Below are 115,343 nucleotides of genomic sequence, written 5' to 3'. Positions count from 1 at the left end.
TTCAGTCAATGAATGGCATACAGCAGCAGGTACCGCTGATATTATGTCCCACACCATGGAGAACTACTTCTCGGTGAACGATGATGCCTATGTCCAGGACTCCATGGCTGAAGGGATCCTTCGGACCTGCGTGAAATATGGCCCTATCGCCATCAAGGAGCCGGAAAACTATGAAGCCCGGTCCAACCTCATGTGGGCAGGGACCTGGGCCATTAACGGCCTCCTGGATACGGGGAAAACCCAGGCTTGGACCGTCCACCCCATCGAACATGAAATCTCCGCCCAGTATGACATCACCCACGGAGTTGGCTTAGCCATCGTCACACCCCGCTGGATGGCCCACCTCCTATCCGAGGAGACAGCCCCCAAGCTGGCCCGCTTCGGCCGTCAGGTCTTTGGCCTTCAGGGCGATGACGACATGAGCCTGGCCAAGGAAGCCATCCAGACCCTTTATGACTTCTTTAAGGATGAGTTGGGGATCCCCATGACCCTGAAAGAGCTGGACATCGGAGACGACAAGATCGACCGCATGGCCGATGATACCATCCGTCATAAGAACGGCCCCATCCAAGGCTTTATCGAGGTCGACCGGGAGGATGTTAAGGATATCCTCCTCCGTTGCCTGGATGAGGGAGTGGAGAGATAAGGGAAAAAACCAAATACGAACAGAAATTGGGGCTATGCCGGAATGCGACTTGCTTTTGGCATGGCCTCTTTCTATTGTTCCGAGGTACTTCGTATTGTTCTGTCAAAGTGATATAGTAAAGTATAGAAAGGGGGTGAAGGCCTATGGTGATGACCACAAGGGAAGCTGGTGAAAAGTGGGGGATTTCTGAAAGACGAGTCAGGACCTTATGTGCGGAAGGAAAGATTCCGGGGGCTTATCAGGAGGGACGCATTTGGAAGATTCCTTTTCAAGCGGAAAAACCGGCGGATGGGAGGTTCAAGTCGAGTAAGAACCTTCTTGAGCAAATTGACCGAAAGAAAAAGGAGTTGGATGGAAGACGGCCTTTGACGGATGGAGAAGTAGAACGGCTGAATGAGGAGTTTACCGTTGAATACACCTATAACTCCAATGCTATTGAAGGGAATACGCTGACCCTGCGTGAAACGGATCTCGTTCTCCGTGGCTTGACCATTGACCGGAAGCCATTGAAGGACCACATGGAGGCAGTAGGTCACAAGGAGGCTTTTGATTATATCTGTGAACTGGTTCAAGAGAAATCTCCTCTCAGCGAGAAGGTTATCAAGCAGGTTCATTTTCTTGTACTCGCCGATAAAAGACAAGACCGTGGAGTCTATCGGAGGGTTCCTGTTCGTATTTTGGGGGCTCAACATGAGCCTGTCCAGCCCTATTTGATTCAGCCAAAGATGGAGGAACTTCTTTTCGATTATGGAGCAGATCAATCTCATATTGTGACTAAGCTTGCCCGCTTTCATATCGAGTTCGAGCGAATTCATCCATTTATTGATGGGAACGGGCGGACCGGTCGCTTGCTGGTGAATTTAGAGCTAATGAAAGCCGGATATCCACCAATCGACATCAAATTTAAGGATAGGCTTGCCTATTATCAAGCCTTTGATGACTACCATGTCAAACAGAGTGTTTCAGCCATGGAAAAACTCTTTGCCGGCTATCTCAATGAAAGGCTTGAAATGTATTTGAGGATACAAAAAGATTAGGGGAAGACCATTTCTCTTTCATTTTGATCAAAAAATGCTGGAAAATGTTGGTTGATCCTAGCTTGTTGTTGATTCGCATTCCCTGGCCCGATTCGGTATAATATTTTGATAGATCAGTCAACAGTAATAAGCCATGAGGTAGAGAAGATGAAGGAAAGAGATGGACAAAAGAAGGGGAGCCGGGAGAGATTTGACTGGCTTTCTTTTCTTGATAAAAATAAAAAACGAATAAAGATTTTCTTCCTTGTTCTTATTATTCTCTTTTTGGCCCGGTCTTTTTACCGGTCCAACCTCAGCTTTCAGAAAAAGGAATATACCGTTACTTCGCCGGATATTCCCAATTCCTTTAACGGTTTTACCATCTGTCAGCTTTCCGACCTCCACGGCCACCTTTTTGGGGGCCAGGGTGAAGCACTCTTGGAAGCGGTTGAGGAAGGGAAGCCGGATATTATCGTTTTGACGGGGGATGTCATTTCCATCTCGGTCAATGAGCCGGCCAAGGAAGAGAAGGAAAGGCTGGGTCATTTTCTCAAGGCTTTAAGTAATATTGCCCAAACTTTTTTTATCCCCGGCAACCATGAGCTGGGGATGGAAGAGGTCTTTTCCCCCTTTTTCCTGAGTGACCTCTTGAAAGAAGCAGGGATTACCGACCTTTCCAACCGGACTCTTCCCCTCCTTCGGGGAGGAAAGAAAATCTATATTTCCGGTCTTAAGGAAGGTCGCTATTTCTATTCGAACTCGGCGGTCCAGACCCTACCTGTCCATGAATTTCTTGAACGGGGGAGGGATGAGGACTTTCATATCCTTTTGGCCCACAATCCCTTCTATTGGACGGAATATAAGACCTGGGGGGCCGACCTGACCCTTTCCGGCCATGTCCACGGAGGAGGGATCCGTCTTCCCTTGATTGGGGGAGTCTTTTCTCCAGAAGTGGCCTTCTTTCCCAAGTACGACCTGGGCTTATATGAGGATTCGCCCTATACGATGGTGGTATCGGCCGGCCTGGGCAATTCAGGCCTGCCTTTTCGGCTCTTCAATCCGGAAGAATTGGTCTTTGTCCACCTGGAATCCAAATCCATAAAATAATGATGACCTTCTATTCAGAAAAGAGGATCTTATGCGCAATAAAAAGACCGGTCAATTGCGGGGCCAGTTTTGGTCCCTGGCGGTTTCCGCCTTCATTCTGATCATGGCTATGGTGGCCATCCTTCCTATGCGGGGAAAAACCTATTCCAGCTATCGCCTGGACCAGGGTCTGGACCTGGAGGGGAAGCTCGACCTTCCTGAAAAGAATATGGAGGGGGCGGTCAAGAGAAAAGATGGCCCACTCTACGAAGGAAAGCTCATGGAGGGCCACCTCCATGGTCCCGGCAAGGTCACCCTGGAACCGGGAATGGTTTTCGAGGGGGATTTTGACCAGGGAAACATTCAATCCGGAAAAATAAATGTGAATGGGGAGGGGACCTACCTTCTCCAAGAGGACGGGTCTTGGGTCAAACAAGATGCCGAGAAGAAGTAAGAAAAGAGACGCTGATTTTATGACCAAACGCATACAGTGGCTGGACTCCCTCCGAGTCTATGCCTTTGCCCTCGTTGTTATCTACCATCTTGGCTCTTCCTTCCTTCCGGCCGGTTTTTTCGGGGTTAACCTCTTTTTTGCCCTCTCAGGCTTCCTCATTACCGGGAAATTTCTGGATGCTGTCCTCAAGGAAGAGAAAGAATCCTTTTGGATCTTTTTGAAAAAAAGAGGGGGACGCCTCCTGCCCGGCCTGGTCCTCATGTTCCTTGTCACCGGCCTTTTCCTCCTGGTGGCTTCACCGGACCTTCGGGTGGACTATTTCCGGCAATTTGCCGGCGCGTCCGGCTTTATGACCAACTGGTATGAAATCCGGTCCGGCGGCTCCTATGAGGCACAATTCATCCCCCATATCTATGTCCATACCTGGACCCTGGCCATTGAGATGCACTTCTACTTCCTTTGGGGCGGGGCCCTCTATTTGATTGCCCGAGGGGCCAAGAGTCGGGAGGGGAGAAGGAAGTCTCGCCCGGCTAGGGATCAGGTTCAGGTCCGTCTGTCGGTCCTTATTCTTTCTTTGGTCTTCTTTGTCTTACCCCACATCCTGATGATTATCGGATCTTTTCTGGGCTGGTCGACTTCCTTCCTCTATTTTTCAGATTTCACCCGGATGAGCCCCTTTTTTGCCGGCGCTCTGATGGCTTGCCTGACCGGGATGGAGTCGGTGGCCCCTCCTGTCCGAAAGCTGGCGGATGACTTGTCCAAAGGAATTTCATGGGCCCTTTTCCTGGTCCCCCTGGTCCTGATGGCCGTCCTTTCCTTCAACCTATCCTATGAGGACCCTTCCACCTACCGGTGGGGCTTCCTCATGGTTGACCTTCTTTGCTTCCTGGCACTCGGTGGTTGCCGGATCCTGGACCTTCAGTACGATGCCTGGAAGGAAATTCCTCCCATCCACTACCTGGCCCAGGCCTCTTATGGCTTTTACCTCTTTCATTGGCCCATCTATGTGGCCCTTTCGACCACTCCTCTTCCCGGGGGACTGACCATTTTCCTTACCCTGGTTTTGGCCTCCCTCCTTGCCTGGCTCAACCTCAATCTCTGGGAGCCTCTTGTCCTGGGTCGAAAACTGGCTCGGGTTTTCCAAAAGGAAAAAAGGAGAATTACAAACGGAGCCTTTATTTTGGCTATTCTAGGGGTTATTTTGGTCCTTATCCAGGGGATGACGGCCCCTCCGCTGCTTTCCCTGGATAACCAGCTCTGGTCCTCCTCCCTTAACCAGGAGCTGGACCAGGTGGTCGATGAGGGGGAGAAAGTAAAGGAAATGATCGCCCAGGAGAAGCTGGCTGAGCAGCAAAGAAAGGAAGAGGAAGCCATGCTGAAGAAGGCCCGGGCAGAGGGCTTTACCATGGTAGGGGATTCGGTAACCCTGGGAATGAGGAAGGAGATCCTCAAGGCCTTTCCTAAAGCCCAAGTTAACGGCAAGGTTTCCCGCTTCCTCCATCAGGGTCCGGATATCCTTCAGTCCATGGCTAAATCCGGCCACTTAAAAGAGATGGTCGTCATCGGTTTGGGAAACAATGTCTACCCCTCTTTCAAGAAATCCTGTGCGGAAATGATCGACCTCCTGCCATCCGGGTCCCGGATCATCTTTATTAGTCCCTACCAGAGGGATGCCAACAAGACGTCGGATGTCATAAAATATGCCAACTATCTCCCTGAATTGGAGAAGGAATATCCCTTTGTGACCATTGCTGACTGGAACCAGGCGGCCAGGACCCATCCCGACTTCTTCAAGGGGACGGATGGAGTCCACTTTTATGCCCATAAAGATGGGATTCCCCTCTATATCAACACCCTAAAAGAAGCAATCGCCAAGGCCTATAAGAAACCGGCTAAGCCCTAAGGAGGATGATATGTCTCTTGTCGACCTGATCCTAAAAAAAAGAGATGGAAATGAACTGACGGACGGAGAGATAGGAGACTTCGTCAGGGCCGTCAAAGACAAGACCATGGCCGACTACCAAATCTCGGCCATGCTCATGGCCATCTATTTCCGGGGGATGAGTCCCAGGGAGATTGCGACCTTCACCAGGGAGATGGCCCTGTCCGGCGAGACCCTGACCTTCCCCTCCATTAAAGACCCCATTGTGGATAAGCATTCCTCCGGCGGGGTGGGGGATAAGACCTCCCTGGTTATCTCTCCAATTGTGGCGGCATGCGGCCTCCCTATTGCCAAGCTGTCAGGCCGGGGTCTGGGTTTTACCGGGGGGACCATCGACAAGCTGGAATCCATACCCGGCTTCCGAACGGAATTGACCTCTGAGGAATTTACTCATTTTGTTGAAAAGGATGGGATTGCCATTATGGGCCAATCCGCATCCATTGCCCCGGTTGACAAGCTTCTTTACGCCCTACGGGATGTCACCGGAACGGTGGATTCCATCCCCCTCATTGCCGGGTCCATCATGTCCAAAAAGCTGGCCGATGGGTCGGATGCCATTGTCCTGGACGTCAAGTACGGGTCAGGAGCCTTTATGAAAACCACGGACCAGGCGGTGGAATTAGCCAAAGTTATGGTGGGGATCGGGGAGGATAACGGGAAAAACACCATGGCCCTGGTGACCAATATGGACCAGCCCCTGGGCTCTGCCGTGGGGAATAACCTGGAGGTCATGGAGGCGGTTGAAGCCCTCCATGGACAGGGACCGGAGGACTTCCTTCTGGAATGCCGGGCCATTGCCTCCGCCATGCTGGAGCTGGGAGGAAAATCCGAGGAGCCGGATGAAGCGGAGAAAATGGTCAGAGAGGTCATTGATAGCGGGGCAGCTTTTGAAAAATTTAAGACCATGGTAAAGAACCAGGGCGGGGATGTGTCCTTTGTGGAAGACCCCTCCCTCTTCCCCCAGGCTTCTTTTGTCTTGGAGGGGCATTCAGAAAAGGGAGGCTATATCGCCGCCATCAACACCGAAGAGATCGGGAAGGCCTCCCTCCTCTTGGGGGCCGGCCGTGTCCGATTGGAAGACCAGATCGATCCTTCAGTGGGAATCAGGGTCTTCAAAAAGATCGGTGACCGGGTCCGGGAAGGGGACCTTCTCTTTACTGTTCATGCCAATGACCGGACAAGGGGAGAGGCAGGGCTGAAGAAGGCCCTTCAGGCTTATGAAATTGCGGACCATCCTGTCAAAGGAGTGGACCACCCTGTTTTCTGCCGGGTGAAGAGACAAGGAGGAGAAGAAGTTGAAGAAAGAGTCTTATGAGACCTCCGCCTACCGCTATTTGGTGGACCAGGCCATGGAAGCGGTGAAAAGGACCTATTCTCCCTACTCCCACTTTGGGGTGGGGGCAGCCTTGGAGGACCAAGAGGGAAGGATATGGTTGGGCTGTAATATTGAAAATGCGGCCTATGGACCTTCCAACTGTGCAGAGAGGACAGCCATTTTCAAGGCGGTTTCAGAGGGGGTTAACTCTTTTCGCGCCCTGGCTATTGTGGCTCGAAAAGAAGGGGAAGAGGGGATCACCGAGGAAATGACCCCTCCCTGCGGGGTTTGCCGGCAGGTTCTCTCGGAATTCTGTTCACCGGATATGCCGGTTGTCCTGGCTAACCGGTCGGGGGAAATTGAAATTTACCTTCTGGAGGAACTCCTTCCCCTGGCTTTCAAAGGAAAGAATCTCAAATAAGATCAAATTGTCTCAAGCCCTTCCAAAGGATCTCATTGTCCGGAGGAAGGTTTTTTTCACGACGGCCTATGATAGAATATTCCCTGGATAGGTTTTATGCGATCTCTGTCAGAGCTTAACCGTTGCCATGGACAAGCATAGAATCTTGGAAGACTGTTCGATTCTCTTTGGAGAAGAAAAATAAGGAGGCAATGAATGAAAAAGTCTTGGCGAGGGCTTCTGTCCCTTGTATTGGCCTTGGCCCTGGTCCTACCTTTGGGTCTATCTGCCCATGCGGAGGAAGTCCCGGATAAGGAAAGGGTCATTACTGCACCGGGTCTAAAGGCGGGATCCGTTTCCGTTCCTTTCTATGGGAGTTTTGAAGACCTGAACAAGAATGACTATATGAACAAGGTCAATGGCTACCGGAAGGAAGCCATTGAAAAGGGGATTGTTGAGGGAAACTACCAAGCCCTGAAGTGGTCCAGTCAGCTGGAGGAGGCAGCTCGAATTCGAGCGGCAGAAATTACTCTTTCCTATGACCACAAGCGGCCCAATGGGGAGGAATTTTCTTCTGTACTTGAAGGAATCAATGCAGAGAATATTTCTAATGCCGATAGCTTGAAATTGGCCCTTGATGCCTTTTATGGGGAAAAAGAGGCCTATGAGAAAAAGGATGGAAGTAAATCTACCGCCCGCTATTCCAATATGGTGGATCCCGAGTTAAAATCCTTTGCCTTTGCCCGTTTCCAACGTAGTGATGGAAAGAGCGGGGTAGTGATGGTCTTTTCCACCAAGGAACCCACCAATGAAGGCCAGGCCTATAATTCCATGGGAAGCTACCGGGTCAACATTCCCGTTGCCGGCGCCAAGGCAACCAACCCTGAATTTGATAAATCCAAGATTGTCGTTACTGCAGGAACGGAACCCATTTTCCCCGAATTTGCCTGGGTAACCTATACGGGAGACCTCTTCCCCAACAAGACCTACAAGGTTTTAATGGCTATCGAATGGGAAAAATTTGACGCCTATAAGGATAATGCCGGCTACCAGGGCCGGATCATGGGAAAAGTGGCCGGGATAGATGTTTCCCTTCCTGTGGAAGTTCGTCCTGCAAAGTTAGAAAATTTTATTCTCCCTGACCTGATTGTGGTTACCAAGGGAACCAAGGTCGACGAACTCAACCTGCCCAAGGAAATCCGGGTCAAGTTTTCGAATAAAACAGAAAAGACCCTCCCCGTAGAGTGGAATTTGAAGGACTACCGGGAGCCCCGTCACTTGCCAGCCCAGAGGACCATTCAAGGACAGATTAAGTGGAATGATACAGCTTACTCTGTCCAAGCCAAGGCCCTGATTTTGCCGGAAGTGCCCGACTCGGTAAAAGTGGTCGTGAAAGAAGGAACAAATTATGTGGAGCCGACCGGGCGGATCCGTCTCTACAAAGGAGAAAAACTGAATACCCAGGACCGCTATCTCCTGACCTCCTTCCCATCAGAGGAAAATAAGGACCAGGCTTTGGCCATCAATAGCCAGTGGATCACCGGCTATGACCCCCAAAAATTAGGGGACCAGGACCTGGTTGTCGAACTCATGGGGAAGAAGGCGGTTCTAAAGATTCAGGTGGTTGAAGGCCCCAAGGTCGACCGGATCGGGGGATCTACCCGTTACACCACGGCGATTGAAGCTTCCAAGCGCTTCTTCCCATCCGGAGCAGATACCGTCTTGCTGGCCCGTGGAAGTGATTTTGCCGATGCCCTGACCGCAGCGCCTCTCGCAAAGGCCTTGAAGAGCCCCATTCTTTTGGCTGACGGTAAGGAAGTCTCCAAAGACCTTCAGGATGAGCTCAAGCGTCTGGAAGTCCAAAAGATTATTCTTATCGGTGGAAAGCTTGCTGTGTCCTCGGAAATTGAGGAAGCTCTGTCCAAGATGGATGGGGTAGAGGTGACCCGTTTATTCGGTGAAACCCGCTTTGAAACTTCCGCAAAGATTGCCAAGGCAGTCAAGGCCCTGAATGATAAGGACCAGGTAAAGACGGAAAAGGCCCTCCTGGCCTCGGGAATGATCGCTGCCGATGCCCTGTCCGCTTCCCCCTATGCCGCCTACAACCGCATGCCCATCCTGCTGACCCGGAAGGATAATCTGCCGAAAGAGGTCAGCCAGGTCATGAAGGATCTTAAACTCCAATCGATTGAACTATTGGGAGGAGATGTGGCCATCGATAACAAGGTCCAGGCAGAAGTAGGGAAGATAGTGACCAAGATGGAGAGGATCTACGGAGAAACCCGTTTTGAAACTTCCATCAAGATTGCAGAAAAATTCACTGGAAGAGATAGCCAAACGGTTTTCCTGGCTACCGGGATGAACTTTGCGGATGCCCTGGTCTTTGGCGCCATTGCCGGTGAAATCAAGGCGCCCATGATCCTGACCCGGCCGGAACGCCTGCCTGAGCAGACCAAGGATTACCTGACCCTGGTCCATCCTTCCCTGACCTATGTGGCCGGACTGGATTCTGCCGTCCATCAATCCGTTGAAAACGAACTTCGTCATTATGACAAGCTGGAAGTTTCTGATCCGTCCGGTGAAAATCAGTAGGGCTTGGACGAAGTAGATTAAACTTTCAAGTCGGTTTGGAAATAAAAAAGGGGCTGTATCAGAACGAGTAGATCGTTCGATACAGCCCCTTTTTTCGGCGAAAACTTCATTCCGGGGGGCCAAGCTGAGCCCCCCTTTCCGGCGAAAACCTCATTCCGGGGGGCCAAGTGGAGCCTTTTTCTTATTAATTTTGTCGGACCATTTGGTCTGCTTTCAAGGTTAAGGCGCATTCCATTCTTTTCCGGAAGAGTTGGCAGGAGAAGGGGACCGTGCCTTGTATAGTCCCGGAGGCGTGGTAGGCATTGGCTGCGCAACCGCCTGAACAGTAGAGTCTGGCCCAACAGTCCTGACATTCGGGCCGGGAATAGGTGTTGCAGGTTTTAAAATCCTTGATGATGGCATCCTTTTGGATCCCCTCAAAGACATTGCCGACGGTAAAGTTTTCATCGCCGACAAACTGATGGCAGGGGTAGAGATCTCCCCAGGGGGTGACCGCCATGTATTCTGTTCCGGAACCGCAGCCGGAGATCCGCTTATAGATGCAAGGGCCACCATCCAGGTTCATCATGAAATGGTAGAAGACGAAAGGACGGTCGCGGTCGTCCATGTCCTCTACTGATCCACCCTTTCGAATAACTTCATCGGCTAAGCGGTCCCGTCGGAGCATTTCGTCGGTCAGGAGGTCGTATTGAGACTCCAGGATGGGGAGGTCCTTTTCGGAGAGCATGTAGTCCTCCTCAGGGTCTCCAATAACAGGCTCCATGGAGAGGCGGTGGAAGCCAAGGTTGGCCATATGGAGGATATCCTGATAGAAGTCCGGGTTCTTTCCCGTATAGGTTCCTCGGATATAGTATTCCTTCTCTCCGCGGGACCGGACAAAGTCCTGGAATTTGGGGACGATGGTGTCGTAGGACCCTCTCCCGTCAATCCGGTGGCGGAGGCGGTCATGGACTTCCTTCCGGCCATCCAAAGAGAGGACGACATTATGCATGTGTTTGTTGAGAAAGTCGCTCACCTCCTTGTCTAAAAGGAGGCCATTGGTGGTGAAGGTGTAGCGGAAATTCTTGTCCTGCTTTTCCGCCTGAGAATCGGCATAGGCCACAGTCTCCTTGACCACATCCCAGTTGAGCATGGGCTCGCCACCGAAAAAGTCGATATCAAGGTTTCGGTGACTTCCAGAATTCTCAATCAAAAAATCGATGGCTTGCTTGGCTACCTCCAAAGACATGATGGCCCGTTCGCCATGGTACTTCCCCTGGGAGGCAAAGCAGTAGTCACAGTCCAGGTTGCAGGTATGGGCGACATTGAGGCAGAGGGCCTTGACCTGGGTTTTTCTTTGGGTCAGGTCAAGGGAGAGGTCCGCATAGGTATCCCGGCTGAAGAGGGAGCCTTCGTCAACCAGGGAGCGGATTTCCTCCCTGATCCCCTCAAGATCTCCGGCGGCTAGGTTGGGAAATTCTTGAGCCAAATCCCGGACAAGAGAGGCCCAATGATCATCGGTCAGGCCCTGTGTCGGATTGTCCGGAAATTTCCGGTTGATCCATTCGATCGCTTGGAAGCTGGGAGGATCGACAAGGTGGACACCACCGGAATAGGTGTCCACAACGATATGGTAACCATGACTGATAAAGGTATGAATCATGGGTGTCCTTTCTATCCATCTTTTTTCCATGAAAAAAGCCACTCCAAAGAGTGGCCAATTTCATTGTTAAAATGAAAATGGAAGTTACTTGACTTTTTCACAGTCCTGGTTGGCAACGCCACAGGAGGTCTTGCAGGCGGATTGGCAGGAGGTTTGGCATTCGCCGCAACCGCCGTCCTTTTGGCTCTGCTTCAGGTTTCTTGTATGTAGGCTTAAAATATGCTTCATGATGGATTCCTTTCCGAGTAAATTGAAGAAATAACTGTCTTTATTGTAGCTTTTTTGTCCTCATTCGTCAATCGATCGGAGGACCTGGATTTGGCGGGGGAAGAGTCCCCGGTCTGACCGGTAGTCCTGGCCATACCTGACCCATTCCTCCATGCAGGCCAGCCAGGCGTCCGTAATCCTTTCCCCGGGGAGGAGGATGGGGATTCCGGGGGGATAGGCCCAAACGGATTCGCCGGCAATCTTTCCCTCCGCCTCTCCTGCCCTGATGATCTCCATGGGCCGGTCAAGGGCCTGGTCGATCTCCATAGCCTTCGGAGGAAGGGGAAAGTTAGGGAGGGAGGGGGCGGTTTCCGCCGGATGGACCTGGCGGTCCAGGTCCAGGAGGGCCTGGGCAAGGCGGTCCAAGTCGCCGGGCTCATTTCCGATCGAGGGCATGGCCAGGATCAAGGGTCCCAGGGTCATCTCAAATTCAAAGCCCATTTTGCGGAGTGCCAGGGTGACCTCCTGTCCGCTTTCCCGGGTTTTCTGGCAGGAGAGGAGAATTTTTAAAGGATCTCCGGGGCCAGGAAGGTCAACGATCTGGAGGAATTTGAGATCACGAACCCGGTCTCGGAAGTCCCGGATTTCAATAAGTAGCCGGTCCAAGTCCTCCAACCCCTTATTTTCCATATAATTCAGGCAGGCATCCATGGAGGCCATCAAAGGATGGGAGGGGGAAGAGGTCTCAAAGATAGAGAGGTTTCGGGCCAGTTCCGCCGGATCTACCCGGTCGCCGCAGTGGACCAGGGCGGCCGGAGTCAGGGCAGGGAGAGTTTTGTGGAGGCTCTCCACCACCAGGTCAGCCCCCGCCGACAAGGCCTCGGAATAGTGGCCCTTGCCCAGGCGGTTGAGGTAGGTCAGGTGGGCCCCATGGGCCTGGTCCACCATGAGGAGGGCTCCGTAGTCATGGCAGACCTTGACCATGGCTTCCAGGTCGGATATGGCCCCCTCAAAGGTGGGTGAGGTTACCAGGACCAGCTTGACATCCTTTTCTTCTTCCAGCCGTCTTTTCAGGAGGTCAGGATCCGGGTCAAGATATAGAGGGAGGTCGGCTTGGAGCCTGGGGAGGAGGTAGGCTCCCCTTAGGCCTAAAATCTCCAGGCCATGATAGACCGACCGGTGGGATCCCCGGGAAAGGAGGACCTTATCCCCCCGGCGAGTCAGGGTCCTCATCCCGGAGAGGATGCCGGCGGTGGATCCGGCAATGGAGAAGAAGGAAGCCCGAGCTCCCCGGGACCGGGCTAATTCCTCCTGGGCTTCTTTGAGCCTGCCGGAGGGGTGGTGGAGGTCAGCCATCCCGGCGGTTTCCGTCATATCCAGGGCATAGGGAAGGACCGTCCCGAACTTCCGGGTGTTTTGCTTGTGGCCCGGCATATGGAAGGGGATGATCCCGCTAACTCCATAGGAGAGAATGGCATCCAGAAGATGGTCATAGCTTCTGTTGGGGTCCCACTTCTCCGGAGTAGGGAGGGGATTTTTATGGTTGGAGGGCTTAGCTACAGGTCCCCTAAAAGATCTTTGATCCGTCATCATTTTTCCTTTCCGACAAGTCCCGGCGTCTTGGGGCTTTTTATATTCACGACAAGTATAGCCCTTGCGGATAAAAAAACAAGAAAAAATCCACTATAGGTGGTATGATGGCTGTATCGTATTTTTTTGACTCCATTGATTCGTCTGAAGAAAATCAAGAGAAAGGACCCCTATGCACGCCTATCGAACGATCCTTCCCTTTCTAAAAAAGAATTACTGGCATTATATTATCGGCATTGTGGTATTGATGGTCGTAGACTTTGCCAACTTGCTCATTCCACAAATCTTCCGGTCATTCGCCGACCTGACCACCACCGGTCAGCTGACGGAGGAGAGCCTCATGGCCCTCATCCTCCGCCTCATCCTTATCGGCGCCGTCATGGTGGTTGGGCGATTCATCTGGCGGACCCAGATTTTCGGGACAGCTCGGAGGATGGACTATTGGCTCCGCGACAAGCTCTTCCAAAAGTACCTCAGCCTTGATACCGATTACTTCAATAAGAACCGGACCGGTGACCTCATGGCCCGGGCAACCAACGACATCTCTGCCGTCCGGGACTCCATGGGCGGGGGCGTCATGATGGTCATCGACTCCCTCTTTATGACGATTTTTACCGTAGTCATGATGGTCTCGACGGCGGGGCTGCTGACGACCGCTGTTGCCCTGGTTTCCCTGCCTTTTTTAGTGGTGGCTGTAGTGAAAATTATTCGTCCCCTTAACCGCCGGTCCCGGGTCGTTCAGGACACTTTCGGTGAACTGACCACCGAAGTCCAGGAGAACCTCTCCGGCATCCGGGTCATTAAAGCCTTTGCTATCGAAGACAACCGGTCCCGGTCCTTTGAGGCCATCAATGAAAAATATTCCGACAAGGTCATGGACCTCAACCGTATCGATGGCCTATTCGACCCCATGATCACCCTGATTTCCGGTTTTTCCTTTTTCGTCTTTATTATTTACGGGGCAAAGGGGGCCCTCTCCGGGACCATCACCGTGGGATCCTTTGTTGCCATCATCCAGTACCTGGACCTGATCATCTGGCCCCTGATTGCCATGGGCCTGGTCATCTCCCAGTTCCAAAGAGGAGTCACCTCATTGGAAAGGCTCAATGAGATCTTCCGGACCCGGCCCAAGGTCCGGGAAAATGAATTTGCTACAGAACTCATGGACCCCAAGGGGAGGGTGGAATTCAAAAAGGTCTCCTTCCGCTATGGTCCGGACAGCCCCTGGATCCTACAGGATGTCTCCTTCACTTTGGAGCCGGGTCATAGCCTGGCTATCCTGGGTAGGACCGGGTCCGGGAAGTCCACATTAATCAACCTCCTCCTCCGCCGTTTTGATGTGACGGAGGGAGAAATTTTAGTCGATGGGGTGGATATTCGAAACCTGACCTTCGAATCCCTCTACCGGGTCTTCGGGGTGGTGGCCCAGGAGTCCTTCCTCTTCTCCCGGCCCATCGACGCCAATATCGCCTTTTCCTCGGATGATTTGGATGAGGACCGGGTCCGTCGGGCGGCGGAATTTGCCCAGGTTGATAAGGATATTGAAGCCATGCCCATGGGTTATGAATCCATGGTCGGGGAGAGGGGGGTTACCCTGTCCGGTGGCCAGCAACAGAGGGTTTCCATCGCCCGGGCCTACTACAAGGATGCCCCCGTCCTGATTATGGATGACTCTCTTTCTGCGGTGGATACTGAAACGGAATCCCGAATTTTGGGCCAACTTGCCCAGCACAAAAAAGGGTTGATTATGGTCTCCCAGCGGATCTCCACGGTGGAGAGCCTGGAAGAAATCATCGTCATCGAAGACGGGAGAATCAGCCAGCGAGGCAGCCATGCCGACCTGGTCAGCCAGGAGGGCTTCTACAAGGAACTCTACCACCTCCAACTCCTGGAATCCCGCGCTCGCTCTTACGGAAAGGAGGAAGCCCATGCCTGAAATGGAAAAAGAACAGGGTTGGAAAAAGACGGATAATCATACTTTCAAGCGGCTCATGGCCTATGCCAAGCCCTATTGGGCCTGGTTCCTCCTGGTTTTCAGTTTGATCTTCGTCGCCATTGCCATGCGCCTGGTCCAGCCTCGGATTATCCAAACCCTCATCGACCAGGACCTCTCCGTCCTTGCCAACCCGGGGGCGGATGCCCCGGCCAAGGACCTGGCCATGGAAGGGGCCATCAGAAAAGCTCTGATCTACCTGGCTATGGTTCTGGGGATGTTCGTCATCAACTACCTGGGCTTCATCCTGACCCAGAAAACCGCCCAGCGGATCATCCGGGAAATTCGTTCGGATATTTATAACCATATCCTGGGCCTATCCATGAAGTTTTTCGACGACCATGCCATCGGGTCCCTGGTCACCCGGGCCACGAACGACCCTGAAGCCATCAATGAAATGTTCACCTATGTCCTGGTTTCCCTCTTCCAGTCTCTATTCACCTTTGCCGGGATTGTCATCATCATGTATTCCATGGATGCCCGCCTGGCCACTTTTGTGGTCCTCCTGACCCCCTTTATTGTGGCCATATCGGTCATCTTCCGGCGGAAGATCCGGGTTGTCTATAAAAAAGAAAGGGAAACCCTCTCCCTACTTAACACAAAGCTGTCCGAGAACCTATCTGGAATCTTTGAAATCCAGACCTTCAACGAAGAAGAGGGGATCTACCGGGAATTTGACGAGATTAACCAAAAGTACTACCGGCTGGGACGAACGGAGATTCTGGGTTTTGCCATTTACCGGCCGGCCATCGAAATCGTTCGGACAACGGGCCTGGCTCTCCTCCTTTGGTTCGGAGGTCTGGCTCAAATGAAGGGCCTGATCACTTTCGGTCTGGTCTATGCCTTCATTGACTACATCCAGCAATTCTTCCGGCCCATCCTGGAGATGGCCATGACCTTCAACGTCATCCAATATGCCATGACTTCGGCCAACCGGGTCTTCCACCTCCTAGACCAGGAGGCGGATATTGAGTCGGGAGACCGGCCCCTTCCCCGAGAATCCATTCGTGGGGCTATCGAATTCGACCATGTTTGGTTCCGCTACGATGAGGAGGGGGAGTGGATCCTCAAGGATGTCTCCTTTACGGTGGAGTCCGGTCAATTTGTCGCCTTTGTGGGCGCTACCGGCGCCGGGAAGTCCACCATCATGAGCCTGATTTCCCGATTCTATGACGTTCAAAAAGGAAGAATCCTCTTGGACGGGGTAGATGTCAAGGAATATCAATTAACCGACCTCCGACGGGCTGTGGGATTGGTCCAGCAGGATGTCTTCCTCTTTACCGGGGATATTATCGGCAATATCCGGGTGGGCAGGGAAAGCGTGGACCGGGAGGCGGCCTATGAAGCGGCCAAGCTGGTCCGGGCCGATGAATTTATCAAGAAGCTGCCTAAGAACTATGATGAGCCGGTTACCGAGAGGGGGTCCACCCTGTCCGCCGGCCAGCGTCAGCTCCTCTCCTTTGCCCGGACCGTTGCCGACCGTCCCCCCGTTTTGATTCTTGATGAAGCCACCTCCAACATCGATACGGAAACGGAAACCCTGATCCAGGAGGCCATCCAAAACATGTCCACTGATCGGACCATGCTGGCTGTGGCCCACCGAATTTCCACCATTGCCGGTGCGGATAAGATCATCGTCATGCACCATGGAAAAATTGCCGAAGAGGGGACCAGGGAGGAACTGATCGAGAAAAACGGTCTTTTCCGGGTCCTTTATGACCTCCAATATGCCGAAAGGGTATAAGCGAACTGGGAAATTCATGTATAATATAAATAATGAATGATGATGATTAGTGAGGAGGGACATCAGATGGCAAACGATGGACAAGGTCGAAATCACCCGTTTTCTCGAAAATTGAGGAACTTAGCCTACCAGGCAGCCTTCCAACATTGCCACCAGGAGATCCTGGCGGAGGAAGCTGCCCACCATACGCTTCAACAAGTCAGTCGGAAGGAGACCTGGTTCTCCGGCCAGACGCCCCTGGACCAAAAGGGCTTCATTGGCCTGGTTGCCACTTATTATGCTCTAAAGGATAAGGCGGAGGAGACGCCCGTCGAGGATGGAGAGAAAGAGGAATCGGAAGAGCTGGGAAAAGCGGATCCCGATAAGCTGGTTTCCACCTACCAGATGGCCCTCCAGGAGATGCCGGCTAGGGAAAAAGCTCTTTTCCTCCTGGCTGTTCACTTCCGTCTTTCCGATGAGGAAATCGCCAAGCTGGTCGCCCAATCCACCGGACAGATTTCTCGGGAAATCGAAAGAATTTCCGAGCAGCTGTCCAACCGGGTCCAAGACGACGAGGTGGAACCCACCCTTCGCCGGACCTCCATGCAGAAAGCCTGCGCCTTCCAGGTCAAGAGCCTGGTGGACCGTTTAGAGGCTTTTGCCTCCTTGAATGAACATACCTTTTCTTCGGATGTAGTCCCGGACCCCCAGGCACCGGTTTACCGTCCTGTAGACCGGCCGGTCTCCAGACAGGACCACCCTCAAAGGAGGGAGAAGGGTAGGGGTGATTCCCCGTCCAACTGGACCTTCTCGCCCACGGCCAAGTCCGCCTCCTCTCCCCGGTCCAAGGACCAGACCAAGGTGGCCACCAAGTCGGCCTACTATATTTCCGGGATCCTTGCTATCCTTGTCCTCCTGGTCTTAGCCCGTTTCACCATATTAAAGCCCAAGGACCAGGGAAGATTGGCTTCCTCAGACCAAAGCTCCACCAGTGAAGAAGTGGCCCAATCCTCCTCCGAGGAGGCACCGGTCACCCGGCAAACCCGTTCCGTCCCCAGCCGCTACTATGGAGCCTATGACAACACCATCCTCTTCGTCGATCCTGAAAACAATACGGTTTTTGAATTCCCCAAGGGAGGGGAAGTCAAGAAGATCCTGAACATTGATGAGGCGGCTTCCCAGCATGGCGGAATCCACCACATCGGAAAGGTGGATGACACCATCTACCTGGCCTTTATGGATGGAAAAGCCGGCCATATTTCCGGAGAACCGGCAGAATTAACCTTGGAACCCTATTGGCAGAAAGCCTGGTTTGAAGGACAGCTTGAGGGCCAGCCCCGGCTGGATGAGCCCTTGATTTACGATGGGGTGGCCTATCAGTTTGAAGATAAAGAGGACTAGTTCTCCTTAATCCAAGAGTTTTCATATAAACACCTGACCACCCCCGTCCTTCTTTGGGCGGGAGGTGGCTTTTTTGGAATAGTTTTTCACCTTAATGGAGTATTCATTATGAAAATAGATAGTGGGTTGCTAACCGATTTTATTATTTCCATACCATTTATTGTCTATTTCCTTCATCAGATACGCTCAAAATCGAAGTACTATATTTTCAAGTGTTTTGTTATATCTTTTTTGTGTTTTTACACCATTCTACTTGTGAAATACGCGGTTTTTCCCATTTATATCAGCGGATCCATTAAGGAAATGATGCGGGAAGAATTATCATTCTCTGAGAGTCTAGCTGAAAATATAAATTTAATCCCCTTTGTTAGGGGTTGGTATCCTAAAGATTTTATATTAAATATTATCATGACCCTACCATTAGGTGTTTTATTACCCTGCCTAATTAAAGGGATGACAAGGAAATCAATGACAATAGTTGGCTTAGGGGTTGGTATCGCTATTGAGCTGGTTCAGTTTTTGATATTCTTATTTCAGGGCTTCACATTCAGAGACATCAATATTAACGATAGTCTTGCCAATGCTATTGGTGTGATCATTGGATTTGCCATTTATACTTTCGCAGTCAGAATATTCATCGAGGAAACAAAAAGCACGCAAATAAAGACTTTGCGCATGGTTAGAAATTTTTTAATCGATCAAGGTCAATTTACAGACGGATAGGCCTTGTAAAAATGACTTGAAAGGGAAGTATAAATAGTGTAAACTAGAAAAGTATGATTCATTGATTGCGGTAGTAGCTCAGTTGGTAGAGCATCAGCTTCCCAAGCTGGGGGTCGCGAGTTCGAGCCTCGTCTACCGCTCTGTATCATGGCGAAGTAGCCAAGTGGTAAGGCAAAGGTCTGCAACACCTCTACCACCGGTTCGAATCCGGTCTTCGCCTTCATCAAGACCTGTGAAGAAGCTTCACAGGTCTTTTTTTGCTTATGGGGCATGGAAGCCGCCGGCATGCCCTTCTTCCCATGGGCCAACTTTTTTTTTGACGGCAGCTTTGGTATAATTTAGCCATCAATTGGGAGGAAAACTTTTTTTGAAAAAGGTGGCCTGCCACCTTTTCCTAGATGGGAGATGAGTATGGATATTATTCAACCGAGTATTCTTTCCGGCTTCATGGAGCTTCTTCCGGAGGACCAGGTCCGCTTCAACCGGATGAAGGCCATTGTCGAGAAGAACTTTCAGGCCTTCGGCTTTTGGCCCCTGGATACCCCGGCCATTGAAAAAACGGAAATTCTCTTTTCCAAGGGTGGGGGAGAGACGGCCAAGCAGGTCTTCCGCATTGAACGGGATGACCACTCCCAGGACCAGGCCCTTCGATTCGACCTTACCGTTCCCCTGGCTCGTTATGTGGCCCAGCACAATGCGGATCTGGCCTTCCCCTTCCGCCGCTATCAGATTTCCAAGGTTTGGCGGGGAGAGCGGTCCCAGAAGGGTCGCTATCGGGAGTTTTATCAGGCTGATATTGACATCATCGGCCGCCAGTCCCTTTCTCTTTGGAACGATGCTGAGGTTCCGGCGGTCATCTACAATATCTTCAAGGATATGGGCTTGACCCAGGCCTGCTTCCACATCAACAACCGGAGGCTTTTAAATGGCTTCTTCCTCTCCATTGGGGTGGAGGACCTGGAGGAGACCCTCCGGGCTGTGGATAAGCTGGGTAAGATCGGGAAAGAAGGGGTTCAGGAGATCCTGGAGGATCTGGGACAGACCTCGGACCAGATCGACCGGATCTTCCACTTCATCGAGGATGCCGGGTCCAACGAAAAGACCATCGACAAGCTTCGGGCCATGAATGAATCCGGAGAAATGAAGGAGGAGTTCAGCCGGGGCTTTGAGGACTTCGTCGAAGTCTACAACCACATGCAGGCCCTGGGCATTCCCACAGACAACATCAAAATCGACCTCTCCATTACCCGGGGGTTGGACTATTATACGGGCATGGTCTATGAGACCTTTATTAAGGGTCATGAATCCATCGGCTCGGTTTGTTCGGGAGGACGCTATGACAACCTCTCTTCCAACTTCTCCAATGAGAACTTCCCGGGGGTGGGCATATCGATCGGCTTGACCCGGCTCTTCTACCAGCTCAGCCAGGCCAATTTGGTGAACTGGGGAGAGGATCAATTCATCCGGGCCCTCATCCTTCCCATGTCGGAAGAAGACGGGGATTTTGCCGTCTCGGTCCTAAACCAACTCCGGGCGGAAGGCGTGACCTGCCAGCTCTATACGGAAAGCGGGAAGATGAAGAAGAAATTCTCCTATGCGGATAAGTTGGGCGCCGGCTATGCCATCATCATCGGTGAAGCGGAGAGGGAATCCGGAAAGATCTCCATGAAAAACCTGACGACCGGGGACCAATCCACCTACAGCATTGAAGAAGCTGTCCGGCTTTTGGCGGATTTGGATGAGGCCGATGAGCGATAAGGAAAGATTCATTTCAAGAAATCTTGTCAAGCCCTGGCCAAATGAGTATAATAGCAATATCTGAATATGGTGAGTTGACGAGAAGAGTAAGCACCAGGAGCGGAAAAACAGAGAGATGGGCCAAGGCTGAGAGTCCTATCCAAAGTTCGGTGTCTGAAGACCACCTCCGATCACCGCTGGAATGAAGAATAAAGTAGGGTGGAACCACGATGACGATCGTCCCTATACGACCGTCATCGTGTTTTTTTATGGACTGAATGGCTCCCCGACCCATCTAGTCCCCTTACCGATGAATCGGGAATTTTCGGAAAGGAAGCGCCATGAAAATTATTTGTAAGGATGGATCAGAATTAGAACTTCAGGAAGGGGCTTCGGCTCTGGATGGAGCCAAGGCCATTTCCGAGGGCCTGGCCCGGAATGCCCTGGCGGCAAAAATCAATGGGGAAGATGCCGATATTCGCGACGTCTTATCTGACGGAGACCGGCTGGAAATTGCTACTTTTGACGATGACCTGGGCAAGCACGCCTTCCGCCATTCCTCCTCCCACCTCCTGGCCCAAGCGGTTACCCGCCTCTATCCCAAGGCACAGTTTGCCATTGGACCGGCCATTAAAGACGGCTTTTATTATGACATCGACTTCGGCGAGGATGTCTTGACAGAAGAGGACCTGGCCAAGATTGAAGAAGAAATGCAGAAAATTGTCCGGGAAAAACTGGACATCGTCCGCTTTTCCAAACCCCGCCAGGAAGCGATCGATTATTGGAAAGAACACAATCAACCCTACAAGGTAGAGCTGATTGAAGACCTGCCGGAAGAGGAAGAAGTTTCCTTCTACCAGCAGGGGGACTTTATCGACCTCTGCGCCGGCCCCCATATCCAGAACACCGGAGAAATCAAGGCCTTCAAGTTGACTTCGCTGGCCGGTGCATATTGGAGGGGCGATGAGCACAACAAGATGCTGACCCGGATCTACGGCGTCTCCTTTCCCAAGAAGAAACTCCTGGATGAATACCTGGAACGACTGGAAGAAGCCAAAAAGCGTGACCACCGGAAGATCGGCAAGGAAATGGGCCTCTTCACCTTCATGGAAGAGGGTCCCGGCTTCCCCTTCTTCCTCCCCAACGGGATGGTCATTAAAAATGAGCTGATTGACTACTGGAGAGAGATCCATAGAAAAGCGGATTACCTGGAAATCTCCACCCCCCAGATCCTCAACCGCAAGCTCTGGGAGACTTCGGGTCACTGGGACCACTACCGGGAGAACATGTATACCACCAAGATCGATGGGGAAGACTACGCCATCAAACCCATGAACTGCCCGGGTTCCGTTTTGGTTTACAATTCCCAGCCCCACTCCTACCGTGACCTACCCCTTCGCTTGGCGGAGCTGGGCAATGTCTACCGCCATGAGCTTTCCGGCGCCCTCCACGGCCTCTTCCGGGTCCGGAACTTCACCCAGGACGATGCCCATATCTTCCTGGCTATGGATCAAATTGAAGATGAGGTCAAGCGGATTTGCGACCTGATCGATATGGTCTACAAAAAGATGGGCTTCAAGTACACCATCGAGCTTTCCACCCGTCCGGAGGATTCCATGGGAACCGATGAGGAGTGGGAAGGGGCCACCAATGCTCTGAAGGGGGCCTTGGAGCATATGGGCAAGGAATACACCATCAACGAGGGCGACGGCGCCTTCTATGGTCCTAAGATTGACTTCCAGTTGGAAGATACCATCGGAAGAACCTGGCAGTGCGGAACGGTCCAGCTGGACTTCCAGTTGCCCCAGCGCTTCGAGGCTGAATACATCGGTCAGGACGGCGAAAAACACCGCCCCGTCCTCATCCACCGGGTGGTCCTGGGCTCCATCGAGCGCTTTATCGGGATCCTGATTGAAGAGTATGCCGGGAACTTCCCCCTCTGGTTGGCCCCGGTTCAAGTGGAACTGATCCCGGTCAACAATAAGGCCCACGGAGACTATGCCAAGAAGATGAAGGAAGAACTTGAAGCGGTCGGTGGCCGGGTTAACCTGGACCTTCGTGAAGAGACCCTTGGCAAGAAGATCCGCGATGCCCAGCTGGCCAAGACCTCCTTCCAGATCGTGGTCGGGGATGATGAGGTGGAAAACAAGACCGTCTCCATCCGCCGTCATGGGGAGAAAGATAGCGAAACCATTCCCTTTGAAGAATTCAAGGCCTGGCTGAAGGAGCAGATTACCCAGCGAATCTAAGACCCTGAAGGGGCATGTACGATGAAGATTTTACTCTATGCCAGGGACTACGAAAAGGTCAAGCAATCCGGGGTGGGCAAGGCGATCGATCATCAGAAAAAAGCTTTAAGCCGGGTCGGCTGCAATTTTACCACCGATGAGACGGAGGATTTTGACCTGGTTCATATCAATACGGTTTTTCCTGCCTCTGTGCGCTTTGCCCGAAAAGCCCACCGGATGGGCAAAAAAAGTGGTCTACCATGCCCACTCCACCAAGGAGGATTTTAAAAACTCCTTTATTTTCAGCAATCAGCTGGCCCTGCTATTTAAACGGTGGCTGATCCATTGTTATAAGCGGGGTGATGTGGTTCTAACCCCTACGACCTAATCCAGAGGGATCCTATCAACCTACGGATTGGACCGCCCCATTAAAGTGGTCTCCAACGGGATTGATCTTTCCTTTTGGCGGGCAAGAGGGGGAGAGCGGAGCGCTTTTTACAAACGCTATCAGCTTGACCCCAGTAAAAAGTCGATCCTATCCGTGGGCCTGCCGATCAAGCGCAAGGGCATGGATGATTTCATCAGGCTGGCTCAAAGACTGCCCCAGTACGAATTTGTCTGGTTTGGCAAGCTGGATCGCGCCCTGATGAGCCCGGAGATCAAGCGGTTGCTGGAAGAGAAAACGCCAAACCTTCATTGTCCAGGGTATATTTCAAGTGACCTCCTTCGGGAAGCCTACTGTGGAGCCGACCTTTATACCTTCTTAACCCGAGAAGAGACGGAGGGGATCGTCCTTTTGGAGGCCCTGGCTTGCAGAAGTCCGATTTTAGTGCGGGATATTCCTATTTTTGAGGAGGACTATCAAGCAGGGGTCCAGCTTTACAAGGGGCGTAGTGTGGACGACTTTGAAGAAAAAATCAAAGCGATCCTGGAGGGGCGAGTGCCCAGCTTGATAGAAGCAGGTTACCAGGTAGCGGCGTCCAAGTCGATCGAAGAGACGGGTCGCAAGCTGGTTCAAATTTATGAGGCTCTATTGAAATAACACGAATAAGGAAAGTCTAAAAAAGGAGCTATGTCGAACGATTTGCTCGTTCTGACACAGCCCCTTTTTCTCTTATCCAATACAGTTTAATGTTCAGCAAGCTTTATGGTCAGTTGATCATATGCTTCGAGGTCAGAAAAAGTACTCTCTTTATCATTGATATTTGCAAGTTTACAGTGAAGAGGAAATAGGGAAGCCTGAACTTCAAAAACATCAACTTCTTTAGAAATACCATCCCGAAAATCCTTTTTATTCTCTATAGGAAAGGAAAGGGTGTTCGCATTGACTTCTATGGATGTGTCATTGATGTCAGTTGTCCTATGATTAAGATAAAAAAACTCTTACCCTGATCAGGGCAAGAGTTTTTGGTCACTGTTATTATTCAGTTTTTATTGTCATTCCATTATTTCACTTGGTCAACCAGGGCCTTGAAGTCCTCGGGTTGATGGATGGCCATCTCGGAGAGCATCTTCCGGTTGATCTCAATGTTGTTCTTCTTGAGACCGGCCATGAAGCGGGAGTAGTTGGTTCCGTTGGACCGGCAGGCGGCATTGATCCGGGCGATCCAGAGTTGGCGGAACTGGCGCTTGCGAAGCTTCCGTCCCACATAGGCATACTGCATGGACTTGATGACGGCCTGGTTGGCTGTTCTGTAAAGGGTATGCTTGGAACCGAAGTAACCCTTGGCCTGCTTTAATACATTTTTATGATTCTTTTTGGCGTTAACGCCACCTTTAACTCTTGCCATTTCCTACCTCCATCCTAACGGGGCAACATATCATCGATGCGCTTCATATCCGACTTATGGACCATCTTGGAATGACGAAGCTTGCGAACCGTCTTCTGGGGGTAATGGCCAGTAATATGGTTCATGCCTGAGGACCAGCGCTTGAGCTTGCCGGAACCGGTTCTCTTGAAACGCTTAGCGGAGGCTCTATGGGTTTTTCTTTTAATTTTCTTGGCTGCCATTGTTTTCTCCTATCTACTCTTTATCAGGGTTGGGTTCGAGGAACATCACCATATTGCGACCTTCCATGGTCGGCTTCTTGTCAATAACCCCGCTATCACCAACCAAGTCGACAAACTGGTCCAGGACCTCACGACCTAAGTCCTTATGACCCAGCTCACGTCCCCGGAAGCGGACGGAGATCTTGCAGGCGTCTCCACCCTCCAGGAAGCCCTTGACCTTAGCGGCCTTGGTTTCCAGGTCATGCTGCTCGATCCGTGGGGAGAGGCGCATTTCCTTGGTTTCCTTGGTCTTTTGGTTTTTCTTCTGTTCCTTGAGCTTCTTAATCGAGTCGTAACGGAACTTGCCGTAATCCATGAGCTTGGCCACCGGAGGTTTGGCTTGGGGGGACATGAGGACCAGGTCCAAATGTGCCTCTTCCGCCCTCTGTTGGGCCTCTTCAATGGGGATGATGCCGATCTGCTCGCCGTCATCACCGATCAAGCGGACTTCCTGGGCGCGAATCTGCTCATTGATGATTAATTCCTTAATGGTGCACCTCCTAAAAATAAAAAAATAGCGGACAAAGTGCCCACTATACTCATTACCACTGGAAAAGACCTTGAATAGGTCAAGGTGGAAGTTTTCACGAGTAACCGAACGAGCCCTGGCTGTCGGTGAGAGTGGGAACCCTGCTTCAACGCTCTTATTGTAAAGGCCTCTCGGCCATCTGTCAAGAGCTTCCCCTCCAATTTCATTGTCATGAAGGCGACTATCTATTAAAATAGACATGCTTAGCGGTTATAGAAAGGAAGGCCCCTATTCATGCAAAAAAGACCACTTATTGGGATAACCGGTCATTACACGCCTGATGACCGGTTGGGCCCTATGCTTCATATTGGAGTGTCCGGACAATCCTATGATGTGATAAACCATGATTTCATCTCTTCCGTTGAAAGAGCAGGAGGAATACCCTTTATTATTCCTTATACCGGCGATTCTGAGTTAAGAAAGACCTATCTTGGCCTGGTGGACGGCCTCATCTTCACAGGAGGGACGGACCCCATGCCCTCTCTCTATGGTGAGGACAGCCGAAAAGAGCTGGGTTCCACCGTTCCCGAGAGGGACATCCAGGAATTGGACCTGGCCCGCATGGCTTATGTCCAGGAAGGACTCCCGATTTTAGGTATCTGCCGGGGGATCCAGGTTTTCAATATCTCCCGGGGAGGATCCCTTTTCCAGGATATTCCCAGCCAGTATGAGAGTCAAATTGTCCATAGCAATGAGTCCATCCCAAAATTTTATGGGAGCCACCAGGTTCGTGTGGAAGAAGGCTCCATCCTTGAAGGGATTGTGGGAAGCGGGGAGCTTTGGGTCAATTCCTTCCACCACCAGGCGGTAAAGAAGGTGGGAGAGGGCCTGAAGGTGGTCGCCAAAAGCCGGGACGGCTTGGTGGAAGCCCTGGAAGGCGAGGAGCGTCAGGATCTCCTTTTCGTCCAGTGGCATCCGGAGATGATGGCCGAAAAAGATGAGGCCCAGCAGGCCATCCTGAATTGGTTGGTGACTCGTGCCGGAGAGAGGAAGAAAAAGTGAACTTTCAAAAACGCTTGTTCAAGAGAATTCAAAAGTCCCCTCCGCTTTTCTTCCTCCTCGCCTACCTGACCGTCATCCTGATCGGGACTCTCCTTCTCTGCTTGCCCTTTTCATCAGCAGAGGGGAACTTCACTTCACCCGTTGATGCCTTTTTTGTTTCGACTTCCGCCGTTTGTGTCACCGGCCTGACTCCGGTTACCACGGCCTCTTTCTGGTCCCCCTTGGGCCAAGCCATCATCCTCCTCTTAATCCAACTTGGAGGGCTGGGGGTCATGACGGCGGTCGGCGCCCTGGCCCTTTTGACGGGGAGGAAGTTGGGGATGAGCCAGCGGGTCATTTTCATGGAGGAAAAAAATGAGGATGAGCTAACGGGTCTGGTTCGTTTTTTGAAATTTATCCTCAAAGCCACCTTCCTGATCGAGGGGTTAGGGGCCCTTATCCTGGCTAGCCAGATGGTCCCTCAATTTGGCCTGGTCAAAGGCCTTATTTACGCCATCTTCTTGTCCATATCCGCCTTTTGTAACGCCGGATTTGACCCCCTGGGGCCGGTATCCCTATCGGACTATTCCTCCAACCCCGTGGTCCTCTTGACCATAGCTGCCCTCATTATCGTTGCCGGTCTGGGCTATGTCGTCTACATCGATTTTTTCTTCCGGAAGACCAAGAGGATCCGTCTCCAAACGAAAATGGTCACCGCTATGACCCTTCTCCTCTTGACCCTGGGCACCCTGGGCATCTTCCTCATGGAATATGGGAATCCTTCCACCATCGGTGGAATGGGTTTGGGGGAGAAGACCCTGAATGCCTTTTTCCAGTCGGCCAGCCTCCGGACTGCCGGATTCTTTTCCTTCGACCAGGCGGCCATGACCCGGCCTTCCTCCCTCTTTTCCTGCTTCCTCATGTTTATCGGAGGTTCACCCGGAGGAACCGCCGGCGGTCTTAAGACGACAACTATGGCGGTCCTGGTCCTTGGCCTGATTGCCCGCGTTCGCCATACCCGGGACCTCCCTGTTTTTCACCGGAACTGCACCCGGGAAAACTTCCAACAGGCCCTGATCCTTTTTACCGCTTCTATCTTTTGGATTACCATCGTCGGTTTTCTTATCCAGCTGGTGGAAGCCGACAAAGAATTTTTGGACCTCTTTTTTGAAGTGATTTCGGCCTATGGGACAGTGGGCTTGAGTCGGGGGATTACCGGAAACCTCCATGCCCTGTCCAAAATCTTAGTGGCCATTACCATGGTCTTTGGGAAGATCGGACCGGTAACCATGTTGGGTGCCCTCCTGCGGCCGGCCAAGTATCGGGGACACCGGGTGGCGGAAGAGTCCGTTATGATCGGATAAGGAGAGTATGATGAAAAATTTTGATAGCTTTGCGGTTTTAGGATTGGGACGGTTCGGGAGTAATGTCGCTAAGGAACTGGCCTCCCTGGGGAAGGAAGTCCTCGTGGTGGACTATGATGAGGACAAGGTCAATGAGATGGCCGAATTTGTCACCTATGGAGTGACAGCGGATGTGGGCCAGGAAGGGACCCTGGACGGCATTGGGATATCCAATGTCGACTGCGCCATCATCTCCCTGACCGAAGACTTCGAGGCCGCACTTATGGCGGTCACCATCTGCAAGGAGAAGGAAGTCCCCTACATCATTGCCAAGGCCATGTCCGAGCGCCATGCCCGGATTCTTCTACGAGTAGGGGCCAATAAGGTCATCCTCCCGGAAAAGGAAATGGGGTCCCGCCTGGCCCACAAGCTGGCCGGCGGATCCCTCTTTGATGCCCTCGGTGAATCCTCCGACTATTCGGTCTCCAACCTCCCCGTTCCTGACAGCTGGATCGGAAAGACCTTGGGTGATATCGGCGTCCGGATGGTTTACAACGTGACCATCATTGCTGTCCAGAGGGAAGAAGACCTCATGCTCAACCCCGCCACAGATTTGACTTTTGAAGTGGGGGACCGGGTCTATGTCCTGGGCAAGCAGGAAGACATCCTTAACTTGGACCACCGTGCCAAGGAAGAAGAGGAATAGGAGGAAGGGATGGACCGGATCGATTCAGCCGGTAATGGCCGCTACAAGGCCTGGAAAAAATTGAAAACGGTCCATGGCCGGAAGAAGCAGGAAGCTTTCCTGGTGGAGAGCCATAAATTGGTGGTGGAGGCCCTTCTTTCGGGCATGGATATGGAAGCCTTGGTCATTGACCGGGACAAGATGGACCGGACCCTGCCGCTTTTTATTGCCAATCTCAAGGAACGCCACCGGGAAAAAGCGGAGTTTGAAGAAGATATTTCCATAAAGGTGGAAAATGAGTTAAAAGCGATCCTGGGTTCCGGGGGAGGAGACTACATCAGCCAGGAAATCGCCGGTTGGGTGAAGGACCGGGCCGTCCTCCTGCCTCATGCCCTCTTTGAAGACCTCTCCTCCATGGAAAACTCGGATGGGATTTTAGCGGTCATCCGAGAACCGGGATCCGGCTCGGGCTTTTCCGGTTTCCGTCAACCGGGCCTTTACCTGGTCCTTGACGGCATTCAGGATCCGGGTAATCTGGGCACCCTCCTTCGGACAGGAGAAGCCTTGGGCTTTCACCGGGTCTTGTTGGTGGATTCCTGTGACCCCTCCAATGAAAAGGTCCTTCGGGCCTCCATGGGGGCCTCCTTCCGCCTGGAAATTTGCCGGTCCAGTGAAAAAGATGCCCTGGTATGGAAGGAAGAAAGCGGCATTCCCTGGCTGGGAGCGGATATGGAGGGGGAGGACTACCGACTTTTCCCCAAAAAGGATCCCCCTCTGGCCCTGGTGGTAGGGTCGGAAGGTCAGGGCATCCGACCGGGTTTTATGGCGGCCTTGGATGGGAAGGTCTCCATCCCTATGGCCCCCCAGGTGGAATCCCTAAATGCGGCTGTTTCGGGAGCCATCCTCATGGCCTACTTTTCAACCATCTGATGGGGCTGGGGAATGGGAAGGGTGAAGGATTCCCTCTTTTACGATATAATAATTTGTTAGTTACCAAGCATCATTGTCGATGGTCGGCGTCCGAGTCCGGGCCCTGCCTTCGCTTTACCGATGAGGAGGAAATATGATCGAAGAAGTCAGAGCATTAGTGGAGGAGGCCCAGGAAGCCATCCAATCGGCCGACCGTTTGGAGGACCTGGAAGACCTCCGGGTCAAGGTTCTGGGGAAAAAAGGAAGCCTGACCGAGGTCTTAAAAGGGATTAAAGACCTCAAGGGGGAGGAAAAGAAGGCCCTGGGGAAGGAAGCCAACTTGTCCAAGCAGGCCCTTTACCGGGCGATTGAAGACCGGAAAACGGAAATTATAGCCAACTCATCCGTCGTGGATGGGGCCTTGGACCTTTCCCGTCCGGGCAAGGCCCTGGAGACCGGCGCCCTCCATCCGATCACCCAGATGATGTACGACCTCAACGACGCCTTCCTTTCTTTGGGTTTCGAAATTTTCTCCGAGGATGATATCTCTTCGGAAAAGTATGCCTTCGACAATTTGAATTTTCCTCCCAACCATCCTGCCCGTGAGACCATGGATACCTATTGGCTGGAGGGGACAGAAGACAAGCAGGGCTACGAACGCTTGGCCCTCCGCCCCCATTTGACCGGGGCGTCCGTCCGTTATCTCAAGAAGCACGGGGCGCCGGCTCGTTTCGTCTACCCCGGCCAGGTTTTCCGGAACGAGACGACCGACGCTAACCATGAACGGGCCTTCTCCCAATATGAAGCCCTTATTGTCGACAAGAACTTCTCCTTTGCTTCAGGTCAGCTCCTTATTGACACGATTTTGGAAAAAGTCTTCGGCCACCCGGTCAAAACAAGGATGAGGGCCGGCTTCTTCCCCTTTGTGGAGCCGGGCTTTGAAATCGACATGGAATGCCAGGTCTGCATGGGTAAGGGCTGCCGGACCTGCCACCACAGCGGTTGGCTGGAAGTCATGCCGGGCGGGTCCCCCCATCCCAATGTCTTGAAGGCGGCGGGCCTGGATCCTGAGGTCTGGTCCGGCTTCTATATCAACATCGGCCTGGACCGCCTGGTCATGATGCGCTATGGGGTGGATGATGTCCGTCTCTTCCACTCAGGGGACCTGCGTTTCCTGAAACAGTTCCGTTAGGAGGAAGTATGCTCATATCCTACAAATGGTTGAATACTTATGTTGACCTGCCCCAAGACCTGACCATGGAAGACCTGGCCTATGACCTGACCATGCGGACGGTGGAGGTGGAATCCACCACGGACCTCCGTGAAAAATACCAAAATATTGTGGTTGGGATCATCCGGAAGGTCAGCCCCCACCCGGACGCTGACCGTCTCCGGGTCTGCCTGGTGGACATCGGCAGGGGAGAGGATGTCCAAATCGTCTGCGGAGGCAGCAACTTAATCGAAGGGCATGCGGTCATCTGCTCCCTGCCCGGAGCCCGGGTTGTCTGGCATGGGGAGGGGGAGCCCGTCAAGATCAGCGAAAGCAAGCTCCGTGGAGTCGACTCCTACGGGATGATCTGCGGAGCCAGTGAAGTGGGCTTGTCCGACCTTTTCCCTGCCCCGGAAGATCACCACATCGTCGACCTCACCGAATCCCTGCCCCAGATGACTTTCCGGGCCGGGGACAATATTGCTGACCTTCTCGGCCTGGATGACTTCATCATCGAAATTGAAAATAAGTCCCTGACCAACCGGCCCGACCTCTGGGGTCACTACGGGATTGCCCGGGAGCTGGCCGCCATCTACCACCGTCCATTGAAAGCCCTCCCGGATGCCGGGGACTTCTTTGACAAAGATGAGCTGGAGGATTTTCCCCTTTCCATTGAAGATCCGGAAATTTGCCATCGCTTCCTGGCCCTCCACCTGAGTGGGGTGGACGACCGGAAGTCCCCCCTCTGGCTCCAAACTTCTCTGATGAAGGTGGGCATCCGTCCCATCAATGCCCTGGTCGACTGGACCAACTACATGATGATGGTGACGGGAGTGCCCACCCACGCCTACGATGAGGACCACATTGTCGGAGGTCTAAAGGTCCGTCGGGCCGAGGAAGGGGAGGACCTGACCCTTTTGGATGGAAAAGAACTCCACCTGACCGATAAGGATATTGTCATCGCCGATGAGGATAAGGCCCTGGGCCTGGCCGGCTGTATGGGTGGGGCCCATGATTCCATCCAGGCTTCCACCAAGGAAACCGTCCTGGAGATCGCCAACTTCAAGCCCCAGATGATCCGGAAGACCGCCCAGCGCTATGGAATCCGGACGGAAGCCTCCCAGCGCCATGAAAAAGGCCTGGACACCCAGCGGATGGACCAGACCCTGGGAGTGGCCATGGCCCTTTTCCGTGAGCTTTTCCCGGAAGCCAAGGCCTTGGCCTATTCCGACCTGACCCTGGAGGAGACTCGCCAGGAGGAAGTGAAGATTTCCATGACCTGGCTCTCCGACCGCCTGGGACGTGAAGTGGATGGGGAAGAGGTTGAGGCTCTTCTCCAACCTCTGGGCTTCTCCCTGGAGAAAGAGGAGGACGACCATTACCGGGTTTTGGTCCCCAGCTGGCGGTCCACAGGGGATGTTTCCCTCCCTGACGATATCCTGGAAGAAGTGGCCCGGATGATTGGCTATGAGAACTTTGACCTGAAAGCCCCCCGGATTGCCCTGACCAAGGCTGTCAACCAAAGAAAAGAGGATTTGGACCGGGCTATCCGTGAATTCCTGGCCTTCCAGGCCGGAGCCTATGAGATCATGACCTATCCCTGGTCTCGGGAGGAGAGCCTTTCTGCCATGGGGATGGCTGAGGAAAAGTGCCTGACCCTGGCCCAGCCTCCGGCCCCCAACCAGGCCAAGCTCCGCCGGAGCCTGGCCGCCAACCTCATGGATGCCGTTGTATCCAATGTCCGTTTTTATGACCGATTCAAGATCTTTGAGTTGGCCCAGGTCTATGAGCCGGGGGAGAGCCATCCCTCGGAGGAGGCGGAGACCCTTCCCCTCATGCACCGGGAACTCTGCCTGGCCCTGGTCGGTCAGGATGCCAAGGACCTTTTCTATGAAGGCAAGGGGATCCTGGAAGCCATGCCCCGGGCCGTCCAAATCGATCCCTTGATCTTCCGCCAGGAGACCAAACCATCATGGGCGGACAATAACGCCTGGGTCAACATTTTCTACCGGGGCAAGTCCATCGGGTCCATGGGCCTGGTGTCCAACATGGTCAAGCGGGATATGGATCTGAAATACCATGATGCCTGCCTGGTTTGCTTGAATGTGGAGGTCCTGACCCCCTTTGATTCCCGAAGCAACCGCTACCAAAGCCTTCCCCTTTATCCCCATGTTTTCCAGGATATTTCCCTGGTCTTTGATGAGGGTATGGCTTGGTCCGCTATTATTAAACCCATCGTCGGAAAGGTCGAGTCGGTCTCTTTCGTGGATGAATACCGGGGAGACCAGATCCCCCAAGGAAAGAAGTCCATCACACTCCGGGTGGAGCTGGCTTCGGATGAGGGTACCTTGACCAATGCCCAGATCAATGAAAAGATGAAGGAAATTCGGGAGAGCCTGGAAGAAGTGGGCGGGTCCAACCGATTCTAAGAGCCAATTTTTTTCAGTGCGGAGAGGAGGAAGCCATGTCAGGCCAAGATCGGGAAGTCAACCGGATGCAGGTCACCATCAATGGGGACCGATATGTCTTAAAGAGCCGGAAAAATAAGGAAGAAATGGAGCGGGTGACGGACTATGTCAACTGGAAAATCGGAGAAATTAACCGGTCCGACCTCCGCTTTAACAAGACCATGCAGACCACCCTGGCCATGATGAACATGACCGATGACCTCTTCCTGGCCCAGGATGAATTAAGGGAAGTGGAGGAGGAGAAAGCGGGTCTTGAGGAAGAGGTCCGGGCCCTCCAGGCGGAAAATAAGGAGCTTAAGGACCGGATCCACCGCCAAGAGGAAGCCTCCATCGACCGGGAGGAAGACCTCAAGGCTCTCCGGGAAAATCTCAAGGCATCCGAGGACAAGATCCTCCTCCTGTCCAAGCAGTTTCAAGAGTACCAGCGGACCCACCGGTAAAGGAGCCCCTGATTGGTCAATATTTCCAAGGATAAAAAAAGGAAGGAGACCTTCCTTCCTGAAATCTTAGCGCCGGTTGGCAATGATGACATGGCCCGGGCTGCCTTTGTAGCCGGGGCCGATGCCATCTATCTGGCCGGCCTTTCTTTTGGAGCCAGGGCCTATGCTCAAAACTTTACGGAAGAAGGGCTCAAGGCGACCATCCGCACGGCCCACCTGTCCGGGATCAAGGTCTATGTGACGGTCAATACGGCCCTAAAAGAGGAGGAGGTGGACCGGGCCTTTGACCTCCTGGTCGACCTCTATGAGCTGGGGGCGGATGCCATTATTATCCAAGACCCCGGCTTGATCGCCCTGGCCCGGGCCCTCCTTCCCGACCTCCCCCTCCATGGGTCCACCCAGCTTTCCGTCAATGCTCTTTCCGGGGCCCGCCTGGCCCGGCAAAGAGGGCTGGACCGCCTGGTTATGGGGCGTGAAATGACCAAAGAAGAGGTAGCCTTGGTTCTGGAAGAGACCGACCTGGAAGTGGAGGTCTTTGTCCACGGTTCCCTCTGCATGGCCCAATCGGGTCAGTGCCTCCTCTCCTCCTTTGCCGGTGGCCGGTCGGGCAACCGGGGGCGCTGCGCCCAACCCTGCCGGAAGACCTACCTCCTAAAGAGGGGGGATGGCCGGGTCCTTGGGCCTGGAGACAGCTACCTCTCTCCCCGGGACCTCATGACCCTGGACCGGGTGGAGACCTACCGGAACATGGGGATCCATTCGCTTAAAATTGAAGGGCGGATGAAAAAGCCGGAATACGTCTATGCGGCGGTTAGGGCCTACCGAGAGGCTCTACGGGGCAAAAATCCTGATCCCACCCCCCTGGCCCTCATGACCAACCGGCCTTTCACCCAAGGCTATTTCTTCGGTGATTTCGGCCGAAGTGTCGCCTATCCCAAAGATGACCCGAATGGGATCTACCTGGGTCAAATGGACCGAAAAGGGGATACGCCTTTCTTCCGGCCCAACCGGGACCTCCACGAGGGGGACCAAATCCGGGTTGAAGGAAGCCGGTCAACCTTCCCCCTTAGCTTGACGGAGGACGTCCGCCGGGGTCAGGCCCTCTTTTTCCCTGACTATCCTGACCTGGTCAAAGGGGTTCCGGTCTATGCCATTTATACCGGCCTGGTCCGGTCTGCCCTGGAGGAGGATCTTAAGGAAGATGGCCCGGAAAGGATCCCTTTGAATATCGACCTCTCCTTTCAAGTTGGCCGGCCCCTGACTGCCTCATTTACCGGCGGGGGACGGACTATCCGGCTGGAAGGGGACCGGGTGGATCCGGCCAAAAACCGCCCCCTTTCCCGGGAGGACCTGACCAAGTCCCTGGCTAAGTTGGGCAATACCCCCTTCATCCTGGATGATCTTCATATTGATATGGAGGGGGAGGGCTTCCTCCCCATGGGGTCCATCAACGCCTTCCGCCGGAAGGGGGTGGACCTCCTCTTGGAAGAAATGACTTCTCTTTCCCGTCCTACCCTGGACCGGTCCACCCTTCGAAAGCGCTTGGCTTTACTGAAGGAGGACCGGGACCGGACCTCCTGGCCCCTGGATGAAGGGGGCGGGACCAGCCTATACTTTTGGACCAACCGGGGACCTTCTGCCTATTCCCCTTCCGAAAGGGAGGGGATGGATATCCTCATCACTGAAGATCCTGACCTGGTGTCCGACTGGATAGAGGCCGGCAAGGAAGTCTTCCTGGTCATCCCTGAACTCCTGGAAAGCCGGCATTTCCAAGACTTTCTGGACCGGGCCGGGGAGGCCCTGAAAATAGCCCGGGGAGTCTACCTTCCGACCATCAACGAATGGGGGAGGGTGGGGGATCTTCCGGGAGATAAGGACCTCGTCCTTGGTCCCGGCCTTCAGGTCTTCAATGCCTGGGCGGCCCATAGCCTCCGGAAAGAGTGGGAGACCCTCCTTGGCGAGGAAGCCTTCCTCCACCGGGTCCGGGCAGTCATTCCCTCGACGGAGCTCATGACTGAGGAATATGAGGGGCTGTTTACCTATCCCATGCCCTGGCTCCTCCCCGTCTATGGACGGTTGACAGGGATGGTCCTCCGTCATTGCCCTGCATCAACCATCAAGGGCTGCCAAAATGACCGGGATTGTGAAACCTGCCCATTTCGCAAGGACCTCTATTTGGAGGATGACTTCGGGGCCAGAGAGCTTATCCGTACAGGCCGGTTCAGCCGCCTTCTATTACCCGACCTCATGGACCTCCGGATCAAGCCGGACCTGGTCCGGGGGCTGACCTCTCGTTTCCTAGTCATCGACCGGGGGGAGGGGGAGGCCGGATCAGTAGCCGCCCAATGGAAGAAAGGGAATCTTCAATTGCCAAAAGGACCCGGGGAAAAAGATGGCCAGCATTTTCCCAGGGGATTGGGCCACTATACGATGAAGATGAAATAAGTTTGAAAACGACTATCGAGGAAAAAATTACCCTGAAAGTAGGAGAAGAATGGACCAGATCGTACTTGAAAGTTTAGAATTTGATAAGGTCTTGGACCGCCTGGCTCATTTCGCGGCTTCCCCCTTGGGAAAGGAAGCGGTGAAAAAGATCAGGCCCCTATCCGACCCTAACTACCTGAACCAAATCCAAGAGGAGACCCAAAATGCGGTTGACCTCCTTCTGGCCTATTCCAACCCTCCTCTCTTCGGGATCTATCCGGTCCGCCCTGCCGTGAAGCGGGCCAGCTTGGGCGGCATCCTTTCCATGGGGCAGCTTTTGGAAATTGCCGAAGGCCTCCGGGTAGCCAGGGCCCTCATCGACTACTGCAAGGAAGCGGAGGCCAGCTATTTTGTGGGCGAAATCCGGTCCCTCTTTGTCCAAAAGGCCCTGGAGGAAGCCATCACTTCCGCCATTGAAGCCGAAGGGGTCATGAACGATTCCGCCTCTCCTGCCCTCTTCCGGATCCGTCGGGCCATCAAGGCCAAGCAGGACTCGATCCGGGGGAAACTCAACGACATCATGATTTCCGCCGGTCAGGCGGGTCATCTGAGCGAAAATATCATCACCATGCGGGATGGCCGCTATGTCCTCCCGGTTAAGGCCAAGTCCCGGGGATCCTTCCGGGGCCTGGTCCATGACCAATCCGCATCCGGGGCTACGGTTTTCATGGAACCCCTGGCCATTGTGGAGCTCAACAACGAAATTCGGGAACTGGAAGGGGAGGAAAAGGAAGAAATCCAGCGGATCCTGGCGGATTTTTCCATGGAAGTGGCCGACTTTGCCGATGAAATTTCCGGAAACGAAGGCAAGCTTCAATACATCGACAAGACCTTTGCCAAGGCCAAGTATGCCCTGGAGATCCGGGGATCCCGGCCGGTCTTTACCGATGACCGGTCGATCGACCTTAAGGAAGCCCGCCACCCCCTCCTGGGTAAGGAAGTGGTCCCCATCGACTTCTCCTTGGGTAAGGACTTCAGCACTTTGATCATCACCGGGCCCAACACGGGAGGAAAGACGGTTACCCTAAAAACGGTAGGTCTCCTCCAGGTCATGGGCCAATCCGGCCTCCAAATTCCCTGTCGGTCCAACTCCAAACTGGGGGTATTCAAGTCCATTTATGCCGACATTGGGGACAAGCAGTCCATCGAACTTTCTCTCTCCACCTTCTCGGCCTCTATGGACAACATCATTAAAATCTTGGCCAATGCGGATTCCCGTTCCCTCCTCCTCTTTGATGAGATCGGTTCGGGAACGGACCCGGTGGAAGGGGCTGCCCTGGCTATGGCTATTTTAACCCGATTGACCCGGCGGGGAATCCGGACCGTGGCCACCACCCATTACAGTGAGCTCAAGCTCTTTGCCATCCGGTCTCCCGGAGTCCAGAATGCCTCGGTGGAATTCGATGTTCAAACCCTTTCACCCACCTACCGCCTCCAAATCGGCCTTCCCGGCCGGTCAAACGCTTTTGAGATTACCAAGCGTCTGGGTATGCCGGAAGACCTCTTGAATGAAGCCAAGAACCTGGTGGATTCCGACTCCGTCCAATTTGAAGATGTTCTTCAGGACATTGAAAAGAGCCGGGAGGAAACCCGACTGGCCCGGGAAAGCATGGAAAGGAAAAAGCAAGACTACCAGGCCAAGCTCTCCGCCATGAAAGCGGACCTTGACCGGTCCAAGGCGGACTATGAGAAAAAGTTGGAGTCGGCCAAAAAGGAGGCCAGGGACCTGGTCCAGGAGGCTCGTGACCAGGCCCAGCGGATGCTCCGGGAGGCCAAGAAGGCCATTGACCAGGTAGAGGATACCCGGGGACTGGACCGGGCCCTGACTTCAGTCAATGACCAGGCCAAGGCTATGGAAGGACGCTTGGGCGGACCGGACCTGTCAAAGAGGAAGAAGGCCCCCCACCAAGCCCCACAAGGGCTCAAGTCGGGGGAGGCTGTTGAAATCCTCACTATTGGAGATGAGGGCAGGATCGTGGAAGGCCCGGATAAAAACGGGGATGTCATGGTCCAGGTAGGGATCCTCAAGGTCAAGGCCAATGTCAAAGACCTGCGGAGGATTGAAGATGACCGGGATTCCTTGCCCAACCAGACCCAGACCCGGCTGATCATTCAGCGCAGGAAGGATGCCGGCATATCTTTGGAATTGGACCTCCGGGGAGAGCGATACGAGTCGGCCTTGGACCGGGTGGACCGGTACTTGGATGATGCCGTTTTAGCCGGGATGGAAAAGGTCCGGATCATCCATGGCAAGGGGACGGGAGCCCTGAGACAAGGGGTCCAGGACCTTCTTGCCAGAGACCGACGGGTCAAGTCCTATACATTTGCCAAGCCGGACCAGGGTGGGACCGGTGTGACCGAAGTGGAACTCAAGTAAAGGGAGGAAGAATGAAAGATTTTCAACTGGTTTATCGGAGACTATTTAAGGATATCAAGGACTCTATCAGAGGCCTGCCGGTCCTGATCTTAGCCTTTATTTTATATTTGACGGTGACCAGCCTGGTCAACACGATCTTTGCACAGATGGGCAATTCCATCCTGAGTGGATTTATCCGCTGGTTTATCCAACTGGCCATCCTGACCCACCTGGCCGGCCTCATGACCCGACTCCTCCGCAGGGGGAGTCTGAGCCAGGAGGATTTAATCGAATACGACCATGGCTACCTTGCCCCCTTAAGTCAGGTCTACTTCGTCTTTTACCTGGTGGAAATGGCGGCGACCAGCCTGGGTCGCCCCCTCATGGCCTCGACCGGCTATCTTGTTCTTTTCCTTGTCTGGTCGGTCTTTACCAGCCCGGCCTACGAAGCCGTCTACCAGTCCGGAGAAACGATGAATACCATCTTCCCCTCCCTCTTGAATTTTTGGAAAGAAAATATCCTCCTCATCCTTCCCTATGCTTTGGTAGCTATCCTCATCTACCGGGGTCTGGGAATGGGTTGGACCATCATGGCTTCAATCCCGGGGACAGGATCCTTCCCTTATATCCTGGGGTTGGCTGTCCTTAAAGCCATTTACTACTACACCAAGGGGCTCCTTTACCGGATCCTATCCGAGACCTCCAAGAGGTCCCGGGCCTACCATGAAAGGAGCCGGTCTTGAGACTTGAGGATTACTTCATCCAATTTACTAAGGAACTCGCCTACCTGGACTTGAAGGAAGAAGCCCAAAAGAAGTGGGGGATTGGTCCCCTTCCTATGCCCATCCGGGTTCAAGACTTTCTGGGAGGAATCCAAGAAGGACAACTGGACCGGGAGATTGACTATTCTTATTTTGTGAAGGGAATGATTTGGAACCTGGGGATCGATCCCGACTTTATTCATGCCAAGGATTATTTGGACCTTTTGAAAAGGACGGTCAAGGAAGCGGACCGATTTGCTCTGAATATGGGCCTGGAGGCAGCTGCAGAGGGGAAGAGCCGGGAGGCCCTGATCGCCTTCCGGGCGGCCGGGATCATCAACCCGGATAATCTCTCCGCCCAAGTCCACTTCGGAGACCTCCTTTGGCGGATTCCCTCTTTGAGCGAGGAGGACCAGGCGGATATGGTCCACCAAGCTTCCCATATTATGGAGGAAGCCTTGAACAAAGACGACCACTCGCCCTTGGCCAACACCGCCTTAGGACAAATTAACGAAGGGATGGGGCATTTTTCTAAGGCAACAGCCTACTATCAGCGGGCCCTGGAGTGGGCGGAGGACCCCGAGGTCAAGGAAGAAGTTCGCCGGGCCTTGGAGAGGATCGAACCGGAGACCGAGATCGAATCCGCCCTCTACTTCATGCGCCGGGCCGATTATGGCCAGGCGGTGGACATCCTCAGCAAGCTGGGCCAAAAGACCCGACGCTATGATGTATTCTATTATCTGGGTCTCTCCTATCAAAATATGTCCGCCTATGACCTGGCGGCCGGTGCCTTCCAGGAGGCCCTGGACCGGGGTGGAGACTTTGAAGACCTCTATAATGGTTGGGTCTATGCCCTGACTGCCTGGGGGAAGAGGGACCAGGCCCTGGCTGCGGCAAATAAGGGTTTGGACCACTATCCTTCCGCCCTCCGCCTTCGCTATAACCGGGCCATCCTCCTTTTCCTTGCCGGAAAAAAAGACAAGGCCATGGAGGATATCAATGAGCTCCTATCCTATGATGACCTTTCGGATGAGTTCTTCAATGAAATCATGTCCTTACGAGAGGAAATTTTTCAATAAAAAGGACCCCTACCAGCCTTTCGCTGGATAGGGGTCCTTTTTCTTATCCTTGAATTATTTTCCTTGGGCAACCAGGAGCTTGGCAATCTCATCGGCCTTTCCGCAGCCGGTGGTCAGGATCAGGTCGTCGGGAGTCACCTTATTCTTCAGGTAGTCCACCACATCCTGGTAGGTCTCCCGGTAGACCGCCCGGTCGCCGTGAGCCTGGACCTTCTCCACCAATTCCTCCGACCGGACAGACCCGTCGTCTTCTTCCCGGGCTCCGTATATTTTTGTGATGACCGCCTCATCGCAGTCCCCGAAGGTCTTGGCAAAGTCAGCCATCAGAGTCCGGGTTCGGGAGTAGGTATGGGGTTCAAAAACGCAGTAGAAGCGACCCTTGACATGGGGGTGGATGGTTTCCAGGGTGGCCTGGATTTCCGCCGGGTGGTGGCCATAGTCGGTCAAGACCCGGGCACCATGGAAGGTCCCCATATCTTCCATCCGGCGGTGGAGAGACCGGTAGGCTTCTAAGCCCTTCTTGATGGTTTCCATGGAGAGACCGGCTTCCCGGGCAGCCAGGCTGGCCGCCATGGCATGGCGAATGTTAAAATCACCGAGGACACCCAGTTTGATCTCCAAGCGAGTCCCGTCCTTGAAAACCAGGTTGAAGAAGGGCTGACCCAGGTCGCTATAGACGATGTTTTCCACATGGACATCCGCTTCCGGATTGGTCATGGAGAAAAAGGCCACCCGACCCTTGACGAAGTCCTTTAGGGTCCGGGAATAGGGATCATCCAGGTTGAGGATGGCCAGGCCGTCCTGGGGGATGTTTTCCATATAGCGCTCAAAGGTATGGATAATGTCCTCTAAATCCTTAAAGTAATCCAAGTGGTCGGCATCGATATTGAGGACGACGGCGATAGAAGGATAATAGAATAAAATATTTCCTTTATATTCGCAGCCTTCGGCCAGGAAGATATTTCCATCCCCGGTCCGGCAGTTTCCGCCCATCTCATCCAAGGCTCCGCCAATCAGGATGGTGGGGTCCCGGTCCTCCGCAGCCATGAGGATTTCCGCCATCATGGAGGTGGTGGTGGACTTCCCATGGGCACCGGAGATAGCGATGGAATGGGTGTAATTTCTCATGATGGCCCCCAGGACCCGACCTCGGGAGACGACAGGTCGGCCGGTTGCCCGGGCGGCCTTCAGCTCGGGGTTGGATTCCGGGATGGCATCGGTATAGACAAAGAGGTCCTGGTCTTGGATGTTTTCGGCCTTCTGCCCAAAGACGATGGGAATCCCCTTATTTTGTAGGTGTTGGGTGTAGGATCCTTCCTCTCGGTCGGACCCGGTAACGGTGAACCCTTTATCGAATAAAAGTTCGGCAATTCCGGACATGGAGGTGCCTCCGATGCCGATAAAGTGTATACTCTTTATTTGGGACCTTTTAGGGTCCAGATCAATCGTAAACATGCTTCCTCCTTCACATGAAATCAACTCATGATAACACAAAAAGGGACCTCATGGGACGGCCGGCCCTCTTGCGGGGGAGGAATGTGTATAATGAAAAGGAAATATTCAACCCTAGATATTTACAGCTGGGGGAGTGGCCATGGAATGGTGTGGAATCCATTTGGGAGGACTTGTATGAAAGCTGTTATTTTGGACAATAAATTTACCAAAGAACTGAAGGAGGAAGGAGGAGAGGATCTTCTTTCCCTAATGAATCATTCGCTGAGAGAATTAGTGGAAACCGCCTGTCGGGAAGGGGGCCTGGATCCCGTTCCCTTATCGGACTTATCGGGGGATGAAAAGGAAGTCTTTTTTATCTCTGTCGGCTTTCCCCTTCCACTGGGGGAGGCGGTCCGCGAGTTTCTCGACTCCGGGAATACGGCCTTTCTCTCCGAGGAAGAGGAAATTCTTGCCTATCGATGGGTGAAAGAGGAAGATAATGGTGACCTCCTTATCCAACTGAAGGGCCAAAGCCCTGTCTTTGAAGACCTGGTTCCCCTGTTTGACCACCGGGATGGAGAATTCTCCGGTTACGACTTGGGCCTTCCCCATATTACCGATTTTGCCAGCCTGCCCATTGCTGCCCATGCCATCCATGGAGCCGTTAACTACCGATTCATGAAGGCCGGTGTTCGGATTGACCGCCCCTTCGACACGGTGATTGATCCGGAGGCAAAAATCGGGAAAGGGACCTGGATTCAAGGGGCCGTTCGGATCACCGGGAAGACGGTCATTGGGGAAGGCTGCCGGATTACCGACGGCAGTGAAATTGACAATTCTACGATTGGGAATGGGGTCGTGATTAAATCCTCGGTTATCGAATCCTCCGTTATGGAAGAGGGGTCCAATATCGGCCCCTTCTCCCACCTCCGCCCCCAAGCCTATATCGGGGAAAATGTCCATATTGGAAACTTTGTCGAGGTAAAAAAGGCCAGCTTGGGCCGGGGAACCAAGGCCGGTCACCTGGCCTACATTGGGGATGCCCAGGTAGGGGAGGAGGTCAACATCTCCTGCGGGGTCATCTTCTGCAATTATGATGGGAAAAATAAACACCGGGCCCTGGTGGGCGACGGCGCCTTCATTGGGTCCAATGCCAACCTGGTCGCCCCGGTCGAGGTGGAAAAAGAAGGCTTTATTGCGGCCGGATCCACCATCAGCTCAAAGGTTGAGGAGGGGGCCCTGGTTGTTGAAAGGGCAGAGGTAAAAAAGATTCCCGGTTATGTAGCCAGGAGGAAGGCAAAGGGGAGTCTTTAAAGGGGACAATTTTCTATGAAATCCCGGGGGAGAAAAGCGCCCGCCCAAGATTCCTTGGTATATAATGGATAAGGATTTGTCGCTGATAACGTTAGGAGGAAGCATGGATGCACGTGGAATGAAGATCTTTTCCGGATCTTCGAACCGAAAGTTGGCGGAGGAAATTTGCTCCATTCTAAAGAAGCGTTTAGGAGATATGGAACTCAACCACTTTGCGGATGGCGAAATTCAGGTCAAAATCAATGAAACGGTTCGTGGGTATGATGTCTTTTTGATCCAGCCCACTTCCTATCCGGTGAATGAGCACTTGATGGAAGTCCTCATCATCTGCGATGCCCTGAAGAGGGCTTCAGCCAACCGGATCAATGTCGTGATGCCCTACTATGGATATGCCCGCCAGGACCGGAAGACAGCCGGCCGGGAACCCATTACGGCAAAATTGGTGGCCGACCTTCTGGAAGCTGCCGGTGTGGACCGGGTAATCACGGTTGACCTCCATGCCGGCCAGATTCAGGGCTACTTCGATATTCCCCTGGATCACTTGGCCGCAGGCCACCTCCTGGCCCGCTACTTTAAGCCCCTTGTTGATGAAGCTCCCGAAGATTGGGTGGTCGTTTCTCCTGACCTGGGCGGGGTTACCCGGGCCCGAAAGTTCTCCCATGACCTGGATCTCCCCATCGCCATCATTGAAAAAACTCGGCCTCGGCCCAATGAGTCCGTCGTGGAAAACATCATTGGCGATGTCCAGGGAAAGAACTGCATCATCATTGATGACATTATTGACACGGCCGGAACCATTACCAATGCGGCCAACTTCCTAGCTGAAAAAGCAGGAGCAAAAGACGTTTATATTACCGCTTCCCATGCCCTCCTCTCCGGCCCCGCTGTTGACCGGATTGAAGATTCTGCAGTGAAGAAGTGCGTGGTGACCAACTCCGTCCACCTGCCGGAGAGCAAGGAATGCTCCAAAATTGAAGTGGTTTCCATCGGTCCCCAACTGGCCGAAGCCATCCGCCGGATCTACAATTATGAATCGGTAAGCGAGCTTTTCTAATGAGCGAACTTTATGTCATTGTCGGCCTGGGAAATCCCGGGAACCACTATGAAAAGACCCGCCATAATATGGGCTTCCGGGTGGTTGACCGCCTGGCCAAGGACTGGTCGATCTCCGTCAACCAGGTCAAGTGGAAGGCCCTGGTTGGACAGGGCCAACGGGAGGGCCGAAAGGTCCTCCTGGTCAAGCCCCAGACCTATATGAACCTGTCGGGTCAAGCAGTCCAGGCCATTCAAAACTTTTATAAGCTGGATCCCGGTCACCTGATTGTTGTCTATGACGATATCGATATTGAATTGGGCACCATCCGGGTCAAGGGCCATGGGTCTGCCGGGTCCCACAATGGGATGAAGTCCATTGTCTCCTCCCTTTCTACTACGGACTTCCCCCGAATCCGCTTGGCTGTAGGCCGTCGGATGGCCAGCCAGGACCTGGCTGACTTTGTCCTTTCCACTTTCACGCCGGAGGAGGAGAAGGTGGTGGAGGATGAAGTTGATATGGCCTGCCGGGCTGTTGAAACCATCCTGGACCAGGGGGTGGAAGCCGCGATGAACCAGGTCAACGGTTGGGTCTCCGACCGCCTTCCCAAGCCAACGAATGAGGAAGAAAAAGAGAGAATCAACCGGGAAAAAGCCCGTAGGAACCAGGAGGCCTTTATCAAAGAGGCCAAGCGGTGTGGAGAGAAATAAACGATAGAATGAATGTTATTACGAATTTACTGAAATCGGATCGCTATGTAAACCGCTTTCTCCAGGCCCTGGAAGGAGGAGCGAAGAGGGTCTACCTCCATGGCCTCCTTCCGGAGTCAACAGGTCATTTTTTAGTCTTCCTTGCGGAAACTATCAAGCGACCTGTTTTTCTTGTGTCTTCAAGCGAGAAAAGGGCCATGGAATTGACGGAAGGGCTGGAATCCATTTCGGAAGGGAAGGCTTTATACTTTCCCAATGAGGAAATCAATTTTTTCCGGGCAGATTCCGTCATTTCCTCCAACCGGCAAAGACGGATGGAGGTCATGGAGAGGCTGGCTGCCGGAGGTCCCCTGATTGTCACCACCACCCTCCAGGCCCTTTCTCGGCCGGTTAGCCCTCCGGAGGTCCGACTGGCCAACCGTCTCAGTCTGGAACTGGGTCAGGAATACCCGATCGAGGATATCCTGGAAAAACTGGTGACCATGGGCTATGAGCGGGTCATGACGGTGGAACACCGGGGGCAATTTGCCCTCCGGGGTGGAATCATCGATATTTTTCCCCCCTCGGAAAAAAAGGCCTTCCGGATCGAATTCTTTGATGTGGAAGTGGATTCCATCCGGGTTTTTTCCGTAGAGGACCAGAGGTCGACGGATCGCCTTGATCGGATTGAAGTGGGGCCGGCGGAGGAAGTCCTCCTCCGTCCCCAGGATATTCGGGAGGCTCTGAAAAGCCTGAAGAAAGAAGCGGATTCCCTATCCAAGAAGAAGGGGGATAGGGAGGGGGGCCACCTGGAAGATGTCCTCAACCAACTGATCGAAGACTACGAAGAGGGGGGGAAGACGGGGCCCAGCGACTTCCTTCTTCCTTTCCTCCCCCCCGAGACCCTATCCTCCCTGGCTGACTATCTTCCGGAAGAGGGGGTGGTGGTCTTCGAGGACCTGGACCGAATCCTGGAGAAGGAGGAGGACCGGATCCGCATGGAGGCGGAGGACCTGGTCCACCAGATGGAACGAGGAGATATCCTTCCCTCCCATATGAATTTTATTAAAGAAAAGGAGGAAGTCCTGGACGATTTCCGGGACCGGGCCCAGGTCAACCTTTCCCAGATCCTCAAGCAATCTCCCCACTTCCGGGCGGACCAGCTCATCCAGATCCGTTCCATGGGGGTGGAATCCTTCAAAAATCGCTGGGATGACCTGGTTGCCACCCTTAGGAGGAGGCTGGGCCAGGGTTACCGGATCCTCTTTTTGGCCGGATCCTCGGCTCCGGGGATCGCCGACCAGTTCCGCGAGTCCGGTCTGGACAACCAACTCATCCTCCTTCCGGAATCGACCGGTTTGAATGAGAAAGGGGAATTGGATCCGGGTCGGCTCTATGTGGTCAACCGGTCTTATCCCCAGGGATTTCGCTATCCGGATTCCAAGTTAGCCGTCTTAACTATGACGGAGCTTTCCGGGGCAAAAAAGCGGAAAAAGATCCGCCCTAAGAAGAAGGCAGGGAATTTCCTTAATTACCAGGACCTGGATGTGGGGGACTTTGTCGTCCATGAGCTTTACGGAGTGGGTCAATTTAAGGGGACGGAAACCATGTCCATCGGGGGAATCACCAAGGATTTCCTCAAGATTTCCTACCGGGCCTCGGACATTCTTTATGTGCCCACGGATGAGATGGGGATGGTGTCCAAGTACATCTCCAAGGAATCCAAGGCACCCAAATTAAACAGTTTGGGCACAGCGGATTGGAAGAAATCCAAGGCCAGGGTAAAAAAGGCCCTGGATGCCATCGCTGAAGACCTGGTGGCCCTCTATGCGGAAAGGGCCAAGGTCCAGGGCCATGCCTTTGGATCGGATACCCCCTGGCAAGCCAAATTCGAGGAGGACTTCCCCTATGAGGAGACCCCCTCCCAGCTTAGGGCCACCGCTGAAATCAAAGAAGATATGGAATCCATCAAGCCCATGGACCGTCTCCTTTGTGGGGATGTGGGCTATGGAAAAACGGAAGTCGCCCTCCGTGCCGCATTTAAGGCCATTATGGACGGAAAACAGGTGGCCTTCCTCTGCCCGACCACCATCCTGACCCAACAGCATTACCAGACCATCAAGGACCGTTTCCGGAACTTCCCGGCCCGGGTGGAATTCCTCTCCCGCTTTAAGACGACCAGTCAGCAGAAGGAGGTTGTTAAGCAGATCGAGAAGGGGAGTGTAGATATCGTGGTGGGCACCCACCGCCTTCTCTCCAAGGATATCCATTTTCATGACCTGGGCCTCCTCATTGTGGATGAGGAGCAGCGATTCGGGGTCAAGGACAAGGAAAAAATCAAGAAGCGGTGGAAGAATGTGGATGTCCTTACGCTTTCTGCTACGCCCATCCCCAGAACCCTCCAGCTCTCTTTGACCGGGATCCGGGATATGTCCCTCCTGGAGGAGCCTCCGGAGGAGCGCTACCCCACGACTTCCTACGTCATGGAATACGATCCGGGGGTGGTCCAGGATGCGATTGAGCGTGAACTGGACCGGGATGGCCAGGTCTATATCATCCATAACCGGGTCTATGATATCAATAAAATGGCCGGTCATATTCAAAGCCTTGTCCCCGAAGCCAGCCTGGCCGTAGCTCATGGCCAAATGACCACCAACCAGCTGGAAGGAGTTATGGAATCCTTTGTTTCAGGGCAGGTGGACATCCTCCTGGCGACAGCCATTGTGGAGACAGGAATGGATATTCCCAATGTCAACACCCTGGTCGTTCTCAGAGCCGACCGGATGGGCCTCTCCCAGCTCTACCAACTCAAGGGGAGGATCGGACGGGCTGATCGGAGGTCCTATGCCTACTTCACCTACCAAAGGGACAAGGTCCTGACAGAGGATAGCGAGAAACGGCTGAAGGCTATCCGGGATTTCACGGAATTCGGGTCAGGCTATAAGATTGCCATGCGGGACCTGGAACTCCGGGGGGCCGGAAATATTCTCGGCGAATCTCAGTCCGGCCATATTGAATCCATCGGCTATGACCTCTATGTCAAAATGCTGGAGGAGGCTGTTTCTCGGGTTAAGGGGGAGGAAGCCGAAGAGAAGATCCGGGAGATCAATGTGGATATTAAGGCCTCCGCCTATATCCCGGACTCCTATATTGGTCAGTCGACGGAAAAAATAATGATGTATCGACAAATTGCCTCCATAGGTGATGAGGAGGATTATAGTACAATCATTGAGGAACTCATTGACCGTTTTGGCGACCCGCCCAAGTCCGTCATCAACCTGATGGATATTGTTCTGATCAAACGATGGGCTTCCCAGGTGGGCTTCAGCCAGGTCAAAGAAATCGACGATTTCGTCGAATTGAGGTATGATAGTTTTGATTTGTTTAGTGTTGAGGAATTGAAAGAGATTGCAGAGACCTTCCAAGGTCCACTTTCTTTTGATTTTCAAGCTCAACCCAAGTTCAAGGTCAAGTCCTCTCCCCATAAAATTCGGGAGTTGACCAACCTGGTGAACTTTGTACGAAAGCTAAAAGCGAAAACGATCTAATGGAGGAATGAATGAAAAAGCAAGTGAAGAAAATTTTAGCGGGAGGGATGGCTCTTTCCCTACTCTTAACCGGATGTGGTGCCGGAGGAAGCACCTTCGCCACCGTTAACGGGGAAAAGATCGCCCAGGAACGCTATGATGTCCAGTTGGATGTCATCAAGTCCATGATTGCTGCCCAATACCAGCTTCCCGAATCGATTAAAAAACAGCTGGTCCAGGAAGTCGTCATGCGCCAGGACCTGGAGAAGAACGAGGTCAAACTGACGGATGAAGACTATAAGGAAGACTTTGACAAGGCAGTCAAGGCTTATGGTGGAGCAGAGGGTTACCGGAGAACCTTGGAAGTCTTGAAGATCTCCGATGACCAGATGAAGGAGATGCTCAAGTTTGAGACCATCTCCCGTAAGCATAAAGAGATGTATGCCCAAAAGAATGCTCCCTCTGAAGAAGAAATCAAGAAGTATTTTGAAGATAACAAGGAAAGTCTGGTGAAGGTAGATGCCTCTCACATCCTGGTTCCTACAGAAGAAGAAGCCAAGGCAGCCAAGAAGAGAATTGACGGAGGCGAATCTTTTGAAGACGTGGCCAAGGCAGTTTCCAAAGATGGATCATCTGCACAGAATGGGGGTAGCTTGGGCCTCCAGAACCCCGGCAAGTTTGACTCGGTCTTTGCCAAGGCCCTCTTAGCCCTGAAAGAGGGCGAGCTTTCCGAACCGGTGAAAACCCAGTTCGGTTACCACATCATCCGCCTCAACAAAAACTACAACACCGCCGATTCTGTTAAGGATGATATTTTGACTGCCCTGACGGCCAATGCCTACCAGGAATATCTCCAGAAGTTGGTTGACGAAGCCAAGGTGGAATTCCCCGGTGAGAAGAAGGAAGAGGAATCCAGTCAGGCTTCTGACCAATCCGAGGCAGAGTCCGGAGAATCCAAGGAAGGATCCGGCCAGGAGAGCCAATCTTCTGCCGCTGAAGAATCCAAGTAAAGAAGGAAGAAAGATCATCGACAGGTCACTTTCCATTCCAAGTTCAATGGAAGAAATTGATAAAAAACGACCAAGCTTTTATTGGCTTGGTCGTTTTTATTTCTCTCTTTGGGTATAATAAACAGTGAATGTAAAAAATGAATGGTATGAAAAACAAGAAAATTTAGGAGGTTTACTTATGGCAACAAAAGTAGCAATTAACGGTTTTGGACGTATCGGACGTCTGGCTCTTCGTCGTATTCAGACCCTCAACGATATTGATGTCGTCGCCATCAACGACCTGGTAGACAAGAAGTTTTTAACCTACCTCTTCAAGTATGACACCATGCAGGGAACCTTTGATGGGGAGATTAAAGAGACGGAAGAAGGCTTTGAGGTCAATGGCGACCACATCAAAGTCTTTGCTGAGCCGGATGCCTCCAAGCTTCCTTGGAAGGATTTGGACGTGGATGTGGTTTTGGAGTGTACCGGTTTCTATACGTCCAAAGAAAAGGCCCAGGCCCACATCGATGCCGGGGCTAAGAAGGTCCTGATCTCTGCCCCTGTTAAGGGTGACGGTGTCAAGATGATCGTTTACGGCGTAAATGAAGACGTCATTAACGCTGATGATATCATCGTTTCAGGTGCATCCTGCACCACCAACTGCCTCTCTCCCATGGTCAAGGTTTTGAAGGAAAACTTCGGTATCAAGGTTGCCCAGATGTCCACCATCCACGGCTACACAGGAAACCAGGCCATCCAAGACTCCCCCAACAAGGCCAACAACTTCCGCAGAGGCCGTGCCGGCGCCCAGAACATTGTCCCCACCACCACCGGTGCTGCTAAGGCAGTCGGAAAAGTCATTCCTGAAGTCGAGGGGATCATCGACGGTACCGCCCTCCGTGTTCCTGTCGCCACCGGATCCATCACCGAGCTCTACACCGTGCTTGAAAAGAAGGTGACAACGGAAGAGGTCAACGCCGCCATGAAGAAGGCCGCTAACCCCTCCTTTGCCTACAATGAAGACGAAATTGTTTCTTCCGATGTGATTGGAACAACAGCCGGATCCATTTTTGATGCCACCTTAACCAAGGTCGTTGAAACGGGAGACAACCAGCTTGTCAAGACCGTAGCTTGGTATGATAATGAGTACGGATATACCTGCCAGCTGGTTCGGACCCTCGAATACATCACCAAACTTTCTAAGTAATTTGCCCCAAAGGCGGAAGAGGTTAGGCCTTTTCCGCCTTTTTCTCTGTAACCGCCGGACAAGCGATGTCTAGAAAGCTTCCGTTGAAGCTTGTGAAAGGAGATTCTATGGCAAAAAAAACCTTAGATGATATGAATTTTAAGAATCAAAGAGTCTTGGTCCGGGTGGACTTTAACGTCCCCATGGCCAAGGATGGTTCCGGAAAGATCATGGATGATGCCCGGATTCGGGCAGCATTACCGACAATCAACTACCTCATGGACCAGGGAGCCAAGGTCATCTTGCTCTCCCACCTTGGCCGTCCAAAAGGGGAGCCCTCGGAGGCCTTCTCCCTGGCTCCTGTTGCGTCCCATCTCTCCAGCCTCCTGGGACAGGAAGTCCTTTTTGCCGCTTCCGACCGGGTAGTGGATGATGAAGTGGCCAAAAAACTGGCGGGCTTAGAGGCCGGTCATGTGGCCCTCCTCCAAAACACCCGCTTCCGAGCGGAGGAGAAGAAAAACGACCCCGATTTCGCTAAGGATTTAGCCGCCTTGGGTGACCTCTTTGTCAATGATGCCTTCGGAACCTGCCACCGGGCCCACGCCTCCAACGTTGGCCTGGCCAGCCTTTTGCCCTCCTGCTTGGGCCGTCTGGTTCAAAAGGAGGTGGAGGTTATGGGCAAGGCCCTGGACAACCCCGCCCGCCCCTTTGTCGCTATCCTGGGAGGGGCTAAGGTATCCGACAAGATCGGTGTTATCGAAAATCTTTTGGATAAGGTGGACACCATCCTGATTGGCGGGGGCATGGCCTACACTTTCTTAAAGAGTCAGGGACTGGAGATCGGGACTTCCCTTCTTGAGGAAGATAAAATTGACCTGGCCCGGGACCTTCTGAAACAGGCTCGGGAGAAGGGCGTCCAATTCCTTCTTCCCCTGGATGGTGTCATTGCCGACCAAGTAGCTGAAGGTCAGGAAACCAAAGTGGTCAAGATTGACCAGATTCCTTCCGACAAGATGTCCCTGGATATTGGTCCGGAAACCGCCAAGCTGTTTGCAGAAGCCGTTAAAGATGCCGGAACTGTCGTTTGGAATGGCCCCATGGGGGTCTTCGAGATGGAGGATTTTGCCCAAGGTACCTTTGCCGTAGCTAAGGCCCTGGCCGAATGCCCGGGCGTCACCATTGTCGGTGGGGGTGACTCCGCCTCTGCCGTCGAGAAGGCAGGTTATAAGGACAAGATCACCCACGTTTCCACCGGCGGTGGAGCTTCCCTGGAATTCCTTGAAGGAAAGGTCTTGCCCGGCATTGCCGCCATTAGCGATCGATAAGGAGGACGTATGAGAAAACCACTGATTGCCGGAAACTGGAAAATGAATAAAACGCCCTACCAGGCGGGTTTGTTAATCCAGGAGATTAAAAAAATGGACCTGGATGGGGAAGTGGAGGCCCTGGTCTGTGTGCCCTCTATCGACATTCCTTCCGTCCGGGAGGCCATGGAAGGCTCATCCCTCCGCCTGGGCGCAGAGAATTTCTTCTATGAGGAAGAGGGGGCCTATACCGGAGAGGTCTCCGGTCCCATGCTCAAGGACTATGAGGTGGAATACATCATCATCGGCCACTCCGAACGTCGGACCATTTTCAAAGAAGATGACGCCATGATCCAAAAGAAGGTCAAGGCGGCCCTGGACCAAGGCTTCAAGCCCATCCTATGTGTAGGAGAGAGCCTGGAGGAAAGGGAGGCCGGTTTGGCTGAAAAGAAGGTAGCCGGACAACTTGCTGCCGACTTCCAGGGACTGGATGAGGGCGATTTCGACAAGATCGTTATCGCCTATGAGCCTATCTGGGCCATCGGGACCGGGAAGACCGCTTCTTCGGACGATGCCGAGGAAATGTGTGCCTTTATCCGGAAGGAAATCACCAAGTCCTTTGGAGAAAAGGCGGGACAAGCGGTCCGGATCCAATACGGCGGGTCGGTAAAGCCGGGCAATGTGAAAGAAATTATGAGCCGGGAAAATATTGATGGGGCTTTGGTTGGCGGAGCCAGCCTGGAAGCCGAGTCTTTTGCCCAGCTCGTGAACTATAAGAAAAACTGAGGAGGACCTATGTCTGCGATTATTGATATTTATGCACGTCAAGTTCTTGATTCTCGGGGCAACCCCACTGTTGAAGTCGAAGTAACGACTGAAGAAGGCGGCTTTGGCCGGGCCATCGTCCCTTCCGGCGCATCGACGGGCCAGTTCGAAGCGGTTGAACTCCGTGATGGAGACGACAGCTACTATGACGGGATGTCCGTGGAAGATGCTGTGGAAAATGTTAACGGCGAAATCTTTGAAATGCTCCTGGGTTGGGAAGTCACCGACCAGATCGGAATCGATAACATGATGATTGAAGCCGATGGGACGGACAACAAGGCCCGCTTAGGAGCCAACGCCATCTTAGGTGTCTCCCTGGCCTGTGCCCGGGCAGCGGCTGATGAGTGCGGTCTCCTCCTCTACAACTACCTGGGTGGAGTCAATGCCAAGACCTTCCCGGTTCCCATGATGAACGTCATCAACGGCGGAAAGCATGCTGATAACTCCGTTTCCTTCCAGGAATTCATGATTATGCCGGTTGGAGCGGAATCCTGGTCCCAGGCCCTGGAAATGTGCGTCAATGTTTTCCATACCCTCAAGGGAGTGTTAAAGGAAGATGGATTCTCCACAACTGTCGGGGATGAGGGCGGCTTTGCCCCCAACTTCAAGACCGATGAAGAACCCTTTGAGTACCTGGTCAGGGCCATCGAAAAGGCCGGATACAAGCCGGGCGAGGACTTCATGTTGGCAACTGACCCGGCCACGACGGAACTCTATGAAGAAGCCAAGAAAATCGGCAAGGATGGCTATTACTTCTGGAAGACCGACCAGTTTAAGACTGCCGATGAGATGATCGACTTCTGGGAAGAGATGGTCGACAAGTATCCCATCATCTCCATTGAAGATGGTTTAGCGGAAGAGGACTGGGATGGCTGGAAGAAACTGACTGACCGCCTGGGCGATAGGGTCCAGCTGGTCGGGGATGATCTCTTTGTCACCAATCCTGCCCGGCTGAAGAAGGGGATCGACATGGGGGTGGCCAATGCCATCTTGATCAAGGTCAACCAGATCGGTACTTTAACCGAGACCCTGGACGCCATCGAAATGGCCAAGAGGGCCGGCTACACTGCCATTATCTCCCATCGTTCCGGGGAGAGTGAGGATACCACCATTGCTGACTTGGTTGTGGCTACCAACGCCGGTCAGATCAAGACAGGGGCTCCCTCCAGAACCGACCGTGTTGCTAAATACAACCAACTCCTCCGGATCGAGGACTATGTCGGTGAGGACGGAAAGTACGAAGGAATGGATTCCTTCTACAACATCAAACGGAATAAGTAAGCAGAATGAGCATGAAAGAGGGGAAAGGGCATGGGTCTTTTCCCCTCTTTTTTCTTTCTCTAAAAAAGGCTTTCCCTCTTCCAAAACCAGCTTTTCTTTTCCAATAACCTATTGCTAAAACAGGCATTTCAACTTAAAAAAAGAGGAGTTGAAGAAAGTGGGCAAAGGAAAACCTTTCATATGGTCGAATCTTCCTGGCAATAATGGTAAAATAAGAAAAGATGATTGACCTGGATTGGAGGATCTTATGAGAAATCAGAACCAAATCTGTGCCATGCTCCTGGCCGGCGGTCAGGGGTCCCGGTTGAAAGACCTGACCAAAGATACGCCTAAACCCGCGGTTCCCTTCGGAGGGAAATATCGGATTATTGACTTTGCCTTGTCCAATGCCACCCACTCGGAAATCAGGGACATTGGTGTCCTGACCCAATACAAACCCTATAAGCTCAATGAGCATATCGGGATCGGGGATGCCTGGGACTATGACCGGACCAAGGGAGGTCTCCGCATGCTCTCTCCCTACTACAATGAAGAGGGAGGACGCTGGTATGAAGGGACGGCCAATGCTATCTATGAGAATATTGATTTCCTGGACCGGATCGATCCCCAGTACGTTCTGATCCTTTCGGCTGACCATATCTACAAAATGGACTATAATGACCTCCTCCTTCTCCATAAGAAGAAAGGGGCGGAGTGTACAATCGCCGTTATGGAAGTGCCTTGGGACGAGGCCTCTCGCTTCGGGATTATGAATGCGGATGAGTCCGGCCGGATCATTGAGTTTGAAGAAAAGCCGGAAAAGCCTAAGTCTAACCTGGCCTCCATGGGAATCTATATGTTCAATTGGCCCACCCTCCGTCGTCAACTGATCCGGGATTATAACGATAAAAATTCTTCCTACGATTTCGGAAAGGATATCATTCCCCACATGTTGGCGGAAGACCTTCCCCTCTATGCCTACCGTTTTGATGGCTATTGGAAGGATGTGGGGACGGTGAAATCCTATTGGGAAGCCAACCTGGAGATGATCGACCCGAATAACGGGCTGGATATTTATGATAAGTCCTGGCAGATCTACACCTCGGCCAAAAACCTCCCTCCCCATTATTTGGGTAAGGATTCTAAGGTGACCAATTCCCTGGTTAATGAGGCTTGCAACATCTTAGGCCAAGTGGAGCATTCTGTTCTCTTTGCCAATGTCACGGTGGAAGAAGGAGCCCTGGTCAAGGACTCCGTCATCCTTTCCGACTGCGTCATTAAGAAAAATGCCAAGGTCAACCGTGTTGTCATGAACGAGGGAGAAACCATTGAAGAAGGCGTTGAGATCGGTAGTGAAGACCTGTCTTCGGTCTACCTTGTTTCGGATGGCAAGGTCAATAAAGAATAGGAGGCCAAGATGAAAAATTGCAGTGGAATTATTTTAAGCCCGGGGAACAATGAGGATTTCGGTCCCCTTGTAAAGACCCGTCCTGACTATATGATCCCCTTCGGTGCCCGCTACCGGATTATCGACTTTTGCCTATCCAACATGGCCAATTTTAACGTTTCCCACGTTATGCTTTATGCAGGATCCAACATCCGCTCCACCATCGACCACATTTCCGACGGCTCCGACTGGGAGCTTAACCGGAGGTCAAACGGCCTCCTGATCAACCCTCGGGTGGAAAACTCTCAGACCGGAAAGCACTCCGATGTTGAAACTTTCTTTGGTTCTCTGCCTTTTTATGAGAATATGGCCCATGAAAACCTCTATATTGAGAACCCCATGGCCATTTCCAAGGTCAACCTCCAGGAAGCCTACAACACCTTCATCGAGGGGGACTACGATATTCTTATTCTCTATTCTGAGGAAAATGATAAAGACGGCCGTTACAATGGGATGAATAAGCTGATTTTGGATGAGAATGGTCGGCTGATTAATATCGGCTACAACCTGGGGACCAACCCCAAGATTGAGCTCCAAATCGGCCGCTACTTCATCAAAAACAAGGTCTTCATTGACCTGGTTAAGGATGCCATGGAAAAGGGGAATGCCAACAACCTGATCCAAGCGGTCCTCAACAACAAGACCCGGCTGAAGATCGGAACCTACAAAGTGGAATCCAAACTTTTCTATAACCACGATATTGATAGCTACTACCATGCCAATATGGCCCTTTTGGATGCGGAATCCTACCGGGAAGTCTTCCATAAAAACGGGATGGTCTATACTAAGTCAAAGGATGAGCCCTCCACCCTCTATACGGAGACGGCCAAAATGTCCAATTCTCTGGTGGCTAACGGCTGCATCATTGAAGGAGAAGTGGAGAATTCCGTCCTTTTCCGTGGAGTCCACATCCATAAAAATGCCATTATTCGGAACTGTATCATCAACCAGGGGACAGAAATCGAGGAGAATGCTGTTTGCGTCAATACCATCACTGACAAGAATGCCCTGGTGGGGTCCGGAGTCACCGTAGCCGGGTCGGCCAACAACCCCTATATGATTGGGAAGGACCAGGCCATCACCAACCCTGGCCTAATTTAAGGGGGTAAGCGTAATAATGAATATTTCTTTCCGGTAGAATGACCGGGAAGATTTGAAGTGAAGGAGGAAGCTTGAATATTTTATATGTCGCAGCGGAAGCAACACCTTTTATTAAAACCGGGGGTCTGGCGGATGTGGCCGGATCCTTGCCCCAAGCCCTGGCTAAGCTGGGCCAGGATGTCCGGGTCTGCCTTCCCCTCCATGGAAAGATCCCGGGAAAATATACGAGAGACCTGATAAAGATTACCGACTTTTATGTCGATATCGGTTGGAAGCATGAGTATTGCGGGGTTTATGAGCTGGTTACCGAGGGAGTAACCTTTTATTTCCTGGACAACAAGTATTACTTCAATCGGCCCAGCCTCTATGGCCAGTTTGACGATGGTGAAAGGTATATCTTCTTCGCCAAGGCGGCTGCTCGCTTGCCCAGGGTTTTGGATTGGCCGGTGGATGTCATCCATGCCAACGACTGGCATTCCGGGCTTGTTCCTGTCTTTGTCAACGACTACCGGACAGGGGATGCCTTTTATAAGGACGTCAAGACAGTCCTGACCATCCACAACCTCAAGTACCAGGGTCAGTTCGCCATGGACCTCTTCTATTGGACCAACCTCAATGGTTTCTATGCTTCCGACTATGACTTGAAGTTTTATGACACCATCAACTTCCTCAAGGGTGGGATTGTCCACTCGACAAAGGTAAATACGGTTTCGCCCACCTATGCGGAGGAAATCCACTACCCCTTCTTTTCAGAGGGAATGGAGAATGTCATCAACGCCTATGCTTTCAAGATTTCCGGCATATTGAACGGGATTGATACGGACAAGTGGAATCCGGAAAGGGATCCCCACATCGCAGCCAATTATTCCATCAGCAATTTGGAGGGAAAGAAGACCTGTAAGAAGGCCCTCCAGGAGCTTTGTGGCCTCCCGGTCCGCTCGGATGTTCCTCTCTTTGCCATGGTTTCCCGCTTGACGGCCATGAAGGGCCTGGACCTGGTCCGCTATATCATGGATGAATTCCTCCAGGAGGACGTCCAGTTTGTTGTCCTGGGGACAGGGGATGAAACCTATGAAGAGATGTTCCGCTATTTTGCCCATAAGTACCCGGAGAAGTGTGCTGCCCACATCTATTATTCGGATAAGGAAGCCAACCAGATCTATGCCGGAGCCGACCTCTTCCTCATGCCTTCGGTCTCCGAGCCCTGCGGCCTCTCCCAGATGATTGCCATGCGGTATGGGACAGTACCCCTGGTCCGTGAAGCCGGCGGCCTCATGGATTCGGTGGACGCCTACAACAAATACGAAAAAACCGGGGAAGGCTTCCGCTTTGCCCACGTCAATGCTCATGAACTCCTTTATGCCATGCGAAGCGCTGTGGAAGTTTATGTGAATCAGCCTGATGACTTCCGCCTGCTCATGAAGAATGGAATGAAGAAGGATCTGTCATGGAAGGCATCCAGTAAGGAATATTTAAAGCTTTATGAATCGCTCTGGTAAAATTTCTTGGACCAATCAGACCCTCCCCAGGGAGGACATAATCAATGAAAGAGGACGGCTAGACAGGCTGGAGGAAGAGGCCCGGACTCAAAGCCTGGGCTTGGACTACCGAAAGGATCGGTCCATCTTCCGGGTATGGGCTCCTCAACGGGAGGAAGTCCTCCTCCATCTCTACCGGAATAGGGAGGATCGGGAGGGCTTTTGCCTACCTATGGATAAGGCAGGAGGAATCTTCCAAGCCCGGGTTGACCGGGACCTGGACGGCTTCTACTACACCTACCGGGTTGGGGACCAGGAAGTGACCGACCCCTATTCTCTGTCGGCCTCCCTCAATTCCCGTTGCACAGCCATTGTCAATATGGAAGAGACCAACCCGCCGGGCTTTTCCTCTTCTTCTTTTGTTGACACCCCTCCAGACCAAGCCATTATCTACGAAGTCCATGTGGGGGATTTTACCTTTGACCGGACCTCCGGGGTCAAGTGTGCCGGAAAATTTTTGGGGATGGTGGAGGAGGGAAGGAAGTACCACTTTACTTCCACCGGCCTGGACCACCTGAAGAAGTTGGGGATCACCCATGTCCACCTTATGCCCATCAATGACTTCATCTCAGCAGATGAGGATCCGGAAGCCTTTGGCCGGGAGGATAACTATAATTGGGGCTATGATCCGGAGCTCTACAATGTGCCGGAGGGGTCCTATGCCAGCTGCCCGGACGATCCCAAGTCCCGGATCCGGGACTGCAAGGCCATGATCCAGGCTCTTCATGAGGCGGGTATCGGGGTGATTATGGATGTGGTCTATAACCACACCTGGAAGTCCTACGATTCCAACCTTAACATTCTGGCACCGGGCTACTATTACCGGTCCAGCCATGGCCTTTTCACCAACGGGTCTGGCGTGGGCAATGAGCTGGCTTCTGAAAGAACCATGGTTCGAAAACTGATCATCGACTCCCTTCTTTTCTGGCAGAAGGAATACAAGGTGGATGGATTCCGCTTTGACCTCATGGCCCTAACAGACCGGGAAACCATTGATCTTGCCCTTGCCCGTCTCCGGGAGGTTAATCCCAATATACTGGTTTATGGAGAACCCTGGACAGGTGGGCCTTCCGGCCTGGATTTCAAAGACCAGGTTCGTTGGTCCGGTCAGGTAGGGAAGGGCTTTGCCCTCTTCAATGAGGTTTTCCGCCAGATGGTCAAGGGAGACAATGATGGCTCGGGCAAGGGTTTTATTCAGGGTGCTGTCGGAAACAGGGAAGTCCTGACCAACGGACTCCTAGGCTCCATCCGGACCGACTCCATAGATGGGGGAGTCCGGGACCCCATTGAATCCATTAACTACTTCAATGCCCATGACAACCTGATTCTGGAGGATAAACTTTCTTTGACCAACCCGGATGGAGACTTAAATGACCCCATGACCCGGCTGGCTTTCGGCCTTCTTCTCACTGCCCAAGGAATTCCTTTTTTCCATGCCGGCAATGAATTTCGCCGGTCCAAGGCAATGAGTCCCAATTCCTATAATGCCCCTTATTCGATTAACGCAGTGAATTGGACCCTCAAGCTCAAGCGCCGGTCTCTTTATCACTATGTCCGTGATTTAATTCAAATCCGCAAGGACTTTCCGGTCTTTCGTTTGGCCAGCGGTCGGTCAGTTCGGGATAGGGTTCGGGTCATTGACCCCCAAAACGATAATATGATCAGCCTGGTTTACCAGGTTGATGAAGGAAATCACCGGGACTACCTCCTGGTCGTCCACCACAATGGATGGAAAGGTGGGGTTATGCCCACTTCCGGCCTCTTCCGGGCCCTAAAGGCCTACCAGCTCTCCATCCAAAAAATTTTCGACCCCAAGGGTAGGGTGGCGTGCAACCGGATAGAAGGAGGGGAGTCAGACCTGCCCTTTATCCATCTTCAACCCCTATCCACCACTATTTTTTCCATTACAAAAGGAGGATCTTATGGACTATAAAAATATCTACCGGGCCTGGTTAGAGGATCCGTCGATTGATGAGGCTTCTAAGGAGGAACTCAGGGCTTTGGAAGGAAATGAGGAGGAAATCAAGGACCGCTTCTATACGCCCCTTGCCTTCGGAACTGCAGGCCTCCGGGGAAAGCTGGGTGCAGGGACCAACCGGATGAACATGTATACTGTTGGGGCTGCCTGCGAGGGTCTAGCCCGCTTTATCGAGAGCCAGGGACAGGATGCCAAGGACAGGGGCGTTTCCATTGCTTATGATGTCCGTCACTTTTCCAAGGAGTTTTCCATTCTGTCCGCAGAGATTTTAGCGGCCCATGGCATTCATGTTTATATTCATACCGAATGCCAGCCGACCCCCCTCCTTTCTTATACGGTCCGAAAGACAGATTCCTTTGCCGGCATTATGGTGACGGCCTCCCATAATCCCAAGGAATACAATGGCTATAAAGTCTATAACGATGAGGGATCCCAGATCCTTGATGACTGGGCTAAGGCCATTGAATCGGAAATCGGACTGGTGATTTCCTATGGAGATATCAAGCGCCTAGCCTACGAAGAGGGCAAGGAGCAGGGGCTGATCGAGGAGATTGCCCAGGACCTGATCGAAGACTATATCCAGGACATCCTGGAATTACCCATCCACGACCAATCCATTGATAAAAATATTAAAATTGTCTACTCCCCCCTTAATGGAGCCGGAAATAAACTGGTCCGTCGGATCTTTAGGGAAAGAGGATTTGACAATATCCACATCGTCAAGGAACAGGAAAATCCCGATCCCGACTTTACCACCATCGGCTATCCAAACCCTGAGGATCCCAAGGCCTTTGCCCTTTCAGAGAAGCTGGGCAAGGAAGTGGGGGCCGACCTCCTCTTTGCCACCGATCCGGACTCCGACCGGTGCGCCTTGGAAGTCCGAAATTCGGAAGGGGACTTTGTCTTCTTTGATGGGAATAAGGTAGGGGCCCTGATTGGCTACTACATTATTTCTGAACGCCAGGCCAAGGGGACCCTGCCGGAAAACGGGGCGGTGCTCAAGTCCATTGTTACCGGAGACCTCCTGGCGGCCATTGCTGAGGATTATGGGGTGGAGTGCTTTGAAGTCCTCACCGGCTTTAAAAATATAGCCGCTCCTGTCAATGAATGGGATGAGACCGGAGAATTTGAATACTTGTATGGATTTGAAGAATCCATTGGCTACAATCCCAGCAAATTTGTCCGGGATAAGGATGCCGTCTCTTCAGCCATGATGATTGCGGAGATGGCCGCCTTCTACCGGGCCCAGGGCAAGAGTCTGCTCGATGTCTTGGATGAGCTCTATGAGGAATATGGCTACTACAATAACCGGCTCAAATCCACCGTCCTGGAAGGCATTGATGGGAAAGAAAAAATCAACCGGATCATGGAAGAATTCCGGGCCAATCCCTTGGAGAAGATCGCCGATATGACCCTGGATGAAGTCATTGACTACGAAAGGGATGACACAGGCTTGCCCAAGTCCAACGTCCTCCGCTATTTCTATGATGACGGGTCCTGGTATGCCATCCGTCCTTCCGGAACAGAGCCCAAAATCAAGGTCTATATGTACTCAGTAGGGGAGGACCTGGAGGATTCGGAAAGAAAGCTGACGGCTTTTGAGAATGCCACGGATGATGTCTTCGCCTCTGTCCAATAAAGACTTTCTTGATGGGCCCTGCCTTTCGGCAGGGCCTTTTTTAGTCAAAATTTCTCCACACAGCCTATGCTATAATTGGCCTAAAAGAGAGGAGGATTTATGGATAAAGTTTTCGACTTGCTGGAGCAAGTCTTTTTTAAGAACCTCTTTGGAGAAATCAACCTTTATATCATTTTATCCACGGTCATCAAGTTCGTCTTTGTCATCATCGTTTTGGCCTTCATCGCCCGGATTGTGAAGATGATTTCCATGGATATTCGATCATCCTATACCAAACCGGAGTCAGACAACCCCTACCTCCGCTTCCTTGGGGACCCGGCTATGGTGAATTTTCCGGTCCGAGATGAGTATTATTTGACGGATAATACCCGGATCGGACGGGCGGATGATAACAACGTCATCCTCAAGGACCGAACCATCTCCAAACACCAGGCTGTTTTTATCCAAGAAGGTCATAACTTTTTGATTGATGACCTTGGGGCCACCAACCCCACCCTGGTCAACGGTCAGGTGGTTGACCAACCCATGCCTTTACAAGACCGGGACATTATCCGCCTGGGCCAGTTGGACTTTATGTTCATGGAGGGTAGTGACCATGAATAAATTACATCTTTGGGAGGAAAAGCATGAAGACAACCGGCCGGTACAGAGTCACCACAAGGGGATACTGGGTCTTTTAATCACATTCCAGGTCCTGGCCCTGGCTCTGGCCTTTCTCTTTCATATCCAAGACCTGTCCGTGGACTCCCTCTTTTTCGCCGGAGGTTTAATCCTGACTTCCTCGATTTCCATTATCATCATCCAGAAGGTTTCCACCGGGGATCCCTACCCGCTGATGATTGTCAATATGATTTTTTCCATCGGCATTATTATGATTTATCGAATCCGGCCGGACCTAGGGGTCAAGCAGATGGTCACCTACCTCATGGCCCTCATCGCCTATTTTTCGGTCTATTTTATTTTGAAAGTAGGCCAGCGCTTTTGGGAGGGAAAGATCATTTTTTACTATGGAGTGACCCTCTTGCTCTTTGTCCTCACCTTGGTCTTGGGGGAGTTTTTACATGGAGCCAAGAACTGGATTACCATCGGAGGGATCCAGGTCCAACCTTCGGAATTTGCCAAAATCCCCTTTGCCTTTTTTGTCGCCTCCTGGTTTAAACGCTATGATGAGTTCCAAACTTCCCTTCTAAGAAAACTTTCCTTGACCCTGGCCACTTTCCTTTTAATCGGCCTTTTCTTCCTCCAAAAAGAACTAGGCACGGCCGTGGTCTTTTTTGCCGTCCTTTTAGTCGCCCAGCTGGCTTATGAGAAGAATTCCTGGATCCCTTTCATGAACCTGGTTCTGGCTGTGGCCGGCCTCTATGTGGCCTATCGGATCTTCCCCTATATCCAGGACCGATTCGCCATTTGGCGGGATCCTTGGGCGGATTATAACAATAAGGGCTACCAGGTCATCCAAGCAGCTTTTGCCCTGGCTGCCGGATCCTTCTTTGGGACCGGGGTAGGACTGGGTCAACCCGGGCGGGTCCCCCTGGGACATTCCGACTTTATTTTTGCTTCTGTTGTCGAGGAGTTCGGGTCCATGATGGGAATCTGCCTCATCCTTCTTTTTGTCATCCTCCTTTACCGGGGCTTTAAAACCGCTATGAACCAGGAGAGGGATTTTTACTCGGCCCTGGCCCTTTGCGTGGTGGTCATCTTTGCCGCCCAAGCCTTTATCATGTTTGCCGGCACCATGAAGCTGATCCCCTTGACAGGAATTACCATCCCCTTCCTCACCTATGGGGGATCGTCCCTGGTGTCCTCCTTTGCCCTCTTAGCTGCCCTCCAGGTCGCTTCAGAGGATTTGATGGGAATGGAGGCCTCATATGAAGCGGTCTAGAAACCGGATGCTGGTCCTTTTTTCCATCTTGATGGTGGCCTTTTTGGGCTTGGCCCTCTACCTGACCTATTTTGAAGTCATAAAGGCGCCGGCCCTCCGGGCCCACAACCTCAACCCCAGAAACTGGGTTGATGAATCCCAGTTCGGACGGGGAAAGTTCCTGGATCGAAATAGCCAGGTTCTGGTGGACCGGGTCAAGGAGGAAGATGGGACCTATACCCGATATTCCAAGTATCCCGCTCTTTATGCCCACCTGATCGGCTACAATTCCGACACCTATGGAAAGTCGGGACTGGAAAAGGCCTTAAACGGGAATTTGCTCAATTTAGGACAGGATAACCCTATCGCTGAACTCCGGGGGAAGGTTCTGAATGAGGGGGTGGGGAATGATGTTCAGCTGACCATTGACCATGACCTCCAGGCCTATACCTACAAGCTTCTCAAGGGGAAGAAGGGAGCAGCCGTAGCCATCAATCCCCAGACGGGTGAAGTTTTGTCTATGGTTTCTGTCCCCTCTTTTGACCCCAACAAGGTGGATTCCTCATGGAATGACCTCCTGGAGACCGAGGGAGATGTCCTGGTTAACCGGGCCATCAACGGTCGCTACACCCCGGGTTCAGTTTTGAAGGCAGTTTCTGCCATGGCCCTTCTGGATGCCGGAAAGGCGGAAAGCTATGAGGACAAGGGGAAGACCGTTGTCTCCGGGTATGCCATTGAAAATTACCAGGGAAAGGCGTATGGAGAAATTGGCCTACGGGAGGCTCTGATTCACTCTTCCAACACCTACTTTGCCGATCTTTCCCAGAAGGCGGGGCCGGAGGCATTTGGTCGAGTTTTTGACAACTTTAATTTCAACAAGGAAATTCCTTTTGACTTGAAGGTCACTTCTTCAAGGGCGCCTTTTAAAAGCGGAATGGACCCCACTCTTCTTGCCGCCAACTCCTTTGGCCAGGGGGAAATCACCCTATCACCCCTCCACCTGGCCATGGCTTATGGGGCCATTGCCAATGAGGGAGTTATGATGACACCGACACTCGTCAAGTCCATCATCTCGCCCAATGGGGGGATTCTTCGGGATTCAACAAGCAAGGTTCTCCAGAACATCGATAAGGACCATGCCCGGATGGTGGCGGACTATCTCCACGATACGGCTCAAGCTAATGGGGCCCAGGACCAGGTTTCCGTTCCCATGGCCGGGAAGTCCGGTACGGCACAGATTGCCGGTGGATCCACCAATGCCCTTTACTGCGCCTTTGCCCCCATGGACAAGCCCTCCATTGCCATTTGTCTGGTCCTTGAAGATGATGGGCGTATGGGCTACCAGGCCGCTCAACCTTTAGTTCTATCCATGCTTAATTATTGGTTTTCCCGCCAATAAGTCCATTTATTACATTAAAAAAAAACGGGTCCGGGGGAGTTTCCCGGACCCATTCTTTTCTTTCAGGACTATATCAATTTGTCTTTTAGGTTGTACCAATACCAATTGGAATTAAAGAGAATCCGGTGGATCTTTTTACCGGTTTGCCGGAAGGTGATTTTTTTTAATCCAAGGAAGTGTTCTTCCACCCCGTCCGTAACCAGGAGGGCCTTGTCCTTTTCATCCGGGGGAAAGGAAACCTCTGTTTCTGCCGATGAAGGGAGGACGATAGAGGAGGGGAGGGCCTCGTAGGTCTTAGACCGAAGCTGGTTTAAGGGGGTGATCTGGTATCCTTTGAGCGTTTGGTAGAGAATGGCCCCTCCCGCGGATAAGTTGTAAGCTGTGGATCCGGAGGGGGTGGAGACGATCAGGCCATCCCCGGCCAGGTGGAGGAGGGGAACCTGGTCAACGGATAGGCTAAAATGGACCGTCTTCCTCTTGGGCGACTGGACGGAGAATTCGTTGACACACCAACGTCGGTAGGTCCAGGAAGAGGTCTCCACCTCAGCTTCTACAAGGAGGAGTTCATCCATATGATAGTCGCCCTCGACCAGCTTCTTCAGGTTTTTATCTAAGCTATCCAGGTCGGATTCCTGGAAAAATCCCAAAGTTCCTGTATTGATCCCACAGAAGGGAATGGTGGAAAACTGGGACTTATGGACGGCATGAAGGAAGGTTCCATCTCCACCAATGACGAGGTTATAGTCGGCATGGTCCAGGTAGACAGGACTGATGCGAAATCCTTGGGGAACTAAGTAATTGACAATGTGGTCCCGGATGGCGAGAGCGGGCGGGCTGGGTTTTATGAAAAGATTGATAATTTTCGTCATCATGGAAACTCCTTTAGAAAAATGGCTTGAGACAATCAATGGATCAAGCTTCTTTACCTATTCTATACTACTTCTTCATGAAGAACTTGTGAAAGTCTTTTCCGATTGCTATAATATTTCTGTAAACGTCTTGTAACCTTTTGAAGAGCCTTTATATTTAATCGTTCTTTAAACGGTATATTAAAGATCCCTACTGCTGTTTGAGCAGGCGATCATGCATAGATAAAAGGAAGGTGCCATGAATAAAAATTTGACACGTTTTGCGACAGGGGGTCTTGCCTTGCTTGTCCTCCTCAGTTCACCTTTTTCTACCGTCCGAGCTTCGGATGGAGATGGGGAAGGCTCATCACAGGGAATTTATCAGACCTTGCTCCTAGACGATTCACAAGAAAGTGACCTGGAATCCGGAGAGGATATGGACATTACCGATTCAGTCAATCCGGAGGCCCAGTCAAGTCCACAAAAGAAAGATAGTGGGAAATCTGGAGAAAAAACGGAGGAGACAAAAAACAAGCCCAACCCCCTCCATCCCACCAATCCCCAAGCCATCCGGTCTTTCTCAACGAAGAAGTCCGGCCAGCTTTCCTCGGCATGGTCCCTGGAAAGGTCTCGAGAGCCGGGAAGAGTCAACACCAAGCGTGAGGAATACAAAAATCCTAAGGGTCAGGTAGTCAAAAAGGACAATGCTTATACATACCAGGAAGGGTCCAGGACACGTCTGGCTAAAAATGCTTGGGTTATGTTGGGAGGAAAGTCCTACTTTGCCGATCCCAATGGAAATCTTTATACCAATACACTTCTGGAAGTCGAGGGCAAAACCTATTACTTTGGCCCCCAGGCCTACAGCCTGTCCGGAATCGTCAATGTTAACGGAAAGTCCTATTATTTTGACGGAGAGAACGGTAATGCCATGATTCGAGAAGCCCGGACCCTAACTCGGGGGGGGACGACCTATATTATCGACAGCGATTTCACGGTTTCCAAGGATGAGCATATCTCCTCAGGACAAGACACCAATAATCAAGGGGAATTGGAGCTTATCCCTAAATATAATGATGATGGGGGTATGCTTGTTATCGATATTTCCAAATACCAGAGGCCTGCAGATATCGACTATGATCTTTTGTGCCAAAATATTACAGGGGTCATCCTCCGGGTAGCCCACTCCTGGCAGAACCGGGAGGTCCTTGCCCCCAATGAAGATCCCACTTTTGCCACTCATTATAAGGAGTTTCGAAAGAGGGGGATTCCGGTCGGTTGCTATTATTTTTCCACAGCCGTAACCTATGATGAAGGGGTCCAGGAAGCGATTAAAACGATGGAAATTCTGGGCAATCGCAAGCTCCAGCTTCCGGTTTACTGGGATACGGAAGATGAGTACAAGCAGAGAAAAATCCCTAGAGACCAATTGACCCAGGCAGGAAAGGGCTTTTTAGAAACCCTGGCCAACCGAGGCTATGTGGTTGGGGTCTACGCTTCTTCTTCTTGGCTCAACCACCATCTCAATATGGAGGAACTTCAGGACTATGAAACCTGGGTGGCCCACTATGGTCGGACTAGGGACGGGAAGAGCGTGAAAATTCAACGCCCCAACTACAACCGGTCCTACCAGATCTGGCAGTTTGAAAGTCGGGGACGGGTGCCGGGTTACAAATATAACCTGGATGTCAACTGGATGTACAAGGATTATCCCAAAATGATCGGTAACCATCCCAAATAAACAAAATAGGGCGTGGAAATGTTTGCAAGATCTTAAATGTTTTGCTATACTATAGATGTCCTTGATGTTGCCCGAACATTAAACCTACGCCGCTTATAAGGGATTGCGGAGTTTATCCTTCAATGACACGCCTCCTTCGAGTGGACTTCTGCGATGGATGACAGCGAACCCACCTTCACAAACAGAAGGTATTAAATTATTAGGGATCAAGGATCAACATACTCAATGTTGTGCACCCGGTCGAAAGGCCGGGTGTTTTTTTTTACCAAATCATTATTGTTGATATAATCCTTGAAAAATTTGGGTATAGATAGATAATAGTTACAAAGAAAATTGTATCTCACTTTTATAAGGAGGAAGCTATGGGAATTATTGATTACATTGAAGCAAAAAATAGGGAAAGAGTCATGAAAGCACGCGTAGAGGATGCCTCAAAAATCGGTATCGGAGTCCTCATGGGTCTGGCTATCGGCAGTGCTGCCGGCGTTCTTCTCGCCCCTAAGTCCGGTCAAGAAACCCGCGAAGACCTGGCAAAGATGGCCCAGGAAACGACGGAAAAGGTCAAGGCAAGCGCCCAGGATGCCATGGATAAAGCGGCTGAATACCGTAACGAGCTTCAATCCAAGGTGACAGCCATTGGCCCCGCTATTGAATCCGGCCTCTCCGCTGCTCAGAAGTCTTTAGATGAGAATGAGAAAGAAATCAAGGAGAAGGTGGAAAAGACGGTTGATGATGCCAAAGAAGCCGCCGAGGAAGTGAAAAACTCAGCCAAGGACACCGCCAAGAAGACCGGCGAGGCTGCAAAGAAAGAATATAAAAAAGAGGAAGAGAAGAACAATAACAAATAAGGAGGAGGACCATGCCAGGAAACGAAATGATGTTTTCCGTTTCTCTAAACGGACTCTTACTCGCCGTCCTCATCATCGTTGCTATTGTCGCTCTTGTCTACCTCATCAAAGTCTTATCAAAAGCTTCCAAGGCGGTTGATGCTGTAAGTGAGCTTTTAGAGAAAAATAAGGAAGAACTTGATGCGACGCTAAAAACTATTCCCACCATTACCGGGAAGACGGACCAGGCCCTGGGTCAGGTATCAAAGATTCTCGACCAGTCTTCACCGGACATCGTTGATACCATCAGTGGGGCAAAGGACACGGTCATCAGTGTCTCCCGCTTAACCACTGATGCAGCGGATACGGTGGAATACCTGGCAGCGACAGCAATTGACACCGCAGATTCTTTATCATCCGGGGTAACCAAGACCAATTCCACCTTGAGCTATGTTCGTGAAATCGCCAAGATTGCCAAAGATGTGATAGGGCGTTAGTAGAGAAGACCGAAAAAGCCATCCGTGCGATGGCTTTTTCTTTGCCAACATGAGTTCATGAATAGAGTGGGCCAGCTATCTAGGCTTGTTAACGTTTTTATGGTAAAATATAAGTGATTCCTGAAACTATTTTTTTTGAACGGAGTGCTCGCATGGGACAACCTACCATTAAAGATGTGGCAAAAATTGCCGGGGTATCAATTTCGACGGTTTCACGGGTGATGAACAAGTCAAAGCCCGTCAGTCCGGAAGCCCAAAAAAAAGTAGAAGATGCTATTGATAAACTTGGCTTCAAGCCGAATGAGCTTGCCCGGAGTTTGGTCATGAAAAAGTCCAACTCCATTGGCATTTTGATCAAGGACATTGGCATTGACTATATGGCCCAAATGGTCCGCGGTGCGGAAGAAATTGGCCGTATGTACAAGTACGATATCCTTCTTACCTCCAGCTATGGCGATTTAGACTTGGAGAAGAAGGCTGTGGATTTCCTCTACCGTAAACAGGTCGAGGGGATCATCCTGGTGACCGAAAAAATTGATCCGGAGATCATTATTAAGATTCGTGACTACCAGATTCCCTACATGCTTCTGGACCGCTACTATCAATCCAAGGAGACCCACACGGTTGCTATCGATTATAAGAATGCAATGAAAGAGATAGCAGACCACGTTTGTCGGCTTGGCAACAAAAAGGTTGCCTATCTCTATGGGAATAACACCTATGAGTTTGCCCAAGAAAAATTGGCAGGCTATGAAGAGGCCATGGCAGACCACGGACTGGAGACTTATCCCATTATGGCCGGGGATACGACCAGCGAGGCCGGCTACCAGGCTATGAAAAAGTTCTATGAAGAAAAGAAAGACTTTGTTGATGACCTGGACTGCCTGATGTGTCAAAGCGACCAATTGGCCTTTGGCGTCCTCTCCTACTGCTATGATCATGAAATCAACGTGCCGAATGATCTCCAGGTTACAGGCATTGGAGGGTCCAATTTTACACAAATTATCCGTCCCAAGCTAACGACGATCCAGGAGCCCTATTATGACATGGGTGCGGTGGCTATGCGGATGTTGACCAAAATCCTTCAAAATAAGGAAAGCATCAAAGAGCCGATTCGTTTACCGGTTCAAATTCTTGATGGTCAATCGACAAAGAAACGTTGAACTATTGAAAAGAATTACTGATTGAAGGTGAAGTAAGGAGCATTTGTTTATAAGGAGGTTTTTATGGCAGAGAAAAAAGTTACCGTCACCAATGAAACCGGGCTTCACGCCCGTCCGGCTGCAGCCCTTGTCCAGTTTGTCAAGAACATCCCTGGCGATGTGGAACTGGTAAAAGATGGAAAGGTAGCCAATGCCAAATCCATCTTCAACGTCATGAGCCTTGGAATTTCAAAGGGGACAGAAATTCTCGTTCGTGTAACGGGCGAGAATGAAGAAGAATACGTGGACCGGGTGGTGGATTTCATCCAAAGCCTGACGGAATAAGAAGGATAAAAGGGGGCGCCATCCGGTCCCCCTTTTTTATTTTTCTTTCACGAGGAAAGGAAAAGTGGAATATGCTCAAAGAACTGAAAGGCCTGACTGCCTCGCCCGGCATGGCTATGGGCCCGGCAAAAATTTATTCGAAAGTGGACCTGACTATTACAAAAGAAATGGTGGAGGGGGGGACGGAAAAAGAACTGGAGAGGCTAAAATCCGCCTTTGATTCCTACCTTGAAAAGCTCAAGAGTACGGAATCAGACAACGAAGTTCAGGCGTCCGTCACCCAGGCCCATATGGAACTCCTTTCAGATCCCTATTTTATTGAAACGGCATCCGGTCTGATCAAAGACGAAAAGGTTGGTGCTTCCTGGGCTCTTCGGGAGACCGCCAACCAGATGGCGGCCATGATGGAATCCCTGGATGATCCCTACTTAAGGGAAAGGGGGGCGGACTATAGAGACATCGGTCAAAACCTCCTCTATATCCTGGAAGGAGTGGACGGGGGAGACCTTTCCCATCTTGATGAAGACTGCATTGTTATTTCTTCAGAACTCACCCCTTCGGATACTTCCACCATGGACCGGGCCCATGTTTTGGGCTTTGCCAATGATCTGGGTGGGAAGACCTCCCATGTGGCCATCATCGCCCAAACCCTGGATATTCCTGCCCTTGTCGGTATGAAGACGGTAAGCCAGGAAGTGGAGGAGGGGGATGACCTGATCCTGGATGCCGACCAGGGTCTCCTCCTGGTCAATCCGGATAAAGAAACCAAAAAAGTTTACCGAGAGAAAATCCACGACCGGGAGGAAGAGAGAGCTCGCCTGGAAAAGGTTAAGGATAAGGAGGCCGTTACCAAGGATGGGAAGAAAATTGAGGTTGTCTGCAATGTGGGTAATTTAGAGGACTTGAAGGAAGGGCTAAAACGAGGGGCCGACGGGGTTGGTCTCTTCCGGACAGAATTTCTCTATATGGAAAATGACCATTTCCCCAGCGAAGAAGAACAATTTCAGGTCTATCAGGCAGCGGCTTCAAGATTGGGTCAGTCCCCCCTCCTTATTCGGACCCTGGATATCGGGGGAGACAAGTCCCTTTCCTACTTTGACTTTCCTAAGGAGGACAATCCTTTTTTAGGTTGGCGTGCCCTGCGGATTTCCTTCGACCTCCCGGAGGTTTTTGAAACCCAGGTACGGGCCATCCTCCGGGCATCCGCCTTTGGCAATGTGAAACTCTTTTTGCCCATGGTGGTTTCCGTAGATGAAATCTTGGAGGCCCAGGACCGGATCGCCTCGATAAAAGAGGACCTCCGCCAGGAAGGAATTCCTTTTAATGAGGAGATGGAAGTAGGAATCATGATCGAGACTCCGGCTTCGGTCCTCATTGCGGATGACCTGGCCCGGTATTGCGACTTCTTCTCTATAGGGACCAACGATCTAACCCAGTATATTCTTGCTGCTGATCGGGGGAATGATAAGGTCGCCGGCATCTACAATTCCTACCAGCCCTCGGTCCTCCGGGCGATAAAAAAAGTCATCGATGCGGCTCATGGGGCCGGCAAATGGTGCGGCATGTGCGGCGGTTTTGCTTCCGACCACAGGGCCACCTATATGCTTCTGGGCATGGGACTGGATGAGTTTTCTGTTGTGGGGTCCCAGGTGGCCAAGGTCAAGGACCTGGTCCTTGGTGCCCGGCTTGACTCCGCCCAGGCCTTTGCCGAAAAGATATTGGCCGCTGGCCGCTTGGATAAGGTGGAAAAACTGGTCGCTGAAAACCCGATCCAGTAAAAACATTTGAAAGTTTCTTTGAAAGATTGAAGAAATCTCCTTCTTCGTTACAATAGAAGAAAAGAATGAATCGGAATGAGGAAGCTTTGGCTTCCTCATTCTTTGTCTTTAAGACATTTGATCAAATTATCGAATGAATAAAGAAGGAGACTGAAAATGCGAAGAAAAACAATTTTATCCCTATTTCTTGTTTTTTCCCTTGCTCTTGTACTTGCAGGATGTGGGAAGAAGACGACTCATGAATCGGAAGAATCTGGTAAAAAGGAATCCCAACGGAAGGTCTATGTGACCACACCAGCCCTCTATGATTTTGCCCGGATGATTGGCGGGGAAAAAGTTGAGGTGAAAAACCTGGTCCAGGGAGGGGGAGACCTCCACCACTGGGAACCTAGTCCGGACTTGATCCGGAAGATCAACCAGGCCGATCTTTTCTTGATTAACGGTGCGGGTCTGGAGGGATGGTTGGATAATCTTAGCGCTTCTCTGGATCCCTCCATCAAGTTGGTGGATACTAGCCAAGGCATTGATCTTATCATGGCTGAACACGACCATGACGAAGATCACGACCACGACGAAGATGACGACCATGACCACGATGACGACCATGACCATGATGAAGATCACGACCATGATGAGGACCATGACCATGGTGGAATGGATCCCCATTTCTGGACCTCTCTCAAAGCGGCAAGAATCCAGGCGAAAAATGTCTACCAGGCCTTGGTTGACATGGATCCTGCGAATAAAGATTATTTTAAGGATCAATGGGGCAAGCTGGAGAAGGTATTTCAGGACCTGGGCGACAAGTATTCCAAGGCTTTGGCCGGAAAAGAAGGGAAGACCCTGATTGTTCCCCACCTGGCCTTTTCTTACCTTTGCCGGGACTACGGCTTCCAACAGGTGGGCCTCCAGGGTCACCATGCGGATGGCCAGCTTTCCGCCGGAAAGATCCGGCAAATCGTTGACTTGGCTACTTCACAAGGAATTACCACAATATTCTATGAGGGCTTTGGGGATGACTCAGCCGCCCAGAACCTGGCCATGGAGATTGCCGGGAAGGCTCTCCCCTTATATACCATTGAAAGCATTGATGATAAGGAAAGAGAAAAAGGCGAAAACTATTTTACCCTCATGGAAAAGAATTTGGAGTCCATTGTTCAATCTTTTGAAGGAGAAAGTGGAGACGGGGAATAATGAAGAATCAGCCGGTCTACCAAATCAAGGATCTTTCTTTTTCCTATGAATCGGGTCCGGTCCTTCGTGGGATTAATTTGGATATTCATCAAGGGGATTATGTGGGCATTCTTGGAGAAAATGGGGGAGGGAAATCCACCCTCCTCCGAATTTTGGCCGGGGAACTCCATCCGGACGGGGGTGAGATCCTCGTGTTCGGAAAAAGATCTTTTACCAGGGAGGTTAGGAAAGCTATTGGTTACGTTCCCCAAGTGGATCCTGCTAACCAGTCGGCCTTTCCCATTTCCTGCGAGGAGATGGTGGGTCTGGGACTCACGGGGGAAATTTTTCCCCGCTTCTACCGGACCCGGGGAGAAAAGGAGCAAATTGCCCACTCCCTCCACCACCTGGGTATGGAGGACTTCGCGAAGACCAACTTCCACGACTTATCCGGGGGCCAAAAACAAAGGATCCTAATTGCCAAGGCCCTGGTCAAGGAGCCCAAGGTCCTCCTCCTGGATGAACCCACGGTAGGTGTGGATGAGGCCCATAAGAAAGTTCTTTTTGACATCCTGGACCATATGAACCGGGTTCATGACATGACCGTGATCATGGTGACCCATGAAACCGCCCTGGGCAAGTCTCATTGGGGGAAAACTTATGAGATTTCTGACCATAGACTGGAGTTGTCATGCTAAGTTATGCCTTTATGCAAAGAGCTTTGCTCGTTGGACTCCTTCTCGGCTTGACCATCCCCATGATGGGGGTGGTGGTCGTCAACCGGCGGACATCGACTATCGGAGATGCCCTGGCCCACAGCTCCCTGGCAGGAATCGGCCTGGGCCTGGTCTTAGGTATTGCTCCTATTTATGGGGCCATCCTTATGACCCTGGTCGGGGCCTTTGCCATTGAAGGCCTTCGGCGAAAATTTCCGAAGAACGGAGACCTGGCCACGGCTATGGTACTTTCCCTTGGGGTAGGTCTAGCCTCTCTTTTCACCGATTGGGTTCCCATGGGGGCGAATATGGAATCCTATCTCTTCGGGTCCATTGTATCCAGCTCTACTCAGGATGTTCTGATCGTTGCGGCTCTCTCCCTGGTCATCAGCCTTTCTTTTGTTCTTTTTTACGGCCCCTTAGCTTTCCTAAGCCTGGATCCGGTAGGGGCGAGAATTTCCGGCCTTCCGGCGGAGGGGATTGATTCTTTCTTTACCTTTCTCCTCGCCCTGACCATTGCCGTCGCCTCCAAGACGATTGGTGTCCTCATGGTCTCCTCCCTCCTCATCCTCCCGGTGGCTACGGCCATGGTCACCTGCCATTCCTATGGATCCGCCGTCCGTCGGTCGATCCTCTGGGGACTGGTCATGGTCCTCTCCGGTCTTACCCTTTCCTACTACTTTTCTTTAAAGCCCGGTGGAGCCATTGTCTTGATCGGTGTCTTCATCTTTCTCCTCAATCTAGCCATCCGGTCTTTTTATCGAAAGCATATTCAGTTTAAGGATGGGTAATTTTACAAATCCTTGAAAGAATTCAAAGGGCCTTTTTTTTGAAAACGGTTCTATGGTAAAATAGAAATCGGGCTGATTTCCCCCGGGAAGTCAGGCCCGGTTTCTTACTGATTACGACCGATTTTTACGAAGGATGAGAAGGAGGGAAATCTTGTGCAGGCGACCTTAAAAAAATTATCATTAATTTTTCTCGGTTCATTTATCATGTCCTTGGGGGCAACCTATTTTTATGTCCCCTATAACTTGGCTGCCGGCGGGGTGTCCGGCCTATCCATTATCATCAACCAGATTTTTCCCTTCTTGCCGGTTGGTTTATTAATGAACCTGGGCAATGTTCTTTTCTTTGTCATCGGTTTAATTTGCCTGGACCGGTCATTCGGCGTCTACACCCTCTTCGGCGCTTTTTCCTATTCTCTTCCCGTTTTTTTTATGGAAAGATATTTCATGCCTTCCGAACCCCTTACGGATTCTCCCATCATCGCCCTCATCATTGGGGCAACCCTTTATGGGATAGGCTTGGCCTTTGTCTTTCTCCAGAATGCTTCTACCGGGGGGACGGATATCGTCACAAAAATCCTCAATGTTCACTTCGGGATTTCCTATTCGACCGGCTTCCTGATTTCGGATGGAGTGGTCGTCCTTTTATCCGGCATTTTCATTTCGGTCAACAAGGCTCTTTATGCGGTCGTGGCTATTATGGTTCAATCGGCGATCCTGGACTATGCCATCACCGGTTTGGACCGGCGGATGGTCCTGAATATCATCACGAAAAAACAGGATGAGGTTTGCGCCTTTATCATGAAAGACCTTAGGAGGGGGGTTACCCTTCTTTCCAGCCGGGGCGGTTTTACCAAGAAAGAAAAAGAGACGATTGTTACCATCGTCCGGAAGCAAGAGTACGCGAAGATAAAGACCCTGGTGGAAAGAATCGACCCCACTGCCTTTTTCTACGTTTATAGCGCCAGTGAAGTCATGGGAGAGGGATTTACCTTTCCCAAGACCAAACAGGTGGACAAGCTCGTAGAAAACATAATGGAAGACTAGGGAGTTAAACATGGAACTTGGAAAACGCCAATACTTAAAAATTGAACGGATTCGGCCCATGGGGGCAATCTTAGAAGGAAATATCCTTTTGCCCAAAAAGGAATGTCCGGAAGATGCTCAAGTTGGCCAGATCCTGGATGTTTACTTATATACGGATAGTGAGGACCGACCCATCGCAACAACCAGAGAGGTCATGATTGAATTGGGTGGTCTGGCGATACTGGAGGTGGTGGACACAGCCCGAATCGGAGCCTTCCTCCACTGGGGTCTGCCCAAAGATCTTTTTCTTCCAAGAAGTGAGATCATCGGAAAGCTGAAAAAGGAGGACCTGGTCCTGGTCGCCTGCTATTTGGATAAAGAAGGTCGTTTGGCAGCGACCATGAAGGTGAACCCCTATTTCCAACCGGCCAGAGGTCTGAAAGAAAACGACCAGGTCCAGGCCCGGGTCTATGCGAAAAATAGAGACTACGGGTCTTTCTGCCTGGTCGAGGGAAAGTACAATGGTCTGATTCCCACCGATAAGACGGAAGGAATTTTACAAATTGGTGAAGAAGTAACCTGCCGGGTAACCCATGTGAAAGAAGACGGGAAGGTGGACCTATCCATGAAAACTCGGGCCTATCAGAGGTTGGATGAAGATGCCCGAACCATCTACCAAACCCTTTCGGCCAACCATGGCTTCCTCCGCGTCAATGACAAGTCCTCTCCCGCGGATATCAAGCTCCTCTTCGGCATGTCCAAGGCCCAATTCAAGCGGTCCGTTGGAAGGCTCCTGAAAACAGGGGCTGTTCGTTTCGAAGGGGATGGCTTGTCTATTAATCCATCAAAGGACCGAAATGATAAGCGGTAATCATAAAGAGTTTGACCAGATGGGAAGCGATTTTGAAGGAGAGGAAGTGCTCTCCCATCCCATCTTCCAGTATTTTGCAAAAATCGCTGCCATAGCCCGTCCTTCCCGCCATGAGGAGGTCTTGGGCAAGGCCCTGACTTCCATGGGCAGGGAATTGGGTTGCCGGGCCTTTTCAGATGATTATGGAAATATCATTATTGAAGCACCTGCCGGGCCGGGGAAGGAAGAGGACCCCTTTTTGATCCTCCAGGCTCATATGGACATGGTCTGTCGACAAGGGCCCGGTGCCGACCGGGATCCTGCGAGCCAAGGAGTGGATTGGTTTTTCGAGGACGGTTGGATCCGGGCCAAGGAGACCAGCTTGGGCGCCGATGACGGAATTGGTCTTGCCACGGCCCTGGCTTTTATCGCCCAGGAAAAGGACCGACCCAGGATCCGGCTCATTTTCACCAAGGAAGAGGAGGTGGGGATGGACGGGGCCAAGGCTTTGGACCCCGACCTTCTATCCGGAGATTTTCTGATTAACCTGGATAGTGAGCAGGAAGGGATCGCCGTTGATGCCAGCCCGGGTTCGGTCGTCGGCCATTTTCAAATGGACCTGGACCGGGAAGACCTTCCTGAGGACTGGTCTTTAGCTCGGATTGAGTTGGGCGGCCTCCGTGGAGGCCACTCCGGCATTTCCATCTTAGATATCCATACCAATGCGATTAAGTCCATGGCCGAGCTCCTCCGTAAGCTTCCGGGAAATCTGGACTATCGCCTGGTATCTTTGAAGGCTGGCCTTGCTTCCAACGCTATTCCTGACCATGCCTTAGCCCTGGTCGCTTTTCCAAGAGTAGGAGAAAATTTCTTCCGGGAAAGATTGGACGAGGTGGGAGGGAAAATGAAAGAATCCCTTCTGAAAAGTGATCCGGATGTATTTATCACCATGACCCCTTCTTCCGAGCGAATTCGCCCCCTCAGTAAAATGGTCAGTCAAAGAGTCCTCTCCCTATTAGAATCCCTTCCACACGGAATTCAGGACCTCTCGGAGGATAAAAATCAGGTGGTGACGTCCACTAACCTTGCCTTGGTAGAAACCGGTCATGAGGTCCTTTCCTTCACCATCCTCTCCCGGTCTCTGTCTTACACCCTTTTGGAAGAACTCAATGGAAGAGTTCAGGAAATCAACAGGGTCTTCCAGGCTTATTGTGACTTTCACCTGCTTTATCCTGTATGGGAATCCAAGGAAGACTCTTTACTCCGAAAGGCCTACCGGAAAACCTATTTGAAACTGTTCGGACAAGAGGCCCGGGTGCAAACTATCCATACGGGCCTGGAAACAAGCATCTTTGCCAAGAAAAATCCGGACCTGGATATTCTTTCCATGGGGCCGACCATTGAACAGGCCCATACCCCCTTTGAAAGGCTGGATGCCCAATCCTGCCTCCGAAACTTTACTCTTCTTCGGGAATTGGTCAAAGAAATTTCAACAGGGGCTAGGGAAGAGGAGAGGGAAAGTGTATAATGGTGGAAAGCGATGACTTTAATTTTTATGGAGGAGACTATGACCGATAACAGCCAAAATGACCGGATCCAAGCGGACGAACATGGCCATGATTGCCAGTGTGGGCATGACCATCATGACCACCAGAAGGAAAGCCTTTTATTGACCCTTGAGGACGATAGCCAGGTTGAATGTGAAGTCCTAGCCATTTATCCCCTGGAAGGCAAGGAGTATATTGCCCTTCTGGCAGTGGATGATGAAGACGGAAAAGTCTTGCTCTATGAATATCAAGAATCGCCGAACTCGGATGAAGTTGAATTAACCATGATTGAATCCGAGGAGGAGTTTACCCGGGCCGCTGATGAATTCACTCGTCTCATGGACGAGGAAGAATTAAAGGCGGATAATTGGGAAGACGAGGATCTTGACTAAGTTCTAGCCCGGACAATATTGTAACCAATGAAAAGAAGGAATAAATAGAAAGAGGGTAGCCATGCTGACATTTGTTTTAGGACCATCCGGATCCGGAAAAACCAACTATCTCATTCAAGAAGCGAATGCTGAAAAAAGATCCGGCAATGGAAATATTGTCTTCATTGACTCCGATAATGCACAGATTTTCTCCCTGGACCATGACGTTCGCTTAATTGATGCTCATGAATTTGGAATTGACAACCTGGATCTTTTGGAAGGATTTTTAGCCGGTATCGTTGCTTCTGACTATGATATTGAGAAGCTTTATCTGGATGGTCTCTATGACTTAATCGATTTTTCGGATAAGATCCATGACTTGATTCCCCGCTTCCGCCAACTTGCGGATAAGAACAATGTTCAGATCTATATGGGTTTAGCCCTGAAAAAGGAAGATTTCCCGGTGGATGCCGATCTTCAATTTGTAGAGCTGGACGACTAAGTTTCAAGTAAGCGAAGCGGCGCTTCCTCCGGAAGCGCTGTTTTTTTACTCTTTTCTGTCTACTGGTTAAGGATGGAAGAAAAGAAAAAGGAAGGAGACGGGGAAATGAGGGAAATTGAAATTGGACCGAATGATGGGGGACAGCGCCTGGACCGCTTCCTTTCCAAATATTTGCCCAAAGCATCCCCGTCTTTCCTCCAAAAACAGGTTCGGAAAAAGAAGATTAAGGTGAACAAACAGAGGGCAAGAGCGGAACAAATCATAGCGGTGGGCGATCGGATCCAATTTTACCTCTACGAGGAGGTCCTTCAACCTTTAGAAGAGGAAGCCAGACCTCGTCGGTCAAGAATTTCACTATCCATCCTCTATGAGGATGACCATATCTGTATTATCGACAAGCCGGCCGGACTCCTATCCCATGCGGCATCAAAAAAAGATTACGGGAATAACCTGGTCGATGCCCTGGAGGCCTACCTGATCGACAAGGGGGACTATATCCCTCGATTGGAGCATTCTTTCCGGCCTGCCTTGGCTAATCGTCTGGATTTTAATACAGCCGGCCTGGTTATTGGCCTGAAGAGTCATAGGGGGGCCTTGGCGATAAACCGGGCACTTTCTGAAGGAAAAATTGACAAATACTATCGGGCCTACTGCCACGGTTTTATGGAAGGTCATTTTACCATCGATCGGTCCCTGGAAAAGCAGGGACAGACCATGGAGCTTTCTCAAGAGGGTCAGGAGGCCATCACGGAGGTGGAAGTTCTGGAAGGTCATCCGGATTGGTCTTACATTCAAGTCCGCCTCCGGACCGGCCGATACCACCAGATCCGGGCCCACCTGGCTTCCATCGGTCACCCCCTTGTTGGGGATCGGCGATACGGGAAGAAAGGAGATGGTTCCTTTCCCCACCAGCTCCTTCTTTCTTTTGGTCTGGTTTTCCATGAAATCGAGGGGATGGATGAATTAGAAGGGTTGAAAGTTTTTTCCAACCAGAGGGCTGAATTTGATAGACTGAAGCTAGCGGTTGACCGAGCATTCCAAAATGAAAGGGGGATCCATGGCCGTTAAAATTCTTTTGGTAGAAGATGAAGAAGCCATCCGGAAGTTCACAAGGATCAATTTAGAACAGGAAGGATGGAAGATCTATGAGGCGGAAAGTGGGGAGGAAGGATTAGAAATTGCCCGCCGGGTAGAGCCGGATCTAGCTATTCTTGACCTCATGCTTCCCGGGATTTCCGGATATGATGTTTGTGAAACCCTCCGCCGTGAAAGACCAAAAATCGGGATTATCATGCTTACGGCAAAAAGCCAGGATGTGGACCGGATCTTGGGCTTGGAGAAGGGGACGGACGATTACATGATCAAACCCTTTAACCCCCATGAGCTGGTCCTCCGAATCCAGTCCTTGATCCGTCGGTTGGACATTGATACGGATGAGGAAGAGTTGAGGATTGAGCAAGGCCCCTTTGTTCTGGACCTGGAAGCCAGAACGCTTTATAAAGAGGGTCGGGAAATTGACTTAACCCCAACGGAGCTGTCCATCATCAAACTGTTCTTCGAGGAGTCGGGCAAGGCATTAAGCCGGGATTTCATCCTGTCCGCCATCTGGGGAGAAGACTATAATGGGGAGACCAAAATTGTCGATGTCAATGTCCGAAGAATCCGGGCTAAGGTGGAAGAAAATCCGGCCAAGCCTGTCTATTTAGAAACTGTATGGGGAGTGGGATACCGGTGGAAGAAGATCAAGTAAAAATCGAATCCAGGGCAAAAGATTTTCGACGAAATACCCATACAGTGACGGATACCATTTCCTTCCGAGTGATGGGTCTTTTTGCTGTGGTTATTTTTTTAGTCATCTTGGTTTTTGAGCTCTTTTACCTCCACTCGACCAAGTCCTATTATTATGAGAATGTCGCAGCCACCCTTTCCACCCAAGCCAACTACAATTCCGACCTTTTCCTGACCTACCTTTCCAACCAGGATCTGAATGCAGTCGTCACTGAAAACAAAAACCAGTTTTATCGGTCCAATGCTTCTCAGGTACAGATTCTTTCGAATTCCGGCAAGGTGCTTTTTGACTCCATTGCTTCCAAGCAATTGGGGACGGTTTTGGAGACACCGGATGTGAAAGAGGCCCAGGAAAACCGGACCGGACACCTGGTTTACACGCCATCCTATACCGATGAGCCTGTCATGTCCCTTTCCCAACCCCTTTGGAACCAAACCAACCAGGTGGGAATCCTTCGTTTGACCACCTCCTTGGATCCGGTGAATTCCATGATTAATCAGAGGGTCCTCCTCTCCTTGGTTTTTGCCGTCTTTGCCCTTATCCTGGGTGTCACCATTTCTTTCTTTGTTTCCGCTTCGATTTTAAAGCCGATAAAAAATTTAACCCGAGTAGCCAACAAGTTGGCCGATGGTCAGTTGGATGTTCGAGCGGATGAAGACAACATGGGGGAAATTGGGGACTTGGCTCGTACCATGAATATTATGTCGGACAACCTCCAGGAGAAAGACAAGCTCAAGAACGACTTCATCTCCTCCATTTCCCATGAGCTAAGGACCCCCATGACCTCCATTAAGGGTTGGTCCATCACCCTCCAAACCCCGGGGATCAGCCAGGAAATCCAGGAAGAAGGATTAAAGATTATTGAGAAGGAATCCGAGCGTCTTTCCGCCATGGTGGAGGACCTTTTGGATTTTTCCCGATTTTCTTCCGGACGGATCAAGCTATCCAAGACAGAAATTGACCTGGTTGACGTGGCTAACCACCTTATTTCTCAGGTTCGCCCAAGGACCCAGGAAAAAAAGATTGATGTCGTCTATCGCTATTCTTCCAATGTCATTCCCATTATGGCTGACGAAAACCGAATTAAGCAGATGTTCCTCAACGTCCTGGACAATGCTATCAAGTTCACCAATGAGGGGGGGACCATTTTCTTTGAGATTCAGGAAGAAGATAACATGGTTACCGCTTCGATTACCGATACCGGGATCGGGATTTCTGAAGAAGAAATCCACCTGGTGACCGAGAAATTTTGGAAGGGGTCTTCCTCCCAGTCCCATTCCGGTCTGGGCCTTTCCATTTGCGAAGAGATTGCTAAGGCACACGGAGGCTCATTAACTATTAAATCAAAGCTGGGAGCGGGAACAACGGTCACCATGGTCCTGCCGGTTTCCTTAGTCTAGGAGGATCCTTATGCGCCATTCTTTTTCTCGTTCGATAATTAAAGGGACAATCTTGGTCCTCCTTTTTTGTCTCTTCCTAACCGCCTGTAGTTCAGGGTCCGGTGACTCAAACACGGTCACCTTGGATACTATCGAAGCCCCTAAAAACAAAGATCTTCCCTTGATTGGCCTTTGGCGAATATCGGAAATTGTCCCAACCGGCGCCCAGAATGGGGGGAAGCTTGCTTTCAAGGAAGGCGATGCTTTTTGCTTGACTCCTCAACTGGTGGCCATCAAAGATTACATCACCAACAAACCGACCTTTTCAGCCAAGTTTGTCCGTTTGGATGATTATTTAACGAGCCGTCTAATTAATCAATCCGCCAAGGACCTAAAGGCAGAAGAAGCCACTATATTAATGATCCGAGACAGCGATGTTTTTTCCCTGGACTTGGTTGAACTCAGTGATGGTCGGGTTTTCTTTATCTATGATTCCACCCTCTACTTCCTGACCAAAGAAAGCAACCAGGTTCCCCAGAAAATGGTGGAGAACTATTTGAAGTTTTCTGCGGTAAAAGAGGTTAAACAACCGGGACTGGCGACGAAGAACCTCCGAATGAGCCTGGTCGGTCTTCGTGAAACGGTGGAAACTGATGATGGAGAGCCGGTCGATTCTTATTCAACCTACATGATCTTTGATGATCCGAAAAGCGAAAAACCCATCATCTCGAAAACAACGGGGCTTTTTACCGTGGATAGTGAAAACCAAGCCTACATCTTGGCTTATGAGCCTTCTCGGATCAACCCCCAAACCAACATTCGTCAGGGTAAGTTTATTTACTATTCTGCTTCAGATCCGGACAGGAAAAAAGCGGAGGTTCTCATGGATCAGAACGCCCGCCAGGTGACTTATATAGGAAATAATATGGTCTCTTTTTCCCGGAAGAATCCTGCAGCAAAAAAGGAAGCGCCACGGAGGTATGAACTCCGCCGACTGGATGACCTGGTAGTCCCCTTGTCTCTTTCGGTGAAAGACATAGCTCCTTTGAGCGAGGTCCAGGCCTTCAAGGAGCAGATTCAAACCCAGAAGTCCTTCACGGATCCCCAGGGGCTGATCAAAGATAATGATGAAGAAACGGACCTTTACAATATTGGAGTCATCCGGGAAACGGTCAACTGGTCCTTTGTCACCTCCAAGTTTTGGAAGGTGGGGGAGCGCTATGTGAGTGCCCTGATTCCCATCAACTTGACCACAGACCTTCCCATCTTCGAAACCAGCAAGAACCCGGTATCCTGGTCCAAGGTCACCACCCGTTTTACCGGGGTCCAAACCGCCTCGTCTCCTCCGGACCAAGACCTGATTTTGGTGAAAACAGAGGATGAGCTCCACTATTTTCACATTTCCCAGGGATCCCTGGATCCAAAATCCGCCGTGTCCATCCAGCTTAAGTCGGATTCTTCGGTGGTCTCCATTGCCCACTATAGTGGGGACACAGCCTCCCTCATCCGAGACCAATTCCTCCACCAGCGCCTGTCTCAACCCCAAATCATTTACAACAATTAACTACAGCTTTTGTTGTTTTTCAGAAAGTCCTCCTCCATTTGCTTGGGGGAGGGCTTTTTTTGGACCAGGACCTCCTTTTCTTTATGACTGCATTTTTTAATGGCAGCCTCCAGCTTCATGGCCGTAGAACGTGAGGAAAAGGGCCATGAGGCTGCCAGTCGGACCGGCCTCCGAGACCTGGTGTACTTAGCCCCCCGCCCCTCCTGGTGGAGGCGGATCCGGTCTTCCAGGGACCGGGCATAGCCGGTGTAGTAGGTCCCGTCAGAACATTTTAAAATATAGGTGGTATAGGTCTTTTTTTCATTCAACATCCCCGTCCTCCTTTTTGGTCTTGACCTTCATCGCCTCGAGGACCAAACTTGAAGGGAATCCCCTTCGGACCAAGGCCTGGTAGGTGCGGTTGAAGTCCTTTTGGTCGGAAAGGTCTCGCTGCCTATATTTCCGATCCAAAAGCCTTTCGATATTCTCCCGCTCAAGGTCATTGTCCAGCCCGTCTAAAGCGGGCCTAATGAAATCAGGGGAGACCCCTTTTTGCCGGAGCATGGCAAAGATTTTTCTTTTTGACCAGGACTTGGTCCGGGCCTTCTCTTGGGCGTAGCGGGCGGCATAGCGAGCATCATCCACCAGCCCCCGTTTTTCCAGCCAGGCCAGAACATCCCGACGGACGTCTTCACGGATGCCTTCTCGGATCAATTTCTGATCGATCTCGAAAGCGGTCCTCGGTTGGTAGAGGGCGTAGGCCTCCCCACGAAAGCGGGCCAGGTTTCTCTGGTCTTCCGCCTCCATGAAATCATGGGTTTCCGGAGAAATAGGGTGGCCCTTATGGAGGGCCAGCTTGATGTAGCTTTCATAAGTGAGATGGAAGATCTCCCCACTGGAGATTTGGTAGACAAACCAATTTTTCTTCTCATCGTATTCAATTTTTTCGATTTTCATGGTCATTGTCTATCCTTTCTTCTCATCTCACCGCTTGTGCTTGTTCATGGTTTACTTTATGATACACTAAAAAGACGGTTAATACGGCAGGTCCAGCGGGACAACAGATCGTTGAAACACTTTGGTCCCTAATCGGATCTTTTAAAAGGAGGAAAAGAAATGGCAGAGATTAAATATGACTTGGTGGAAAGACTGGGTGTTCTAAGCACCGATGCCAAAGGATGGACCAAGGAGCTCAATCTGGTTTCCTGGAATGAACGTCCGGCAAAATATGATATGCGGTCCTGGAACCCCGACCATACACGGATGTCCAAAGGCATTACCTTCAGTGAGGAAGAAGCCCAGGTCCTCCTCAATATCCTCCAGGATGAGTTCAAGAACTAAAATAAGTAAGAAAGTAGGGAGAGGATGAAGGAGAGAGAAATTAAGATTATCGGTCATGACAAGGAAGCCCTGATTCAAGCCCTTCTGGACAAGGGGGCAAGTGACCAAGGGGAAGAAGTCCAGACCAATATTCGGATTTCTTCTTCCAGCCACCCAGTGCCCGACCATGCCTATCTCAGGTTAAGAAAGGTGGTCAAGGGGGGAGAGACCCTCCCCCTGGAATTCACCTACAAAGAGCGATTGGAAGGGGCCGGAGCCAGGATTAATGAAGAGACTACGGTTCATATCCAGCCGGAAGAAGGAGACCTCCTGCTCAGTCTCCTCGACCAATTGGGCTATGATATCCGGGAGGAAGGCTATAAAACCCGACACACCTTCTTTTATAAAGACTTCCGGGTTGAGTTTGACCAATGGGATGCCCAAACCCTTTCTTATCCATATATTGAAGTAGAGGGGCCCTCCGTAGAAGCCTTGAACCGGTTTTTGGAGGAATTTTCCATTCCTTCCGGTCAAGTGACCACCAAATCCATCGGTGAACTCAGGGCGGAGGAGAGAAAGAAAGACCCCCGTCTATAACCCCATTTCATTGACAAGAAAGCCGGCAAATCCTATAATCAAGCTAGCAGGAGTGGACTCCTGCTCTATTTTTTAAGGAGTATATTATGGATCAACAAAAGAATATTATTACCCGCCAGGGTTATGAGGAATTGAAAAACAAGCTCAACTATCTGAAAACGGTAGAAAGACCCAAGGTTACCGAAAAAATCAAGGTGGCCAGAGGCTTTGGCGACTTGTCTGAAAATGCGGAATATGATGCTGCCAAGGAAGAGCAGGCCAAGTTGGAAGGGGAGATCCAGGAAATTGAAAGCATCCTGGAGCGGTCTGAAATCTTTGATAAGGACCCGGCGACCAACACCGGGGAGATCACCTTGGGCTCGGAAGTGGTTGTTTTGGACATGGAGTTCGATGAGGAGCTTACCATGACGATTAAAGGCGTTACTGAGGCCAACCCACGGTCCAATATCATTTCTCTGGAATCCCCCTTGGGCAAGGCCCTTCTAGGTCACCGGGAAGGAGAAACGGTCCTCGTTGAGGCGCCTGTCGGAAAGATCGAATATAAGATTTTGAAGGTGTTGAGTTAACCGCCCCGTTTCAGCTAGGGGCTAGGGTGTTTTTATGAAAGGAGCGGCCATGGCCAGGAAAGACCTTACCGATAACGAACTGATCAGGATCCGGATTGATAAGCTCAATCAATTAAAAAAAGAAAACAAAAATCCCCATGAAATCACCAAGTTTACGGTGACTGCCCATAATGATGACCTGGTGGACCGTTTTGAAGACTATGAGGGGAAAGAAGTCACCATTGCCGGTCGGATCCTGGCCAAAAGGGGACATGGTAAGATTTCCTTCATGGATGTCCAGGATGGCTTTGGTAAGATCCAAATCATCGCCCGTTTTAATGAAATGGACGATTTTTCCGTGATTGACCTTTTGGATATCGGAGACATCATCGGCGTCTCCGGCCTGGTCGTGGAGTCGGACCGGGGGGAGAAATCCATCGCAGCCAAGACCATTACCCTCCTGACCAAATCCATCCGTCCGCTCCCGGAAAAATTCCATGGTCTGAAGGATCCGGACCTCCGTTACCGCCAGCGCTATGTTGACCTAATTATGAATCCGGAAGTCAAAGACGTCTTCCTCAAGCGGTCGGTCATCATCTCCTCCATCCGTGAATTCCTGGATGGCCGAGGATTCTTGGAGGTGGAAACCCCTATCCTGAACACCATCGTCGGAGGAGCTAACGCCCGCCCCTTTATCACCCACCACAACAGCTTGGACATTGACATGTACCTCCGGATTGCCAATGAGCTCTATCTCAAGCGCCTGATTGTCGGCGGCTTTGACCGGGTCTACGAGATGGGGCGGATGTTCCGGAATGAGGGCATGGATGCCACCCATAACCCGGAATACACCGCCATGGAACTTTACCAAGCCTATACCGACTACGAGGGGATGATGGAGATCACGGAGAACATGATCGCCTATGTTTGTGAAAAGATTTATGGGACGACCAAAATCGACTACCAGGGCCGGGAAGTGGACTTCAAGCCGCCCTGGAAGCGGATTACCATGACCCAGGCTGTCAAGGAATATGCCGGAATTGACTTTTCCCAGGTCCGTGATGACCAGGAAGCCAGGGCTTTGGCGGATAAGCATGAGATCCCCTATGAAAAAACGGATGGTTGGGGCAAGATCCTCTCCCGTTTCTTTGATGAATACGCCGAGGATCAGATGGTCCAACCCACCTTTGTCTACGAGTATCCGGTGGAGATTTCTCCCTTAGCCAAGCGGTCTCCCCAGGATCCGGAGATGACGGAGCGCTTTGAAGCCTTTGTCTGCGGTTGGGAAATCGCCAATGCCTTCTCCGAACTCAATGATGCCCAAGACCAGCACCAGCGCTTCCTCCACCAGGTGGAGCTCCGGGAGAGCGGGGATGATGAGGCGGGCATGATGGATGAAGACTTTATCAACGCCTTGGAGATTGGACTTCCCCCCACAGGGGGGTTGGGAATCGGGATCGACCGGATGATCATGGTCCTGACCAACCAGTCCTCCATTCGTGACGTTCTTCTTTTCCCGACTATGAAACCCATAGGCAAAAAAGATGAGGAAAATCAAGGTTTTTAGGAGTTCGTGAATCAAAAGGACAACAAAAAGACAACATTTTTGACACGAATAATACTTGACAGTATGGAATAATAAGTTGTTAGTCTGAAAGAACCACTTGAATTTTCGTTATTGAAGTGCTTTTTATATAAAGTACTGACGCCTAAGAAAAGCGAATTCATGGTCGAAAACGCGATGTCAAAGCGGTATGAATGAATTCATACCGCTTTTTCAAATAGATAATTTAAGAGGTAAATAAAAATGAGATGGATAATAAAAATAATCTTTTTCCCAATCAGCTTCCTGCTTAGTATTCTCACTACCTTCCTGACATTCTTACTCGGAATAGGGACGGCACTGCTATATTTGCTTATGATGTTTTGCATATTTGGAGCCATTGCAGCTTTTCTACAAAAAGAAGCTACCATCGGAATAGAGGCATTGGTATTAGGATTTTTGTTAAGTCCTTATGGAATACCGATGGTCGGAGCAGCTGTTATAGCATGCCTTCAGGGAATCAATGAAGAGATAAAATCAATTTAAAAAATTTAATACAAATGGTAACCAAAGGCGATAGAAGAAAAACTATCGTCTTTTTCTTTGCAAATTTTAAGAGAGGAGGTGAAGCGATGGACTTTGACTATTTCTATAACAGAGAAGCAGAGAGATTTAATTTTCTTAAAGTACCGGAGATATTAGTTGATGGAGAAGAATTTAAGGGGTTGTCAGCAGAGGCAATTATCCTTTATTCCATGCTTCTAAAACGAACGGGAATATCTTTTAAGAATAACTGGATAGACAAAGAAAATAGAGTATTTATCTATTTTACCGTTGAAGAAATTATGAGAAGAAGAAATATCTCAAAGCCGACAGCCATAAAAACATTGGATGAGTTAGACAGTAAAAAAGGAATCGGACTGATTGAAAGAGTAAGGCTTGGACTTGGAAAACCTAATATCATTTATGTAAAAGACTTTATGAGTGTATTTCAAGCAAAAGGAAATGACTTTCAGAAGTCAAAAAACTTTACTTCAGAAGTAAAAGATGTTGACCTCAGAAGTAAAGAAAATGAACTTCAGGAAGTTAAAAATGTTAACTCTAACTATATAGAGAATAATAAGAGTAAGTATAGTAAGAGAGAATATAGTTTTTGCGAAAACGGACTTGGAACATTTCAAAATGTATTTTTAACTGATGAAGATATTTCTGATTTACAAATCAAACTAAATGCACAGCTTGATAATTACATTGAACGCTTATCTGCATATATCAAGAGTACCGGAAAGATCTATAAAGACCATAAAGCGACGATCCTTTCTTGGTTTTATAAAGATCAGGGTAAAAGCAAGCAGGCGAAAACATCAAATGTCCCGACATGGGAAGAATATAACAAAGGAGAACATTTATGAAAAGAGAATTAGAAAAAATAATGATAGAGGATGTAGAATTTGCCTATGATTCTGAAAAAGAATATATCAAAGATGGACACGCATATTGCAAAGTCTGCCACGAAAGAAAAGACGGTGATGTAATGGAATTTTTCGGAAACAAAATGATATTAAGGGTAGCTTGTAAATGCGATAGAGAAATAGAGAAACAAAGGAAACGAAGAGAAAAACAGATGGAAATTGAAAGGTTAAAAAGAACCTGCTTCAATTCCATGAGGGAGTGGTCATATACCTTTGAAAATTATCAGGGAGAAGAAAATCAAAGCCTCATGATTGCAAAGAATTTTGTAGAAGATTATGAGAAAATGAAAAAAGAAAATATCGGACTTCTCTTTTATGGCTCTGTAGGAAGCGGAAAAACCTATCTTGCCTGCTCCATTGCAAATAGCCTTATTGAACAGTATCAAATAAGTGTTAAGATTAGAAATTTTGCACAGATTATCAATGAACTTCAAAAAAGCAGCTTTGATTTTGATAAAAACGCATATATTGAATCCCTTGTAAATATTTCCGTTCTTATCTTAGATGACTTGGGAATTGAAAGGGATACAAGCTATGCTAAAGAGCAGGTATATAACATTGTCAATAGCAGGTACCTAAAACAGAAACCAACAATTTTTACAACAAATCTTTCCTACGACACAATTCAAAACTGCAAGGACAGTGTTGAATATCAAAGAATCTATTCAAGAATTATTGAAATGTGTATTCCCGTTATGGTTGTAGGTGAGGATTTCAGAAAGTTTATTCAAAGAGATAAGCTAACTCGCAATAAAGATAGATTACTGAACGGAGGTGAAAGGACTTGATCAATGAAGAAATTGCAAGAAAAACGCTCAACATGGAAGTGAGAGCTGGCAAAGTAACAGGCAAGATACTTTTGGATTTGATAAGGAAGTTACTGAAAGAATCAGAAAAAAACGGTGGACTCGAAAAGCTCGCTGGGAGTAAAGGGAATGAAGTAAAACTAAAAGATATGGTTAAAAAGGGACAGCTTGAAGAGATACCAGTAGAAGAAACAGAATTGAAGGAACTGAAAAAAGAACTGAACAGATATGGAGTTAAGTTTTCGGTAATGAAAGATAAAGAATCAGGTAAATACTCAGTGTTCTTTCAAGCAAAAGATATGAAAGTGATGGACAAAGCATTTAAGCACGCCCTTTCAGAATCAGAAAAGAAAACGGAAAGGAAAGAATCTATTCATAAAAACATTGAGAAGTTTAAGGAGATGGCTAAAAATTCTGTTTCTAAAAATAAAATCAAGAACAAGCAAAAGGAGCAGAGCCTATGATAGAGAAAATACTAAAGGACATCAAAGGCTTGTTTAAGGTGCAGGATAAGGCAAAGTTTCTAAAGCAGAACATTCCCTATCTTGCATTTTTCTATGTTGGCAATATCTTCTCTCACCATATACGAGCCTATACTGGTGGCGATGTAATAGACAAAATCTTTCAAGGGATATTAGAGCTTAACACCATGAGCTTTATTCCAAGCATTCATCTAACTGACATTCTAATAGGCATAGGAGTAGCAGCTTTAATTAAATTCATTGTCTACAGCAAAGGCAAAAATGCAAAAAAGTTCAGACAGGGAAAAGAGTATGGTTCAGCAAGATGGGTTGCATAATATTAACTGAACAGGAGTGATATATAGACACAAAAAAGGAGGATAATGCCATGATAGAATATCACAATAAAATTACAGCACTATACTCCCGCCTTTCAGTTGGTGATGAAGATAGAGACGGTGGCGAGAGTAATAGTATTGTAAATCAAAAAGCCTTTTTAGAAAGGTATGCAAGAGATAAAAAGCTGATAAACATTCGTCACTATATCGATGATGACGAAAGCGGTAGGTTCTTTGACCGTTCAGCCTATACACAGATGATAAACGATGTAGAACAAGGCAAAATCGGTATTGTCATCATGAAAGATATGACAAGATGGGGAAGAGATTATCTTCAAGTCGGAAACGCTATGGAGATATTTAGAAGAAACAATGTACGCTTTATCGCCATCAACAACGGTATAGATAGCATAGACCAAAATACATTGGAATTTGCTCCCTTTATCAACATCATGTCAGAGTGGTATGCAAGAGACATCAGCAAGAAAGTAAAGACAGGAATTAAGACCAAAGGAGCAGACGGAAAGCCTGTCGCAACAGAAGCCCCATACGGCTATATAAAAGACCCTGAGAACAAAGATTATTGGATCGTCGATAAAGAAGCTGCCGAAGTTGTAAAACTCATTTTTAGGCTATTTATGGAGGGGAAAAACAGAAATCAGATAGCTGTTTACCTGAAAGAAAAAGAAATACTAACTCCAACCTTTTATATGAAACAGCAAAACAGAGGAACAGCAAAAAACAAACCACTAAATGAAGAAAACAGATATAACTGGAACAAAGCAACTCTAACACGCATACTGAAAAGACAAGAGTATTGTGGTGATGTAGTCAATTTTAAGACCGAAAAGCATTACAGAGATAAGAGAAACCATTATGTAGATAAAAGCAAATGGCAAATAACAGAAAATGTGCATGAGCCAATAATAGATAGAACTACCTTTGAAAATGTAGAGCGTATGTTAAAAAATGCACCTGTAAAAAGACCAAACGGAGATGGAGAAATTCACGCACTTTCAGGCTTGATGTACTGTAAAGATTGCGGAACAAAAATGCACATTCGCACCATACACAAAAATGGAAGAGTACAGCATGTAACCTATTGCAGTGAATATGCCAAAGGGAAAGCAAAGCACCCCAAATGCAACTCCCCACACCGCATTGATGTAGATGAAGTTATGGAAAATATCGCAGAAGTCTTGCGAAAGATAGCACAGTATTCTTTGGAAAACAAAGCAGAATTTGAGAAACTTGTAAAAGGGAGTCTGTATAAAGAACAGACCGAAGAATTCAAGAAAAATCAAAAGCGTATGCCACAAATCACAGATCGAATGGAACAGATAGAAAGAGTGATGAATAAACTCTATGAAGATAATGCACTTGGAAATATGGATACAGAACGCTATGAACAGTTATCAAGAAAGTATGCAGAAGAATACTACACCTTAAAAGCAGAAAAAGAAGAAATCAAAGAACGCTTATCCGAATGTGAAAATGCAAACCAAAGAGCAAAGAAATTTATCAGACTTGCAGAAAGCTATTCCAACTTTGAAGAACTTACCCCTACCATTATCAATGAGTTTATCAGTAAAATCGTAGTGCATGAAAGAGATGTAAAAAGAGCAAAATATGTAGTTCAACGAATAGAGGTTTATTTTAACTATATCGGAAAATTTGAAAATGAACTTACAAAACAGATAGAGCCGACAGAACAAGAAATGCTACAGATGAGGGAAGAAATAGAAGAAGCAAAGAAAGAAAAATCACGAGCTTATCATAGGGCATATTCTAAAGCATACAGAGCCAAAAATCTTGAAAAGTGCCGAGAGTATGAGAAATTAAAAGCAAGAGAATACAGAGCAAAAAAGAAGTTACAGGCAACAACTTAAAACTAAATATCAACCAATCGCAAAATAGATTTCCTAATTACAGGAAATCTTTTTTTGTGCAAGTCGAAAGGAGGAACTAAATGGCAGAAAATACGAACACTCAAGTAAACGAAACACACGAAGAAGAACAAGAAGAATCCCAAAAGCCTGACGGCATTCTTACAAAAAAGATAAATGGAAAGACTTTTGTAACAGAGATATATTTTGACAAAAAGAGCAAGGAAACATTTCAAGATAAACTGCTCAAGGTAATACATTCTAAGGGGGAATAGTGGGGATGAGTAGGAAGTTTGGCAGTAGAAAAAATAACTAAAAAATGCTATAATATTAGTCTATATTAACAAAAAAATTGAATTTGTGAGGACGCAAAAATGTTTTTTGAAAAAATTGATAAAAATAGTTGGAAACGAAATGAGTATTTTGAACATTACTTTACGAATATACCTTGCACATACAGTATGACTGTTAAATTGGATATTACACAAATAAAAAAGAAACGAATGAAATTATACCCTGCGATGCTTTATTATCTTGCAACGATTGTAAACCGTCATTCAGAGTTTAGAACGGCAATTAATCAGGAGGGTGAACTGGGAATATATGACGAGATGATACCCAGCTATACAATATTCCATGAGGACACAGAGACATTTTCCAACCTTTGGACACCATACATACCAGATTTTGAAGCATTTTCTATGGCGTATGCGAATGATATGCAACGGTATGGAGGCAATTATGGAATGATAGGAAAACCAGATGTACCCGAAAATGTTTTTAACGTATCGATGATACCATGGTCAACCTTCGATGGCTTTAATCTGAATTTACAGAAAGGATATGATTATTTGATTCCTATTTTTACGATGGGGAAATATTACAGAGATGATGAAAAAATCATACTTCCTCTCGCTATCCAAGTGCATCATGCAGTGTGTGATGGATTTCATATCTGCCGATTTGTAAATGAACTGCAAGAATTGATAAATAATTAAATCCCAGTTTGTCTAACTAACAATTTAATAAAAACTAACACAGAAACAGTAAATCAAAAAAGGTTTACTGTTTTTCTTTACTCAAAATTAGAAAGGGAGGAAATGAGAAAATGAAGAACATAGAAGAAAAAATCTTAATGGCAGATGAAGAAATCAAGCAGTTACAAAACAAAAGAAAAAAGCTCATCAGTCAGCAGAAACAGGAAGAAAGAAAAAAGAGAGATAAAAGGATATATGAAAAAGGAGCAGTCTTTGAAAGTATCTTTACCGAAAGTAAAAATTTAACCAAAGATGAATTTTATCAGTTAATCACATCTCTAATTCGTAAAGAAGAAGCCAATATCAAAATACTAAAAATTATAGAAAGCAGAGAAGAAACAGAAAATCAAAATATAGAAAACCAAGAGGACGAAACGGACATCGAAGAATAGTCCCTTGTTTACAAGGGCGCACATATACACCTTAACAGGTGCGTGCGTTCTCCGAAGGCTCTTAGCAGAGGGCATATCAGCTAACGCTGATACAGGGGAACTACATTCCCCTACGGAAATAAATTTCCTACCCCTTGTGTACTTCCCAAAAGAAATCGGATATAAAGCTATCCGATTTTTTTAGGAAGTCTTATCTATCGCCACATCAACGTATCAGAAAAACGAAAGGAGGTTTTTGACTATGGCGATATATCATCTTTGCATAAAGATTATTTCAAGAGGCAAAGGCAAAAGTGCAGTAGCAGCTTCCGCCTATCGAAGTGGCGAAAAGATAAAAAACGAATATGACGGCATAGTCCATGACTTTACAAGAAAAGGTGGAATAGCCCATACAGAAATTCTTTTACCACAAAATGCACCACAGGAATTTTCAGATAGAGGAACATTATGGAACAGTGTTGAAAAAATAGAAAAGAGTAAAAATTCTCAACTTGCAAGAGAAATTGAAATTGCATTGCCTAAAGAATTAGACAGGGAAAAACAGATTGAACTTGTAAGGAACTATGTGAAAGAAAATTTTGTAGATGTCGGTATGTGTGCAGATATTGCCTTACATGATAAAAATGACGGAAACCCACATTGTCATATCCTATTAACCATGCGACCACTAAATGAAGATAAAACATGGGGAGCAAAATCAAAAAAGGAATATGTCCTTGATAAAAATGGCGAAAAAGTAAAACTAAAAAATGGTAATTACAAAACAAGAAAAATAAATACAACCGATTGGAACGAGCAAGACAAAGCGGAAGAGTGGAGAAAAGCATGGGCAGACATTACAAACAAATATCTTGAAGAAAATAGTATACAGGACAAAGTAGATCACCGTTCTTATCAAAGACAGGGTATAGAGCAAATCCCAACCATTCATTTAGGAGTATCAGCAACACAAATGGAGAAGAAAGGCATAGCCACAGACAGAGGAAATATCAACAGAGAAATCAAACATCAAAATTCGATTTTAAGAGAAATCTCAAGAAGAATAAAGGCATTACTAAATTGGATAAGAGGAATTGGAAAAGAAGAAAAAACAGAAAAAGAAAATACAAAATCCACCCTCCCACCCAAAGAGAACCTGTTATTCATCTTTGAAAATCTTATTCGTAAAAATGCAGATAACAACAATGCAGACTTGGAAAAATATATTGAGAGTTGTCAATTACTAAAAGAGAAAAACATCAATTCATTATCTGAACTAAAAGAAAGCATTACTAATTTACGAGATAAGAATTACAAGACCACAAGAGCCTTAAAAGATACTGAGAAAAAGATTGATGAAAAAACACAACTCATCGACCAATCAGAAAAATATTTGAAGTATAAGGACACCTACAAAGCCTATACCAAGACAAAGAAAAGCAAACAGGAAGATTTTTATAACGAGCATACAGCAGAACTTATTTTATTTGAAAGTGCAAAGAAACATCTGAAAGAGCATTTAGGAGAAAGTAAGACCTTAGCCATCAGCAAATGGAAATCAGAACTTGCTACTTTGAAGAAAGAGAAAAAGAGCCTATATAATCAAATATTAGAGATACGAGAAGAAGTAGAACAGGCAGAAAAATTTAAGGTTTGTATAGAGCAATTACAGGTACAAGAAAAGCAACTATCACAGGCAAAGCAGAACGAGTTAGACCTATAAAACTAAGTGGGAAAGTGGTATAATGAAAATAATTAGTTTCACATAACTTGCAAAATAAAATGAGAAAGGAGGGACATGGAGATGAACAAAAATGAGTTGCTTAGTGGTGTTGCAGATACTCTATATATTCCTCTTATAGCAAGAGTTTATGCGTCTGAAAAATTTCCTGATTTTTTTTATGATGAAAAAGCATTATCCTTAAAACAACATATACCCACAAACAGTATAGAAAGTAATACTACTGAATATTTTTATATGGCAAGTGTTTGCAGACAACAAACGATGGACAAAAAAATTATTAGTTTCATCGAAAAAAACAATGAATGTAATATTGTCTTTTTAGGTGCAGGATTGGAAACAGCATATAATCGCATAAAAAATGTTAAAGTTAATTTCTATCAAATCGATTTGCCGGATGTCATAATACTAAGAAAAAAAGTATTAGGAAATGCCGATAATGAAAGATTGATAGCAGGGGATATGTTTACTCTTGATTGGATAAAAGAAATAGATACTTCTTTGCCGACAATGATTGTAGTTGCAGGAGTATATCAATATTTTGATAAAGAAAAAATTGTAGATATGATTAAGGGCATGAAATCATTGATTCCTAACGGAGAATTGATATTTGACGCAACAAATTCCAAGGGATTAGAGCTTGCAAATAAATATGTAAAACAAACGGGAAATGAAGACGCACAAATGTATTTTAGCGTAGATGACCCAAAAGAATTTGCAAGCTGCACGAATACAGGGTTAGTAGAAGTTACAGGCTTTTTTGATGGAGCATTAAAGCATTGTAAGGGATTGAAATTAAAAACAAGAATATATATGTATTTTGCGGATAAGTTAAACAGAACAAAAATTATACATTTGAGTTTCTAACCCAATATCTAACTAATAAATTTTAATAAAGCTAACAGCAAAACAGTAAATCAAAAAAGGTTTACTGTTTTTTTCTTGTCTAAAAGTTAAAATTCTTTATAGAAAAAGCGTCCATAAATATAAAAAGATACTTGACAAAACGCTTCCTGGGGAACGAGAAAAGATATAGAACCGTATATGGATGAAAAGTTCCAGAACAATATCTTGCTTACACAAACAGAACGATTAACTATGAACGGCAGACCAGCTAATCCAAAGTATGCAAGAAATAAAAATGTTTTGGTTATAGGTGGTTCAGGCTCCGGAAAGACAAGATTTTATGTTAAACCGAACTTAATGCAAATGCACTCGTCATATTGCGTGACCGATCCTAAAGGAACAATAGTTCTTGAGTGTGGAAAGATGCTTGAAGATAATGGATATGAGATTAAAATTCTAAATACCATAAACTTCAAAAAGTCTATGAAGTACAATCCATTCGCGTATATCCGTTCTGAGAAAGATCTTTTAAAACTCGTTCAGACAATCATCGCAAACACTAAGGGCGAGGGAGAAAAAGCGGGTGAAGATTTTTGGGTGAAAGCTGAAAAGCTCTACTATACGGCACTTATCGGCTACATCTGGTATGAGGCTCCAAGAGAAGAAAAGAACTTTGCAACACTACTTGATATGATAGACGCTTCAGAGGTAAGAGAAGATGATGAAACCTACATGAATCCGATTGATAGACTCTTTGAAGCATTGGAAAAGAAAGAACCGACACACTTTGCGGTGAAGCAATATAAAAAGTACAAATTGGCTGCTGGAAAAACTGCCAAGTCTATTCTAATATCTTGTGGAGCAAGACTTGCTCCTTTTGACATAAGAGAGCTCAGACAACTAATGAGTGAAGATGAACTTGAGCTTGATACACTGGGAGATAGAAAGACAGCACTCTTTGTTATCATCTCCGATACAGATGATACTTTTAACTTTGTGGTATCTATTATGTATTCTCAGCTATTTAACTTGTTATGTGATAAGGCAGATGATGTGTATGGAGGAAGATTACCTGTTCATGTAAGATGTCTACTTGACGAGTTTGCAAACATCGGCTTAATTCCAAAGTTTGAAAAACTGATAGCGACAATCCGTTCCAGAGAAATATCAGCGAGTATAATTCTTCAAGCACAATCTCAGCTAAAGGCAATCTATAAAGATAATACTGACACAATTGTGGGCAACTGTGATAGTACCTTGTTTCTTGGTGGCAAGGAAAAGACCACATTAAAGGAACTCTCCGAAACACTGGGAAAAGAAACGATAGATTTATATAACACATCGGAAACAAGGAGTAATCAAAAGAGTTTTGGACTTAATTATCAAAAGACAGGTAAGGAGCTTATGAGCCAAGATGAAATTACGGTCATGGATGGCGGTAAATGTATTTTTCAGCTTCGTGGTGTCAGACCTTTTCTATCAGATAAATTCGATATTACAAAGCATAAGAACTATAAGCTACTGGAGGATTATAATAAGAAAAACTTGTTTGATATAGAAAGCTATATGAAGCGAAAAGGGAAAGCAAAATTAAATAGAGAAACAGTTATTACAAGAATGCAGTAAGTCTAAAAAAGATAGATTTGCTGCTTTTTTATTACTCAAAGTCAGGAGGTAAGATGATAAGAATACGAAGTCCCACTAAGAAAAAAGTAAATAGGATGACCATCAGCGATTGGAAAAGAAAAAATTCCGGTCGCTTTTTTTATTTAAACAAAAAGGAGAAATTTTTAATGAAGCAAGAAATGATTAACATCAATGCCAATTTATTGGCAGAGCCCACTTTTTCAAGTTTTGACAAAGAGGGAGAAACTGTTGAGGTTGCAAACTTCACGCTTGTAAAAAAGTACGGGAAAGGCAAGGAGTATATCAACTGTGCAGCTTATGGAGAAAAATCGGAGAAAGCAAAGGACTTTGAAAAAGGCGATTTGATTCATATCTTTGGCTACTTTAAGAAGCGTGAAAAAGAGGGAAAGACTTACAAAAACTTTGTAGTGAAGTCATATAACAAGATTGAAAAGAAAGAAGAAAACAAGGAGGAATAAATTATGGAATTTTTTACACAGGCAGTTAATGTATTAAAGATTTTGGTAATGGCAGTAGGTGCAGGACTTGGAGCATGGGGTGTTATCAACCTGATGGAAGGATATGGCAATGACAATCCGGGTGCAAAATCTCAAGGTATTAAGCAATTTATGGCAAAATAAGGACGGAATAACACAACAAATTCTCTAAAACAAAACACTAAATCAATGTAAGATTGAATGAAATCAATATTTATGCTATAATTAAATAAATCTAATGAAGAGAAAAAGAGGAATATTATGGCATTAAACTATAAACCATTATGGATACAGTTAGCAAAAAAAGGATTAAAGAAAACAGATGTAATAGCTATGGCAGGACTAACAACAAATGTTATGGCACAAATGGGCAAGGATAAACCAATTACATTTAAAAATTTAGAAAGAATATGTAAGGCTCTATCTTGCACTCCTAATGATATTATTAGTTTTGAAGACAATTTTAGTGAAGAGGAATAGAAAATGAGTTTAAAGACATAAGATCAAGTCAGGGATTATGCGAAATTAGTATTAGGGTTTGATGAAGTTGAAGACTTTATAGAAATTCATATAAATGAGGTGGAATAAAATTGGGGAATCTATCACAAATCAGAAGAGCTGAAATGCTTGAATACCTAAATCATCAAAAAAATTCATACAGATGATGAAAGTAGGATTGCACTTGGCAAGATTGAAACAGTCTTAACTGAGAAAAAATATGGATTAGTTTGGGAAGAAAACGAAGAAGTAGGTAAAAGTAAAAAAAGAACAATTAAGATTTTTTGGGTGGAGGTAATTCATGGATTTTGAATTTATTATGTATCATTTTTTAAGTGGATGTATTCCTGTATTTTTAGCAGTAGCTATCTATTTTGCTATTTTATATGTAGTTGAAAAAAAACAAACAAAAGGGCATATAATATTATCCTTTGTTTTCTGCTTTTATCTCACAGGGGTATTGGCGGCGACGGGTATTGCCATGAAAGGTTCATTTGCCCCAAGAATTGTTTATATTCCTTTTGTGGATATGATTAGAGGTCCAATAGAAACGTTTTTAAATGTAATTTTATTTATACCATTGGGATTTTTTCTACCATTTCTCTATAAAAAATATAATAGATTAGCAAATATAGTTTTAGCTGGATTTCTTATATCCTTATCTATTGAGTTTGTTCAGATGTTTGGTATGGGAACAACAGATATAAATGACTTGATAGCAAACACTCTTGGCACGTTTTTGGGATTTGGTATTTATAAATCATTTAGCAAAGCTGTTCCAAAATCTTGGATTAATCAGACTCAAGTTGATGGTTTTCAATGCTATTATGAACTGTTATTTTTTGGGGTAGGCTCATTAGTAATAATGCTCACTGCTCAGAGATATATTTTTAACATATTATTTGCTGCAAAGTTTTAATTAGTGGTTAGATGTAGGAGAGGTAATAACAACTACTAAAACATTCTTAAACACTTACTATTTAATAAATTTTACCGCGGCTAATGAAATATGGTAAATATATTCTATACTACTGTTTCTAAGGGCAGATCTATCTCCAACCCATTCCCGGGAACCTATGGCGATTGGTATAAAAATGATTTTGGTTATCTTTATAGCTACTAAACTTTAAAATCATAAAGTAAAAAAATTGGGGCAACAGCAAAAATGTTGTTGCCCTAATTTTTGAAAATCATCGAGGAGGAAACATGAAAAAAATTATACATTTACTTTTTTTATGCTTAATTTCAATATTTGTTTTTTTCTGTATTGAATATGTTGTATATAAATTCTTTATTCTCCACAATCCATTATATATAGTTACATTTATATTGTTTTTGGTTGTGTTTTCTTTGGATATTCATTTGTTGAATAAAATGAATTTTCCATATAAGATAATTTCCCCAGCGATTGCGTTAATAACAGTATTTTTAGGTTTGGCACTTTTGAAGTTTTTGCTACCTATTTTGAAATAAATATCGGTTAAAATTAGGCTGAGGAAAGGAGGAATTGCTATGGCTTGCACATAAGAATTCAGGGAGCATATCGTGTACACATTCCATGCTTTTTGTAAAGTCGTTATCCGAAACGCCAAGTACAACGCTTTGTGGACATGGCGCAGGAAATACCAAAGAGAAATATCAGCAAGTATAATTCTGCAAGCACAATCTCAATTAAAAGCAATTTACAAAGACTATGCAGATACAATAGTTGGTAACTGTGATTCTACACTCTTTTTAGGAGGAAAAGAAAAAACAATAGTAAGAGAATTTATCTAATACACAAATTTTATGAAAATTACAGATGATTGTGTATATTTAAAGAAAATGAGGTGAGTCGTGAAAAGAAGAAAAGTTAGAATCAAGCTTTTTATTTTATTTATTGTTTTATCAATAATGTGTTTTCCAATAAAATATCATTATAAAGATGGAGGATCAATTTCATATAAAGCTATTTTATACTCATATACAAAATATCACAAATTGGAAGATGATGGTTCGTATTTTATAGATACTGAATTTTTAATTTTCCCATTTAATTTTTTAAAATAAAAGAGGAGGCTCTACTTCTACGAATGATAATATCGTTAAGCGTGCAGTTGATAGAGGAGCTGACGTAGCAGTAGGTTGGACAAATACTGTAAGTGCAGGTTCACATACGAATTGGCTAAAAAGATACAATAATGCTTTGGCTAACGGTAAATCTGTGTCACAGGCAATCAATACGGCAAATTCTTATATTTATACTCCAGGTTCTGGGGTAAAAAATGTAAAATATTATGGTAATGAAAGTGTAAAAATCACTTCAACGAGTCGTGCTGCAACACTTAATTTATATGATTCACCTATTTTAAAAGTTGATAATAATAAATTTATACTCAAAAAAATTATTGACTTAGCTTTAAGTAGTAATGGATTTTTTGAAACGGAAGATTTTCAGGGATACATCTATCCTTCAGATGAGGGGTATTTAGTAGATGTTTACTATAAAACTAATGGAATTGTAACGAATGCGGCAATTACTATTCAAATTGATTATAATGGTCAAATTATAGGACTAAAAACAAATAATATTGAAACGAACTCATTAGATGGCGTTCCATCAATTTTAGAAAATGAGCCTGTAGTGTTTGCTACAGATAGACTTAAATTCGTGTTGCAACTACAGAGCTAAATTCTATACAGAGTTCTGAGAGTGTATCTAATCAAATTCAATTTGAATACTATGATGTTGAAGAAAAAACTACGTATTTAGTGACATATACAGAGATTGTAGATGATGTAGGAGCAAAATATGTCACAGAGAATATTTCTCCAATAAAATAAGTGGAAATGAAATAAAATAAAAAACATTATAGAGAAATAAATATTAAAAATAAAAGTCAACATCAATATAAGATTCTGACTTTTATTGTGACTATAAATATAACTTATACCCAATTTTAGGAGGTAGTAATATAAACATTTTAAACTTAATATTCAAGTCGAGAGACAAACCCAAAGACGGGGAGAGTATATCTTCATCGTCTTTTTTTAATACAAGAAAGGAAATTAATATGAAAAAATTAGATCAAATAAGACAAGAGTCAAAAGAAATAAAAGATAAAATTGATAATACAGAAGAAAGATTAAGGCAACTAAAAAATCAAGAAAAGAAGATATTAAAACAAGACATAGTAAAAAGAAGAAAAGAAAGAACTCATAGGCTAATAAAAAGAGGGGCAATCTTAGAAAGCTTTATAGAAAATGCAGAAGAACTAACAGATGAAGAAATAAAAATCCTACTAGAAGAAGCAACAAAGACAAAAGAATTTAAAGAAACACTAAAAATAATGAGAGAAAATTAAGAAAAATAAAGGGGTTTGTAAATAATCAAATCTCCCTTAGATTTCTAAGGGCGCAATTATACACCCTAAAGGGTGATTGCGTGCCTTTAGAGCCAAACCCTTGCAGGGAGCAACAACCATTCGCTTTTTAAAAGTCAAGGGTAAATAAACTCGCTAACGCTCGCCCTTGACTTTTAAAATTTGAAATGAACAAAACAATTAAGCCGACATACTGAAACAACAAAAATTAATTCAGTAGTCGGCTTTTTTAATTCTATCATTTCAAAACGCTCATTCACAAAGTGGATATAAAAATCTATTAAGCCTCCACCTAAAACAACAAAAAAAGAAAGGAAGTGATAAAAAATGGCAGACAGTTTTCATTTTTCAGTAAACATAATATCAAGAGGAAAAGGAAAAAGTGCAGTAGCAAGTGCAGCATATATAAGTGGAGAAAAAATAAAAAATGAATGGGACGGAGTAACCCATGACTACACCAAGAAACAAGGAGTAATTAGCAAAGAAATATTTTTGCCAGATCACGCACCAGAAGAATATAAAGACCGAAAAACCTTGTGGAACTCGGTAGAACTATTTGAGAAAAACTCTAATGCTCAACTTGCAAGAAACTTTATCATATCCCTACCAAAAGAGTTAAGCATAGAAGAAAATAAAAAGATGATAGAAGAATATGTTCAAAACAATTTTGTAAAAGAGGGAATGATAGTAGACCTAGCAATTCATGATGAAAGTAGAGAGGGAAATCAAAATATTCATGCTCATATTATGACAATAGTAAGACCAATAAATGAAGATGGAACATGGGGGCAAAAAAGTAAAAAAGAATATATCCTAGATGAAAAAGGAGAAAAAGTATTAAACAAAAATGGAAAACCAAAGACAAGAAAAGTAGAACTAACAACCTGGAACGATAAAGGCAATGTAGAAAAATGGAGAGGAAATTTTTCAGACCTTTGCAATGAATATCTAGCAAAAAATAATATAGAAAAAAGAGTAGACCATAGGAGTTTTAAAAGACAAGGTATAAAACAAATACCAACAATACATCTAGGAGCAAGTGCTAGTGCAATGGAAAGAAAAGGAATAAGAACAGAAAAAGGAGATATAAATCGTGAAATAAAAAAACAGAATGAACTATTAAAAAACATAGGCAATGAAATAAAGAAAATAACATCATGGTTAGCAGGCTTCAAAGATAAGCTAAAGGAATCATACAAGGAATATAAAGACCAAAGTAAAAAGCAAATCGAAAATGAATCAGGACTCTTTAACCTCTATGAATATTTAAGCTTCTATCAAGAAATGCAAGAAAATAATAGAGCTGGATTATCATTTTATGGGAAAAGAAACAAAGCAATCTATGATCTAAAAAGATATGCAAGTGGAATAAATTATATAAGAGAAAATAAAATAAAAACCATATCAGAACTACAAGGGCATATAAACACCCTAAGAAGTAGAAACTCTGAAATATATAAGACCATAAAAGAAAACAGTCAAAAGATAGAAGACCTTAATAAGTGTTTAGCCTATGCAAAGACTGTAAGAAAAACAAAAGCAACCTATCAAGAATATGAAAGCAAGAAAATATTCAAAGAAAGCTTTTACAAGAACAATCAAAATGAAATAGACCAACATATAAGGGCAAGAAACTTAATTGAAAAAATCAGTGGAAAGAAAAATTTAAGAGAAAAAGAATGGTTAGGAGAAATTAAAAACTTAGAAGATGAAATCAGTAAATTAAATACAGAGTCAGAAAAGATAAGGGAAAGGTACAAGGAAATAAATCATATTAAATATGCAGTAGAAGTAGTAAATGAAGAATATGGTATCGACCTATCAATAGAAATTGACAAGGCAATTAAGAGAGGAGAAAAAGAAAGTATCATAGAAAAGATAAAAGAGTATAAGCAAGACAGTGATAGTTTTAATAAAAAAAGACAAATGACTAAAGACTATTACAAAAATCAAGAAAGATAAAACCTGGTAAAAATATCTTATCCAAGCTATAATATGACCAAGAAAATAAAGGCAGATCTAGGAGGTAATAGAGATGAATAAAAGACAAGAGCTAATAGATGAACTCATAAAAGCAGATCAAGATGGAATATACAAAACATATAAAAGCACAGAAGAAATAAAAGCGATGAACAATGAAGAAGTGCAGACTATATATTCCAACATGAAAAACTATCTATCAGACAAAAGAACACACACAAACTACTAAAGGTGGAAAGGTATTGTAAGCTATTTTAAAGTATAAAAGGTACAAAGACCTAAGAAATATATAAAAACATCTAAAATAAGCATTCCACCACCAACAACAATAAAATAAAAACAAGCAAAGGGAAGTATAGAAAAATTAAAACCTATACTTCCCTTTTTTAAATTCAAACAAAGGAGAGAAAAACATGATAAACGAAGAAATAAGCAAAGAAGCAGGTCAAGCAGCACAAACCATAATATCGAAAGCATAAAGAGCAAGATGAGAAGTCTGGCAGAGAAGAAAAATATTATAAACATGTGATGCTATAATATTTGTATTAGCATTATCGGGTATAATTTAATAAATCCTTGTACAATTTAAATGAAAGGTGGTGGAAATATGGATATAATGAAATCTTTTAACTTAGCAATAGACTATATTGAAGATAACTTAACTGATGAACTTGATGAAAAAGAAATAACACGGATAACAGGATATTCATTTTCAATGTTTTCAAGAATATTTTCAATCGTGTCAGGATATTCATTATCTGAATATATAAGGTTAAGAAAGATGACAAATGCTGCAATTGATTTAAAAAATTCAGATAAAAGAATTATAGATATTGCAATAAAATATGGTTATAATTCTCAGGATTCTTTTGCTTTAGCTTTTAAAAGTTTTCATAAGCTAACTCCAGGACAAGTAAAAAGAGGACAAAAGTATCAATATTTCCCAAGAATCTACTTTTCAATTTCAGTTCAAGGAGGAAATCAAATGGATATTAAGATTGAGAAAAAGAAAGCGTTTAAAGTAGCTGGTATTAAATCAGATGTAACTAAAAGTTCAAATTTCCCAAAAGTTTGGGATAGACTGGTTGAAAAAGTACCAAGAGAAAAATTTGAAGAGTTTGGTAATGGTCAAATCTTTGGCGTAGGATATGACTATATAATGGATGAAGAAGATTCATTTATATACTTAGCTGGTTTTGATTTGACGGATGAGGTAAAAGCTGAGGAATTAGGTTTAGATATACTCAGCATTCCTGAAAAAGAGTATGCTATTGTAAGCTTAGAAGGTCCTATACCAAAGTGCATTCACGAAGGATGGAAGTATATTATTTCATATTTCTTCCCTAAAGAAGGATATAGACATGATGAAAGTCCCGATTTTGAAGTATATGGAGATGGAGACCCTAATTCAGAAGATTATCAAATGGAATTATGGGTTCCTATAGTAAAAGAGTAATTTAAATTTGTTTAACGGCATCTATCAAATGGTAGGTGCTTTTTTGATTGCTATTAGTAAAAATAGGAATGAGTAAAAAGTCCTATGAAACTTGACCTAACAACGGGAGAAGCAACAATACCAAGGGAAATAGAATACATCTATCCATGTATCTTTAGCAAAGAAGATATAAAAACATCAAAATAAAGCATTCCACCACCAACAACAATAAAATAAAAACAAGCAAAGGGAAGTATAGAAAAATTAAAACCTATACTTCCCTTTTTTAAATTCAAACAAAGGAGAGAAAAACATGATAAACGAAGAAATAAGCAAAGAAGCAGGGCAAGCAGCACAAACCATAATATCATACACAATAAAGGCAGCAAAAGAATCAATCAACTTAGACAAAGAAATAAGAAAAAAGATGAATGATACTTTAGAAAAAGCAAGCGGAAACCTCAAAAGCCTTATGGGCGATGAAATGAAACTAAAAGACCTCTACAAAAAAGGACAACTAGAAAATATAAGCATAGATCAAAGTGACCTCAAAGACTTAAAAAAAGAACTAAACAAACTTGGAGTAAGTTTCTCAGTAATGAATAACAAAGAAAGCAAAAATTATGAAGTATTCTTCCAAGCCAAAGACATAAAAGTAATGGAATATGCCTTTAAACAAGTCATAGCCAAGGAAAATAAAAAAGAAAAAGAAAGTATCCTAAAACAAATAAAGAAATACAAAGACCTATCCAATAACAAGGATAAGACAAAAGAGAAAGTCAAAAGGAAAGTAAAAGAAAAAGTAAAACCAAATAAAAAAGATATGACCAGAGAAATCTAAGGGAGTAACGAAAAGTTACACCCTTAAATACCTACAAAAACAAGACTTCCGAAAAGCAGAAGTCCAGAATTCCGAAAATCGGAAATCAAGAATTTCGATTATCGAAAATCAAGAAAGGAGCAGATATGGCAACAAACAAAAGATATTATTGGATAAAATTAAAAGAAGAATTTTTCACAGACAAAATAAACAGAGGACATTGTCCTTAATGAGTCCAACCCATGTCCGACAAGAGATAGAGAAAGAGAAAGATATAGAGATAGATAAAGAGAGAGAGGGAGAGATAGAAAAAATTTAACGTTTTTGGTATAATCACATTAATTAAACTAAATGTGTAATGATAAAATGAGCTTGTTTACCGTAAGCTGATTGTGATAAAAAGATTAAAACTCCCACCATTGGAGCAAGAAATAGATAAAATAAAGAAAATCAGATTGGAGTGATGAGAATGAATAAAAAAGATTTAGCTATTGTAGGAGATAGTGAATATATAAAAATGCTTGAGAAAATAAAAAAATCATATACAAGCAGACAACTTAAAGCAGCAGTTTCGGTCAATTCTGAAATGCTAAAGTTTTATTATAGTTTAGGAGAAGAAATTATTAGCTTAAAGGCAGAAAGCAGATGGGGTAGCGGATTCTATAAAAAATTAAGTTCGGATTTAAAAAATGAAATTCCCAATGTCAAAGGATTTTCTGTTACTAATTTAAAATATATGAAAAAATTTTATGAAATGTATTCGCCATTAAATCGTCCACAGCTTGTGGACGATTTACAAATATCTAAAGTCGGTGGAGATTTTAATATGATTTTTAGTATCCCATGGGGACATCAAAGATATATTATGGATAGATGTGAGGGAAATTTGAATAAAGCATTTTTCTTTATATCTAAAACATTAGAAAATAGCTGGAGTAGAGCTGTGCTTTTAAATTTCTTGGATACAGATCTATTTGAGAGACAAGGAAAAGCAATAACAAATTTCACAAATAATTTGCCTGCTACACAAAGTGATTTAGCCAATGAAATGACGAGAGATCCGTATAATTTTGACTTTATATCTATAAGGCAAAATTATGATGAAAAAGAATTGAAAGACGCTTTGATGGATAATATTCAAAAATTCTTATTGGAGCTAGGGACAGGTTTTTCGTTCGTGGGCAGAGAATATAGACTTGTCGTTGGGAATTCAGAAGAATTTATTGATATGTTATTCTATAACATCAAGCTACATTGCTATGTAGTTGTGGAGGTTAAAATTTCCGCATTTAAACCTGCGGATATAGGACAACTTGGAACCTATGTAACATCTGTAAACCATATATTAAAGGGAGATGGAGATAATCAAACAATAGGTCTTTTAATCTGTAAGACAAAGGATAATGTATTGGCAAAATATGCTTCTGAAAGCTCAAGAGAGCCTATTGGAATTTCAGAATATCAACTACAAAACTTAATTCCTGAAAGTTTAAAGGGAGCATTACCAACCATAGAAGAAATTGAAAACGAACTAAAATAAATTTGAAAACGTAATAAATGTACGCAAGGCGGTAGAAATAAAAACTATCGTCTTTTTTTATTTGAAGAAAGGTAGGAGAGCATGGCAGATAAAAGAATGTTTTCACTAAAGATAGTGGATAGCGACTTATTTTTGGATATGCCACTAAGTAGTCAATGCCTGTATTTTCATCTATCAATGAGGGCAGATGATGATGGTTTTGTAAATAATCCTAAGAAGATCATCAAAATTATAGGAGCTAATGAAGATGACCTGAAAATACTTATTGCCAAAGGCTTTGTAATTGTCTTTGATCAGGGAATTATCGTCATTACTCATTGGAAGATAAATAACTATATTAGAAAAGACAGATATAAACCAACAATGTATATAGAGCAAAAACAACAGCTCTATCAAACAGAAAATGGAACATATATTTTAGAAGAAAAATTTGGTTGTCATCTGGTTGACCAAAGGTTGTCAAGTGGTCAACCCAGTATAGGTAAGGGTAGATTAGATAAGGTTAGTATAGATAAGGGGAGAGAAGAACAGTCCACCCCCATCTTTTATGGAGAATACAAAAATGTAAGGCTAAGCAAAGAAGAATATAAAAATCTAAGAGAAAAACTAAACTCACACACAGAAATAATGATAAATAAACTATCAAGATACATGGAAAGCAGTGGTAAGACCTATCAAAACCACTATGCGACAATCTTAAAATGGTATGAAGAAGATAAAGATAAACTAAGACATCAAGGAGGAAATAAAAAAATGAACTATGATGTAGGAGAATATTTATAGGTAAAAAGAGGTGGAAAGCCACTATTAAAGACTTTAAGTCTAAAAAGGTATCAAAGTATGCCAGATATAATAAAAATACAAATATGACACTTAAAAGGCGATTAGAAAATTAAAAATCTAATCGCCTTTTTTTATTGCATGAAAGGATAAGCTATGACAAAAAGACAAACAAAATACATTGTAAAAAGAAATTATGATAATAGAAGAACAGATACGGACGCTTTTCTAAGACTAATAAAAAAATCAAGCAAATTAAATAAGACTAATGAAATTGAGTATAACAAATATAATATTGATAGCAATAAAAAAGAGTGCTATAATAAAAATAGTTTTAGGGAAAGTTGTGTTATTTCTGAAAACTCAAACAAGGAGGAATAGGAAATGATACAAACAAATTCAAATCACTTTTCATTCAAAGCTGCAATTTATTGCAGACTATCTAAAGATGATGAGCAGAAAGGAGAGAGTGCCAGTATACAAAACCAAAAGGAGCTTTTAGAAAACTATGTAAAATCAAGAGGTTGGAGTATTTACGATGTATATATAGATGATGGATATACTGGATTAAATACAAATAGACCGTCATTTCAAAGACTAATTAGAGATATTGAAAACAAAAAAGTAGATATAGTCATCACTAAGGACTTATCAAGGCTTGGAAGAAACTATTTGCAGACTGGATACTATACAGAAAATTTCTTCCCAAAGAACAATGTCAGATATATAGCTTTAAATGATGGAGTAGATACCTTTCAAGAAAACAATGAAATAGTTCCTTTTAAAAATGTTTTAAACGAGTTTTATTCAAGAGATGTTTCCAAAAAAATGAAATCTGCCTATATGACAAGAGCAAGGCAAGGAAAATTTATTGGTTGTCTTGCTCCAATAGGATATAGGAAAGACAATGATGATCCACATAAATTAGTAATTGATGATGAAACTTCATGGATTGTTGAAAAAATTTTTGATCTTGCTTTTAGTGGTTACGGAGTACAAGCAATTAGAAGAAGACTTTTTGAAGAAAAAATACCTACACCCACCTGGTGGAATAGAAAAAAAGGACTTAGAAATAAAAAAACTAAGTTAGAAATGACCGTAGATGGTGGAGAGTATTGGTGGGACTGCACAACCCTAAAAGAAATTATTGAAAACCCAGTTTATATTGGTCATATTGCTAGTCAAAAAGTTAATTATAAATTCAAAGTAGGTTGGTTATCCGATAAACCTAAAGAGGAATGGATAATCGTAGAAAATACACACGAACCAATTATTTCTGAAGATATTTATAATATAGCAAATGAAAAATTAAAGAGCAGGAGAAGACCATTTAAAAATGGAGAAGAAAGTATATTTGCAGGCATTGTGAAATGTCCCGATTGTGGAAAATCTTTAAATCTTGGAAGAAACAAATCGAAAAAAAGAGAAAAGTTACTCACTTGTAACACTTATAGAAGATATGGAAAGTCATTATGTAGTCAACATAGAATTTATTACGATACTCTTTATGAGATAGTGCTTAAAGATATTAGGAAAAATGCAGAAATAGCATTAAAAGACGAAAAAGAAATTATAAAAGCACTTGAAAGATCACGAGAAATTGATAATGAAGAAGAACAAAAATTTATTATGGATAAGATTTACGAAGATCAGATAAGAGTAGAAGACTTAACTAAAAAGATTGAAAGACTATATGATGACTGGATAGATAACAAGATAAGTGAAAGTAACTTCCAAAAAATTCTTGAAAAATCACAAAACGAACAAGATTATCTAAATCAAAGAATAGAAGATAATCAAAAATTGATTGTTAAAGACGATCTTGAAGATATTAATGTCAAAAAATGGATTGAACTCATAAAAAAACATAGGGATATAAAGAAGCTGGACAAAGAAACCTTAAACGAACTCATCTCAAAAATCTATGTTCACGAAAAAGAAGTAGTGAATGGAGAAATCACCCAAACAATTGATATTTACTACAATTTCATAGGAAATACAGACACACTACAAGTATTTTACAATCTCTAATTAGGCATAAAGCAGCTTATGGCAGGAGGCGGTATTGTCCTAATCGGACTTAAGCTGATTCCACTTCTTGCCAATGTACTCAAGTAAGAAGAAAAGGAGAGCTTAGATGTTTGGAATATTCGACAAGATAGAAGAATTTTTTAAGGAACTTCTACTGGGCGGTATCCAAGCAAACTTAGAGTCCATGTTTCTTGACATCAACGATAAAGTTGGTGCAGTTGCAACAGATGTAGGAAAAACTCCCATGGGGTGGAACGGAGATGTATTTGCCTTTATCAAAAGCATTAACGATTCCGTCATTATTCCCATAGCGGGACTAATCATCACAGCAGTCCTTTGTATTGAGCTTATCAATATGGTAATGCAAAAGAACAATATGCATGATACGGACACCTTTGAATTTTTTAAGTACATCATTAAGATGTGGATTGCTGTATGGTTAGTATCTCATGCTTTTGAGTTTTCAATGGCAGTCTTTGATGTGGCACAACATATGGTAAATAAGGCGGCAGGGGTGATAAATACCTCTGCCACCGTTTCCGGAGATCAGATAGTGGCAATGATGGATACCTTAAAAGAAAAGGGGCTTGGAGAGCTTGTCATGATTCTCTTTGAAACCTCACTCATAAAGGTTGCCATAGAGGTAATTTCCATCGTAATTATGCTTGTGGTTTACGGAAGAATGTTTGAGATTTATGTTTACTCATCGGTTTCAGCTATTCCATTTGCCACAATGGGAAACAAAGAGTGGGGACAAATTGGAACAAACTATATCAAAGGACTATTTGCACTGGGGCTACAAGGACTCTTTTTAATGGTTTGTCTTGGAATATACGCAGTATTAGTTAAGACAATACAGATAACAGATATACACACAAGTACCATGACGATACTTGGATATGCGGTTTTGCTGGGACTAATGATGCTAAAGAGCGGAACTCTGGCCAAAAGCGTATTAAATGCACACTAACAGAAAGGAAGGATAGGATGATCAAAAGAAAAACAGTATTTACAGCAGTAGTAATCGGAGCAGGTGTTATAGCGGTGATTGATAGAATCAAACTTTTTAGCAAGATTAATGACTTGGAAGAAAGAACAAAAGACATCGGTCGCTGCCATAATGATTTTTGCTTAATGCAGGAAAGATATAACAAAAATACAGATAAACAGATAGAAAGCATTCAGGAAGAAATCGGCTCTGTTTATGAACACATGGCAGAGCTTTCAAAGGAAAAAGAAGATGGGAGGTAAGTTATGGCGTATGTACCAATCCCAAAAGACCTAAAGAAGGTAAAAACAAAGGTAGCTTTTAACTTAACCAAAAGGCAGATGATAGGTTTCACACTCGCAGGACTGGTAGGACTACCAGTCTATTTATTTATGCGAAAGATCGTTCCAAATGATATTGCCGTCATATTTCTCATTGTGTCCACACTCCCTATATTTTTCATCACTCTTTTTGAAAAGGACGGACTGACATTTGAGAAATATTTTAAATATATTTACCTTCATAAGTTTTATCAGCCACAAAAAAGAGTGAGAAAGGAGGTTTACCTTGAAAGACAAAAGAAAGATTCAGCAGGTAAAGTTAGAACAAAACAAAAAGAAGTTAAGAAGTCAAAAACAGGACTTAAAGCAAAATAAGGGAAAATCTAAAAAAGATAAAGGCGGGCTACTTGACCTTATTTTTAGAAAAGAACCAAAAAGATATACTGTCGAAGATACCATTCCCTATCTTAGGCTCTTAAAGAGCGGTATATGTCAGCTTGACGAAAAGCACTTTAGTAAAAGCATAGCCTTTCAGGATATTAACTACCAACTTGCCTTAGATGAAGATCGAGACTTGATTTTTAATCAGTTTGCAAATTTTCTAAACTCCTTTGATCCAAGTATCAGTATTGAGTTTTCATATATCAATCAACTTGGACGAAACGAAGAAATGAAGTCGGCAATTCAGATACCGGATAAAAAGGACGGTTTTGACGATATACGTCTTGAGTTTAGAGATATGCTTAAAAGCCAGATTGTAAAGGGAAATAACGGACTGAAAAAATCAAAGTATGTCACCTTTACAGTAGAAGCGGATAATTTAGAGCAGGCAACATCAAAACTTGAAAGACTGGAGATAGATATATTATCTAATCTAAAGAGTATGGGAGTTCGTGCGGAAAGTTTAAGTGGAGAAGAAAGACTCAAGATTCTTCACGATATATTAAATCCCAATAAGACCTTTGAGTTTTCATACAAAAATCTGAGGAAAAGGGAAAGCACTAAAACATACATTGTACCTGATGAATTTAACTTCACGCCTTCAAGGTACTTTAAGTTTGGAAAATTTATCGGGGCAGTAAGTCATTTTCAAATTCTTGCAAGTGAGCTTTCAGACCGTATGCTTGCCGAGTTTTTGGATATTGATGATAACATCAATATTTCATTTCATATTAAGGCAATCGACCAATCGGAGGCTATTAAAATGGTAAAGAGAAAAAATACCGATATTGACAAGATGAAAATTGAGGAAAATAAGAAAGCGGTAAGAAGCGGTTATGATATGGACATTCTTCCATCGGACTTAATCACCTATGGAGAAGATGTAAAGAGTCTCTTAAAAGACTTGCAGACAAGAGATGAACGAATGTTTGTGGTAAGTATCGTCTTTATGAACTTTGCAAAAACGGTGCAAAAGCTTGATAACACAATCTCTCAGATAAGTTCCATTGCAAATAAGCATAACTGCAAGCTGAAAAGACTTGACCATACGCAAGAACAAGGACTTATCAGCGTGCTACCTCTTGGCGTAAACAAGATTGAGATAGATAGAGGACTAACCTCATCATCTACGGCAGTTTTTATGCCCTTTACCACAGAGGAGCTTTTTATCAATTCAAGTAACAGTCTTTATTACGGACTAAATGCCTTAAGCCATAACCTGATTATGGCAGATAGGAAAAAACTCAAAAATCCAAACGGTCTAATCCTCGGAACTCCCGGAAGTGGTAAATCCTTTAGTGCCAAAAGAGAAATGGCAAATGCAATTTTAGTAACGGACGATGATGTGATTATCTGCGATCCAGAGGGCGAGTATGGAAACCTTGTGCGACAGTTTAACGGAGAAGTCATTAAGGTTAGCAGTAAGTCAAAGGATTACCTGAATCCCCTTGATATAAATATGAACTATGGCGATGGGGATGCGCCACTGAAAGACAAAGCAAACTTCATTATGAGTATGCTGGAGCTTGTAGTAGGCGGTAGTGGTCTTACGGCAGAAGAAAAGTCCGTTATAGACAGGTGCTTACCTAAGATTTACGAAAAGTATTTTGATAATCCAACTCCTGACAATATGCCAATACTGCAAGACCTATACGATATGTTAAAAGGACAGGAAGAAAAGGTCGGTAAAAAGCTGGCAACGGAGATGGAAATCTATGTATCAGGTTCCCTTAATGTTTTTAATCACAGGTCAAATGTGGACTTAAATAAGAAACTCCTATGCTTTGATATTAAAGAGCTTGGAAGTCAGCTAAAGAAAATCGGTATGCTTGTTATACAGGATCAGGTGTGGAATAAAGTATCTCAAAATAGAGGAAGCAAGGCTACAAGGTACTATATAGATGAGTTTCACTTGCTATTAAAAGATGAGCAGACAGCATCTTATTCTGTGGAAATATGGAAGCGTTTTAGAAAATGGGGAGGTATTCCAACAGGTATTACGCAAAATGTCAAAGACCTACTTATGAGTAAGGAAATTGAAAATATCTTTGATAATACCGACTTTGTCTTAATGCTAAATCAAGCGTCAGGAGACAGAGAAATTTTAGCAAGAAAACTTAAAATCTCGCTTCCACAGCTTAGATATGTTACCAACTCAAATGAGGGCGAGGGACTACTGTTCTTTGGGAATACCATTGTTCCATTCCTTGATAAGTTCCCGAAAGATACAATTCTCTATCAGAAGATGACTACCAAGCCTGAAGAAGTGAGGTAGCCTATGGGGAAAAAGCTGAAAAAGGATTTTAGGGAAAGGCATAAGGCAAGTCTTGAAAGAGAAATGATCCATAGTGAAACATTCACTACATCTGAAGAAAGTAAGCTAAAGCATAACGATGATTACAGAGGAAAAATCGTCCATGAGAAAGACAGATTTCAGGACAAGGTTCATAAGAAAATAAACAAGGTAAGTGCTGATAATGAAAAGGCTTATGGAACATCTAAGAGAAACGCAAGATATAGAGCTTCTGATAAGGATAGTGTAGCTGCTGTAAGTGAAACAGGAAGATCTGATTATATTACGGAGGTAAAGGATGGAAAAATCTATGATCCTTTAGGAAAAGACCTTGATAATGACGGGATTATAGACAGATATGATAATGACTTTAGGGACAGCGACTACTTTGAATCGACCTATGATGTGGATGATAATCTCCATAAAAAA

General features: G+C 47.1%; 104 protein-coding genes, 2 tRNA genes and 8 pseudogenes (1 of these 114 cut by a window edge). 104 read left to right on the top strand and 10 right to left on the bottom strand.

All coding sequences use genetic code 11. From position 1 onward, the window contains the following. The 8 genes from HGKM_RS06580 to HGKM_RS06545 all read left to right on the top strand — a co-directional run. Window positions 1–646, top strand: partial view of an iron-containing alcohol dehydrogenase gene (locus HGKM_RS06580; RefSeq protein WP_019134546.1) — the 3' portion only. It extends 545 nt beyond the left edge of the window; only the last 646 of its 1,191 coding nucleotides appear in the window; the start codon falls outside the window, past its left edge; its stop codon occupies window positions 644–646. Window positions 647–789: 143 nt separating this feature from the next. Beyond that, on the top strand, window positions 790–1,683 hold the full coding sequence (locus HGKM_RS06575) for a Fic family protein (RefSeq protein ID WP_019134545.1): 894 nt from the start codon (window positions 790–792) through the stop codon (window positions 1,681–1,683). Between the two features lie 147 nt (window positions 1,684–1,830). Further along, window positions 1,831–2,769 (top strand): metallophosphoesterase, encoded by a 939-nt coding sequence (locus HGKM_RS06570; protein ID WP_019134544.1) that lies wholly within the window; start codon window positions 1,831–1,833, stop codon window positions 2,767–2,769. Window positions 2,770–2,800: 31 nt separating this feature from the next. Beyond that, entirely contained in the window at window positions 2,801–3,202 is a 402-nt protein-coding gene (locus HGKM_RS06565) for a hypothetical protein (protein WP_019134543.1), read from the top strand. 19 nt (window positions 3,203–3,221) lie between these two features. Beyond that, window positions 3,222–5,105, top strand: coding sequence for an acyltransferase family protein (locus HGKM_RS06560; protein ID WP_019134542.1), 1,884 nt, complete (start codon window positions 3,222–3,224; stop codon window positions 5,103–5,105). Between the two features lie 10 nt (window positions 5,106–5,115). Further along, window positions 5,116–6,459, top strand: a complete 1,344-nt coding sequence (locus tag HGKM_RS06555) for a thymidine phosphorylase (protein ID WP_019134541.1) — start codon at window positions 5,116–5,118, stop codon at window positions 6,457–6,459. Continuing rightward, window positions 6,440–6,880: a cytidine deaminase gene (gene cdd, locus HGKM_RS06550; protein WP_019134540.1), complete on the top strand. Its 441-nt coding sequence runs from the start codon at window positions 6,440–6,442 to the stop codon at window positions 6,878–6,880. The genes HGKM_RS06555 and cdd overlap by 20 nt, the downstream gene beginning before the upstream one ends. 195 nt (window positions 6,881–7,075) lie before the next feature. Next, complete coding sequence (locus HGKM_RS06545) at window positions 7,076–9,451, top strand: cell wall-binding repeat-containing protein (protein WP_019134539.1); 2,376 nt, start codon at window positions 7,076–7,078, stop codon at window positions 9,449–9,451. Between the two features lie 184 nt (window positions 9,452–9,635). Here the strand turns inward: HGKM_RS06545 and scfB are convergent, their stop codons facing one another. From scfB to HGKM_RS06535, 3 genes are all read right to left on the bottom strand, one after another. After that, window positions 9,636–11,093 (bottom strand): thioether cross-link-forming SCIFF peptide maturase, encoded by a 1,458-nt coding sequence (scfB, locus tag HGKM_RS06540; RefSeq protein WP_019134537.1) that lies wholly within the window; start codon window positions 11,091–11,093, stop codon window positions 9,636–9,638. A gap of 84 nt (window positions 11,094–11,177) precedes the next feature. Continuing rightward, on the bottom strand, window positions 11,178–11,321 hold the full coding sequence (gene scfA, locus HGKM_RS08605; RefSeq protein WP_019134536.1) for a six-cysteine ranthipeptide SCIFF: 144 nt from the start codon (window positions 11,319–11,321) through the stop codon (window positions 11,178–11,180). 60 nt (window positions 11,322–11,381) lie between these two features. After that, window positions 11,382–12,890, bottom strand: a complete 1,509-nt coding sequence (locus tag HGKM_RS06535; protein WP_019134535.1) for an aminotransferase class I/II-fold pyridoxal phosphate-dependent enzyme — start codon at window positions 12,888–12,890, stop codon at window positions 11,382–11,384. Between the two features lie 172 nt (window positions 12,891–13,062). On the opposite strand from HGKM_RS06535, the gene HGKM_RS06530 reads away from it, so the two are divergent. From HGKM_RS06530 to HGKM_RS09195, 10 genes are all read left to right on the top strand, one after another. Further along, window positions 13,063–14,826, top strand: a complete 1,764-nt coding sequence (locus tag HGKM_RS06530) for an ABC transporter ATP-binding protein (protein ID WP_019134534.1) — start codon at window positions 13,063–13,065, stop codon at window positions 14,824–14,826. Continuing rightward, entirely contained in the window at window positions 14,819–16,627 is a 1,809-nt protein-coding gene (locus HGKM_RS06525) for an ABC transporter ATP-binding protein (RefSeq protein ID WP_019134533.1), read from the top strand. Before HGKM_RS06530 ends, HGKM_RS06525 begins: the two co-directional genes overlap by 8 nt. Before the next feature lie 66 nt (window positions 16,628–16,693). After that, the gene (locus HGKM_RS06520; protein WP_019134532.1) at window positions 16,694–18,007 is read left to right on the top strand and encodes an RNA polymerase sigma factor; all 1,314 of its coding nucleotides are present in this window, start codon (window positions 16,694–16,696) and stop codon (window positions 18,005–18,007) included. 108 nt (window positions 18,008–18,115) lie between these two features. After that, on the top strand, window positions 18,116–18,730 hold the full coding sequence (locus tag HGKM_RS06515; protein WP_019134531.1) for a VanZ family protein: 615 nt from the start codon (window positions 18,116–18,118) through the stop codon (window positions 18,728–18,730). Between the two features lie 67 nt (window positions 18,731–18,797). Beyond that, window positions 18,798–18,870, top strand: a tRNA-Gly gene (locus HGKM_RS06510). Between the two features lie 9 nt (window positions 18,871–18,879). Continuing rightward, window positions 18,880–18,950, top strand: a tRNA-Cys gene (locus HGKM_RS06505). A gap of 191 nt (window positions 18,951–19,141) precedes the next feature. Continuing rightward, entirely contained in the window at window positions 19,142–20,488 is a 1,347-nt protein-coding gene (gene hisS / locus HGKM_RS06500; RefSeq protein WP_019134530.1) for a histidine--tRNA ligase, read from the top strand. 320 nt (window positions 20,489–20,808) lie between these two features. Then, on the top strand, window positions 20,809–22,716 hold the full coding sequence (gene thrS, locus HGKM_RS06490; protein ID WP_019134528.1) for a threonine--tRNA ligase: 1,908 nt from the start codon (window positions 20,809–20,811) through the stop codon (window positions 22,714–22,716). A gap of 21 nt (window positions 22,717–22,737) precedes the next feature. Then, a complete protein-coding gene (locus HGKM_RS09200; protein ID WP_342633176.1) occupies window positions 22,738–22,983 on the top strand; it encodes a hypothetical protein in 246 nt (81 codons plus the stop codon). 127 nt (window positions 22,984–23,110) lie between these two features. Then, on the top strand, window positions 23,111–23,737 hold the full coding sequence (locus HGKM_RS09195) for a glycosyltransferase family 4 protein (RefSeq protein WP_342633175.1): 627 nt from the start codon (window positions 23,111–23,113) through the stop codon (window positions 23,735–23,737). 403 nt (window positions 23,738–24,140) lie between these two features. Here HGKM_RS09195 and rplT read toward each other — a convergent pair whose 3' ends face one another. The 3 genes from rplT to infC are packed head-to-tail and all read right to left on the bottom strand — an operon-like array spanning window position 24,141 to window position 25,223. Further along, window positions 24,141–24,485 (bottom strand): 50S ribosomal protein L20, encoded by a 345-nt coding sequence (rplT, locus tag HGKM_RS06480; protein WP_019134526.1) that lies wholly within the window; start codon window positions 24,483–24,485, stop codon window positions 24,141–24,143. 14 nt (window positions 24,486–24,499) lie between these two features. Then, window positions 24,500–24,706, bottom strand: coding sequence for a 50S ribosomal protein L35 (rpmI, locus tag HGKM_RS06475; RefSeq protein WP_019134525.1), 207 nt, complete (start codon window positions 24,704–24,706; stop codon window positions 24,500–24,502). Window positions 24,707–24,719: 13 nt separating this feature from the next. After that, window positions 24,720–25,223 (bottom strand): translation initiation factor IF-3, encoded by a 504-nt coding sequence (infC, locus tag HGKM_RS06470; RefSeq protein WP_245550627.1) that lies wholly within the window; start codon window positions 25,221–25,223, stop codon window positions 24,720–24,722. 285 nt (window positions 25,224–25,508) lie between these two features. On the opposite strand from infC, the gene HGKM_RS06465 reads away from it, so the two are divergent. The 11 genes from HGKM_RS06465 (at window position 25,509) to HGKM_RS06415 (ending at window position 39,990) form a co-directional block, all read left to right on the top strand. Beyond that, the gene (locus tag HGKM_RS06465) at window positions 25,509–26,276 is read left to right on the top strand and encodes a gamma-glutamyl-gamma-aminobutyrate hydrolase family protein (protein WP_019134523.1); all 768 of its coding nucleotides are present in this window, start codon (window positions 25,509–25,511) and stop codon (window positions 26,274–26,276) included. Then, complete coding sequence (locus HGKM_RS06460; protein ID WP_019134522.1) at window positions 26,273–27,619, top strand: TrkH family potassium uptake protein; 1,347 nt, start codon at window positions 26,273–26,275, stop codon at window positions 27,617–27,619. Before HGKM_RS06465 ends, HGKM_RS06460 begins: the two co-directional genes overlap by 4 nt. A 10-nt stretch (window positions 27,620–27,629) precedes the next feature. Continuing rightward, window positions 27,630–28,304 carry a potassium channel family protein gene (locus HGKM_RS06455; protein ID WP_019134521.1) on the top strand — a complete coding sequence of 225 codons (675 nt, stop codon included), beginning with the start codon at window positions 27,630–27,632 and terminating at the stop codon, window positions 28,302–28,304. A gap of 9 nt (window positions 28,305–28,313) precedes the next feature. Further along, window positions 28,314–29,213 carry a TrmH family RNA methyltransferase gene (locus HGKM_RS08310; protein WP_019134520.1) on the top strand — a complete coding sequence of 300 codons (900 nt, stop codon included), beginning with the start codon at window positions 28,314–28,316 and terminating at the stop codon, window positions 29,211–29,213. A 133-nt stretch (window positions 29,214–29,346) separates the two neighbouring features. Continuing rightward, window positions 29,347–30,384 (top strand): phenylalanine--tRNA ligase subunit alpha, encoded by a 1,038-nt coding sequence (locus HGKM_RS06445; RefSeq protein ID WP_019134519.1) that lies wholly within the window; start codon window positions 29,347–29,349, stop codon window positions 30,382–30,384. Between the two features lie 8 nt (window positions 30,385–30,392). Then, on the top strand, window positions 30,393–32,831 hold the full coding sequence (gene pheT, locus HGKM_RS06440; RefSeq protein WP_019134518.1) for a phenylalanine--tRNA ligase subunit beta: 2,439 nt from the start codon (window positions 30,393–30,395) through the stop codon (window positions 32,829–32,831). A 35-nt stretch (window positions 32,832–32,866) separates the two neighbouring features. Beyond that, on the top strand, window positions 32,867–33,310 hold the full coding sequence (locus HGKM_RS06435) for a cell division protein ZapA (protein WP_019134517.1): 444 nt from the start codon (window positions 32,867–32,869) through the stop codon (window positions 33,308–33,310). Window positions 33,311–33,322: 12 nt separating this feature from the next. Beyond that, window positions 33,323–35,755 (top strand): peptidase U32 family protein, encoded by a 2,433-nt coding sequence (locus tag HGKM_RS06430; protein WP_019134516.1) that lies wholly within the window; start codon window positions 33,323–33,325, stop codon window positions 35,753–35,755. A 49-nt stretch (window positions 35,756–35,804) separates the two neighbouring features. Then, entirely contained in the window at window positions 35,805–38,171 is a 2,367-nt protein-coding gene (locus HGKM_RS06425) for an endonuclease MutS2 (protein ID WP_019134515.1), read from the top strand. A gap of 11 nt (window positions 38,172–38,182) precedes the next feature. Then, window positions 38,183–38,893 carry a hypothetical protein gene (locus tag HGKM_RS06420; protein WP_019134514.1) on the top strand — a complete coding sequence of 237 codons (711 nt, stop codon included), beginning with the start codon at window positions 38,183–38,185 and terminating at the stop codon, window positions 38,891–38,893. Further along, window positions 38,890–39,990, top strand: coding sequence for a tetratricopeptide repeat protein (locus HGKM_RS06415; protein WP_019134513.1), 1,101 nt, complete (start codon window positions 38,890–38,892; stop codon window positions 39,988–39,990). Before HGKM_RS06420 ends, HGKM_RS06415 begins: the two co-directional genes overlap by 4 nt. 54 nt (window positions 39,991–40,044) lie before the next feature. On the opposite strand, the gene murC is transcribed toward HGKM_RS06415, so the two are convergent. Beyond that, on the bottom strand, window positions 40,045–41,445 hold the full coding sequence (gene murC, locus HGKM_RS06410) for a UDP-N-acetylmuramate--L-alanine ligase (protein WP_019134512.1): 1,401 nt from the start codon (window positions 41,443–41,445) through the stop codon (window positions 40,045–40,047). 174 nt (window positions 41,446–41,619) lie between these two features. Between murC and HGKM_RS08305 the strand changes: the two genes are divergently transcribed. From HGKM_RS08305 to HGKM_RS06325, 17 genes are all read left to right on the top strand, one after another. Continuing rightward, complete coding sequence (locus tag HGKM_RS08305; protein ID WP_019134511.1) at window positions 41,620–42,738, top strand: hypothetical protein; 1,119 nt, start codon at window positions 41,620–41,622, stop codon at window positions 42,736–42,738. Window positions 42,739–42,841: 103 nt separating this feature from the next. After that, window positions 42,842–43,792: a ribose-phosphate diphosphokinase gene (locus HGKM_RS06400; RefSeq protein WP_019134510.1), complete on the top strand. Its 951-nt coding sequence runs from the start codon at window positions 42,842–42,844 to the stop codon at window positions 43,790–43,792. Continuing rightward, a complete protein-coding gene (pth, locus tag HGKM_RS06395) occupies window positions 43,792–44,481 on the top strand; it encodes an aminoacyl-tRNA hydrolase (protein WP_019134509.1) in 690 nt (229 codons plus the stop codon). The genes HGKM_RS06400 and pth overlap by 1 nt, the downstream gene beginning before the upstream one ends. A gap of 8 nt (window positions 44,482–44,489) precedes the next feature. Next, window positions 44,490–48,008, top strand: coding sequence for a transcription-repair coupling factor (mfd, locus tag HGKM_RS06390; protein WP_019134508.1), 3,519 nt, complete (start codon window positions 44,490–44,492; stop codon window positions 48,006–48,008). Between the two features lie 11 nt (window positions 48,009–48,019). Beyond that, window positions 48,020–48,997: a peptidylprolyl isomerase gene (locus HGKM_RS06385; protein ID WP_019134507.1), complete on the top strand. Its 978-nt coding sequence runs from the start codon at window positions 48,020–48,022 to the stop codon at window positions 48,995–48,997. Between the two features lie 178 nt (window positions 48,998–49,175). After that, window positions 49,176–50,186, top strand: coding sequence for a type I glyceraldehyde-3-phosphate dehydrogenase (gene gap, locus HGKM_RS06380; RefSeq protein WP_019134506.1), 1,011 nt, complete (start codon window positions 49,176–49,178; stop codon window positions 50,184–50,186). Window positions 50,187–50,293: 107 nt separating this feature from the next. After that, window positions 50,294–51,490: a phosphoglycerate kinase gene (locus HGKM_RS06375; RefSeq protein WP_019134505.1), complete on the top strand. Its 1,197-nt coding sequence runs from the start codon at window positions 50,294–50,296 to the stop codon at window positions 51,488–51,490. A 9-nt stretch (window positions 51,491–51,499) separates the two neighbouring features. Beyond that, a complete protein-coding gene (tpiA, locus tag HGKM_RS06370) occupies window positions 51,500–52,255 on the top strand; it encodes a triose-phosphate isomerase (protein ID WP_019134504.1) in 756 nt (251 codons plus the stop codon). 9 nt (window positions 52,256–52,264) lie between these two features. Further along, entirely contained in the window at window positions 52,265–53,575 is a 1,311-nt protein-coding gene (eno, locus tag HGKM_RS06365) for a phosphopyruvate hydratase (RefSeq protein ID WP_019134503.1), read from the top strand. A gap of 247 nt (window positions 53,576–53,822) precedes the next feature. After that, on the top strand, window positions 53,823–54,962 hold the full coding sequence (locus HGKM_RS06360) for a glucose-1-phosphate adenylyltransferase (RefSeq protein ID WP_019134501.1): 1,140 nt from the start codon (window positions 53,823–53,825) through the stop codon (window positions 54,960–54,962). 9 nt (window positions 54,963–54,971) lie between these two features. Beyond that, window positions 54,972–56,102 (top strand): glucose-1-phosphate adenylyltransferase subunit GlgD, encoded by a 1,131-nt coding sequence (gene glgD, locus HGKM_RS06355; protein ID WP_019134500.1) that lies wholly within the window; start codon window positions 54,972–54,974, stop codon window positions 56,100–56,102. A gap of 71 nt (window positions 56,103–56,173) precedes the next feature. Further along, the gene (gene glgA, locus HGKM_RS06350; protein ID WP_019134499.1) at window positions 56,174–57,601 is read left to right on the top strand and encodes a glycogen synthase GlgA; all 1,428 of its coding nucleotides are present in this window, start codon (window positions 56,174–56,176) and stop codon (window positions 57,599–57,601) included. Then, window positions 57,585–59,573, top strand: coding sequence for a type I pullulanase (gene pulA / locus HGKM_RS06345; RefSeq protein ID WP_019134498.1), 1,989 nt, complete (start codon window positions 57,585–57,587; stop codon window positions 59,571–59,573). Before glgA ends, pulA begins: the two co-directional genes overlap by 17 nt. Continuing rightward, window positions 59,563–61,257: a phospho-sugar mutase gene (locus tag HGKM_RS06340; protein WP_019134497.1), complete on the top strand. Its 1,695-nt coding sequence runs from the start codon at window positions 59,563–59,565 to the stop codon at window positions 61,255–61,257. Before pulA ends, HGKM_RS06340 begins: the two co-directional genes overlap by 11 nt. Before the next feature lie 99 nt (window positions 61,258–61,356). Beyond that, window positions 61,357–61,860 carry an FHA domain-containing protein gene (locus HGKM_RS06335; protein WP_019134496.1) on the top strand — a complete coding sequence of 168 codons (504 nt, stop codon included), beginning with the start codon at window positions 61,357–61,359 and terminating at the stop codon, window positions 61,858–61,860. After that, the gene (locus HGKM_RS06330; RefSeq protein ID WP_019134495.1) at window positions 61,853–63,139 is read left to right on the top strand and encodes an FtsW/RodA/SpoVE family cell cycle protein; all 1,287 of its coding nucleotides are present in this window, start codon (window positions 61,853–61,855) and stop codon (window positions 63,137–63,139) included. The genes HGKM_RS06335 and HGKM_RS06330 overlap by 8 nt, the downstream gene beginning before the upstream one ends. Next, entirely contained in the window at window positions 63,126–64,517 is a 1,392-nt protein-coding gene (locus HGKM_RS06325) for a peptidoglycan D,D-transpeptidase FtsI family protein (RefSeq protein WP_019134494.1), read from the top strand. The genes HGKM_RS06330 and HGKM_RS06325 overlap by 14 nt, the downstream gene beginning before the upstream one ends. A 68-nt stretch (window positions 64,518–64,585) precedes the next feature. On the opposite strand, the gene HGKM_RS06320 is transcribed toward HGKM_RS06325, so the two are convergent. Beyond that, a complete protein-coding gene (locus HGKM_RS06320) occupies window positions 64,586–65,389 on the bottom strand; it encodes an NAD(+)/NADH kinase (protein ID WP_019134493.1) in 804 nt (267 codons plus the stop codon). A gap of 235 nt (window positions 65,390–65,624) precedes the next feature. Here HGKM_RS06320 and HGKM_RS06315 point away from each other — a divergent pair, with 235 nt between their 5' ends. From HGKM_RS06315 to HGKM_RS06230, 18 genes are all read left to right on the top strand, one after another. Continuing rightward, on the top strand, window positions 65,625–67,106 hold the full coding sequence (locus HGKM_RS06315) for a GH25 family lysozyme (protein ID WP_019134492.1): 1,482 nt from the start codon (window positions 65,625–65,627) through the stop codon (window positions 67,104–67,106). 362 nt (window positions 67,107–67,468) lie between these two features. Beyond that, window positions 67,469–67,954 carry a YtxH domain-containing protein gene (locus HGKM_RS06310; RefSeq protein ID WP_019134491.1) on the top strand — a complete coding sequence of 162 codons (486 nt, stop codon included), beginning with the start codon at window positions 67,469–67,471 and terminating at the stop codon, window positions 67,952–67,954. Between the two features lie 11 nt (window positions 67,955–67,965). Continuing rightward, window positions 67,966–68,430 (top strand): hypothetical protein, encoded by a 465-nt coding sequence (locus HGKM_RS06305; protein WP_019134490.1) that lies wholly within the window; start codon window positions 67,966–67,968, stop codon window positions 68,428–68,430. A gap of 152 nt (window positions 68,431–68,582) precedes the next feature. Further along, window positions 68,583–69,593 carry a LacI family DNA-binding transcriptional regulator gene (locus HGKM_RS06300; protein WP_019134489.1) on the top strand — a complete coding sequence of 337 codons (1,011 nt, stop codon included), beginning with the start codon at window positions 68,583–68,585 and terminating at the stop codon, window positions 69,591–69,593. Window positions 69,594–69,656: 63 nt separating this feature from the next. Beyond that, window positions 69,657–69,917 (top strand): HPr family phosphocarrier protein, encoded by a 261-nt coding sequence (locus HGKM_RS06295; RefSeq protein WP_019134488.1) that lies wholly within the window; start codon window positions 69,657–69,659, stop codon window positions 69,915–69,917. A gap of 71 nt (window positions 69,918–69,988) precedes the next feature. After that, entirely contained in the window at window positions 69,989–71,695 is a 1,707-nt protein-coding gene (gene ptsP / locus HGKM_RS06290; RefSeq protein ID WP_019134487.1) for a phosphoenolpyruvate--protein phosphotransferase, read from the top strand. Window positions 71,696–71,851: 156 nt separating this feature from the next. Continuing rightward, window positions 71,852–72,889: a metal ABC transporter substrate-binding protein gene (locus HGKM_RS06285; protein WP_019134486.1), complete on the top strand. Its 1,038-nt coding sequence runs from the start codon at window positions 71,852–71,854 to the stop codon at window positions 72,887–72,889. Beyond that, entirely contained in the window at window positions 72,889–73,566 is a 678-nt protein-coding gene (locus HGKM_RS06280) for a metal ABC transporter ATP-binding protein (RefSeq protein ID WP_019134485.1), read from the top strand. The genes HGKM_RS06285 and HGKM_RS06280 overlap by 1 nt, the downstream gene beginning before the upstream one ends. Further along, a complete protein-coding gene (locus HGKM_RS06275) occupies window positions 73,560–74,375 on the top strand; it encodes a metal ABC transporter permease (RefSeq protein WP_019134484.1) in 816 nt (271 codons plus the stop codon). The genes HGKM_RS06280 and HGKM_RS06275 overlap by 7 nt, the downstream gene beginning before the upstream one ends. 153 nt (window positions 74,376–74,528) lie before the next feature. Continuing rightward, entirely contained in the window at window positions 74,529–75,419 is an 891-nt protein-coding gene (locus HGKM_RS06270; RefSeq protein ID WP_019134483.1) for a YitT family protein, read from the top strand. Window positions 75,420–75,429: 10 nt separating this feature from the next. Continuing rightward, on the top strand, window positions 75,430–76,269 hold the full coding sequence (locus HGKM_RS06265) for a CvfB family protein (protein ID WP_019134482.1): 840 nt from the start codon (window positions 75,430–75,432) through the stop codon (window positions 76,267–76,269). Then, window positions 76,256–77,776 (top strand): beta-Ala-His dipeptidase, encoded by a 1,521-nt coding sequence (gene pepD, locus HGKM_RS06260; protein ID WP_019134481.1) that lies wholly within the window; start codon window positions 76,256–76,258, stop codon window positions 77,774–77,776. The genes HGKM_RS06265 and pepD overlap by 14 nt, the downstream gene beginning before the upstream one ends. A 39-nt stretch (window positions 77,777–77,815) precedes the next feature. Next, window positions 77,816–78,187: a DUF1292 domain-containing protein gene (locus HGKM_RS06255; RefSeq protein WP_081585191.1), complete on the top strand. Its 372-nt coding sequence runs from the start codon at window positions 77,816–77,818 to the stop codon at window positions 78,185–78,187. A 61-nt stretch (window positions 78,188–78,248) separates the two neighbouring features. After that, entirely contained in the window at window positions 78,249–78,668 is a 420-nt protein-coding gene (locus HGKM_RS06250) for a P-loop NTPase family protein (RefSeq protein ID WP_019134479.1), read from the top strand. A gap of 105 nt (window positions 78,669–78,773) precedes the next feature. Beyond that, window positions 78,774–79,736, top strand: coding sequence for a pseudouridine synthase (locus tag HGKM_RS06245; RefSeq protein WP_172634699.1), 963 nt, complete (start codon window positions 78,774–78,776; stop codon window positions 79,734–79,736). Next, window positions 79,726–80,418, top strand: coding sequence for a response regulator transcription factor (locus HGKM_RS06240; RefSeq protein WP_019134477.1), 693 nt, complete (start codon window positions 79,726–79,728; stop codon window positions 80,416–80,418). Before HGKM_RS06245 ends, HGKM_RS06240 begins: the two co-directional genes overlap by 11 nt. Further along, a complete protein-coding gene (locus HGKM_RS06235; protein ID WP_172634698.1) occupies window positions 80,400–81,857 on the top strand; it encodes a sensor histidine kinase in 1,458 nt (485 codons plus the stop codon). Before HGKM_RS06240 ends, HGKM_RS06235 begins: the two co-directional genes overlap by 19 nt. Window positions 81,858–81,867: 10 nt before the next feature. Then, window positions 81,868–83,400 (top strand): hypothetical protein, encoded by a 1,533-nt coding sequence (locus HGKM_RS06230; RefSeq protein ID WP_019134475.1) that lies wholly within the window; start codon window positions 81,868–81,870, stop codon window positions 83,398–83,400. On the opposite strand, the gene HGKM_RS06225 is transcribed toward HGKM_RS06230, so the two are convergent. Together HGKM_RS06225 and HGKM_RS06220 are read right to left on the bottom strand one after the other, a co-directional pair. Further along, window positions 83,397–83,711 (bottom strand): GIY-YIG nuclease family protein, encoded by a 315-nt coding sequence (locus HGKM_RS06225; protein ID WP_019134474.1) that lies wholly within the window; start codon window positions 83,709–83,711, stop codon window positions 83,397–83,399. The genes HGKM_RS06230 and HGKM_RS06225 overlap by 4 nt on opposite strands. Beyond that, window positions 83,701–84,342 (bottom strand): regulatory protein RecX, encoded by a 642-nt coding sequence (locus HGKM_RS06220; RefSeq protein ID WP_019134473.1) that lies wholly within the window; start codon window positions 84,340–84,342, stop codon window positions 83,701–83,703. Before HGKM_RS06220 ends, HGKM_RS06225 begins: the two co-directional genes overlap by 11 nt. 153 nt (window positions 84,343–84,495) lie before the next feature. On the opposite strand from HGKM_RS06220, the gene HGKM_RS06215 reads away from it, so the two are divergent. The 40 genes and pseudogenes from HGKM_RS06215 to HGKM_RS06050 form a co-directional block, all read left to right on the top strand. After that, complete coding sequence (locus HGKM_RS06215; protein ID WP_019134472.1) at window positions 84,496–84,720, top strand: YdbC family protein; 225 nt, start codon at window positions 84,496–84,498, stop codon at window positions 84,718–84,720. Between the two features lie 24 nt (window positions 84,721–84,744). Next, a complete protein-coding gene (locus HGKM_RS06210; RefSeq protein ID WP_019134471.1) occupies window positions 84,745–85,296 on the top strand; it encodes a CYTH domain-containing protein in 552 nt (183 codons plus the stop codon). An 86-nt stretch (window positions 85,297–85,382) separates the two neighbouring features. Beyond that, the gene (gene greA / locus HGKM_RS06205; RefSeq protein ID WP_019134470.1) at window positions 85,383–85,862 is read left to right on the top strand and encodes a transcription elongation factor GreA; all 480 of its coding nucleotides are present in this window, start codon (window positions 85,383–85,385) and stop codon (window positions 85,860–85,862) included. A 49-nt stretch (window positions 85,863–85,911) separates the two neighbouring features. Further along, window positions 85,912–87,408, top strand: coding sequence for a lysine--tRNA ligase (gene lysS, locus HGKM_RS06200; protein WP_034579790.1), 1,497 nt, complete (start codon window positions 85,912–85,914; stop codon window positions 87,406–87,408). A 240-nt stretch (window positions 87,409–87,648) separates the two neighbouring features. Further along, the gene (locus tag HGKM_RS06195) at window positions 87,649–87,930 is read left to right on the top strand and encodes a CD1845 family protein (protein ID WP_019134468.1); all 282 of its coding nucleotides are present in this window, start codon (window positions 87,649–87,651) and stop codon (window positions 87,928–87,930) included. Between the two features lie 86 nt (window positions 87,931–88,016). After that, window positions 88,017–88,796, top strand: a complete 780-nt coding sequence (locus HGKM_RS06190; protein WP_019134467.1) for a replication initiator protein A — start codon at window positions 88,017–88,019, stop codon at window positions 88,794–88,796. Continuing rightward, entirely contained in the window at window positions 88,793–89,644 is an 852-nt protein-coding gene (locus tag HGKM_RS06185; protein WP_019134466.1) for an ATP-binding protein, read from the top strand. The genes HGKM_RS06190 and HGKM_RS06185 overlap by 4 nt, the downstream gene beginning before the upstream one ends. Continuing rightward, the gene (locus HGKM_RS06180) at window positions 89,641–90,126 is read left to right on the top strand and encodes a PcfB family protein (RefSeq protein ID WP_019134465.1); all 486 of its coding nucleotides are present in this window, start codon (window positions 89,641–89,643) and stop codon (window positions 90,124–90,126) included. Before HGKM_RS06185 ends, HGKM_RS06180 begins: the two co-directional genes overlap by 4 nt. Then, a pseudogene (locus tag HGKM_RS06175) lies at window positions 90,123–90,452 on the top strand (VirD4-like conjugal transfer protein, CD1115 family); the annotation flags it as partial. The gene HGKM_RS06180 and the pseudogene HGKM_RS06175, both read left to right, overlap by 4 nt. A gap of 59 nt (window positions 90,453–90,511) precedes the next feature. After that, window positions 90,512–92,350 (top strand): recombinase family protein, encoded by a 1,839-nt coding sequence (locus tag HGKM_RS06170; RefSeq protein WP_019134463.1) that lies wholly within the window; start codon window positions 90,512–90,514, stop codon window positions 92,348–92,350. 80 nt (window positions 92,351–92,430) lie between these two features. Beyond that, window positions 92,431–92,622, top strand: coding sequence for a transposon-encoded TnpW family protein (locus tag HGKM_RS06165; protein ID WP_019134462.1), 192 nt, complete (start codon window positions 92,431–92,433; stop codon window positions 92,620–92,622). A 99-nt stretch (window positions 92,623–92,721) separates the two neighbouring features. After that, window positions 92,722–93,345 (top strand): type A chloramphenicol O-acetyltransferase, encoded by a 624-nt coding sequence (gene catA / locus HGKM_RS06160; RefSeq protein WP_019134461.1) that lies wholly within the window; start codon window positions 92,722–92,724, stop codon window positions 93,343–93,345. Window positions 93,346–93,455: 110 nt separating this feature from the next. Beyond that, entirely contained in the window at window positions 93,456–93,776 is a 321-nt protein-coding gene (locus HGKM_RS06155; protein WP_019134460.1) for a DUF3847 domain-containing protein, read from the top strand. 241 nt (window positions 93,777–94,017) lie between these two features. Continuing rightward, entirely contained in the window at window positions 94,018–95,478 is a 1,461-nt protein-coding gene (gene mobQ / locus HGKM_RS06150; protein WP_019134459.1) for a MobQ family relaxase, read from the top strand. A gap of 81 nt (window positions 95,479–95,559) precedes the next feature. After that, window positions 95,560–96,363 carry a class I SAM-dependent methyltransferase gene (locus HGKM_RS06145; protein ID WP_034579787.1) on the top strand — a complete coding sequence of 268 codons (804 nt, stop codon included), beginning with the start codon at window positions 95,560–95,562 and terminating at the stop codon, window positions 96,361–96,363. Window positions 96,364–96,501: 138 nt separating this feature from the next. After that, window positions 96,502–97,968: pseudogene (locus HGKM_RS06140) on the top strand (VirD4-like conjugal transfer protein, CD1115 family); the annotation flags it as partial. A 167-nt stretch (window positions 97,969–98,135) separates the two neighbouring features. After that, entirely contained in the window at window positions 98,136–98,447 is a 312-nt protein-coding gene (locus tag HGKM_RS06135; protein WP_034579782.1) for a single-stranded DNA-binding protein, read from the top strand. A 3-nt stretch (window positions 98,448–98,450) separates the two neighbouring features. Next, window positions 98,451–98,603 (top strand): annotated as a pseudogene (locus HGKM_RS06130) (Maff2 family mobile element protein); the annotation flags it as partial. Window positions 98,604–98,726: 123 nt separating this feature from the next. After that, window positions 98,727–98,945 carry a helix-turn-helix domain-containing protein gene (locus HGKM_RS06125; RefSeq protein WP_004829719.1) on the top strand — a complete coding sequence of 73 codons (219 nt, stop codon included), beginning with the start codon at window positions 98,727–98,729 and terminating at the stop codon, window positions 98,943–98,945. A 319-nt stretch (window positions 98,946–99,264) separates the two neighbouring features. After that, window positions 99,265–99,882, top strand: a complete 618-nt coding sequence (locus HGKM_RS06120; protein WP_019134455.1) for a VanZ family protein — start codon at window positions 99,265–99,267, stop codon at window positions 99,880–99,882. 710 nt (window positions 99,883–100,592) lie between these two features. After that, window positions 100,593–100,730: pseudogene (locus HGKM_RS08595) on the top strand (TraM recognition domain-containing protein); the annotation flags it as partial. 69 nt (window positions 100,731–100,799) lie between these two features. Further along, the gene (locus tag HGKM_RS08755; RefSeq protein WP_019138725.1) at window positions 100,800–101,012 is read left to right on the top strand and encodes a hypothetical protein; all 213 of its coding nucleotides are present in this window, start codon (window positions 100,800–100,802) and stop codon (window positions 101,010–101,012) included. A gap of 136 nt (window positions 101,013–101,148) precedes the next feature. Further along, the gene (locus tag HGKM_RS08750; RefSeq protein WP_154645934.1) at window positions 101,149–101,634 is read left to right on the top strand and encodes a hypothetical protein; all 486 of its coding nucleotides are present in this window, start codon (window positions 101,149–101,151) and stop codon (window positions 101,632–101,634) included. Between the two features lie 382 nt (window positions 101,635–102,016). After that, on the top strand, window positions 102,017–102,307 hold the full coding sequence (locus HGKM_RS06110; protein WP_019134453.1) for a DUF3847 domain-containing protein: 291 nt from the start codon (window positions 102,017–102,019) through the stop codon (window positions 102,305–102,307). Between the two features lie 345 nt (window positions 102,308–102,652). Beyond that, on the top strand, window positions 102,653–104,287 hold the full coding sequence (mobQ, locus tag HGKM_RS06105) for a MobQ family relaxase (protein ID WP_019134452.1): 1,635 nt from the start codon (window positions 102,653–102,655) through the stop codon (window positions 104,285–104,287). A gap of 73 nt (window positions 104,288–104,360) precedes the next feature. Continuing rightward, window positions 104,361–104,534, top strand: coding sequence for a hypothetical protein (locus HGKM_RS08850; RefSeq protein ID WP_019134451.1), 174 nt, complete (start codon window positions 104,361–104,363; stop codon window positions 104,532–104,534). Window positions 104,535–104,912: 378 nt separating this feature from the next. Continuing rightward, on the top strand, window positions 104,913–105,761 hold the full coding sequence (locus HGKM_RS06095; RefSeq protein WP_019134450.1) for an AraC family transcriptional regulator: 849 nt from the start codon (window positions 104,913–104,915) through the stop codon (window positions 105,759–105,761). A gap of 75 nt (window positions 105,762–105,836) precedes the next feature. Then, a pseudogene (locus HGKM_RS09075) lies at window positions 105,837–105,935 on the top strand (nucleotidyl transferase AbiEii/AbiGii toxin family protein); the annotation flags it as partial. A 118-nt stretch (window positions 105,936–106,053) separates the two neighbouring features. Further along, window positions 106,054–106,581, top strand: coding sequence for a PcfB family protein (locus HGKM_RS06090; RefSeq protein WP_019134449.1), 528 nt, complete (start codon window positions 106,054–106,056; stop codon window positions 106,579–106,581). A gap of 175 nt (window positions 106,582–106,756) precedes the next feature. Continuing rightward, window positions 106,757–106,879: pseudogene (locus tag HGKM_RS08590) on the top strand (phage replisome organizer N-terminal domain-containing protein); the annotation flags it as partial. A 150-nt stretch (window positions 106,880–107,029) separates the two neighbouring features. Beyond that, on the top strand, window positions 107,030–108,100 hold the full coding sequence (locus HGKM_RS06085) for a PDDEXK nuclease domain-containing protein (protein ID WP_019134447.1): 1,071 nt from the start codon (window positions 107,030–107,032) through the stop codon (window positions 108,098–108,100). An 81-nt stretch (window positions 108,101–108,181) separates the two neighbouring features. Next, complete coding sequence (locus HGKM_RS06080) at window positions 108,182–108,883, top strand: hypothetical protein (protein WP_019134446.1); 702 nt, start codon at window positions 108,182–108,184, stop codon at window positions 108,881–108,883. Window positions 108,884–109,036: 153 nt separating this feature from the next. After that, window positions 109,037–109,261: a hypothetical protein gene (locus tag HGKM_RS06075; RefSeq protein ID WP_004825731.1), complete on the top strand. Its 225-nt coding sequence runs from the start codon at window positions 109,037–109,039 to the stop codon at window positions 109,259–109,261. A gap of 3 nt (window positions 109,262–109,264) precedes the next feature. Next, a complete protein-coding gene (locus tag HGKM_RS06070) occupies window positions 109,265–110,911 on the top strand; it encodes a recombinase family protein (protein ID WP_019134445.1) in 1,647 nt (548 codons plus the stop codon). Between the two features lie 3 nt (window positions 110,912–110,914). Further along, window positions 110,915–110,998, top strand: a pseudogene (locus tag HGKM_RS08585) (Maff2 family mobile element protein); the annotation flags it as partial. A gap of 19 nt (window positions 110,999–111,017) precedes the next feature. Then, window positions 111,018–111,881, top strand: coding sequence for a VirB6/TrbL-like conjugal transfer protein, CD1112 family (locus HGKM_RS06065; RefSeq protein ID WP_000466907.1), 864 nt, complete (start codon window positions 111,018–111,020; stop codon window positions 111,879–111,881). Between the two features lie 17 nt (window positions 111,882–111,898). Continuing rightward, window positions 111,899–112,162, top strand: a complete 264-nt coding sequence (locus tag HGKM_RS06060; protein ID WP_019134444.1) for a hypothetical protein — start codon at window positions 111,899–111,901, stop codon at window positions 112,160–112,162. Between the two features lie 3 nt (window positions 112,163–112,165). Beyond that, a complete protein-coding gene (locus tag HGKM_RS08580) occupies window positions 112,166–112,555 on the top strand; it encodes a PrgI family protein (protein ID WP_025192654.1) in 390 nt (129 codons plus the stop codon). Next, the gene (locus tag HGKM_RS06055) at window positions 112,467–114,896 is read left to right on the top strand and encodes a VirB4-like conjugal transfer ATPase, CD1110 family (protein WP_019134443.1); all 2,430 of its coding nucleotides are present in this window, start codon (window positions 112,467–112,469) and stop codon (window positions 114,894–114,896) included. The genes HGKM_RS08580 and HGKM_RS06055 overlap by 89 nt, the downstream gene beginning before the upstream one ends. 3 nt (window positions 114,897–114,899) lie before the next feature. Beyond that, window positions 114,900–115,343: pseudogene (locus HGKM_RS06050) on the top strand (CHAP domain-containing protein); the annotation flags it as partial.

The organism is Kallipyga massiliensis ph2 (assembly GCF_000311985.1).
GTDB classification, from domain to species: Bacteria; Bacillota; Clostridia; order Tissierellales; family Peptoniphilaceae; genus Kallipyga; species Kallipyga massiliensis.
This window is presented reverse-complemented; position numbering and strand designations above follow the sequence as displayed.

Coding starts and splice junctions, on each gene's coding strand:
- HGKM_RS06195 (WP_019134468.1), top strand. CDS start 87,649: ATGAGATGGATAATAAAAATAATCTTTTTCCCAATCAGCTTCCTGCTT.
- HGKM_RS08580 (WP_025192654.1), top strand. CDS start 112,166: ATGGCGTATGTACCAATCCCAAAAGACCTAAAGAAGGTAAAAACAAAG.
- HGKM_RS06340 (WP_019134497.1), top strand. CDS start 59,563: ATGGACTATAAAAATATCTACCGGGCCTGGTTAGAGGATCCGTCGATT.
- HGKM_RS06135 (WP_034579782.1), top strand. CDS start 98,136: ATGAAGCAAGAAATGATTAACATCAATGCCAATTTATTGGCAGAGCCC.
- glgD (WP_019134500.1), top strand. CDS start 54,972: ATGAAAAATTGCAGTGGAATTATTTTAAGCCCGGGGAACAATGAGGAT.
- HGKM_RS06400 (WP_019134510.1), top strand. CDS start 42,842: ATGGATGCACGTGGAATGAAGATCTTTTCCGGATCTTCGAACCGAAAG.
- lysS (WP_034579790.1), top strand. CDS start 85,912: ATGGCCAGGAAAGACCTTACCGATAACGAACTGATCAGGATCCGGATT.
- HGKM_RS06325 (WP_019134494.1), top strand. CDS start 63,126: ATGAAGCGGTCTAGAAACCGGATGCTGGTCCTTTTTTCCATCTTGATG.
- HGKM_RS06245 (WP_172634699.1), top strand. CDS start 78,774: ATGAGGGAAATTGAAATTGGACCGAATGATGGGGGACAGCGCCTGGAC.
- HGKM_RS06285 (WP_019134486.1), top strand. CDS start 71,852: ATGCGAAGAAAAACAATTTTATCCCTATTTCTTGTTTTTTCCCTTGCT.
- pulA (WP_019134498.1), top strand. CDS start 57,585: ATGAATCGCTCTGGTAAAATTTCTTGGACCAATCAGACCCTCCCCAGG.
- HGKM_RS06280 (WP_019134485.1), top strand. CDS start 72,889: ATGAAGAATCAGCCGGTCTACCAAATCAAGGATCTTTCTTTTTCCTAT.
- HGKM_RS06190 (WP_019134467.1), top strand. CDS start 88,017: ATGGACTTTGACTATTTCTATAACAGAGAAGCAGAGAGATTTAATTTT.
- HGKM_RS06210 (WP_019134471.1), top strand. CDS start 84,745: ATGAAGGAGAGAGAAATTAAGATTATCGGTCATGACAAGGAAGCCCTG.
- HGKM_RS06520 (WP_019134532.1), top strand. CDS start 16,694: ATGGCAAACGATGGACAAGGTCGAAATCACCCGTTTTCTCGAAAATTG.
- HGKM_RS06535 (WP_019134535.1), bottom strand. CDS start 12,890: ATGACGGATCAAAGATCTTTTAGGGGACCTGTAGCTAAGCCCTCCAAC.
- HGKM_RS08850 (WP_019134451.1), top strand. CDS start 104,361: ATGAATAAAAGACAAGAGCTAATAGATGAACTCATAAAAGCAGATCAA.
- HGKM_RS06215 (WP_019134472.1), top strand. CDS start 84,496: ATGGCAGAGATTAAATATGACTTGGTGGAAAGACTGGGTGTTCTAAGC.
- HGKM_RS06525 (WP_019134533.1), top strand. CDS start 14,819: ATGCCTGAAATGGAAAAAGAACAGGGTTGGAAAAAGACGGATAATCAT.
- HGKM_RS06120 (WP_019134455.1), top strand. CDS start 99,265: ATGGATTTTGAATTTATTATGTATCATTTTTTAAGTGGATGTATTCCT.
- HGKM_RS06110 (WP_019134453.1), top strand. CDS start 102,017: ATGAAAAAATTAGATCAAATAAGACAAGAGTCAAAAGAAATAAAAGAT.
- murC (WP_019134512.1), bottom strand. CDS start 41,445: ATGTTTACGATTGATCTGGACCCTAAAAGGTCCCAAATAAAGAGTATA.
- HGKM_RS06335 (WP_019134496.1), top strand. CDS start 61,357: ATGGATAAAGTTTTCGACTTGCTGGAGCAAGTCTTTTTTAAGAACCTC.
- HGKM_RS06220 (WP_019134473.1), bottom strand. CDS start 84,342: ATGACCATGAAAATCGAAAAAATTGAATACGATGAGAAGAAAAATTGG.
- HGKM_RS06125 (WP_004829719.1), top strand. CDS start 98,727: ATGGCATTAAACTATAAACCATTATGGATACAGTTAGCAAAAAAAGGA.
- HGKM_RS06545 (WP_019134539.1), top strand. CDS start 7,076: ATGAAAAAGTCTTGGCGAGGGCTTCTGTCCCTTGTATTGGCCTTGGCC.
- HGKM_RS06420 (WP_019134514.1), top strand. CDS start 38,183: ATGAAAGATTTTCAACTGGTTTATCGGAGACTATTTAAGGATATCAAG.
- HGKM_RS06330 (WP_019134495.1), top strand. CDS start 61,853: ATGAATAAATTACATCTTTGGGAGGAAAAGCATGAAGACAACCGGCCG.
- HGKM_RS06310 (WP_019134491.1), top strand. CDS start 67,469: ATGGGAATTATTGATTACATTGAAGCAAAAAATAGGGAAAGAGTCATG.
- HGKM_RS06090 (WP_019134449.1), top strand. CDS start 106,054: ATGATAAACGAAGAAATAAGCAAAGAAGCAGGGCAAGCAGCACAAACC.
- HGKM_RS06560 (WP_019134542.1), top strand. CDS start 3,222: ATGACCAAACGCATACAGTGGCTGGACTCCCTCCGAGTCTATGCCTTT.
- HGKM_RS06375 (WP_019134505.1), top strand. CDS start 50,294: ATGGCAAAAAAAACCTTAGATGATATGAATTTTAAGAATCAAAGAGTC.
- HGKM_RS06145 (WP_034579787.1), top strand. CDS start 95,560: ATGAACAAAAATGAGTTGCTTAGTGGTGTTGCAGATACTCTATATATT.
- thrS (WP_019134528.1), top strand. CDS start 20,809: ATGAAAATTATTTGTAAGGATGGATCAGAATTAGAACTTCAGGAAGGG.
- greA (WP_019134470.1), top strand. CDS start 85,383: ATGGATCAACAAAAGAATATTATTACCCGCCAGGGTTATGAGGAATTG.
- HGKM_RS06075 (WP_004825731.1), top strand. CDS start 109,037: ATGACAAAAAGACAAACAAAATACATTGTAAAAAGAAATTATGATAAT.
- HGKM_RS06565 (WP_019134543.1), top strand. CDS start 2,801: ATGCGCAATAAAAAGACCGGTCAATTGCGGGGCCAGTTTTGGTCCCTG.
- HGKM_RS06250 (WP_019134479.1), top strand. CDS start 78,249: ATGCTGACATTTGTTTTAGGACCATCCGGATCCGGAAAAACCAACTAT.
- HGKM_RS06230 (WP_019134475.1), top strand. CDS start 81,868: ATGCGCCATTCTTTTTCTCGTTCGATAATTAAAGGGACAATCTTGGTC.
- eno (WP_019134503.1), top strand. CDS start 52,265: ATGTCTGCGATTATTGATATTTATGCACGTCAAGTTCTTGATTCTCGG.
- scfB (WP_019134537.1), bottom strand. CDS start 11,093: ATGATTCATACCTTTATCAGTCATGGTTACCATATCGTTGTGGACACC.
- HGKM_RS06095 (WP_019134450.1), top strand. CDS start 104,913: ATGGATATAATGAAATCTTTTAACTTAGCAATAGACTATATTGAAGAT.
- pepD (WP_019134481.1), top strand. CDS start 76,256: ATGATAAGCGGTAATCATAAAGAGTTTGACCAGATGGGAAGCGATTTT.
- HGKM_RS06300 (WP_019134489.1), top strand. CDS start 68,583: ATGGGACAACCTACCATTAAAGATGTGGCAAAAATTGCCGGGGTATCA.
- pheT (WP_019134518.1), top strand. CDS start 30,393: ATGCTCATATCCTACAAATGGTTGAATACTTATGTTGACCTGCCCCAA.
- HGKM_RS06305 (WP_019134490.1), top strand. CDS start 67,966: ATGCCAGGAAACGAAATGATGTTTTCCGTTTCTCTAAACGGACTCTTA.
- hisS (WP_019134530.1), top strand. CDS start 19,142: ATGGATATTATTCAACCGAGTATTCTTTCCGGCTTCATGGAGCTTCTT.
- scfA (WP_019134536.1), bottom strand. CDS start 11,321: ATGAAGCATATTTTAAGCCTACATACAAGAAACCTGAAGCAGAGCCAA.
- rpmI (WP_019134525.1), bottom strand. CDS start 24,706: ATGGCAGCCAAGAAAATTAAAAGAAAAACCCATAGAGCCTCCGCTAAG.
- HGKM_RS06170 (WP_019134463.1), top strand. CDS start 90,512: ATGATAGAATATCACAATAAAATTACAGCACTATACTCCCGCCTTTCA.
- HGKM_RS06465 (WP_019134523.1), top strand. CDS start 25,509: ATGCAAAAAAGACCACTTATTGGGATAACCGGTCATTACACGCCTGAT.
- pth (WP_019134509.1), top strand. CDS start 43,792: ATGAGCGAACTTTATGTCATTGTCGGCCTGGGAAATCCCGGGAACCAC.
- HGKM_RS06060 (WP_019134444.1), top strand. CDS start 111,899: ATGATCAAAAGAAAAACAGTATTTACAGCAGTAGTAATCGGAGCAGGT.
- HGKM_RS06265 (WP_019134482.1), top strand. CDS start 75,430: ATGGAACTTGGAAAACGCCAATACTTAAAAATTGAACGGATTCGGCCC.
- HGKM_RS06360 (WP_019134501.1), top strand. CDS start 53,823: ATGAGAAATCAGAACCAAATCTGTGCCATGCTCCTGGCCGGCGGTCAG.
- HGKM_RS06225 (WP_019134474.1), bottom strand. CDS start 83,711: ATGTTGAATGAAAAAAAGACCTATACCACCTATATTTTAAAATGTTCT.
- HGKM_RS06065 (WP_000466907.1), top strand. CDS start 111,018: ATGTTTGGAATATTCGACAAGATAGAAGAATTTTTTAAGGAACTTCTA.
- HGKM_RS06530 (WP_019134534.1), top strand. CDS start 13,063: ATGCACGCCTATCGAACGATCCTTCCCTTTCTAAAAAAGAATTACTGG.
- HGKM_RS06515 (WP_019134531.1), top strand. CDS start 18,116: ATGAAAATAGATAGTGGGTTGCTAACCGATTTTATTATTTCCATACCA.
- HGKM_RS06255 (WP_081585191.1), top strand. CDS start 77,816: ATGACCGATAACAGCCAAAATGACCGGATCCAAGCGGACGAACATGGC.
- HGKM_RS06275 (WP_019134484.1), top strand. CDS start 73,560: ATGCTAAGTTATGCCTTTATGCAAAGAGCTTTGCTCGTTGGACTCCTT.
- gap (WP_019134506.1), top strand. CDS start 49,176: ATGGCAACAAAAGTAGCAATTAACGGTTTTGGACGTATCGGACGTCTG.
- HGKM_RS06085 (WP_019134447.1), top strand. CDS start 107,030: ATGAATAAAAAAGATTTAGCTATTGTAGGAGATAGTGAATATATAAAA.
- HGKM_RS06165 (WP_019134462.1), top strand. CDS start 92,431: ATGGCAGAAAATACGAACACTCAAGTAAACGAAACACACGAAGAAGAA.
- rplT (WP_019134526.1), bottom strand. CDS start 24,485: ATGGCAAGAGTTAAAGGTGGCGTTAACGCCAAAAAGAATCATAAAAAT.
- HGKM_RS06445 (WP_019134519.1), top strand. CDS start 29,347: ATGATCGAAGAAGTCAGAGCATTAGTGGAGGAGGCCCAGGAAGCCATC.
- HGKM_RS06425 (WP_019134515.1), top strand. CDS start 35,805: ATGGACCAGATCGTACTTGAAAGTTTAGAATTTGATAAGGTCTTGGAC.
- HGKM_RS06455 (WP_019134521.1), top strand. CDS start 27,630: ATGAAAAATTTTGATAGCTTTGCGGTTTTAGGATTGGGACGGTTCGGG.
- HGKM_RS06315 (WP_019134492.1), top strand. CDS start 65,625: ATGAATAAAAATTTGACACGTTTTGCGACAGGGGGTCTTGCCTTGCTT.
- HGKM_RS06385 (WP_019134507.1), top strand. CDS start 48,020: ATGAAAAAGCAAGTGAAGAAAATTTTAGCGGGAGGGATGGCTCTTTCC.
- HGKM_RS06185 (WP_019134466.1), top strand. CDS start 88,793: ATGAAAAGAGAATTAGAAAAAATAATGATAGAGGATGTAGAATTTGCC.
- HGKM_RS06575 (WP_019134545.1), top strand. CDS start 790: ATGGTGATGACCACAAGGGAAGCTGGTGAAAAGTGGGGGATTTCTGAA.
- HGKM_RS06240 (WP_019134477.1), top strand. CDS start 79,726: ATGGCCGTTAAAATTCTTTTGGTAGAAGATGAAGAAGCCATCCGGAAG.
- HGKM_RS06320 (WP_019134493.1), bottom strand. CDS start 65,389: ATGATGACGAAAATTATCAATCTTTTCATAAAACCCAGCCCGCCCGCT.
- HGKM_RS06155 (WP_019134460.1), top strand. CDS start 93,456: ATGAAGAACATAGAAGAAAAAATCTTAATGGCAGATGAAGAAATCAAG.
- HGKM_RS06080 (WP_019134446.1), top strand. CDS start 108,182: ATGGCAGATAAAAGAATGTTTTCACTAAAGATAGTGGATAGCGACTTA.
- HGKM_RS06555 (WP_019134541.1), top strand. CDS start 5,116: ATGTCTCTTGTCGACCTGATCCTAAAAAAAAGAGATGGAAATGAACTG.
- HGKM_RS08305 (WP_019134511.1), top strand. CDS start 41,620: ATGAAAGCTGTTATTTTGGACAATAAATTTACCAAAGAACTGAAGGAG.
- HGKM_RS06570 (WP_019134544.1), top strand. CDS start 1,831: ATGAAGGAAAGAGATGGACAAAAGAAGGGGAGCCGGGAGAGATTTGAC.
- tpiA (WP_019134504.1), top strand. CDS start 51,500: ATGAGAAAACCACTGATTGCCGGAAACTGGAAAATGAATAAAACGCCC.
- HGKM_RS06070 (WP_019134445.1), top strand. CDS start 109,265: ATGATACAAACAAATTCAAATCACTTTTCATTCAAAGCTGCAATTTAT.
- HGKM_RS08310 (WP_019134520.1), top strand. CDS start 28,314: ATGGACCGGATCGATTCAGCCGGTAATGGCCGCTACAAGGCCTGGAAA.
- ptsP (WP_019134487.1), top strand. CDS start 69,989: ATGCTCAAAGAACTGAAAGGCCTGACTGCCTCGCCCGGCATGGCTATG.
- catA (WP_019134461.1), top strand. CDS start 92,722: ATGTTTTTTGAAAAAATTGATAAAAATAGTTGGAAACGAAATGAGTAT.
- mfd (WP_019134508.1), top strand. CDS start 44,490: ATGAATGTTATTACGAATTTACTGAAATCGGATCGCTATGTAAACCGC.
- mobQ (WP_019134452.1), top strand. CDS start 102,653: ATGGCAGACAGTTTTCATTTTTCAGTAAACATAATATCAAGAGGAAAA.
- mobQ (WP_019134459.1), top strand. CDS start 94,018: ATGGCGATATATCATCTTTGCATAAAGATTATTTCAAGAGGCAAAGGC.
- HGKM_RS06435 (WP_019134517.1), top strand. CDS start 32,867: ATGTCAGGCCAAGATCGGGAAGTCAACCGGATGCAGGTCACCATCAAT.
- HGKM_RS06295 (WP_019134488.1), top strand. CDS start 69,657: ATGGCAGAGAAAAAAGTTACCGTCACCAATGAAACCGGGCTTCACGCC.
- HGKM_RS09200 (WP_342633176.1), top strand. CDS start 22,738: ATGAAGATTTTACTCTATGCCAGGGACTACGAAAAGGTCAAGCAATCC.